This is a genomic window from Arthrobacter sp. EpRS71 (assembly GCF_001512285.1).
GTDB lineage: Bacteria > Actinomycetota > Actinomycetes > Actinomycetales > Micrococcaceae > Arthrobacter.
On sequence record NZ_LNUV01000004.1, the window covers coordinates 400,432 to 498,422 of the forward strand.

General features: G+C 61.8%; 90 protein-coding genes (1 of these 90 running past the window's edge). 63 read left to right on the forward strand and 27 right to left on the reverse strand.

The window, feature by feature from the left end; genetic code table 11:
• Window positions 1–1,967, forward strand: the 3' portion of a protein-coding gene (locus tag AR689_RS09345; protein ID WP_062069439.1) for a RelA/SpoT family protein. 427 nt of this gene lie to the left of the window's left edge; the window shows 1,967 of its 2,394 coding nt (coding positions 428–2,394); its start codon lies beyond the left edge, outside the window; it ends in the stop codon at window positions 1,965–1,967.
• Here the strand turns inward: AR689_RS09345 and AR689_RS09350 are convergent.
• The 3 genes from AR689_RS09350 to AR689_RS09360 all read right to left on the reverse strand — a co-directional run bounded on the left by AR689_RS09350 (window position 1,964) and on the right by AR689_RS09360 (window position 5,030).
• The gene (locus AR689_RS09350; protein WP_062069442.1) at window positions 1,964–2,572 is read right to left on the reverse strand and encodes a hypothetical protein; all 609 of its coding nucleotides are present in this window, start codon (window positions 2,570–2,572) and stop codon (window positions 1,964–1,966) included. The two genes, AR689_RS09345 and AR689_RS09350, sit on opposite strands and share 4 nt — an antisense overlap.
• Window positions 2,573–2,672: 100 nt before the next feature.
• Window positions 2,673–4,169: a DUF349 domain-containing protein gene (locus AR689_RS09355; RefSeq protein ID WP_062069445.1), complete on the reverse strand. Its 1,497-nt coding sequence runs from the start codon at window positions 4,167–4,169 to the stop codon at window positions 2,673–2,675.
• A 66-nt stretch (window positions 4,170–4,235) separates the two neighbouring features.
• A complete protein-coding gene (locus AR689_RS09360; RefSeq protein WP_197412845.1) occupies window positions 4,236–5,030 on the reverse strand; it encodes a peptidylprolyl isomerase in 795 nt (264 codons plus the stop codon).
• A 204-nt stretch (window positions 5,031–5,234) separates the two neighbouring features.
• On the opposite strand from AR689_RS09360, the gene hisS reads away from it, so the two are divergent.
• The 3 genes from hisS (at window position 5,235) to AR689_RS09375 (ending at window position 9,354) form a co-directional block, all read left to right on the forward strand.
• Window positions 5,235–6,581 (forward strand): histidine--tRNA ligase, encoded by a 1,347-nt coding sequence (gene hisS / locus AR689_RS09365; protein WP_062069447.1) that lies wholly within the window; start codon window positions 5,235–5,237, stop codon window positions 6,579–6,581.
• Between the two features lie 110 nt (window positions 6,582–6,691).
• Window positions 6,692–8,485 carry an aspartate--tRNA ligase gene (gene aspS, locus AR689_RS09370; protein WP_062069450.1) on the forward strand — a complete coding sequence of 598 codons (1,794 nt, stop codon included), beginning with the start codon at window positions 6,692–6,694 and terminating at the stop codon, window positions 8,483–8,485.
• A 71-nt stretch (window positions 8,486–8,556) separates the two neighbouring features.
• Window positions 8,557–9,354, forward strand: coding sequence for a GNAT family N-acetyltransferase (locus AR689_RS09375; protein ID WP_062069452.1), 798 nt, complete (start codon window positions 8,557–8,559; stop codon window positions 9,352–9,354).
• Here AR689_RS09375 and AR689_RS09380 read toward each other — a convergent pair.
• Window positions 9,351–9,968 (reverse strand): Vms1/Ankzf1 family peptidyl-tRNA hydrolase, encoded by a 618-nt coding sequence (locus tag AR689_RS09380; RefSeq protein WP_062069455.1) that lies wholly within the window; start codon window positions 9,966–9,968, stop codon window positions 9,351–9,353. The two genes, AR689_RS09375 and AR689_RS09380, sit on opposite strands and share 4 nt — an antisense overlap.
• Before the next feature lie 41 nt (window positions 9,969–10,009).
• Between AR689_RS09380 and AR689_RS09385 the strand changes: the two genes are divergently transcribed.
• From AR689_RS09385 to nusB, 14 genes are all read left to right on the forward strand, one after another.
• Window positions 10,010–11,500: a replication-associated recombination protein A gene (locus AR689_RS09385; protein WP_062069458.1), complete on the forward strand. Its 1,491-nt coding sequence runs from the start codon at window positions 10,010–10,012 to the stop codon at window positions 11,498–11,500.
• 204 nt (window positions 11,501–11,704) lie between these two features.
• On the forward strand, window positions 11,705–12,325 hold the full coding sequence (gene rpsD / locus AR689_RS09390) for a 30S ribosomal protein S4 (RefSeq protein ID WP_062069461.1): 621 nt from the start codon (window positions 11,705–11,707) through the stop codon (window positions 12,323–12,325).
• Between the two features lie 158 nt (window positions 12,326–12,483).
• Entirely contained in the window at window positions 12,484–12,858 is a 375-nt protein-coding gene (locus AR689_RS09395; RefSeq protein ID WP_062069464.1) for a DUF948 domain-containing protein, read from the forward strand.
• A gap of 53 nt (window positions 12,859–12,911) precedes the next feature.
• On the forward strand, window positions 12,912–13,142 hold the full coding sequence (locus AR689_RS09400) for a hypothetical protein (RefSeq protein ID WP_082697866.1): 231 nt from the start codon (window positions 12,912–12,914) through the stop codon (window positions 13,140–13,142).
• Window positions 13,143–13,258: 116 nt separating this feature from the next.
• Complete coding sequence (alaS, locus tag AR689_RS09405; protein WP_062069470.1) at window positions 13,259–15,937, forward strand: alanine--tRNA ligase; 2,679 nt, start codon at window positions 13,259–13,261, stop codon at window positions 15,935–15,937.
• A 2-nt stretch (window positions 15,938–15,939) separates the two neighbouring features.
• Entirely contained in the window at window positions 15,940–16,530 is a 591-nt protein-coding gene (gene ruvX, locus AR689_RS09410) for a Holliday junction resolvase RuvX (RefSeq protein WP_062069473.1), read from the forward strand.
• A complete protein-coding gene (gene mltG, locus AR689_RS09415) occupies window positions 16,527–18,260 on the forward strand; it encodes an endolytic transglycosylase MltG (RefSeq protein WP_062069475.1) in 1,734 nt (577 codons plus the stop codon). The genes ruvX and mltG overlap by 4 nt, the downstream gene beginning before the upstream one ends.
• The gene (locus AR689_RS09420) at window positions 18,257–19,111 is read left to right on the forward strand and encodes a shikimate dehydrogenase family protein (RefSeq protein ID WP_062069477.1); all 855 of its coding nucleotides are present in this window, start codon (window positions 18,257–18,259) and stop codon (window positions 19,109–19,111) included. Before mltG ends, AR689_RS09420 begins: the two co-directional genes overlap by 4 nt.
• Window positions 19,112–19,137: 26 nt before the next feature.
• Window positions 19,138–20,337, forward strand: a complete 1,200-nt coding sequence (gene aroC / locus AR689_RS09425) for a chorismate synthase (protein WP_062069480.1) — start codon at window positions 19,138–19,140, stop codon at window positions 20,335–20,337.
• Window positions 20,337–20,894: a shikimate kinase gene (locus tag AR689_RS09430; RefSeq protein WP_082697867.1), complete on the forward strand. Its 558-nt coding sequence runs from the start codon at window positions 20,337–20,339 to the stop codon at window positions 20,892–20,894. Before aroC ends, AR689_RS09430 begins: the two co-directional genes overlap by 1 nt.
• The gene (gene aroB / locus AR689_RS09435; protein ID WP_062069483.1) at window positions 20,891–21,982 is read left to right on the forward strand and encodes a 3-dehydroquinate synthase; all 1,092 of its coding nucleotides are present in this window, start codon (window positions 20,891–20,893) and stop codon (window positions 21,980–21,982) included. Before AR689_RS09430 ends, aroB begins: the two co-directional genes overlap by 4 nt.
• Window positions 21,979–22,500 (forward strand): tetratricopeptide repeat protein, encoded by a 522-nt coding sequence (locus tag AR689_RS09440; protein WP_062069486.1) that lies wholly within the window; start codon window positions 21,979–21,981, stop codon window positions 22,498–22,500. Before aroB ends, AR689_RS09440 begins: the two co-directional genes overlap by 4 nt.
• Before the next feature lie 154 nt (window positions 22,501–22,654).
• Entirely contained in the window at window positions 22,655–23,218 is a 564-nt protein-coding gene (gene efp, locus AR689_RS09445; protein ID WP_011774957.1) for an elongation factor P, read from the forward strand.
• The gene (gene nusB, locus AR689_RS09450) at window positions 23,218–23,628 is read left to right on the forward strand and encodes a transcription antitermination factor NusB (protein WP_011774956.1); all 411 of its coding nucleotides are present in this window, start codon (window positions 23,218–23,220) and stop codon (window positions 23,626–23,628) included. Before efp ends, nusB begins: the two co-directional genes overlap by 1 nt.
• A 51-nt stretch (window positions 23,629–23,679) precedes the next feature.
• On the opposite strand, the gene AR689_RS09455 is transcribed toward nusB, so the two are convergent.
• Complete coding sequence (locus tag AR689_RS09455; protein WP_502686012.1) at window positions 23,680–24,930, reverse strand: PrsW family intramembrane metalloprotease; 1,251 nt, start codon at window positions 24,928–24,930, stop codon at window positions 23,680–23,682.
• Between the two features lie 155 nt (window positions 24,931–25,085).
• Between AR689_RS09455 and pyrR the strand changes: the two genes are divergently transcribed.
• From pyrR to AR689_RS09520, 13 genes are all read left to right on the forward strand, one after another.
• Window positions 25,086–25,670: a bifunctional pyr operon transcriptional regulator/uracil phosphoribosyltransferase PyrR gene (gene pyrR, locus AR689_RS09460; RefSeq protein WP_024816826.1), complete on the forward strand. Its 585-nt coding sequence runs from the start codon at window positions 25,086–25,088 to the stop codon at window positions 25,668–25,670.
• On the forward strand, window positions 25,667–26,674 hold the full coding sequence (locus tag AR689_RS09465) for an aspartate carbamoyltransferase catalytic subunit (RefSeq protein WP_062069492.1): 1,008 nt from the start codon (window positions 25,667–25,669) through the stop codon (window positions 26,672–26,674). The genes pyrR and AR689_RS09465 overlap by 4 nt, the downstream gene beginning before the upstream one ends.
• Window positions 26,674–27,999, forward strand: a complete 1,326-nt coding sequence (locus AR689_RS09470) for a dihydroorotase (protein WP_062069496.1) — start codon at window positions 26,674–26,676, stop codon at window positions 27,997–27,999. Before AR689_RS09465 ends, AR689_RS09470 begins: the two co-directional genes overlap by 1 nt.
• Window positions 27,999–28,520 (forward strand): PH-like domain-containing protein, encoded by a 522-nt coding sequence (locus tag AR689_RS09475; protein ID WP_062069499.1) that lies wholly within the window; start codon window positions 27,999–28,001, stop codon window positions 28,518–28,520. Before AR689_RS09470 ends, AR689_RS09475 begins: the two co-directional genes overlap by 1 nt.
• The gene (gene carA, locus AR689_RS09480) at window positions 28,501–29,757 is read left to right on the forward strand and encodes a glutamine-hydrolyzing carbamoyl-phosphate synthase small subunit (protein ID WP_062069502.1); all 1,257 of its coding nucleotides are present in this window, start codon (window positions 28,501–28,503) and stop codon (window positions 29,755–29,757) included. The genes AR689_RS09475 and carA overlap by 20 nt, the downstream gene beginning before the upstream one ends.
• A complete protein-coding gene (gene carB / locus AR689_RS09485) occupies window positions 29,758–33,066 on the forward strand; it encodes a carbamoyl-phosphate synthase large subunit (RefSeq protein ID WP_062069505.1) in 3,309 nt (1,102 codons plus the stop codon).
• A complete protein-coding gene (pyrF, locus tag AR689_RS09490) occupies window positions 33,059–33,934 on the forward strand; it encodes an orotidine-5'-phosphate decarboxylase (RefSeq protein ID WP_062069508.1) in 876 nt (291 codons plus the stop codon). The genes carB and pyrF overlap by 8 nt, the downstream gene beginning before the upstream one ends.
• Before the next feature lie 97 nt (window positions 33,935–34,031).
• Complete coding sequence (gene mihF, locus AR689_RS09495; RefSeq protein ID WP_024816819.1) at window positions 34,032–34,358, forward strand: integration host factor, actinobacterial type; 327 nt, start codon at window positions 34,032–34,034, stop codon at window positions 34,356–34,358.
• Window positions 34,359–34,379: 21 nt separating this feature from the next.
• Window positions 34,380–34,952 carry a guanylate kinase gene (gene gmk / locus AR689_RS09500; protein WP_062069511.1) on the forward strand — a complete coding sequence of 191 codons (573 nt, stop codon included), beginning with the start codon at window positions 34,380–34,382 and terminating at the stop codon, window positions 34,950–34,952.
• A 39-nt stretch (window positions 34,953–34,991) separates the two neighbouring features.
• Complete coding sequence (gene rpoZ / locus AR689_RS09505) at window positions 34,992–35,252, forward strand: DNA-directed RNA polymerase subunit omega (RefSeq protein ID WP_017197559.1); 261 nt, start codon at window positions 34,992–34,994, stop codon at window positions 35,250–35,252.
• Between the two features lie 27 nt (window positions 35,253–35,279).
• A complete protein-coding gene (gene coaBC / locus AR689_RS09510; RefSeq protein ID WP_062069514.1) occupies window positions 35,280–36,527 on the forward strand; it encodes a bifunctional phosphopantothenoylcysteine decarboxylase/phosphopantothenate--cysteine ligase CoaBC in 1,248 nt (415 codons plus the stop codon).
• Between the two features lie 76 nt (window positions 36,528–36,603).
• A complete protein-coding gene (gene metK, locus AR689_RS09515) occupies window positions 36,604–37,833 on the forward strand; it encodes a methionine adenosyltransferase (protein ID WP_024816815.1) in 1,230 nt (409 codons plus the stop codon).
• Between the two features lie 171 nt (window positions 37,834–38,004).
• The gene (locus AR689_RS09520) at window positions 38,005–40,107 is read left to right on the forward strand and encodes a primosomal protein N' (protein ID WP_062069518.1); all 2,103 of its coding nucleotides are present in this window, start codon (window positions 38,005–38,007) and stop codon (window positions 40,105–40,107) included.
• Window positions 40,108–40,125: 18 nt separating this feature from the next.
• Here the strand turns inward: AR689_RS09520 and AR689_RS09525 are convergent, their stop codons facing one another.
• The 4 genes from AR689_RS09525 to AR689_RS09540 are packed head-to-tail and all read right to left on the reverse strand — an operon-like array spanning window position 40,126 to window position 44,053.
• On the reverse strand, window positions 40,126–41,208 hold the full coding sequence (locus AR689_RS09525; RefSeq protein ID WP_062069521.1) for a glycosyltransferase family 4 protein: 1,083 nt from the start codon (window positions 41,206–41,208) through the stop codon (window positions 40,126–40,128).
• Window positions 41,205–42,149, reverse strand: a complete 945-nt coding sequence (locus AR689_RS09530) for an alpha/beta fold hydrolase (protein ID WP_062069524.1) — start codon at window positions 42,147–42,149, stop codon at window positions 41,205–41,207. The genes AR689_RS09525 and AR689_RS09530 overlap by 4 nt, the downstream gene beginning before the upstream one ends.
• 10 nt (window positions 42,150–42,159) lie before the next feature.
• Window positions 42,160–43,056 (reverse strand): aldo/keto reductase, encoded by an 897-nt coding sequence (locus tag AR689_RS09535; RefSeq protein ID WP_062069527.1) that lies wholly within the window; start codon window positions 43,054–43,056, stop codon window positions 42,160–42,162.
• 34 nt (window positions 43,057–43,090) lie between these two features.
• A complete protein-coding gene (locus AR689_RS09540; RefSeq protein WP_062069529.1) occupies window positions 43,091–44,053 on the reverse strand; it encodes a sugar-binding transcriptional regulator in 963 nt (320 codons plus the stop codon).
• Window positions 44,054–44,175: 122 nt separating this feature from the next.
• On the opposite strand from AR689_RS09540, the gene AR689_RS09545 reads away from it, so the two are divergent.
• From AR689_RS09545 to holA, 8 genes are all read left to right on the forward strand, one after another.
• On the forward strand, window positions 44,176–45,957 hold the full coding sequence (locus tag AR689_RS09545; protein WP_062069532.1) for a glycerol-3-phosphate dehydrogenase/oxidase: 1,782 nt from the start codon (window positions 44,176–44,178) through the stop codon (window positions 45,955–45,957).
• Between the two features lie 168 nt (window positions 45,958–46,125).
• Entirely contained in the window at window positions 46,126–46,878 is a 753-nt protein-coding gene (locus AR689_RS09550) for an MIP/aquaporin family protein (protein WP_062069535.1), read from the forward strand.
• Window positions 46,879–46,949: 71 nt separating this feature from the next.
• Window positions 46,950–48,464, forward strand: a complete 1,515-nt coding sequence (gene glpK, locus AR689_RS09555) for a glycerol kinase GlpK (protein ID WP_062069539.1) — start codon at window positions 46,950–46,952, stop codon at window positions 48,462–48,464.
• Between the two features lie 360 nt (window positions 48,465–48,824).
• Window positions 48,825–51,353 (forward strand): leucine--tRNA ligase, encoded by a 2,529-nt coding sequence (leuS, locus tag AR689_RS09560; RefSeq protein WP_062069674.1) that lies wholly within the window; start codon window positions 48,825–48,827, stop codon window positions 51,351–51,353.
• An 8-nt stretch (window positions 51,354–51,361) separates the two neighbouring features.
• Window positions 51,362–52,396, forward strand: coding sequence for a DegV family protein (locus tag AR689_RS09565; protein WP_062069542.1), 1,035 nt, complete (start codon window positions 51,362–51,364; stop codon window positions 52,394–52,396).
• 72 nt (window positions 52,397–52,468) lie between these two features.
• Window positions 52,469–53,314 carry a helix-hairpin-helix domain-containing protein gene (locus tag AR689_RS09570; RefSeq protein ID WP_062069545.1) on the forward strand — a complete coding sequence of 282 codons (846 nt, stop codon included), beginning with the start codon at window positions 52,469–52,471 and terminating at the stop codon, window positions 53,312–53,314.
• Window positions 53,315–53,357: 43 nt separating this feature from the next.
• Entirely contained in the window at window positions 53,358–55,043 is a 1,686-nt protein-coding gene (locus tag AR689_RS09575) for a ComEC/Rec2 family competence protein (RefSeq protein ID WP_062069676.1), read from the forward strand.
• Window positions 54,962–55,978: a DNA polymerase III subunit delta gene (holA, locus tag AR689_RS09580; protein WP_062069548.1), complete on the forward strand. Its 1,017-nt coding sequence runs from the start codon at window positions 54,962–54,964 to the stop codon at window positions 55,976–55,978. The genes AR689_RS09575 and holA overlap by 82 nt, the downstream gene beginning before the upstream one ends.
• Window positions 55,979–56,071: 93 nt before the next feature.
• On the opposite strand, the gene rpsT is transcribed toward holA, so the two are convergent.
• Together rpsT and AR689_RS09590 are read right to left on the reverse strand one after the other, a co-directional pair.
• Window positions 56,072–56,332, reverse strand: a complete 261-nt coding sequence (rpsT, locus tag AR689_RS09585) for a 30S ribosomal protein S20 (protein WP_011774926.1) — start codon at window positions 56,330–56,332, stop codon at window positions 56,072–56,074.
• Between the two features lie 178 nt (window positions 56,333–56,510).
• Window positions 56,511–57,053 carry a type II toxin-antitoxin system PemK/MazF family toxin gene (locus tag AR689_RS09590; RefSeq protein WP_062069551.1) on the reverse strand — a complete coding sequence of 181 codons (543 nt, stop codon included), beginning with the start codon at window positions 57,051–57,053 and terminating at the stop codon, window positions 56,511–56,513.
• A gap of 159 nt (window positions 57,054–57,212) precedes the next feature.
• Between AR689_RS09590 and lepA the strand changes: the two genes are divergently transcribed.
• A complete protein-coding gene (gene lepA / locus AR689_RS09595; RefSeq protein ID WP_011774924.1) occupies window positions 57,213–59,066 on the forward strand; it encodes a translation elongation factor 4 in 1,854 nt (617 codons plus the stop codon).
• Window positions 59,067–60,296, forward strand: a complete 1,230-nt coding sequence (gene hemW / locus AR689_RS09600; RefSeq protein ID WP_062069554.1) for a radical SAM family heme chaperone HemW — start codon at window positions 59,067–59,069, stop codon at window positions 60,294–60,296.
• A 3-nt stretch (window positions 60,297–60,299) separates the two neighbouring features.
• Here hemW and AR689_RS09605 read toward each other — a convergent pair whose 3' ends face one another.
• On the reverse strand, window positions 60,300–60,713 hold the full coding sequence (locus AR689_RS09605; RefSeq protein ID WP_062069557.1) for a DUF4870 domain-containing protein: 414 nt from the start codon (window positions 60,711–60,713) through the stop codon (window positions 60,300–60,302).
• 121 nt (window positions 60,714–60,834) lie between these two features.
• The gene (locus AR689_RS09610; protein ID WP_062069560.1) at window positions 60,835–61,686 is read right to left on the reverse strand and encodes a DUF3097 domain-containing protein; all 852 of its coding nucleotides are present in this window, start codon (window positions 61,684–61,686) and stop codon (window positions 60,835–60,837) included.
• Between the two features lie 191 nt (window positions 61,687–61,877).
• Between AR689_RS09610 and hrcA the strand changes: the two genes are divergently transcribed.
• Genes hrcA through AR689_RS09625 form a run of 3 tightly spaced genes read left to right on the forward strand, consistent with a single transcriptional unit; the run spans window position 61,878 to window position 64,839 of the window.
• Window positions 61,878–62,885 (forward strand): heat-inducible transcriptional repressor HrcA, encoded by a 1,008-nt coding sequence (gene hrcA, locus AR689_RS09615; RefSeq protein ID WP_062069563.1) that lies wholly within the window; start codon window positions 61,878–61,880, stop codon window positions 62,883–62,885.
• Window positions 62,886–62,935: 50 nt separating this feature from the next.
• Complete coding sequence (gene dnaJ, locus AR689_RS09620; protein WP_062069566.1) at window positions 62,936–64,063, forward strand: molecular chaperone DnaJ; 1,128 nt, start codon at window positions 62,936–62,938, stop codon at window positions 64,061–64,063.
• Between the two features lie 2 nt (window positions 64,064–64,065).
• Window positions 64,066–64,839: a 16S rRNA (uracil(1498)-N(3))-methyltransferase gene (locus AR689_RS09625; RefSeq protein WP_062069568.1), complete on the forward strand. Its 774-nt coding sequence runs from the start codon at window positions 64,066–64,068 to the stop codon at window positions 64,837–64,839.
• A 28-nt stretch (window positions 64,840–64,867) separates the two neighbouring features.
• Here the strand turns inward: AR689_RS09625 and AR689_RS09630 are convergent, their stop codons facing one another.
• The gene (locus tag AR689_RS09630; RefSeq protein ID WP_062069571.1) at window positions 64,868–65,740 is read right to left on the reverse strand and encodes a GerMN domain-containing protein; all 873 of its coding nucleotides are present in this window, start codon (window positions 65,738–65,740) and stop codon (window positions 64,868–64,870) included.
• Window positions 65,741–66,166: 426 nt separating this feature from the next.
• On the opposite strand from AR689_RS09630, the gene AR689_RS09635 reads away from it, so the two are divergent.
• The 5 genes from AR689_RS09635 (at window position 66,167) to AR689_RS09655 (ending at window position 71,659) form a co-directional block, all read left to right on the forward strand.
• Window positions 66,167–67,258: a PhoH family protein gene (locus tag AR689_RS09635; protein ID WP_062069574.1), complete on the forward strand. Its 1,092-nt coding sequence runs from the start codon at window positions 66,167–66,169 to the stop codon at window positions 67,256–67,258.
• Complete coding sequence (ybeY, locus tag AR689_RS09640) at window positions 67,255–67,728, forward strand: rRNA maturation RNase YbeY (protein ID WP_024816790.1); 474 nt, start codon at window positions 67,255–67,257, stop codon at window positions 67,726–67,728. Before AR689_RS09635 ends, ybeY begins: the two co-directional genes overlap by 4 nt.
• A complete protein-coding gene (locus AR689_RS09645; RefSeq protein ID WP_062069577.1) occupies window positions 67,725–69,056 on the forward strand; it encodes a hemolysin family protein in 1,332 nt (443 codons plus the stop codon). The genes ybeY and AR689_RS09645 overlap by 4 nt, the downstream gene beginning before the upstream one ends.
• Window positions 69,040–70,002, forward strand: a complete 963-nt coding sequence (gene era, locus AR689_RS09650) for a GTPase Era (RefSeq protein WP_062069579.1) — start codon at window positions 69,040–69,042, stop codon at window positions 70,000–70,002. The genes AR689_RS09645 and era overlap by 17 nt, the downstream gene beginning before the upstream one ends.
• A 106-nt stretch (window positions 70,003–70,108) precedes the next feature.
• Entirely contained in the window at window positions 70,109–71,659 is a 1,551-nt protein-coding gene (locus AR689_RS09655; protein WP_062069581.1) for an LCP family protein, read from the forward strand.
• 75 nt (window positions 71,660–71,734) lie between these two features.
• Here AR689_RS09655 and AR689_RS09660 read toward each other — a convergent pair whose 3' ends face one another.
• Window positions 71,735–73,687 carry a M13 family metallopeptidase gene (locus tag AR689_RS09660; RefSeq protein ID WP_062069583.1) on the reverse strand — a complete coding sequence of 651 codons (1,953 nt, stop codon included), beginning with the start codon at window positions 73,685–73,687 and terminating at the stop codon, window positions 71,735–71,737.
• Window positions 73,688–73,936: 249 nt separating this feature from the next.
• Here AR689_RS09660 and leuA point away from each other — a divergent pair, with 249 nt between their 5' ends.
• From leuA to AR689_RS09675, 3 genes are all read left to right on the forward strand, one after another.
• Window positions 73,937–75,676, forward strand: coding sequence for a 2-isopropylmalate synthase (gene leuA, locus AR689_RS09665; RefSeq protein ID WP_062069585.1), 1,740 nt, complete (start codon window positions 73,937–73,939; stop codon window positions 75,674–75,676).
• 85 nt (window positions 75,677–75,761) lie between these two features.
• Window positions 75,762–76,514, forward strand: a complete 753-nt coding sequence (gene recO / locus AR689_RS09670; protein ID WP_062069587.1) for a DNA repair protein RecO — start codon at window positions 75,762–75,764, stop codon at window positions 76,512–76,514.
• Window positions 76,515–76,516: 2 nt separating this feature from the next.
• Window positions 76,517–77,341 (forward strand): isoprenyl transferase, encoded by an 825-nt coding sequence (locus tag AR689_RS09675; protein ID WP_062069589.1) that lies wholly within the window; start codon window positions 76,517–76,519, stop codon window positions 77,339–77,341.
• A 33-nt stretch (window positions 77,342–77,374) separates the two neighbouring features.
• On the opposite strand, the gene AR689_RS09680 is transcribed toward AR689_RS09675, so the two are convergent.
• From AR689_RS09680 to AR689_RS23645, 3 genes are all read right to left on the reverse strand, one after another.
• A complete protein-coding gene (locus AR689_RS09680) occupies window positions 77,375–78,448 on the reverse strand; it encodes an alpha/beta hydrolase (protein ID WP_062069590.1) in 1,074 nt (357 codons plus the stop codon).
• Entirely contained in the window at window positions 78,445–79,470 is a 1,026-nt protein-coding gene (locus AR689_RS09685) for an alpha/beta hydrolase (protein ID WP_062069592.1), read from the reverse strand. The genes AR689_RS09680 and AR689_RS09685 overlap by 4 nt, the downstream gene beginning before the upstream one ends.
• A gap of 154 nt (window positions 79,471–79,624) precedes the next feature.
• Window positions 79,625–79,750 (reverse strand): hypothetical protein, encoded by a 126-nt coding sequence (locus AR689_RS23645; protein WP_286158878.1) that lies wholly within the window; start codon window positions 79,748–79,750, stop codon window positions 79,625–79,627.
• 74 nt (window positions 79,751–79,824) lie between these two features.
• On the opposite strand from AR689_RS23645, the gene AR689_RS09690 reads away from it, so the two are divergent.
• Window positions 79,825–80,904, forward strand: a complete 1,080-nt coding sequence (locus tag AR689_RS09690) for a quinone-dependent dihydroorotate dehydrogenase (protein WP_062069594.1) — start codon at window positions 79,825–79,827, stop codon at window positions 80,902–80,904.
• A 73-nt stretch (window positions 80,905–80,977) separates the two neighbouring features.
• Here the strand turns inward: AR689_RS09690 and AR689_RS09695 are convergent, their stop codons facing one another.
• The gene (locus AR689_RS09695; RefSeq protein ID WP_062069596.1) at window positions 80,978–81,571 is read right to left on the reverse strand and encodes a DUF3043 domain-containing protein; all 594 of its coding nucleotides are present in this window, start codon (window positions 81,569–81,571) and stop codon (window positions 80,978–80,980) included.
• A 135-nt stretch (window positions 81,572–81,706) separates the two neighbouring features.
• Here AR689_RS09695 and AR689_RS09700 point away from each other — a divergent pair, with 135 nt between their 5' ends.
• The 5 genes from AR689_RS09700 (at window position 81,707) to AR689_RS09720 (ending at window position 86,886) form a co-directional block, all read left to right on the forward strand.
• Window positions 81,707–83,140: a dipeptidase gene (locus AR689_RS09700; protein ID WP_062069598.1), complete on the forward strand. Its 1,434-nt coding sequence runs from the start codon at window positions 81,707–81,709 to the stop codon at window positions 83,138–83,140.
• Window positions 83,141–83,304: 164 nt separating this feature from the next.
• Window positions 83,305–83,697 (forward strand): HesB/IscA family protein, encoded by a 393-nt coding sequence (locus AR689_RS09705; protein ID WP_062069600.1) that lies wholly within the window; start codon window positions 83,305–83,307, stop codon window positions 83,695–83,697.
• Between the two features lie 183 nt (window positions 83,698–83,880).
• Entirely contained in the window at window positions 83,881–84,753 is an 873-nt protein-coding gene (ctaC, locus tag AR689_RS09710) for an aa3-type cytochrome oxidase subunit II (protein ID WP_062069602.1), read from the forward strand.
• 10 nt (window positions 84,754–84,763) lie between these two features.
• A complete protein-coding gene (gene ctaD, locus AR689_RS09715; RefSeq protein ID WP_011774899.1) occupies window positions 84,764–86,488 on the forward strand; it encodes an aa3-type cytochrome oxidase subunit I in 1,725 nt (574 codons plus the stop codon).
• Window positions 86,485–86,886, forward strand: a complete 402-nt coding sequence (locus AR689_RS09720; RefSeq protein WP_024816774.1) for a cytochrome c oxidase subunit 4 — start codon at window positions 86,485–86,487, stop codon at window positions 86,884–86,886. The genes ctaD and AR689_RS09720 overlap by 4 nt, the downstream gene beginning before the upstream one ends.
• 122 nt (window positions 86,887–87,008) lie before the next feature.
• On the opposite strand, the gene AR689_RS09725 is transcribed toward AR689_RS09720, so the two are convergent.
• Entirely contained in the window at window positions 87,009–87,302 is a 294-nt protein-coding gene (locus AR689_RS09725) for an HPr family phosphocarrier protein (protein WP_062069604.1), read from the reverse strand.
• A gap of 157 nt (window positions 87,303–87,459) precedes the next feature.
• Here AR689_RS09725 and AR689_RS09730 point away from each other — a divergent pair, with 157 nt between their 5' ends.
• The gene (locus AR689_RS09730; RefSeq protein ID WP_062069606.1) at window positions 87,460–88,248 is read left to right on the forward strand and encodes a GntR family transcriptional regulator; all 789 of its coding nucleotides are present in this window, start codon (window positions 87,460–87,462) and stop codon (window positions 88,246–88,248) included.
• A gap of 113 nt (window positions 88,249–88,361) precedes the next feature.
• Here AR689_RS09730 and qcrB read toward each other — a convergent pair whose 3' ends face one another.
• From qcrB to ctaE, 4 genes are all read right to left on the reverse strand, one after another.
• Entirely contained in the window at window positions 88,362–90,035 is a 1,674-nt protein-coding gene (gene qcrB / locus AR689_RS09735; protein WP_062069608.1) for a cytochrome bc1 complex cytochrome b subunit, read from the reverse strand.
• Window positions 90,013–91,083: a cytochrome bc1 complex Rieske iron-sulfur subunit gene (gene qcrA, locus AR689_RS09740; protein ID WP_024816770.1), complete on the reverse strand. Its 1,071-nt coding sequence runs from the start codon at window positions 91,081–91,083 to the stop codon at window positions 90,013–90,015. The genes qcrB and qcrA overlap by 23 nt, the downstream gene beginning before the upstream one ends.
• A gap of 95 nt (window positions 91,084–91,178) precedes the next feature.
• On the reverse strand, window positions 91,179–91,967 hold the full coding sequence (gene qcrC, locus AR689_RS09745; protein WP_062069610.1) for a cytochrome bc1 complex diheme cytochrome c subunit: 789 nt from the start codon (window positions 91,965–91,967) through the stop codon (window positions 91,179–91,181).
• An 88-nt stretch (window positions 91,968–92,055) separates the two neighbouring features.
• On the reverse strand, window positions 92,056–92,694 hold the full coding sequence (ctaE, locus tag AR689_RS09750) for an aa3-type cytochrome oxidase subunit III (RefSeq protein ID WP_081589141.1): 639 nt from the start codon (window positions 92,692–92,694) through the stop codon (window positions 92,056–92,058).
• A 148-nt stretch (window positions 92,695–92,842) separates the two neighbouring features.
• Here ctaE and trpD point away from each other — a divergent pair, with 148 nt between their 5' ends.
• Window positions 92,843–93,901, forward strand: a complete 1,059-nt coding sequence (trpD, locus tag AR689_RS09755; RefSeq protein WP_062069612.1) for an anthranilate phosphoribosyltransferase — start codon at window positions 92,843–92,845, stop codon at window positions 93,899–93,901.
• A gap of 18 nt (window positions 93,902–93,919) precedes the next feature.
• Here trpD and AR689_RS09760 read toward each other — a convergent pair whose 3' ends face one another.
• Entirely contained in the window at window positions 93,920–94,198 is a 279-nt protein-coding gene (locus AR689_RS09760; RefSeq protein ID WP_014921945.1) for an Lrp/AsnC family transcriptional regulator, read from the reverse strand.
• A gap of 72 nt (window positions 94,199–94,270) precedes the next feature.
• Entirely contained in the window at window positions 94,271–94,660 is a 390-nt protein-coding gene (locus tag AR689_RS09765; protein ID WP_062069614.1) for a DUF3054 domain-containing protein, read from the reverse strand.
• Between the two features lie 155 nt (window positions 94,661–94,815).
• Here AR689_RS09765 and AR689_RS09770 point away from each other — a divergent pair, with 155 nt between their 5' ends.
• Window positions 94,816–95,271 carry a VOC family protein gene (locus AR689_RS09770; RefSeq protein WP_062069616.1) on the forward strand — a complete coding sequence of 152 codons (456 nt, stop codon included), beginning with the start codon at window positions 94,816–94,818 and terminating at the stop codon, window positions 95,269–95,271.
• A gap of 85 nt (window positions 95,272–95,356) precedes the next feature.
• Window positions 95,357–95,782: a VOC family protein gene (locus AR689_RS09775; RefSeq protein ID WP_062069618.1), complete on the forward strand. Its 426-nt coding sequence runs from the start codon at window positions 95,357–95,359 to the stop codon at window positions 95,780–95,782.
• Window positions 95,783–95,857: 75 nt separating this feature from the next.
• Here AR689_RS09775 and AR689_RS09780 read toward each other — a convergent pair whose 3' ends face one another.
• Entirely contained in the window at window positions 95,858–96,847 is a 990-nt protein-coding gene (locus AR689_RS09780; RefSeq protein ID WP_062069620.1) for an Lrp/AsnC family transcriptional regulator, read from the reverse strand.
• A 132-nt stretch (window positions 96,848–96,979) separates the two neighbouring features.
• Between AR689_RS09780 and AR689_RS23755 the strand changes: the two genes are divergently transcribed.
• Window positions 96,980–97,807: an RNA polymerase sigma factor gene (locus AR689_RS23755; protein WP_353611606.1), complete on the forward strand. Its 828-nt coding sequence runs from the start codon at window positions 96,980–96,982 to the stop codon at window positions 97,805–97,807.
• The last annotated feature ends 184 nt before the right edge of the window (window positions 97,808–97,991 follow it).

Consider the following 97,991-nt stretch of genomic DNA (forward strand, 5'->3'; position numbering starts at 1 on the left):
TGGAGGACACTCCGTACACGCTGGCAGACCTGACGCGGGACTTCGGCCCTGAAGTTGCCATGCTGGTTGACGGTGTCACCAAGTTGGACAAAGTCAGTTTCGGTGAGGCTGCCCAGTCGGAAACCGTTCGTAAGATGGTCGTGGCGATGGCCAAGGACATCCGTGTCCTGATGATCAAGCTGGCGGACCGCCTCCATAATGCGCGGACCTGGCGGTTCGTTTCCGCGGAGTCCTCATCACGCAAGGCCCGTGAAACCTTGGAGATCTTCGCACCCCTGGCGCATCGCCTGGGTATGAACACCATCAAGTGGGAACTTGAAGACCTCTCCTTCGCAGCGCTGTACCCCAAGGTGTACGAGGAAATCGTGCGGATGGTGGGAGATCGTACGCCAGAGCGCGAGAAGAGCCTCAGCGTCATCCGCAACCAGATCGCAGATGACCTTCGGACGGCTCGGATCAAGGCCACCATCACAGGCCGGCCCAAGCACTACTACTCGATTTATCAGAAGATGATCGTCCGCGACAAAGACTTCGACGACATCAACGACCTCATGGGCGTTCGCGTTCTGGTGGATTCAGTGCGTGATTGTTATGCCGCGCTGGGGACTTTGCATTCACGGTGGAACCCGCTTCCGGGCCGGTTCAAGGATTACATCGCCATGCCCAAGTTCAACATGTACCAATCCCTGCATACGACGGTGATTGGCCCGGGCGGCAAGCCCGTGGAGATTCAGATCCGCACCCACGAGATGCACCGGCGTGCAGAATACGGTGTGGCCGCCCACTGGAAGTACAAAGACCAGCCCAACCGGACCGCACAAGGTCCCGGCAGCCCGCGTGACGGCGACATGGGTTGGCTGCGGTCGCTGGTTGACTGGCAACAGGAGACTTCCGATCCCGGAGAGTTCCTGGATTCACTGCGCTATGAGATCAACGCGCGGGAAGTTTTCGTCTTCACCCCCAAGGGCGAGGTCATGGCTCTTCCGGCAGGGTCAACGCCCGTGGACTTCGCGTATGCCGTTCACACCGAGGTGGGCCACCGAACCATTGGCGCCCGCGTCAACGGAAAGCTGGTTCCCCTCAACAGCGAACTCAACCACGGCGACTGGGTTGAGATCTTCACCTCCAAGGCAGAAGGTGCAGGCCCCAGCCAGGACTGGCAGCACTTCGTCAAATCTGCCCGTGCACGCAACAAGATTCGGCAGTGGTTCACCAAGGAACGCCGCGAAGAAGCGATTGAGCGTGGCAAGGACATGCTCACCAGGGCCATGCGCAAGCAGAACCTGCCTCTGCAGCGCCTGATGACGCACGACGCCCTCTCAGCCGTGGCAGAGGACTTCCACTACGTTGACATCTCCGGGTTGTATGCAGGTGTCGGTGACGGGCACACGTCAGCTCAGTCCGTCATGGAAAAGCTCGTTGAGCACCTGGGCGGTCATGAGACTCCCGACGAGGACTTGGATGAAGTCAGTATCCCCACCCAGGTTGCGAAGTCGAAATTCTCTGATTCCGGCGTCATTGTGCGGGGCGTGGGCGATGTCTGGGTCAAGCTGGCCCGCTGCTGCACTCCGGTACCGCCGGATCCCATTCTTGGCTTTGTGACCCGTGGTTCAGGAGTTTCCGTCCACCGGACGGACTGCACGAACGTCTCGGGTCTTCGCGACCAGCCGGACAGAATTGTCGAAGTGGAGTGGGCGCCTACCCAGTCCAGTGTCTTCCTGGTGGAGATTCAGGTGGAAGCCTTGGACCGGAAGTCCCTTCTCTCCGACGTGACCCGTATCTTGTCCGAAAACCACGTCAACATCCTCGCAGCATCCGTTCATACCTCAAGCGACAGGGTGGCCATCTCGAAATTTGCCTTCGAGATGGGTGATCCCAAGTATCTGCACCACGTTTTGAACGCAGTGCGTCGGATCGACGGTGTTTTCGACGTCTACCGCACCACTGGAAACCGCCGGCGCAGCTAACGCCGCTCTGCCGGAGCCAGCTGGGCCAACGTTGCCAGAGCACGTCTCTTGTGCGGAACCCGGGGGGTGGCCTCGACGGCAAGAATGAGGAGCCGGAGCTTGATGCCAAGCTCTTCGCGCGCCAGCAGGCGCTTCAGTGCAGGCAACGCGCGATCCGTTTCAACGTGCAGGGCGATATCCGCCGCGGTACGGAGCGGGCTGCTGACCAGCATTCCGCCCAGGCTCACGACGTCCATTTGGCCCAGCCGGACTTCGTGCAGGCTGCATGCCGTGCTTCCCCGCAGGCTGGAGATGCGGTGTTTCGCGTCCACCAGAAGTGACAAGTGCTCGGGTGGTTTGGCGCAGCCGTAAATCCACGCAGCAGTGAGGCGTCCTGCAACCACCTTGGTCCGTATCCGTTCCGGGACTGTCAGGGCCGCTGCACGGGCCCTCAGGCGGTGGGTGACTGCCACACCCGGTGACGCATAACTCTTCCCGTACAGGGGCAGCAGGATGCCATCGAATGCCATACCCTGCAGTTCGTTCCACGAAAAGATGGGGCTGGGGGAGTAGAGCTCGGAGATGACCGGCTCCTGCAAGAGGGGGGCGGTGACAGCGGGATCCATTCGTCGATCATTCCGTGGAGCCGCCCTACGAGTACAGGCTCCGTCCGGGTTATGTGGATAACCCGAACGGAGCCTGCGGTGAGTGCTTTCTTAGGAACCCCTAGGCGAGGTCACTGGCGGAGCGCTGGATCTGGTCGAGCCATGCCTGACGTGCTTCCAGTGCTTCGCGGGCGGCCTTGATGCGGCGCTGGTCGCCAGCCTTTTCAGCCTTCTCCAGATCCTCCTTCAGGCCTGCGATGGCGGATTCAAGCTGTGACAAGGCGCTGTTGGTGCGGGCCTTGGTTTCCGGGTTGCTCCGGCGCCACTTCTCTTCCTCGGCTTCACGGACCGCGTCCTCGACCTTGCGCAGCCCGGCCTCGATCCTGCCCATATCGGCGCGGGGAACCTTACCGGCATCTTCCCAACGATCCCTGATGGACTGGAGGGCCTTCTTGGCCGCGTTGAGATCGTTGATGGGCAGGAGCGCCTGCGCCTCAGCCACCAGCTGTTCCTTCACGCCCAGATTGGCCGTGTATTCCTGGTCGATTTGGTCGTTGGCGGCCTGACGGTTGCTGAAGAAGACGTCCTGCGCAGCGCGGAAGCGGCTCCACAGTGCGTCGTCGTCCTTGCGGCTTGCACGCGGAGTGGTTTTCCACTGGTCCATCAACCTGCGGTACTCGCCTGCAGCGAATCCCCAGTCGGTAGAGGTGGAGAGCGCTTCAGCCTCTGCAATCAGGGCTTCCTTTGCGGACTTTGCCGCAGAGTTGTTGCTGTCCAGCTGGGAGAAGTAGGCGCGGCGGTGGCGATCGAAGACCGTCCGGGCAGAGCGGAAACGCTTCCAGAGTGCGTCCTCGTTGCTGCGTCCCAGCCTGACCCCGCTCTTCTGCGCGGCCTTCCACGTTTCAAACAGCTCGTTCATTCGTGCGCTGGACGTTTTCCACTGGATGTGAGCGGGGTCCTGGCCGGCAATGGTTTCAGCTTCGGCCACGATCGCTTCGCGGGCCGCGAGCTCGCTTGCACGCACCGCCTCGTGGGCGGCTTTCTCCGACTTTTCCAGCTCGACGACCTGGGCTGAGAGGGTGTCCAGGCGGGCCTCGGCAGCGCGGATGTCGCCCACCATGTTGCGCTCCGCGAGCTGCTCACGCAGGTGCGTGACAGTCTTCTGCATGTCCGTGGCGGGTGCCTTGGACTGCACCCGGTGTTCCAGGAGGACTACCTGCGCAATGACGTCGTCGAACTTGCGGGCAAAGTAGCCAAGGGCCTCGTCGGTGCTGACGCCCGGGTACTGACCAACCGGGATCTCTTCACCGTCCAGCGTCAGGAAGACGTGGCCATCACCTTCGGCCCGCCCCCACTTGGCTGCCTCAGCAAGTGACGCCGCAGATACCGCAGGAGCGGCAGGAACGACGGCGGCGGGAGCCTTGGGGCGAGCCGCGAAGGCGGCTGGGGACGGCGCTGCGGACGGCGTCGGACGGGGAGCAGCCGGTGCCGCGGGAGCTGCTGCTGACTCCTCGGCGGGAGCTGCGGCCGCCGCCTGATCGGCTGGGGCTGCTGTTGCCTGGACTGCTTCTTCGTTGGCCACTACTGCTGTTTCGTCGGATTTCTGACTGTCTGTCACCGCTAAAAGTCTTTCGCTTGGAGGGAACTGCTCAGGTAATGCACTCCGGGCCGGGCCGGGAGCTGGTTACTTCAGAGAAAACGAGTCTATCGTGACAGGTGCCACAGGGGCGCCGTCGCTGGCGTTTTCACCGGGTTTAAGGCCTGCTGCAGCAATCTTGGCAACGACGTCCAGGCCGCTGGTCACCTTACCCACCACGGTGTATCCGCCGGCCGTATCAGCCGGAATGGTGGTGTCCTTATAGACAATGAAAAATTGGTGGCCGTTGCCGAAGGCGTTGTTCCCGGTGCGGGCCACGGCAATGGTCCCGGCAGGGTAGTTGTTGTCCGCAGGCGCGTTTTCCAGTGGACCCCATCGGTAGTTAGGATCGTCCGTCCCGTTTTCGTCGGTGGCGCCGCACTGCAGGAGCCCAAACGCTTCGGACGTCGTCAGGCGGTGGCAGAACTTCCCGTTGTAGTACCCGGAGTCACTCAGGGACTTGAAGACGGCGGCAGCCTGCGGTGCCGCAGTTCCGTTCAGTTCGATGCCGAGTACGCCACTGTTCAAGGCGAGCTCGCCGGTGAAGGTTTTTCCGGCAGCCGTTTCCGGACCGGGTACGTCGGCGCTGTTCGTTGCAGCCGGGGAAGCGGACGGTGAACTGAGCCCTGCTTCGGCAGCGGCGAACTCCGCCTCGGTGGGGTTGGAGCTGAAGACTGTCAGTTGCAGCACAACGGCCAATACAACCGCCACGCCGGCTGCACCTACGGCGATGGTGTTGTCGCGTTTGCGTCGCTTGCCCTGTTCCTGCCGCAGGGCACGCTTGGCTTCCATCTGCCTGATGCGCCGTTTCGCTTCGCGGTCATCCCGCGACCTTGTTGCCAAGAGTCCTCCTGATTGTGTCCACTTTTGTGGCTGCCGACAGGAACCGGGCATGCTGCATTAGATGTGCACGCGCGGAAAGCATAAACTGGCTGCCGCACATAGTTTATGCATGACCGGCTGGTCGTCCGCCCTGTAAACGCCGAAAGGGCGTTTAAAGCTGCGGTGTGATGCCAGCGTCAGCTTTCTTTGAGGAGACTTTCCACCATGGCACGTACCGCCTCCCTGTCCGGATTCCCCGAGTGGCTTCCCCAGGAGCGGTTGGTGGAACTCCATGTGCTGGATACGCTCCGGAAGACGTTCGAGCTCCACGGCTTTTCCTCCATTGAGACCCGTGCTGTTGAAACCGTGGGACAGCTGCTCCGCAAAGGCGAGATCGACAAAGAGGTCTACGGCCTGAGCCGGCTTCAGGATGAAGAAGGCGAGGCTGCCAAGTCGGACAAGTCTGACCCGAACGCCTTGGCCCTTCACTTCGACCTGACCGTTCCCTTTGCCCGCTATGTGGTGGAGAACGCCGGGTACCTGGCGTTTCCCTTCCGCCGGTACCAGATCCAGAAGGTTTGGCGGGGCGAGCGTCCGCAGGAAGGCCGTGCGCGTGAGTTCACTCAGGCGGACATCGATGTTGTGGGCGACGGCGAACTGCCGTTCCGTTACGACGTCGAAATCGCGTTGGTCATCGCCGAGGCCTTGAGCGCTCTCCCGATCCCGGACTTCCGGCTTCGGATCAATAACCGCAAGCTGGCTGAAGGCTTCTATCGCGGCATTGGGCTCACTGACACGGCCGGGGTGCTGCGCAGCATCGACAAACTGGAAAAGATCGGGGCCGCCAAGGTGGCTGAGCTGCTGAAGAGCGAGCTCGGAGCCACGGACGAGCAGGCTGCGCTGGCGCTGGAATTGGCTGGCATCCGAACGGAAGACACATCCTTCGTGGAACGGGTGCGTGCACTTGGGGTCAAGGACGAGCTCCTGGAAGAGGGCCTGAATGAGCTTCAGCAGGTTATCGAGGCTGCCGTCCAGCGGGCCCCTGGCAAGGTGGTCGCCGACCTCAGCATCGCCCGCGGCCTGGACTACTACACAGGAACCGTGGTTGAGACGGTGCTGGTGGGCCACGAGCAGCTGGGTTCCATTTGTTCCGGCGGCCGCTACGACGCGTTGGCGAGCAAGGGCAACCGCAAGTTCCCCGGCGTCGGGCTTTCCATTGGCGTGACACGGCTGGTCTCGCGCATCCTCAGCCAGGAATTGGCAACTGCCTCCCGCTCGGTGCCCACGGCGGTGTTGGTTGCCTTGAACTCAGACGACAGCTGGTCCGCGGCGCAGGACATCGCCGCCCAGTTGCGTGGCCGCGGCATTGCCACGGAAGTTGCAGCCAAAGCGGAGAAGTTCGGCAAGCAGATCAAGTTCGCGGATCGTCGGGGCATTCCGTTCGTGTGGTTCACCGACGACGACGGCAAGCACCAGGTCAAGGACATCCGCTCCGGCGAGCAGGTAGACGCGGACCCTGCGAGCTGGGCACCGTCGGAAGAGGATCTGCACGTCCGGATCACCACCGCCTGATAGATCGATAGCTTGTCCTGCCTGGTGGCGGGAGCCGTGGCCGGGGCGGGTAAACTCGGACGGGACCGCTTTGCAGCGGTCCCTCTAAATTTCATGCTGAAAGGAATGCTGTGCTGCGCACACATGACCTCGGATCCCTTCGCTCCGAGCACATTGGACAAACCGTTACCCTGGCCGGCTGGGTGGGCCGCCGCCGTGATCACGGTGGCGTTGCATTCGTTGACCTGCGTGACGCCTCCGGTGTCGCCCAGGTGGTTGTCCGTGAGGAAGAGGTCTTCCACGGCCTTCGGAACGAGTACGTGCTGCAGGTGACGGGTACCGTCAACAAGCGTCCTGAAGGCAACGAGAACCCGGCTCTGGCCACGGGTGACATCGAGGTTATCGCGGACAACGTTGTTATCCTCAACACTTCCGAGCCTCTCCCGTTCCAGATTGACGAGCACGTGGAGGTCGGCGAGGAAGCACGCCTCAAGCACCGTTACCTGGACCTTCGCCGTCCCGGCCCCGCACGCAACATGCGCCTGCGTTCAGAGGCAAACCGTGTGGCACGCGAACTGCTGCACCAGCGCGGATACGTCGAAATCGAGACACCTACGCTGACGCGTTCGACGCCGGAAGGCGCCCGCGACTTCGTGGTTCCGGCTCGTCTTGCCCCGGGTTCCTGGTACGCCCTGCCGCAGTCGCCGCAGCTTTTCAAGCAGCTCCTCCAAGTGGGCGGCTTCGAGAAGTATTACCAGATTGCCCGTTGCTACCGTGACGAGGATTTCCGTGCCGACCGTCAGCCTGAGTTCACGCAGTTGGACATCGAAGCCAGCTTCGTTGACCAGGACGATGTCATTGAATTGGGTGAGGCAATCGTCAAGGCGTTGTGGCAGTTGATCGACGTCGAGATCCCCACCCCGATCCGCCGCATGACGTACCTGGACGCCATGGCCAAATACGGTTCGGACAAGCCCGACCTGCGTTTCGGCGTGGAGTTGACCGAACTTACCGAGTTCTTCAAAGACACCAACTTCGGCGTCTTCAAAGCACCCTACGTCGGCGCAGTGGTCATGCCCGGTGGCGCCTCCCAACCACGCCGTACCCTGGACGGCTGGCAGGAATTCGCCAAGCAGCGTGGACACAAGGGCCTGGCGTACGTCCTCTTCAAGGAGGACGGCGAGCTCGCCGGCCCCGTTGCCAAGAACCTCACGGATGAAGAGCGCGCCGGCCTTGCTGACGCCGTTGGCGCCAAGCCCGGCGACTGCATTTTCTTTGCTGCCGGCGAGAAGTCCGCGGCGCGTGCCTTGCTGGGTGCCGCACGTGTTGAAATTGGCCACCGGACGGGCTTGATCGATCCCAAGGACTGGGCGTTCGTTTGGATCGTGGATGCTCCCATGTTCGAGCCTGCTGCCGCTGCTGTTGCCTCTGGCGACGTCGCAGTGGGTGGGGGACAGTGGACGGCAGTGCACCACGCGTTCACCTCGCCCAAGCCTGAGTTCCTGGACACCTTCGACCAGGACCCGGGATCTGCGTTGTCCTACGCGTACGACATCGTGTGCAACGGCAACGAAATCGGCGGCGGTTCCATCCGTATCCACGACCGTGAGGTTCAGGAGCGCGTCTTCCAGCTGATGGGCCTGGACAAGGAAGAGGCCGAGACCAAGTTTGGCTTCCTCCTTGAGGGGTTCAAGTACGGCGCTCCTCCCCACGGCGGCATGGCCATGGGCTGGGACCGTGTGGTGGCCCTCCTCGCCGGGGTTGAGTCCATCCGCGACGTCATTGCCTTCCCCAAGACCGGCAACGGTTATGACCCCTTGACCGCTGCACCGGCTCCCATTACAGCCCAGCAGCGCAAGGAAGCGGGCGTCGACTTCAAGCCCGAAGCCAAGCCTGCCGCCAAGGCAGAGGCGAAGGCCGAGTAGTTCACCTGCCAAAGGCTCTCCACTGCGGTGGGGAGCCTTTGGCGTTCCCGCCGAAAGAAAGGTGCTGCTGAATGGTGGAACAAGCATTCCTGGAATCGCTCATGGATAAGGCCTGGCCTGCACTTGAACGTGAAGAACTTGAGCATGATGTGTTGGGGGAGTGGGTCCTGCGTGCTTCGGGCGGAGTGACTCAGAGGGCTAATTCCGTGTGGCCAAGGAACCCTGCCGGTGGGCAGGAGGAAAGCCCTGGCATCGCGCGGTCCGTACGTGCAGCGGCGGAGTGGTACCGGCTTCGCCGGCTTCCCTTGATCTTCCAGGTCTTTGACGACTCCCGCAGCGCCGCCCTGAATGCCTACCTGGATGAGCAGCGCTACACGAGGCAGTCTGCAACGAAGATCATGGTCCGGGGCACGGCGGGGCTGCCCCTCAGCGCGTCGGGCCGGACCGTTGACATGGCCGATGAACCGTCCGAGGAATGGCTTCGCGTGTGGTGGTCCGTCGATGGCCGCGGCGGCGACGCTGAACTGTCGGTCGCTCACAAGATTCTCAGCGCCTGCCCTGCACTGTATGCAGTGGTGAGGGACGACGACGGCGTCCCCGCCGCCGTCGGGCGTCTCGCCTTGGTGGACGGCTGGGGCGGTATCTACAGCATGGCGACGTCAGCGGAGCACCGGAGGCGCGGCTACGGGACCGAGGTTCTAACTGCGCTGGTGAACGCCGGGATCCAACAAGATCTTGAGGGGTTCTGGCTGCTGGTCACGGAGGCTAATTACGGTGCGCAGCGACTTTACTCGCAAGCTGGTTTCACCGTCCACGGCAGTTACCTTTACCGGCAGGCGCCACTGCGGCGTGCGCCCGGCGGCTGCTAGTTCCTGGGCTGCTGCTCCCGGGTCGGATCAGTTACTGTGATGCGTATGGCGCAGGCATCGGCAGCGGCTTTCGCCAGCGCAGCGTTCTTTGGAGCTTGAACATCGAGGAAGGCCAAGCGCTCCCGCACGGCTATGTTCCTCAGTAACGGCTGGGCAAGGACCTGTTCCACCAGCACACGGTCGCCGCCGGGGACGAGGTATTCAACGCGGTGTTCAGTGAAGATGCGCACAGTGTGTTCTGCTGTGGCCTTGGCCTCCAGGAAGCGGTTGCCACTCTTCGAAGCGAGGATGGTGGACCCACTGGCAGCGGCTATGGCGTAACCGCCCTTGCGAACCAGCAGCAGGCCAAGCCCCCGTTCCTGGGTTGCCAGCGAAGCCAAACGGTCCACTTCAGTTGCTCCCCGGCCCGGACGTCCGTCGGCGGGCCATGGTGCTCTCATGAGGGCAGTCGCACCATCGGCTGCCCTCAGAAGAACCCCGCCGTCGTCGAGGTCTTCGGCAACCGGACCGTGGCTCGCCGCGAACCGCTCCACCCAACCTTGCAACCTGGCCGCGGCTACCAAGGCGGTCCGGCTGCCGGGACTCTGAAGAGGGGCAGATGCTCGGCGATCCACGTCGATGTCTCCTTTGCTGGAACTATGAGTAGCCTATCCATGTGGAAGATCTCTTTGGTGCCGGTGCAGTGGATGACGACGACTCCGAGGATCTGCCCGTGTCAGGGGGTCCCTCCGATGCCCGCTGGATGGCTTCGCAGCGGAGTCCGCTTGCCGTCAGAATGCGCCCCCGTTCCCTTGACGAGGTAGTGGGGCAGCAGCATCTGCTGGGGCAGGGGTCGCCCTTGCGTCAGCTGGCAGCAGGTGCTGAGGCCGCCGGCCCTGCAGGTCCCAGTTCGGTCATCCTTTGGGGCCCTCCCGGCACCGGGAAGACCACGCTCGCCCACGTGATCGCACGAGGGCCCGGGCGTAAGTTCGTTGAATTGTCAGCCATCACGGCAGGCGTCAAGGATGTGCGCCGCGTCATGGACGAGGCATTGACGGCCCGCGATCTTTACAAGAAGACCACAGTTCTCTTCCTCGACGAGATCCATCGTTTCAACAAGGCCCAACAGGATGCCCTGCTCCCTGGAGTGGAAAACCGTTGGGTGGTGCTGGTGGCTGCCACTACCGAGAACCCGTCCTTCTCTGTGGTATCGCCACTTCTGTCCCGCTCGCTCCTGCTCACGTTGAAGCCGCTGACCGATGACGACATTTCCGGTCTGCTGCAGCGGGCCGTGACGGACGCCCGCGGCCTTGCCGGTCGCGTCGAGCTAGGCCCTGAGGCGTTGGACCATCTGGTCCGGCTATCCGGAGGCGACGCCCGCAGGGCGCTGACGGCGTTGGAAGCCGCCGCCGGCGTCGCGTTCGGTGACTCCGACGCCGTCGATATTTCCGACGACGATGCACCAGGAACCGAAGGGGATAACGACGACGGCGAAACCGGGCTCGCGAACGAGGACCTTCCTGACGCTCCCGTGTTGGTGGAACTCCGCCACACAGAGCGTGCCCTGGATGCCGCGGCCGTTCGCTACGACCGCGCCGGCGACCAGCACTACGATGTGGCCAGCGCGTTCATCAAGTCCATCAGGGGCTCGGACGTCGATGCCGCCCTGCACTATTTGGCGCGAATGCTTGAGGCCGGTGAGGACCCGAGGTTCGTCGCGAGACGGATTGTGATCTCCGCCGCCGAGGACATCGGAATGGCAGATCCCACCGCGCTCCAAACCGCAGTGGCCGCAGCCCAGGCAGTGCAGTTGATCGGCATGCCGGAGGGGCGGATCGTGCTGGCCGAAGCTGTGGTCCACCTGGCCACCGCGCCCAAGTCCAACGCAGCGTATATGGGTTTGAACAAGGCGGTGGCCGACGTTCGAGCGGGCTTCGGTGGCGGTATCCCCATGCACCTGCGCGATGCCCACTACCCGGGCGCGAAGCAGTTGGGCCACGGGAAGAGCTATAAGTACGCACATGACGAACCACACGGCGTGGCAACACAGCAATACCCGCCGGATGACTTGGTGGGCAAGGACTACTACCAGCCCACCAATAACGGCGCTGAACGCGATATTGCCGCCAGGCTGGAACGGCTCCGCAAGATCGTGCGCGGAGAGTAGAGCCAAGCGGACGCCAGCTAGGGTTGGCGAGCCTGCCCGTGGTAGGCTTGTTCCTTGTCTGGCATGGCCCGACGCACAATCCCACTGAAGATTCCTTCAATAGTGCTGTGCGCCCGGGCTAGTAGCAAAAGGCAGCGGTTGGCCGATGCTCTCCCTGATGGAGGCCAGTAACACTGACACACCGCAGTAATTGGAAGGACACAAGTGGCTAACAACACTCGTGCTCGCCGTACCGCACGCCTTTCGCGTGCACTCGGCATTGCTCTGACCCCCAAGGCCGCCAAGTACATGGAGCGCCGCCCGTACGGCCCCGGCGAGCATGGCCGTGCCCGCAAGAAGCAGGATTCCGACTACGCCGTACGTCTGCGCGAAAAGCAGCGTCTGCGCGCCCAGTACGGCATCCGCGAAGCACAGATGACCCGTGCCTTCGAAGAAGCACGCCGCACCAAGGGCCTGACCGGTGAAAACCTGGTTGAGCTCCTCGAAATGCGTCTGGATGCCCTCGTGCTCCGTGCAGGCTTCGCCCGCACCATCGCACAGGCCCGCCAGCTGGTTGTTCACCGCCACATCATGGTTGACGGCATCCGCGTGGACCGCCCGTCCTTCCGCGTTGGCGAAGGTCAGCTCATCCACGTTCACAGCCGCTCCGAGGTCATGCCCCCGTTCCAGGTGGCAGCCGCTGGTGCACACGTGCTCAACAACGTGCCGGCATACTTGGACGTCAAGATCGAAGCCCTTCAGGCCCGCCTGGTTCGTCGCCCGAAGCGCTCCGAGGTCCCCGTGATCTGCGAAGAGCAGCTCGTCGTCGAATTCTACGCTCGCTAAATTCCAGCAGCGTCTACAAAGAAGCCCGTGGCACACGCCGCGGGCTTCTTTGTATGTAAGGTACCGGTCCACTATAGGTAAGGTACTTGGGGAGGCCTCGCCCAAAGCCGGGAACCGGCTGGTGTGAGGCAGCGAAACGATCCAAGGAGAAGAGTTCTATGTCTGGTGGCGACATCGCCGGCCTCATCGCAGCAGGAGTGTTCGCGCTTCTCGTCCTGCTTTTGGCCGTGCCCATTTTGAAGCTGGGCGGCGTTTTTGACGAAGTGCGGACTTCCATCCGTTCCCTGAGCGACGGCGCCACGCCCCTGATGGATGAAGTGACAGCAACCGTCACCACCACCAACGAACAGCTGAAGAAAGTTGACGGCATCGCCTCCAACGTTTCCGATGCCTCGGCCAACATCTCCGCGTTGTCCTCTCTTGTAGCGGCGACGGTGGGCTCGCCATTGATCAAGGTGGCAGCATTCAGCTATGGCGTGCGTTCTGCGTTCGCAGGACGTCGCGCACCTTCTTCCGGCCGCCGCAGCCGCTGACCTCCGCAGCCACTGAACCAGCCGGCCGCGAACTACAGGGAGAGCAATACCTCATGAAAAGAATTGTGTGGATGGGCATCGGCGTCGCTATCGGCGTCATTGCGTTCCGAAAGATCACCGAAGCCCAAGCCAACCTTGGGCCTGAGGGCCTGAATCGGGCTGTTGGCCGGATGGCCGATGGCCTGTTCGACTTCGCCGACGCCGTCCGTTCAGGGATGCACCAACGCGAAGAAGACTTGCGGGCAGCGTTGGGGATCGACGACGCCGTCCCCACCCGCCGCTAGAGGGGGCGGGTTCGCCCCCGGGCCCTCAACAGGGCAGAATGGAAAGCTGCGGAACGGCACCAGCCGGTACCGCGCACATCGTGTGCAGTGAATTGAGAAGGGTAAGTAATCAGCTAATGAAGTCGCAGGAGATCACCAAGCGCTGGGTGGACTTTTTTGTCAACAAGGGTCACACCGCCGTTCCCTCCGCGTCGCTCGTTTCCAGCGACCCGTCACTTCTCTTCACTGTGGCCGGAATGGTGCCCTTCATTCCGTACCTGACCGCGCGCGAAGAGCCACCCTACAGCCGGGCAACGAGTGTCCAGAAGTGCATCCGCACCGGAGACATCGAAGAAGTGGGCAAGACGGCCCGCCACGGCACCTTCTTCCAGATGTGCGGCAACTTTTCCTTCGGAGACTACTTCAAGGAAGACGCCATCAAGTTTGCTTTCGAGCTGCTCACCACAAGTGTTGACGACGGCGGTTACGGGCTGCCCGCCGAGCGCCTCTGGGTGACTGTCTACGAAGAGGACGACGAAGCCAAAGAACTGTGGCTCAAGAACACCGGCATTCCTGCCGAGCGTATCCAGCGCATGGGCAAGGCCGACAACTACTGGTCCACCGGACAGCCTGGCCCCGCCGGTCCCTGCTCTGAGATCTACTACGACCGCGGCCCTGCCTACGGCATCGAAGGCGGCCCCTTGGCCGACGAAACGCGCTACGTCGAAATCTGGAACCTCGTGTTCATGCAGTACCAGATCGAAAACGTCCGCTCCAAGGTGGACTTCGACATCGTGGGTGAATTGCCGCAGAAGAACATCGACACCGGCCTGGGCATGGAGCGTCTTGCAATGATCCTCCAGGGTGTTGAAAACATGTACGAGACCGATCAGGTCCGTCCTGTGATCGATAAAGCCGCTGAATTGTCCGGCCGCGAGTACACCTCGGCCGAGTCCCCGGAAGACCCGCACCACACTGACGATGTCCGCATGCGCGTTGTCGGCGACCATATTCGTTCTGCCTTGATGCTCATTGCTGATGGCGTTGCGCCGTCCAATGAGGGCCGTGGCTATGTGCTGCGCCGCCTCATCCGGCGCGCTGTTCGCGCCATGCGCCTGCTCGGCGTCGAAAAGGCATGCCTGCCGGAGCTGCTTCCCGCATCCCGCGACGCCATGAAGGGTGTCTACCCGGTGGTGGAGACCGACTTTGCCCGAATCAGCCGGATTGCCTACGCCGAAGAGAGGGCATTCCTGCGCACCATTGCTTCCGGTACGGCCCGTCTGGAAGATGCTGTGGCGGAGTCGAAGGCTGCCGGCGTTCCGTTGTCCGGAGCCGACGCCTTTGCCCTGCACGACACTTACGGTTTCCCGATTGATCTGACCCTGGAAATGGCAGAAGAAGCCGGCCTCAAGGTGGATGAGGCAGGCTTCCGCGCTCTCATGCTGGAGCAGCGTCAGCGTGCCCAGGCCGATGCCAAGGGCAAGAAGGGTGGGCACGCGGACCTCAGCGCCTACCAGGAGCTGCTGGGCAAAGGCGAAACCGTCTTCACCGGTTACGACGAACTTGAGGGTGAGGCTAAAGTCCGCGGCATCGTCAGCGCTGGCCGGCCGGTAGCGCATGCGTCCACGGGCGAGGAAATCGAGCTGGTCCTCAACGAAACCCCGTTCTATGCCGAAGCTGGCGGTCAGTCCGCTGACACGGGCCTCATCACCGGCGACGGTTTCGTCGTTGAAGTGGTGGACGTTCAGCGTCCCATCAAGGGGCTCAGCGTTCACAAGGCGATTGTCCGTGAAGGTGAGATCGCTTCCGATGCCTTGGTACGCGCCGCCGTCGACCGTGAACGTCGTCATGCCGCCGAGCAGGCCCACACCGGCACGCACATTGTCCATGCTGCGTTGCACCAGATCCTCGGCCCGGAAGCAACTCAGCGCGGTTCCTACAACAAGGCCGGATACCTGCGCTTTGACTTCGCCTGGGGCGAAGGTCTCAGCACCGCTACCCGCTCCGAAATCGAAGAAGTTTCCAACATCGCCATCCGGAACAACTACCGGGTGGACACCAAGGTGATGGGCCTCGCTGAGGCCAAGGCGCTGGGCGCCATGGCACTCTTCGGCGAAAATTACGGCAGCGAAGTGCGTGTGGTGGAGATCGACGGCGCGTGGTCCCGCGAGTTGTGCGGTGGCACCCACGTGGCCAACACGTCGCTGATCGGCAGCCTGTCCCTGTTGGGAGAGCAGTCTGTTGGCTCGGGAAACCGCCGTGTTGAGGCCTTTGTAGGCTTGGATGCCTTCCGTCATCTGGCAGCCGAGCGGGCCTTGGTTTCAGAGCTCACGGATCTTTTGAAAGTTCCGTCCGGACAACTTGCTGACCGTATCTCCAGTACCCTGAACAAGCTCAAGGCCACAGAGAAAGAGCTTGATCGCCTCCGTAAAGAACAGCTCACGGCAGCGGCCGCCAACCTGGTGGGAACCGCCAAGGACGCCGCGGGTGTTCGGGTTGTAGCCCACGACGCCGGTCAGGTGGGAGGCGCTGATGATCTGCGCAACCTCGCCCTCGATCTCCGTAACCGCCTTGGCTCGGAAGCTTCCACAGTAGCTGTTGCGGGTGTCAGCAATGACCGTCCCGTCATACTGATCGCCACCAACGAGGCTGCCCGTGAAGCAGGCGTCAAGGCCGGAGTGCTGGTGCGTTTGGCTGCGGGGATCCTGGGCGGCGGCGGTGGCGGCAAGGATGACGTCGCCCAAGGCGGCGGCACCGACGCTGGGAAGGTCTCTGAGGCCCTCACAGCGGTGGTGGATGCGATTGCCAAGCGCTGACGGTGGATTCCAGTACTGACAGTGGCGTCTACCCCCACGGCATCAAGCTGGGGGTAGACGTCGGTACCGTTCGGGTGGGTCTGGCCATCTGCGATCCGGACGGGATCCTGGCGACACCGTTCAAGACGGTAGGGCGGGACACTAAGAAAAACTCTGACGTGCGTGTAGTGGTCAAGCACGCGGTTGACTTGGCGGCGGTGCAGATTTTCGTCGGTCTTCCCCGCACCATGAAGGGCGAAGAGCGGGCCTCTGCACACATGGCCATGGACTACGCGGAGCTCCTGTCCAACGAGCTTTTGCGCGTCGGTTTGGACGTTCCCGTGAACCTTGTTGATGAGCGACTTTCAACTGTCACGGCACACCGCAACCTGCACGAAGCTGGCATGAGCAGCAAGAACCACCGTAAAGTGGTTGATCAGGTTGCCGCTGCCGGAATACTGCAGCACGCAATCGACATGCAAAAAGCCAGAGGAACGGACGTAGGCCGCCGAGTGCAGGCACCGGTGCAGTCCGAAAAACCCAGCAGTGCCCCAACGCTGCTGGCTGCCTCCGGCAGTGAATCCGATTCTTCTAAGAGGGGACTGCAATTGTGAGCCCGGTCAACAACGACCCCTCCAGCGGTACCGCCGGCGGCGGTATGCCGCTCACCCGCAAAGAGCTGCGGGCGCGTGAACGATTCCTCGCCACGCAGAACCACAACGTGGTGCCCGTTCCCGAAGCGACCCCGGGGGAGGCGGCTCCCTCGGCGGAGAGAGAGCCGGAATTGCCCCGACCAGTCCCTGCGGTTCAGCCTGTGTCCGTCGCGCCTCCCGCCCCCGTTGCACCTCCTGCACCGGTGGCACCCCCTGCACCCGTAGCGCCTCCTACTCCCGCGGCGTCTCCGACGCAGCCCGAGGTACCTGCTGATGAGGCCCCGCATCACGTGGATGAAGCGCAACGTGAGCCGGAAAGCCACCCCCAAGAGCACACCGCCAGTGAGCAGGCCCTCGTTGAGCATCCTGCCGTTGAACACGAAGAGCCCGGTCATGGAGATCCGTCGGGCGGTCACATCCACCCTGATGAGGTCCATCAGGATGAGATGGACCACGAATTTGTTTCGGCAGGACATCCTGAAGGCTCCGCCGACGGTCATGAGGACGCCGAACACGATGCGCACTACCAGCCCGGCATCCATGAAGAACTCCACAACGACGTTCTGCTTCATGATGAGCATCCCCACGATCTCATAGCCCCTGTTGCCAGCCCGGCGTCCAAGGCCGCCGCGAAAAAGGCGCGCCGCCGCCGTCGTGTGTTGGCCCTTCTGATCACGCTGGGTGTCTTCGTCGCCGCCATCGCCATTGGTGCGCAGTTCCTGAAGCCCCTGCTGGGCATGGACAGGGTCACCGACTACCCCGGCCCGGGCACGGGGTCGGTAACCATCACGGTGCCCGAGGGGTCCGGTCCCAAGGCTGTGGCCAACGACCTTGTTGCGAATCGAGTGGTGGCAGATTCTGATGCTTTCGTGAAGGAGTTCCTCAACGAAGGTGGAGAACTCTCACCGGGCGCCTTCACCTTCCGCACGGAGATGAAGAATTCCGATGCCGTGGCGGTCCTAGTGAACAAGGACGCATCCAAAGTCATGTACTTTGCCTTGAGTGCCGGCCTCCGCATCAACGAATCGTTGGAGGCCATCTCCAAGGGTTCGGGCATTCCGCTGCAAGAGCTCAACGCCCTGAACCAGACACCCGGGCAGTTCGGTGTTCCGGCCAAGGCCAAGAACCTGGAAGGCTTCCTGGCACCCGGCGAGTATCGGTTCGAACTCGGAACCTCCGCCAAGGACATCATCCAGAAGCTGGTGACCACCACCCTGGATGAACTCAAGGCACAAGGAGTCACCGACCCCGCGAAGCAGTACGACACCGTGACCATCGCCAGCATCGTTCAGGCTGAAGGCGGGCAGGCAGACTACGGAAATGTGGCTGGAGCAATTTACAACAGGCTTAAGCCGAACAACATCGAGACCAGTGGACTCATCCAGTCCGACGCCACGGTGACGTACGGCCTGGGTAAGAAGTCGTTCCACCTTACGGAGGAAGAAAAGGCCGATAAGTCCAACGCTTACAACACCTACGCCAACGTGGGGTTGCCGGTGGGGCCCATTGGCTCGCCGGGCAAAACGGCGATTGATGCTGCAGCCAAACCGACTCAGAACGATTACCTCTACTGGGTGACCATCAACCTGGACACCAAGGAGACCAAGTTCTCCAAGACGTTGGCCGAGCACAACACCTATGTTGAGCAATACAACGCGTGGTGCCTGGCTAACGCAGGACGGTGTGTGTGAGTCGTCGTGCCGCAGTTCTGGGGCACCCGATTTCACATTCGAAGTCTCCGGCACTGCACTCTGCTGCATACGCCACGTTGGGTGTGGACATCGACTACTCGGCGATCGACGTCACGGTGGACGGGCTTCCTACCTTCATGGACTCGATCCGTGGCGACGACGCCTGGTGTGGCCTCTCGGTGACCATGCCGTTGAAGTCGGCCATGGTCAGGGAAGTCGACGAAGTCCGCGGCGCAGGTGCCCACCTGGGCGTCATTAACACGGTGGTTTTCGAGCACGACGCCGGGCGGGTACGTCGGGTGGGGTACAACACTGATGTGGCTGGCATCGTCGAAGCAGTCCGCTACGCAGGTGTGGTTGCTGCACCCCACGCGGCCATCCTGGGTGGCGGCGGCACTTCGGCCGCGGCCGTGGCTGCTGCGCGGGAACTCGGTGCCCGCCACGTCGACGTTTTCGTTCGTGATGCCGGACGTGCCGGTGATGCGCAAGCCGCCGCGGACGCCGTCGGAATTTCCCTCACAGTCCGGCCCCTGAAGGAAGCGGCCACCGCTGTGGCCGGGACGGATCTGGTGATCTCCACGTTTCCACCCCGTGCCGCCGATTCCTTGGCGGAAGAGCTTGCAGTGCTGCCGGGAACCGGAGCCGGCGTCCTGTTGGACGTTGCCTACGATCCTTGGCCCAGCCGGCTGGCGGAAGTGTGGCATGGCCACGGGGGAGCGGTGGTCCCGGGCCTGGAGATGCTGATGTATCAGGCGGCCGAGCAGATCAGCCGCTTTAGCGGCTGTGATGTCAACGCCGCCGTCATAGATGTGATGTGCGACTCAGTCGGGCTTCCCCGGCGAGTGTTCTAGACGCCCTACATGGCAGGATTGGTTATATGTTGCGTTGGTTGACTGCCGGTGAATCCCATGGTCCGGCCCTGATCGGAATTGTTGAAGGCGTGCCCGCCGGTGTTGAACTCACCAGCGGGCAGATTCGTGATGCTCTGGCGCGCAGGCGCCTGGGCTATGGCCGTGGTGCCCGCATGAAGTTTGAGCAGGACGAGGTCACCATCATGGGTGGCGTCCGCCATGGACTGACCCAAGGCGGCCCTGTGGCCATCCAGGTGGGAAATACGGAGTGGCCCAAGTGGGAGCAGATTATGTCTGCTGACCCCGTGGACCCCGAAGTCCTTGCCGATCAGGCACGCAACGCACCTTTGACCCGTCCGCGCCCGGGGCATGCCGATTTCACGGGCATGCAGAAGTACGGATTCGACGAAGCCCGTCCGGTCCTCGAGCGTGCCAGCGCACGTGAAACCGCCACCCGCGTGGCCCTTGGTACCGTCGCCGCCCAGTTCCTGAAGCAATTGGGCATCGAGTTGGTAAGTCATACAGTGTCCATTGCCAGTGTGACTGTCCCCGAAGGCAGGCCCCTGCCGTCGCCCAAGGATGTCATCGCGCTGGACGCCGATCCTTTGCGTTGCTTCGACCGTGAGACCTCGGACGCGATGGTGGCCGAGGTGGATGCCGCCCACAAGGAAGGCGAAACCCTGGGTGGTGTGGTGGAGGTACTGGCCTACGGGCTTCCGCCGGGATTGGGCAGCTACGTCCACTGGGATCGTCGTCTGGACTCCCGTCTGGCGGCCGCGCTCATGGGCATCCAGGCCATCAAGGGCGTCGAGGTGGGCGATGGCTTCCTCACGGCGGCTCGTCGTGGATCTGCGGCCCATGACGAGATTCTCAAGGATGACAACGGCAGGATTGTTCGTCAGACCAACCGGGCCGGCGGCATTGAAGGCGGCATGAGCATTGGTGAAGTGCTGCGTGTCCGGGCTGCCATGAAGCCCATTGCCACCGTCCCGCGCGCACTGCGGACCATTGACGTCAGCACCGGCGAGCCCGCCAAGGCGCACCACCAGCGTTCAGATGTTTGTGCGGTGCCTGCAGCGGGCGTGGTGGCCGAAGCCATGGTGGCGCTGGTTCTCGCTGAAGCTGTTGCTGAGAAATTCGGTGGTGACTCTGTGGCCGAAACCCTGCGCAACCTGCAGGGCTACCTTGAAAGCATCCCGGCAACCTTGGACTCGGTCGGCCGCTAGTGGTCCGCGCTATCCCGGATGGCCGGCCTGTTGTTCTCGTTGGCCCCATGGCGGTCGGAAAATCGGCGATAGGCCAGCAGTTGGCTCATCAGCTCCGTCTCCCTTTTGTGGACACCGACGCGGTGGTTGTGGCTGCTCACGGCAGCATCGCCGATATTTTCGCCGGCAGGGGGGAACACGCGTTTCGGGAGATTGAAGCGCGGGCCGTGGCTAAAGCCATCGAGTCTGCCAAGATCGAGCCGGCCATTATTTCCCTCGGCGGGGGAGCGGTGCTTGACTCCGGAACCCAGCAACTGTTGGGGGAGTGCACCGTGGTCTATTTGGAGTGTGACGCGGAAACCGTCGCAGACAGAATTGCACGTAACACCGGGAGGCCCTTGCTGCAGGGCGACGCAATGACCCGATGGGAAGCGTTGTTCGCTACCCGGCGCCCCGTCTATGAGCGTCTTGCTGACATTGTCATGGATGTCCGTTCCGGATCCGTGGCGGAAATCGGCCTCCATTTGGAGGAGCGGCTGCTCCAGCATGCAGCCTTGAAAGAGGAAGTTGAAAAGTGAGCAACGAAGCATCTGTCATCAAGGTGACCGGCCAGTCCGTCAACGAAAACTACGACGTCGTGGTGGGCCGTGGGCTCCTGGACACCCTGCCCGCCAAGCTTGGCGAACGCGTCCGGCGTGTTCTGGTGATTCACCCGCGGGCCCTCCGGCTGACCGGCGACACTGTTCGGGACGAACTCGAAGCCGCAGGCTTCACTGCGCTCACGGCTGAAATCCCGGATGCAGAAGAAGGCAAGCACATCCAAGTGGCAGCATTCTGCTGGCAAGTGCTGGGCCAGAATGACTTCACGCGATCTGATGCCATTGTGGCGGTAGGCGGCGGCGCAGTAACTGACCTCGCCGGCTTTGTGGCGGCAACCTGGCTTCGCGGAGTCAAAGTCATCCACATGCCCACCAGCTTGCTGGGCATGGTGGATGCTTCGGTCGGTGGCAAGACCGGCATCAATACGGCCGAAGGCAAGAACCTGGTGGGGTCCTTTCACCCGCCGGCCGCGGTCCTGGTGGACCTTGACACTCTCCAGACCCTCCCGAAGAACGAGCTCATCTCCGGAATGGCCGAAGTCATCAAGTGCGGCTTCATCGCCGATCCTGTGATCCTGGACCTCGTGGAAAAGAACACCGACGCCGTGATGGACGCGGGATCCGACGTTCTCCGCGAGCTCATTGAGCGTGCTGTTTCCGTGAAGGCCGATGTGGTCTCCCAGGACCTCAAGGAATCAGGCCTTCGTGAAATCCTGAACTACGGGCACACCCTTGGCCATGCCATTGAGTTGGTTGAACGCTACTCATGGCGTCACGGCGCCGCTGTTTCGGTGGGAATGATGTTTGCTGCCGAGCTGTCGCGCAGCGTGGGCCGCCTGTCCGATGCTGACGCTGACCGGCACCGCACCATTCTGGAAAGCCTCGGCTTGCCCACTACGTACCGTAAGGACCGCTGGCAGGGCCTCCTGGACGGGATGCGCCGGGACAAGAAGTCCCGCGGTGACCTACTCCGGTTTGTGGTCCTTGATGGCGTGGCGAAGCCGGGCATCCTGGAGGTCCCTGACACCTCTCTCCTGTTTGCCGCTTACCAGGAGATCGCATCATGACCGTCACTCTTCGTGAAGGCGTCAGCGACTGGCCGACTGCCGGGTTCCCGGGCGTCCGGATGAACCCGGACACGTTGCTTCCCGTGATTGTCAATGAGGACATCATGGAGTCCGCCCTTGCGGCTTCCGAGGACCCTGCTGATCGCATCATGGCACTCTTGCTGGAGAACCAGCCCAATGAGGCTGCCGAGCTCCTGGCTGAAGCGCGCTATAAAGATCCGGAATCGTTCCGGTTGAGGATTTTTGAGGCAGAAGTCCATCGGGCAACCAACCGCGTGGACCGTGCCGTGCAGTTGTTCAGGCACCTGCTGCAGGACGTCCAAGGCAGCCCGAAAGAAGCCATTGTTCACCAGTACTTGGGCCGGGCATACTTCGTCAGCGGCAACGCCCTGGCAGCATCCGAGGAGTTCGCCAAGGCTTTGGACTTGCGCGTTGCCATGGCCGCCGACGCTGCGCTCATCTATTCCTCCGCAGTTGCTCTCCAAAGGGCCCGGAATGTCCTGGAACTGGCCTCTTAGGGCCGTTCCAAAACCCCGCCCGCAAGGCACACCCGCATTTGCCGGTAGAATGGTTCTTGGATTTTTGATAAATACGCGCTGGCGGGCCGATTGGTACGCCTGCTTGGCATAGATAGCTGGCAGCTAGAACCAGTGCGATAACCAGAGGATACGAGTGGCAACCACAAACGACATCAAGAACGGGACCGTACTGAAGCTCGAGGGCCAGCTCTGGAACATCATCGAGTTCCAGCACGTCAAGCCTGGCAAGGGCGGCGCCTTCGTCCGTACCAAGATGCGCAACGTCATGTCCGGCAAGGTGGTGGACAAGACCTTCAACGCCGGTCTTAAGATCGAAACCGCTACGGTTGACCGCCGCGATTACCAGTACCTCTACCAGGACGGCGAAGACTTCGTTTTCATGGATACCCAGGACTACGACCAAATCACCGTCTCCGGTGCCACCGTGGGCGATGCCACCAACTTCATGCTCGAGAACCAGATGGTGAACATTGCCATCCACGAGGGCACGCCGCTGTACATCGAATTGCCTCCGAGCGTCGTCCTCGAAATCACCTACACGGAGCCGGGCCTTCAGGGCGACCGCTCCTCGGCAGGTACCAAGCCGGCCACAGTGGAGACCGGCTACGAAATCCAGGTCCCGCTGTTCGTTGAGCAGGGCACCAAGGTCAAGGTTGACACCAGGGATGGCAGCTACTTGGGCCGGGTCAACGACTAGTGAGCGCACGCGGTAAAGCCCGTAGCAGGGCACTTGAAGTACTTTTCGAGGCGGAGCAGCGTTCCGTTTCGGCTTTCGACGCGATGACAGCGCGCCGGGAGAAGACCGATCTTGTCATCAACCCCTACACGGTGGAAATCGTGGAAGGCGTTGTTTCCATGCAGGCGACCATCGATGAGTTCCTGCAGACCTACGCCCAGGGCTGGACGTTGGAGCGGATGCCGTCAGTGGACCGCATCATCCTCCGTATCGGCGCGTGGGAACTTCTCTACAATGACGAAGTTCCGGACGGCGTAGCTGTCAGCGAAGCTGTGGCTCTGGCTAAGACCATGTCCACGGACGAGTCGCCTGCCTTCATCAATGGGCTGCTTGGCCGGCTCCAGAAGCTGAAGCCCTCGCTCCTGGCATAAGGAGTTGTTTGCTGAAGGACCCGCATCCACAGGATGCGGGTCCTTTCTGCGTTACTGGAGGACTGCTGCCCTGAGCGTGGGGATAGTCCTGAGCAGCTCAAGCTCGTCCTGCTGATGGACGTGGATGTCGCGGCCGCTGAGTATCCGTTGCCGGGTAAACGCCAATGCTGTGGCCTCCTTGATGAAGGACTTCATGGTGCTGCCGCGCCCGCGCGAGTTTGCCCAGCGAATGGCCTGCCTCCGGCCCCGTGACGTAGCCAGCATTTCCACTTCTGCTGAAGTGAACCAGCCTGCCCGGGCATATTCGAGCAGCCGCTGGCGGGTGAGTTTTCCTTCAGCGACCCGGAGCAGGATGATTCCCACCGCTGCCACCAGGAAGATCGGTACCTGAACCACGAAGTACTCCACCAGGAAGTTCTGTCCCATGCTGTTCCATCGGTTGTGCAGGAACATCGCGGGCAGCAAGCCGATGAAGAAGGCCAGGACCGCATAGCCCGAGTGCCATTTTCGTGCGGCGAAGCCCATGATCAGTCCGGTGGTTCCCGTGAATACTGCGTGCGCGAAAGGCGACATGACGCCCCGGAGGATGAAAATCCGGATGAGGTCAGTACTTGGATCGGTGGAGGAGGCTATTTCGCGGCCAAAGTAGAGGATGTTCTCCGTGAAAGCGAAACCCGCGGCGATGGTAAAGGCGAAAACGACGCCGTCAACAGGTCCATCAAAGTACTTGCGTGCTGCGAGGATCAGGACCAGCAAGCCGAGCGACTTGGTGAATTCCTCCACGATGGGGGCTTGGACCGTGGCCATGAAGTAGCTGAATGCTTCTTCGCTGGAGGTGGGGGCAGCGAGGGCGAAGAGTGGCTGGATGAGCAGCGTCCCGGCAATGGAAACGGCGGCACCCCAGGTGAAAGCGAACCAGAGGAGCCTCTTTGGTTCGGGCTCCCAGCGATCGATCAGGCGTACCGTCAAGAGCACCACGGACAGAGGTATGAGTGAGGCAATGAAGCCGATCACAAATCCGGTGACGCCGGTGTTGCCCAACAGAAACGGAACCACCAGGAACAGGCTGCCGAGAACCAGTACAACTGCACCGATGAGCAAGGGAAGCGTCCCCCAGGACGTGCGTGCTTGCGGCGCTGGTGGGATGGCCCATGTTTGACGGGGGAGCGACGTCGGATTACCGGGGGCCGGTTGATAATTCCCGGGCTGGACGCGGCCGATCCAGGTGGGGTTCGCGCCAGGTTCCAGATATGGCCGGGGATAGGGCTGTCCGCCGGGTTGGCCGTGGTGGTTCATGGTCATGGGCAAGAGCCTATTCCACAGCACGGACTGTGAGCTTAAACTCACTGGTCACAGCCGCCTCGGGTGAGGTGGGAAAGGGGCGCTGTGGTAGCTTTGAAAAGCAAATATTCCTTTTTTAATTCCGTCCCGTGAGGCGGGGAAAGGGGAGACGAGCGATGACTGAAGTCACTTCAGCGCACGTGCCGTCGCGGGTTGTTCTCAATCAGGCGGACATTGATCGTGCGCTCACTCGTATCGCCCACGAGATCCTCGAAGCCAACAAAGGCTCCCAGGACCTGGTCCTGTTGGGCATTCCCAGCCGCGGCTATCCCTTGGCTGTGCGGCTTGCCAACAAGATCGCTGCCGCCGATCCCACGGTTAACGCAGACACCATGGTTGGACAGTTGGATGTCACCATGTTCCGTGACGATCTTTCCCATCAGCCCACCCGGCCCCCACGCCACACCCGGCTCCCGCTGTCAGGCATAGATAACAAAGTTGTTGTTCTGATTGACGACGTCCTGTACTCCGGCCGGACCATCCGCGCGGCCCTGGATGCCTTGGTTGATCTTGGCCGCCCACGCATCGTCCGTCTTGCGGTGCTGGTGGACAGGGGACACCGTGAGCTTCCCATCCGCGCGGATCACGTGGGCAAGAACCTGCCCACTTCCTCCTCGGAGAAGGTCCGGGTCCATCTCGAGGAGATCGATTCCGTAGACGGCGTGCCCGTCAATGAGGTTGTTATCGAGGCCGGCAAATGAAGCACCTTCTGTCCACCGAAAACCTCAGTCTCTTCGACGCCATCCGTGTTCTGGACACGGCGGAGGAAATGTCCGCCGTCGGCGAGCGTGAAGTAAAGAAGCTCCCGGCACTGCGCGGCCGGACGGTAGTGAACCTCTTCTTCGAGGACTCCACCCGCACCCGCATCTCCTTTGAAGCGGCGGCCAAGCGACTGTCAGCCGACGTCATCAACTTCGCCGCCAAAGGATCTTCGGTCTCCAAGGGGGAGTCCCTCAAGGACACGGCGCAAACACTTGCAGCCATGGGTGCGGACGCCGTCGTTATCCGGCACTGGGCCTCCGGCGCGCCGCACCGGCTTGCTGCCACCGACTGGATCGACGCAGCCGTCATCAATGCTGGCGACGGCACCCATGAGCACCCTACGCAGGCACTGCTGGACGCCTTCACCATGCGTCGGCATTGGTCGCAGGTCAACGGCATTGAGTCCACGGGGGCAGACCTCAAAGGCATGCGCGTAGCCATTGCCGGCGATGTCCTGCACTCGCGCGTTGCCCGTTCAAATGTGTGGTTGCTCAAGACCCTTGGCGCCGAGGTCACGCTCGTGGCGCCACCCACGCTGCTGCCCATCGGCGTCGAGCACTGGCCTTGCAAGGTCAGCTACAACCTGGACGAGACACTGGAAGCCGGCATCGACGCCATGATGATGCTGCGCGTCCAGGGTGAGCGGATGAACGCCTCCTTCTTCCCTTCAACCCGCGAGTACTCCCGCCGCTGGGGGTTCGACGACGCAAGGCTCCGCGCGCTGGACGATCTCGGCATGAAGGACACCATCATCATGCACCCCGGCCCCATGAACCGTGGCCTGGAGATCTCCTCGGCAGCCGCCGATTCGCCGCGTTCAACCGTTCTCGCCCAGGTGCGAAACGGGGTCTCGGTCCGTATGGCCGCCCTTTACCTGCTGCTCTCAGGGGATTCCCGTGAAGCCGCCCCGAACTTAAGCCAGTCCAGCAAGGAGACCAACTGATGGCCGAGAACACCTACCTGATTCGTGGGGCCGCCATCCTCGGCGGCGAAGCTGAAGACCTCTTGATCTGCGACGGCGTCATTGAAGCCCGCGGCAAGGACCTGTCCGCGGAGGACGCAACCGTCATCGACGCCCAGGGCCTCGTTGCACTGCCGGGCATGGTGGACGTTCACACCCACCTGCGCGAACCCGGCCGTGAAGACGCCGAGACGGTGGAGACCGGCACCCGCGCCGCGGCGCTGGGTGGCTTCACCGCCGTCCACGCCATGGCCAACAGCAACCCGGTGGCGGACACTGCGGGTGTTGTGGAGCAGGTTCACAGCCTGGGACGGGCGTCCGGCTGGGTGGATGTACGCCCTGTTGGTGCAGTCACCGTGGGCTTGGCCGGGGACCAACTGGCAGAGCTCGGCGCCATGGCCGATTCCCGCGCCCAGGTCCGGATGTTCTCCGATGACGGCATCTGCGTTCACGATCCCGTCATCATGCGCCGTGCCCTGGAATACGTCAAAGCGTTCGACGGCGTGGTGGCCCAGCACGCGCAGGAGCCCCGCCTGACCGCCGGTGCACAGATGAACGAAGGCGCAGTGTCCGCCGTGCTGGGACTTACCGGTTGGCCCGCCGTAGCCGAGGAAAGCATCATTGCCCGGGATGTCCTGCTGGCCCAGCATGTGGGTTCCCGCCTCCACGTATGCCACGTTTCCACTGCAGGATCCGTGGAAATTGTCCGCTGGGCCAAGGCACGGGGCATCAACGTTACCGCCGAGGTCACACCGCACCACCTGCTGCTGACCGACGAACTGGTCCGCAGCTACGACCCCGTCTACAAGGTCAACCCGCCGCTGCGCACCGATTCCGACGTCCAGGCGCTCCGTGAGGGCCTGGCCGATGGCACCATCGACGTCGTGGGAACCGACCACGCACCGCACCCCAGCGAGCATAAGGAATGTGAGTGGGCGCAAGCAGCGATGGGCATGACCGGTCTTGAGACCGCCTTGTCCGTGGTGCAGGAGACCATGATCGAAACCGGCCTCATGACCTGGGCGGATTTCGCCAGGGTTACCTCGTTCACGCCTGCAGTGATCGGACGCGTCGCGGATCAGGGCCGTCCCCTGGAGGTTGGCGAACCTGCGAACGTCATCCTGGTGGACCCGGCTGCGCGTTGGACCGTTGACCCGCATAAAATGGCAACCATGGGCCGCAATTCACCGTTCAAGGGCAAGGAGCTGCCCGGATCCGTGGTGGCGACCTTCTTCAAAGGCCACCCCACGGTCCTCAATGGTCAGCTCAACACGCCTTACAGGTACCCGGCAGTCAGCAGCAACTAATGGACAACCAAACACTGACCGTGCTCATCACGGTGCCGTTGATCGTCGTCGTCCTGGCGATGATCTGGCTGGGATGGCGGAACCGGCTGAGGCGACAAGCCGACGTCGAATGCCTCCCCGAGGTTCCGGAGCAGCTGACCCCGGCCACCGTGGTGGCAGATGGCCAGTACGTGGCCACCACCACGGCCGGCGACTGGCTGGACCGGATCGCAGTCCAGGGCCTGGGTATCCGGACCAACGCGGAGCTGAGCATCCATGCTGAAGGCGTGTTGTTCGACCGTTCGGGTGCCGGCCCGGTGTTCATCCCGCGCTCCGCACTGGTGGATAGCCGCGAAACCAACGGAATGGCTGGAAAGTTCGTTGAAAAGGACGGACTCCTGGTCATCAACTGGAAGCTTGGCTCCCGTGAACTCGACACCGGCTTCCGATCCAGGCACGCAAGCGAAAAGCAGCTCCTCCTCGATGCCCTTCAAGAATTGATCTCCGCAGCCCCTCAGGCAGATGCCGATAGTGGAAAGTAATAAAGTGACGGATAGTAAAGCAGCCACCACCCCCACCCCCTCAGCAGCAGTACTCGTGCTCGAAGACGGCCGCATGTTCCGCGGCCGCAGCTACGGAGCCCAGGGAACCGCTCTGGGTGAGGCAGTCTTCGCCACCGGCATGACCGGTTACCAGGAGACCATCACCGACCCCTCCTACGCACGCCAATTGGTGGTTCAGACTGCGCCGCATATCGGGAACACCGGCGTGAACAGCGAAGATGCTGAGTCCCGCCGCATCTGGGTTGCGGGGTACATTGTGCGCGATGCCGCACGCCGCCCGTCCAACTGGCGCTCCGAACGCAGCCTCGATGACGAACTCGTTGATCAGGGAATCGTCGGCATCCAGGGTGTGGACACCCGTGCCATCACCCGCCACCTCCGCGAGCACAAGACCATGCGCGCCGGCATTTTCTCCGGCGAGGCCGCTCAGGCCACGGACAAGGAACTGTTGGAAACCGTCCTGGCCAGTGCTCCCATGGAAGGCGCAGCGCTGGCTGAGGAAGTCTCCATTGATGAGGCCTACGTGGTGGAACCCAAGGACCACGGCTGGGACGGCGAGCCGCGCTTCTCCATCGCGGCCGTTGATCTTGGCATCAAGGCAATGACACCCGTGCGTTTTGCAGAGCGAGGCGTCCGCGTCCACGTCCTGCCCGCCACGTCCACCCTGGAAGACGTCAACGCGGTCAAGCCCGACGGTTTCTTCATGTCCAACGGGCCCGGCGACCCCGCCACTGCAGACCACCAGGTCTCCCTCCTGCGCTCGGTGCTGGACGAAAAACTTCCGTACTTCGGCATCTGCTTCGGTAACCAGATCCTGGGCCGCGCCCTGGGCTTCGGGACCTACAAGCTCCGTTACGGCCACCGCGGCATCAACCAGCCCGTCATGGACCGCCGGACCGGCAAGGTGGAAATCACCTCGCAGAACCACGGCTTCGCCGTTGATGCGCCGCTGAACGGTTCCACCGTGGCGCCGGAAGAGCGCTACGGGCGGGTGGAAGTCAGCCACGTATCGTTGAACGACGACGTCGTTGAAGGACTCGCCTGCCTCGACATCCCCGCGTTCTCGGTCCAATACCACCCTGAAGCCGCGGCCGGCCCGCACGATGCCGCGTACCTCTTCGACCGCTTCATCGACCTCATGGCCGACACCAAGGCCAAGGCCACAGGCGCCGTCCCCGCAAAGAACACCGACTCCAAGACTGAGGACAAGAAGTAAATGCCCAAGCGTACAGATCTCAAGAGCGTCCTTGTCATCGGTTCCGGCCCCATTGTCATCGGCCAGGCAGCCGAGTTTGACTACTCCGGTACCCAGGCGCTTCGCGTCCTCAAGGAGGAGGGCCTGCGGGTCATCCTGGTGAACTCCAACCCGGCCACCATCATGACGGACCCCGAGTTCGCCGATGCCACCTACGTTGAGCCCATCACCCCGGAGGTGGTGGAGAAGATCATCGCCAAGGAGCGTCCGGACGCCATCCTGCCCACCTTGGGTGGCCAGACGGCTTTGAACACCGCCATCGCGCTGGACAAGAACGGTGTGCTGGAGAAGTACAACGTGGAACTCATCGGTGCGAACATCGCAGCGATTGAGCTCGGTGAAGACCGCGAGAAGTTCAAGGGCGTCGTGGAGCGTTGCGGCGCTGAATCTGCCCGCAGCCACATCATCCACACCATGGAAGAGGCTTTCGCTGCTGCCGAAGACCTTGGGTACCCGATGGTGGTCCGTCCTTCCTTCACCATGGGCGGCCTGGGTTCGGGCCTGGCGTACAACGAGGACGACCTCCGCCGCATTGTCGGCCAAGGGCTCCAGTACAGCCCCACCACCGAGGTCCTGCTCGAAGAGAGCATCCTCGGCTGGAAGGAATACGAGCTCGAGATGATGCGCGACAAGAACGACAACGTCGTTGTTGTGTGCTCCATCGAGAACTTCGACCCCGTAGGTGTCCACACCGGTGACTCCATCACGGTTGCCCCGGCGCTGACCCTCACGGACCGCGAGTACCAGAAGCTGCGCGATGTCTCCATCGCTGTTATCCGCGAAGTGGGTGTGGACACCGGCGGCTGTAACATCCAGTTCGCCATTGACCCCGCCACGGGCCGTGTAGTGGTCATCGAGATGAACCCGCGCGTGTCCCGGTCCTCCGCCCTGGCCTCCAAGGCAACCGGCTTTGCCATCGCCAAGATCGCCACCAAGCTGTCCCTTGGGTACACCCTGGACGAAATCCCGAACGACATCACGCAGAAGACGCCGGCCTCGTTCGAGCCCACGCTGGACTACGTTGTGGTCAAGGTTCCGCGCTTCGCCTTTGAGAAGTTCCCGGCAGCGGACAACACCCTCACCACCACCATGAAGTCGGTGGGTGAAGCCATGGCCATGGGCCGCAACTTCACCGAGGCCCTGCAGAAGGCCCTCCGTTCCCTGGAGCAGAAGGGCTCACAGCTCGACTTCAGTTCCGTGCCGGAATACGAGGTTGCCGAGCTTATTGAGAAGGCCAAGCGCCCCACCACGGACCGCCTGCACCAGGTGCAGCGCGCACTCTTGGGCGGTGCCACGGTGGAAGAGGTCTTCGAGGCCACAAAGATCGATCCTTGGTTCCTGGATCAGCTGCAGCTTTTGAACGAGACCGCGCAGGAGATCCGCAAGGCCGGCGTGCTCACTGAGGACATGCTGCGCAACGCCAAGCGCCATGGCTTCTCCGATGAGCAGATCGGTGCCTTGACGCACAATAACGAAGCTGTGGTTCGCGGCGTCCGCCAGGCCCTGGGCATTCGTCCGGTCTACAAGACGGTGGATACTTGTGCCGCTGAGTTCGCCGCTTACACCCCGTACCACTACTCGTCCTACGACGAGGAAGATGAAGTAGGCCTGCACGCGAAGCCTTCCGTCATCATCCTTGGCTCCGGGCCCAACCGCATTGGCCAGGGCATCGAGTTCGACTACTCCTGCGTCCACGCCTCGATGGCCCTGCGCAAGGCCGGCTATGAGACGGTCATGGTCAACTGCAACCCGGAGACGGTCTCCACGGACTACGACGTCTCCACGCGCCTCTATTTCGAACCGCTGACGCTTGAGGACGTCCTCGAGGTCATCGCCGCGGAAGAACGCACCGGTGGCGTCATGGGCGTCTTCGTGCAGCTCGGCGGCCAGACCCCGCTGAAGCTGGCACAGCAGCTTGCCGACGCCGGCGTTCCGATTTTGGGCACGTCACCCGAAGCCATCGATTTGGCAGAGCACCGCGGCGCCTTCGCCCGCGTGCTGGATGAGGCCGGACTGACCTCCCCGAAGAATGGCACCGCCGTTTCCTTCGAGGACGCCAAGAAGATCGCCGACGAAATCGGCTACCCGGTGCTGGTTCGTCCGTCCTATGTCCTGGGCGGCCGCGGCATGGAGATCGTCTATGACGAAGCCAACCTCTCCCGTTACATCGCCAACGCCACGGAAATCACCACGGACCACCCGGTGCTGATTGATCGCTTCCTTGAAGACGCCGTCGAAATCGACGTCGATGCTCTCTTTGATGGCACCGATATGTACCTCGGCGGCATCATGGAGCACATCGAAGAAGCCGGTATCCACTCCGGTGACTCTGCTTGCGTTCTTCCGCCGATCACCTTGGGCAACAACGTGATCGAGCGTGTGCGCACGGCAACCCGCGCCATTGCCGAAGGTGTGGGCGTCCGCGGCCTCATCAACATCCAGTTCGCCCTGGCCTCCGACGTCCTGTACGTCCTTGAGGCCAACCCGCGTGCTTCGCGTACGGTTCCGTTCGTCTCCAAGGCAACTGGTGTGCAGATGGCCAAGGCGGCAGCCCTCATCGGCACAGGGGTGACCATTAACCAGCTCCGCGGTGCCTACAAGATGCTGCCGGAAACCGGTGACGGTTCCACCCTCCCGTTGGACGCCCCGGTTGCTGTCAAGGAAGCAGTCCTTCCGTTCAGCCGCTTCCGTACTCCCGAAGGCAAGGTTGTGGACTCCCTGCTCGGCCCGGAAATGCGCTCCACCGGTGAAGTTATGGGTATTGACAAGCACTTTGACACGGCGTTCGCCAAGAGCCAGGCTGCCGCCAACAACGCTTTGCCCACCGAAGGCAAGATCTTCGTTTCGGTGGCCAACCGTGACAAGCGTTCGGTGATCATGGGCGTCAAGCGCCTCTCGGACCTTGGCTTCGAGATTGTCTCCACCGGTGGCACAGCAGATGTCCTGCGCCGCAACGGCATCCAGGCGACTCCGGTTCGCAAGGTGGCCGAGGGCAGCAGCGCCGAGGGTGAGGGCACCATCGCTGACCTCGTCATCGCCGGCGAGATCGACATGGTCTTCAACACGCCGTCGGGCGGAGAAGCCCGCAGCGACGGGTACGAACTCCGTGCGGCGGCAACGTCCATCGGCATTCCCTGCATCACTACGGTTGCTGAGTTCAACGCCGCAGTACAGGCCATTGAGGCGCTGCGCACCTATGAGTGGTCCGTGACCAGCCTGCAGGAGCACGCGGCCAACCTGGCAGCAGCAGTGGAAGCAGCCAATGCCTGAGTCTGATGCATCACAGCAAGGGCAGCGGCCGGCCCGGGAGTCCTTTGGCTCCCGGCTGGCTGCGGCCATGGCGGCGCGCGGTCCGCTGTGCGTCGGTATCGACCCCCACCCACAGCTCTTGGCTGAATGGGGATTGAACGACGACGTCGCCGGCCTGGAGCGCTTCTCGCTGGCAGTGGTGGAGGCAGTGGCTTCCCTCGCTGCCGCGGTCAAGCCACAGGTGGCGCTCTATGAGCGTCACGGTTCCGCCGGCATGGCTGTGCTGGAGCGCACCCTCGCTGCCTGCGCGGAGGCGGGCGTCCTCAGCATCGCTGACGCGAAACGTGGCGATATCGGCTCCACCATGGCGGCTTACGCGGATGCCTGGCTGAGGGACGGTTCGTCCTTGGCTGCGGACTCGGTGACGCTGAGCCCGTACCTTGGCTTTGAGTCGCTGCGCCCGGCGCTGGACCTGGCTGCGCAGTACGGCAGGGGAGTGTTCGTGCTTGCGCTGACATCGAACCCTGAGGGAAAGTCCGTCCAGCACGTGGGCGGGAGCGATTCCGTGGCCCGGAGAATTGCCGCCGCTGCCGCCGTCGAAAACCAGCGTTACGGTGGCTCCCTCGGGTCTGTTGGCTTGGTGGTGGGGGCAACCATCGGTTCTGCCCTGTTTGACCTGGATATCGATCTTGAAGCTGTCCGCGGTCCGATCCTTGCTCCTGGACTAGGTGCGCAGGGGGCCACGCCAGCCGATCTTCGAGCGACTTTCGGTGCTGCGTACCCCACTGTTCTGGCGACTTCCAGCCGGGGGATCCTGGCCGCCGGGCCGTCCTTGGCAGGGCTCCGTGCCGCAACGGAGGAGACACTGGACGGGCTTCGCCCGGAGTAAGTTGCGCACCCTCATTGCGCAACCGGGCCCCTGCCGGTAGGTTCAGGATCAGTCCGCGTGATCTGGATCACAATCGCGATCTGACAGGGGTTTGGCAGTGGGCCTTAAAGAGCTGACACCGCAGGAGCGTTCCGATGCCCTGGAGAAGGCTGCCAAGGCGCGGGCTGTGCGCGCCGCGGCCAAGGAACGCCTCAAGCGTGGCGAGGTGAGCATTGCCGAGTTGATCTCCTCAGGTACTACCGATGAGGCGATTGCGCGCATGCGGGTAGTGGAATTGCTGGAGGCCCTGCCGGGCATTGGTCCGGTCAGGGCAGCCGGAATCATGGCCGAGATTGGCATTGCCGGATCCCGGCGGATCAGGGGGCTGGGAATTCACCAGGCCCGGGCGCTGGTAGATTTTATGGATACTCAGCAAAGCGTTTGACGCATCTCCCCGAAGGAATCCGTGAGCAAGAAACCCGGACTGACTGTCCTTGCAGGCCCCACTGCCGTTGGCAAGGGAACCGTATCCACCTACATCAGGGACAACTATCCAGAGGTTTGGCTCTCGGTCTCGGCAACCACCCGGGCTGCGCGTCCGGGCGAGAAGGATGGCGTCCACTACTTCTTCAAGTCCGCCGAGGAGTTTGACTCCTTGGTCTCCGAGGGTGAACTCCTGGAGTGGGCTGTGGTGCATGGCCAGAACCGCTACGGTACGCTCCGCAGCACTGTTGACGCGGCAATCGCCGATGGCAAGTCTGTCTTGCTGGAGATTGACCTCCAGGGTGCCCGGCAGGTCAAGGCAGCGGTCCCGGACGCGAATTTCGTGTTCCTGGCACCGCCGAGCTGGGACGAAATGGTCCGTCGATTGGTGGGCCGCGGCACGGAAACTCCTGAGGAACAGCAGCGCAGGCTGGAAACCGCTAAACTGGAACTTGCTGCTGAACCGGAGTTTGACCACACCGTCATCAATGACGACGTTCGCCGGGCAGCGGACGAGCTTGTTTCACTCATGGGGCTTACCCCGCACCAGCGCTAAGCGCTTGCATTTGTTGGCCCGCTAAAATTTGGAGAATTCGTGTCCACGAACCTTGAAGGCATCATCAACCCGCCGATCGATTCGCTGCTTGAGGCTGCTGATTCCAAGTACGGCCTGGTCATCTTCGGCGCCAAGCGTGCCCGTCAGATCAACGCCTACTACGCACAGCTCCACGAGGGCCTGTTCGAGTACGTCGGCCCGTTGGTTGACACCAAGCTGAACGAGAAGTCGTTGTCCATCGCTCTGCGCGAGATCAACGAAGGCTTGCTGGTTTCCACGCCGATCGAGCCCGCAGAATAATAAAGACTGCCTGTTGACGGAGGTCACGTGCGCATAGTCCTCGGAGTCGGGGGAGGGATCGCAGCCTACAAGGTTGCATCGCTCCTCCGGCTTTTTACTGAAGCCGGTCACAAGGTGACGGTCATCCCCACGGAAGCCGCTACCCGATTCGTCGGAGTGGCCACATGGGAAGCCCTCTCCGGTAACCCTGTGAGCAACAGCGTCTTTGACGACGTCGAGAAGGTCAATCACGTCCGTCTGGGTCATGAGGCGGATCTTATAGTGGTGGCGCCTGCCACCGCAGACCTCTTGGCCAAAGCAGCGACCGGACAAGCGGGAGACCTCCTCACCAACACGCTTCTCATGGCCCATGGGCCGGTTCTGTTTGCTCCTGCGATGCACACGGAAATGTGGCAGCACGCGGCAACCCAGGCCAACGTAGAGACGCTGCGCAGTCGTGGCGTCACCGTGCTGGAGCCTGCCTCGGGTCGCCTGACGGGCTCGGATTCAGGGCCTGGGCGCTTACCGGAGCCGGAGGCGATCTTCGCTGCCGCCATGGCCCTTGCCGGCTCGGAAACATCACCGGCCCAGGGCAGCCATTCCGGTGTCCTGGCAGGACGAATCGTCACCATTTCCGCCGGCGGCACAAGGGAGGCCCTGGATCCTGTCCGTTTCCTGGGCAACCGGTCCTCCGGAAAGCAGGGCGCGGCGTTGGCCGCTGCCGCCCTGGCTGCCGGAGCCACAGTTCGTTTCCTTGCCGCACACATGGACGTCGAGCCGCCTGCCGGAGTGGAGCTTGTACGCGTTGAATCGGCCTTGGAACTACGCGAAGCCGCGCTGAAGGCGGCAGTGGATTCCGACGTCGTCATCATGGCCGCTGCTGTTGCGGACTTCCGTCCGGCAGAGGTTTCGGACACCAAGATCAAGAAGGTCGACGGCGAGGACGCTCCCGTTGTGCGGTTGATCCGGAACCCGGACATCCTGCATGAGCTCGTGGAACGTCGTCATGCCGACGGCGGTCAGCAGTTGATTGTCGGTTTCGCAGCCGAAACGGGCGATGCCCAAGGCGACGTGCTGGAGCATGCGACGGCCAAGCTCAAGCGCAAGGGCTGCGACCTCTTGGTGGTGAACCAGGTGGGCGTCGGCCGGGTATTCGGCCAGGACGACAATTCGGTGGTCATTCTGTCCGGTCACGGCGCCGACCCGGAGTCGGCCGCAGGCTCAAAGGCCGACGTCGCCGCTGCCGTCATTGATCGGGTGGGCACCGAACTGACCCGCGTCTTCCCGGCCGTGTAACTGAGCCCACACCCGAATTCTTCGCAAAGGGACACACGGCAGATCCCGCCGTCCCGCAACCCAGTAAGGTGGTCGAGTGACTTTACCGCTGCACCATGAACACCATGGCACCCCGTCCAAGCTCCGGCTCTTCACGTCCGAATCCGTCACGGAAGGGCACCCGGACAAGATCTGCGACCAAATCAGCGACTCCATCCTGGACGCGCTGCTGGCTGCTGATCCGGAATCCCGCGTGGCCGTTGAAACCATGGCCACTACCGGCTTAGTGCATGTGGCCGGTGAGGTTACCACCGACGCTTATGTGGAAATTCCGCAGATTGTCCGCGAGACCATCCTGGGCATCGGCTACGACTCGTCGGCCAACGGATTCGACGGCGCCCGCTGTGGTGTGTCCGTGTCCATCGGCCAACAGTCCAACGACATCGCCGGTGGCGTGTTCAACTCACTTGAGGCCCGTGAAGGCCGCCAAGAGGACGACTACGACCTCCAGGGTGCGGGCGATCAGGGAATCATGTTTGGCTATGCCAGCGATGAGACGGCCTCTTACATGCCTACGCCCATCTGGCTCGCGCACCGTTTGTCTGAACGCCTCACGGAAGTCCGAAAGAACGGCGAGCTGGCCTACCTTCGCCCGGACGGCAAGACGCAGGTCACCGTAGGATACGACGGCGATCGGCCGGTTTCCGTGGAAACGGTGGTCATCTCCAGCCAGCACGCCGAAGAGGCAAGCCTTGAGCAGCTTCGAGCGGACTTGGCCAGCTACGTGATCGATCCCGTCATGTCGGCGTCCAACCTGGACATCTCACATGCTGCCAACATTCTTAACCCGGCCGGCGCTTTCGTTATCGGCGGTCCTGTAGGCGATGCCGGGCTCACAGGCCGCAAGATCATCGTGGACACTTACGGGGGGTTCTCGCGCCACGGCGGTGGAGCTTTCTCCGGCAAGGATCCGTCCAAGGTGGACCGCTCAGCCGCATACGCCATGCGCTGGGTTGCCAAGAACGTGGTGGCGGCCGGCCTGGCCAAGAGGGCTGAGATTCAAATCGCCTACGCCATCGGCCAAGCACGCCCGGTTGGAACGTACGTTGAGACCTTCGGCACGGAAACGGTTGACCCGGCCCGCATCAGTGAAGCGATCGACGAGTTGTTCGACCTCCGTCCGCGCGCCATCATTGACGCGCTGGACCTCAAGCGGCCCATTTATGCCAAGACGGCTGCGCACGGTCACTTTGGCCGGGATGACCCGGATTTCACGTGGGAACGCTTGGACCGCGTGGCCGACCTGAAGGAATACTTCAACGCCTGAGCCCTTAACGATCGGTTGGCAGCAGTCGCATCAACCCCAGGTTGTTGTTTTGTCAGTGGCCCGTGATTGGCTGGTGCCAGAGAGATGCCCGCAGCGGGTCAATCCCGCTGCGGGCATTCCGGGTTAAGACTGCGTGGTGTTATTCCGCGCTCAGAGGTGGAGGTGAAGTGCATGGCAGGACACGAGGCCCAGCCGTCGTTGCTTCAGCCCTCGTTGCTTCAAGGGTTTCCGGATCGTGCACCGGTCAATGGGCCGCCGCTTGCCGCTGAGAATCCCGTGGCGCGGGTGGCCCTCGAATCGTCCCTGCCCCATCTGGACAGGCCCTTCGACTACAGCGTTCCAGCAGAGCTCGCCGAGGATGCCGCGCCAGGCGTCCGGGTGAAGGTCAAGTTCAACGGCCAGGAGCTGAACGGATACATCATTGAACGGCGTGCAGACTCGGATGCTGCTGCGCCTTTGAACACCCTGCACAAAGTGGTGTCCCCGGTTGCGGTGCTGACCCCGGCCACTATGGAGCTGGCAGGCACAGTGGCTGCCCGTTACGCCGGAACCCTGAGCGATGTCCTTCGAACGGCAATTCCTCCTCGGGTGGCCAAGGTGGAGAAGGAACTTCTGGCCGGAGACTTCGAAGCCGGAGTCGCTGACCTGAAACCGGCCACAGATGCTCACGCGTGGGCTTCTTACAGCAATGGTGAGCCGTATCTGCAGCACCTTGCCAAAGGCGGTTCGCCAAAAGCTGTCCTCACGGCTCTGCAGGGGTTCGGTCCTGATGGCTGGCCGGCCCTGGTGGCTACGGCAGTTGCCACCGTTCGCTCGTCGGGACGTGGCGCGGTGGTGGTGGTGCCGGACTATCGGGATCTGGAGCAATTGGAGGCAGCGCTTGCCAACGTCCTGCCGTCATCGGACATTGCCCGCCTCACGGCGGACGACGGGCAAACGCCCCGGTACAGAAACTTCCTGCGGCTTCTGAGCGGTACAGCGGGAGTGGCCATCGGCACTCGTTCAGCGGCCTATGCTCCTGTGCGCGACCTTGGCCTGGTGGTGTGCTGGGACGACGGCGATGACCTCCACATCGAGCAAAGGGCGCCTTATGCGCACACCAGGGAAGTCCTTCTGTTGCGTGCCGAGCAGGAGAACGCCGCGTGCCTTATGGCCTCCCATAACCGAAGCACCGAACTCCAACGCCTTGTGGAAATGCACTGGGCGGTGCCCATTGAGGCACCCCGAAGTACTGTCCGCGCCACGGCGCCCCGGGTTCTCAACACCGCTGACAGCTACGAACAAGAACGTGATCCTCTGGCGCGTATTGCACGATTGCCCGGTGCGGCGTGGCGGGCAGCCAAAGAAGGCCTGGAGCGCGGCCCGGTCTTGGTCCAAGTGGCCCGGGCCGGATACGCCCCGTCGCTGGTGTGCCAGACGTGCCGGGAACTTGCGCGCTGCAACGCTTGTCAGGGGCCGCTGGCAGTGTCCAGCAGTTCGGCCATTCCGGCGTGCCGGTGGTGTTCCACCCCATCCCCACAATGGCGCTGCATGCACTGTAGCGGAACAAGACTGCGCCGGGGGGCGGCGGGAGTCATGCGGACGGCAGAGGAGCTGGGGCGGGCCTTCCCCGGCAAAGCCGTCGTCACGTCATCCGGTGAGCACATCAAGGCATCTGTCCCGGACGCCCCTGCGCTGGTGGTCGCAACGGTCGGTGCTGAGCCGGTAGCCTCCAACGGATACGCGGTAGCGTTGTTGCTGGACGGCAACTCGTTGCTCCGGCGTGAGAACCTTCGCGCAGGGGAGGATACCGTCCGCCGGTGGTTCAATGCCGCTTCCCTTGTGAAGCCGGCCAGCCAGGGCGGACTCGTGGTGATCACCGCCGACGATACCGCGGCGACGGGAGCACTGTTGAGGTGGGACCCCGCCGGATTTGCGTCACGGGAACTGGCGCTGCGGAAGGAACTGCAACTGCCCCCGGCAGTCCGGGTGGCTTCCGTGACCGGCCCCAGGGCCGACGTCGTGCATTTCAGTGACGCTGTGGAAGCCAATGCCGAGCTGGCCTCGATAGCCAAACTACGCAAAGCCGGACCTGCACCTGTGCAACTGTCCGGCAGTCATCAGGTCTCCGCCGGCACCGTGGAGAGCGATGCGGAGGTCCGGACGCTCTACTTCATTCCGTACGCAGACGCCGCCGAGACCACCCGGGCCATGCGGGCCGTTAAGGTGGCCAACGCCGCCAAGCGCACGTCGGGCCCGGTGCAGTTGCGTTTGGATGGCGTCGACGTCCTTTGACCCCGGCTGTTCCCTCGGCTACGCCTTGGGTTGACGCTGAGCCATGACTTCTTCGGCCGCGGCAAGGAGCTGCCGTGCCGACTCGTCCCAGTTGAAGTTTGCAGCGCGTTTCACCGATGTTCGGGAGCGCTCCTGCCACAGTGAGTCCTCGTCCAGTGCAGTCACGGCCGCTGCGAACTCGGCCGGAGATTCAGGGTGGACGTAGCTGACAGCGTCGCCGCCCACCTCACGGAAGATGGGAATGTCGCTCGCGATGACGGGAGTGCCCAGGGCCATGGCCTCCACCAGCGGCAAACCGTATCCCTCGGCTCGTGACAGGCTGGTCAGCGCTGTGGCCCGCAGCAGGAGTTCGTCGTACTCGGCGTCCGTGACACCGTTGTGGAACACCACCTTGGCTCCGTCGGGAACCAGGGCCTCCAACTCAGCTCTGCGTTGCGGGGTGATCCGGCTGAGCAAGTGCAGGGTGTACCCGGACAGCCCGGACATGCCCCGGATCATGGTTTCCACGTTCTTGTACGGCATGAACGAACCCATGTAGAGGATCGACTTGTCTGCCCCTGCTTCAGGGTCGCGAGGTGTTTGACCTGGTTGGGGTGCGTTCCCCACTATGCGTACGGGACGCTTCGTCAGCGTGTACTTGGCCATGAGGGCTTCGGTGGTGCGGCTGATGGTAGCCACGATGTCCGCACGGTTGAGCAGGATCCGCTGCGGCCAGAACGCCTTGTGGTAAAGCCTCCACAGCAGCCGCACGGGTGCGGGCAGGAAGCCCGGGGGAGTCGGGTGTTCGTAGTAAATGAGGTCGTGAAGGGTCAGCACCAGCCCGTATTTGCGGCCGAAGGTGCCCATGGTCTGCATGGGACAGACCACCACGTCGGCACCAAGGGGGTTGACCTTGCGGGCAACGAACAATTCCACGGGCGACAGTGGGCTGTTGATCAGTACGTACGGGACGTCGGGGAGGAGGGCCAGTTGGCGCTTGTCGCTGATCAGCATCGTGACGTCGGCAATTTTGGACGTTGCGGCTATGAGGCTGGAACCGTAGCGGCTGATGCCATCGTGATGGTCCGTTCGGGTAAAGCGGGCGTCGATGACAATTTTCACGCGGGATGTTCCTCCAGGAAGATGCGGATTGCTTCGGCGGCCGGAACCGGCGTCTCGTAGTGGATCAAATGCCCGACGTCGGGAATCACTTCCAGCTTCGCCTCGGGTAGTCGCTTCATGAGTTTGTACTGGTTGGGAAGGGTGGCGATCTCGTCTTTTTCCCCTGCGATCAGGAGTACGGGGAGCGTCAGTTCTTCGGCTACCTGGGCGACGTGTCCCGAGACAGAGGCTTTGAAGGACTCCAACAGGCTTTTCCGGTCCGCGAAGGCACTGAAGTAGGCATCGTGTTGGCCATGGATGAAACGGCGCAGGTTTTTGTCCTTGGTTTTCGCCATGGTGATGCTCATGACGCGGACAATCAGGCGGTTCCGGAGGACCGCCAGCCCCAGTGGGCGGGGAAGCTTCGCCGAGGCCTGGTAGTACAGCACGGCCAGTTTGGTCATGATTCCCTTGGGACCCTCAAGTGCCGGCGCGGCTATGGGGTTGATGAGGATCAAGGGAAAGACAGCGCCCGGATGCGAGGCGGCAAAGTGACTGGCCACGATCGACCCGAAGGAGTGGCCCAGGAGTACGGTCCTGGGGCCCAATCCGAGGGCGCTCATGAAACCGGTGATGAACTGGCCGTAGCGTTCAACAGAGTGCTCGCCATCGACGAAGGGTTCGGAGCTTCCGAAGGCCGGCAGGTCCGGCATGATGATGCGCATCTCCGGAAGCTGGTCCGCTACACGCAGCAGGCCGTGGTGGTCGCCCCGGAACCCGTGGATGACCAGGATGGTCCGTGTCGCGGGCGTGGCGGCCACGGGCTCGTACGTCCAGTAAGCAACATTGCTGCCGTCCACGTCCACATCCGAGGCGTGCGTGCGGCCCGGCAGGGCGGTGCTGAAGAATTGACTGGGGGCCTGCGCTCCGTCAGGTGTGTGCGCGGTGTCCACTGTTTCCATACGGATGGTCCTACTTCACGTTGTCCGGGTGCGACCCGGTCCGATGATGGCGTTCGAGTCCTGCGATGCCGTCCATGTCGGCAGTATCCAGTTCGAAGTCATGGACGGCAAGATTTTCCTTGATCCGCCCTGCAGAGCTTGCTTTGGGGATCACCAGGTTTCCCACTTGGAGGTGCCAGCGGAGAATCACCTGCGCGGGTGTCCGGTTGTACTTGTCCGCCAGTGCGGTAATGGCGGGGTCGGCCAGGACCTGTCCGCGGCCCAGCGGACTCCACGCTTCCGTGGCGATGCCGAGCTGTTCGTGGAGAGTTCGCAAGCGGGTCTGCTGAAGCCAGGGGTGCAGCTCGATCTGGTTCACCGCCGGAACAACTTCAGCCTTCTGCATCAGCTCTTCCAAGTGTCCGGGCTGGAAGTTGGACACGCCGATGGCCCGCACTTTCCCTTCCCGGTACAGGGTCTCCAAGGCTTTGTAGGTCTCTGCAAACAGTCCCCGCCCGGCACAGGGCCAGTGGATGAGGTAGAGGTCTACAAAGTCCAGCCCAAGGTTGGAGATGGAGGTGTCGAACGCCCGGAGCGTGGCATCGTAGCCGTGGTCATCGTTCCAGACCTTGGTGGTGACGAAGAGGTCCTCGCGTGCAAGTGCGTGTACGGATTCGCCGGAGCCGCCGGTGCCTCTGTTCGCTTCAGTGGCGTCTCCGATCGCACCGCCAAGCGCCCGGCCCACCCCCACTTCGTTGCCGTACATGGCGGCCGTATCAAATCGTCTGTAGCCCTCGCCCAAGGCAGTGGCAACCAAGGCTTCTGCGTCGGTGGCGGGAACTTTATAGAGTCCGTATCCCATGCGGTCCATCTGTACGCCGTTGTTAAGCGCCAACTTGTTCGATGTCAGCTTTGAAGGGGATCTCATAGCAACGACTCTACCCATTCCTTGCACGATTACTTCAGGAATGGCCGTTGAAACTCACCAGGCGTCGGGCTGAGGCTTCGTCCAAAATAAGGTCAGTTGCCAGCCCGGCTGCCAGCGCACCTTGGAGTCCATTGATCTTGGACGCCCCGGAGACCACACAGATCCGGCGCCTGACTTGACGCAACTGTTCATGGCCGGGACCGGTCGACCTCTCATTGAGGGTGATGCCGTCCGAGGACCCGTCACTCCTGAAGAAGACCGTTGCGACGTCGCCAACCACGTCGTCGGCGGCCAGCATGGTGAGGTCGTGTTCATCGAGGTAACCACCGGCGTAGACGTGGCTCGGGTAATCGGAATCCACCGATCCGACGCCGAAGATGGCGATGCTCATGCGGGCCTGCAAGTCCAGGATGCGTTGAACGCTGCGCTCATTCCACATGGCCGTCTTGGTGGAGGCGTGATCAAAAAAGGCCGGAACAGGGAACTGTTCCACACGGGCACCGTAGGCGCTGCCGAAGCGCCGCATGATGTCACTGGCATAGGTAATGCCGGTGGTTTGCATGTTTCCGGCTCCGTTGAGTTGAACCACGATGCTGTCGTGCGTCACCTTGCGGGTGAGGTGCCGGCTGACCGCACTCAGCGTCGCGCCCCAGGCCACACCGATAATGGCATTGGAGTCCACCAGGGGGCCGATTGTTCGTGCTGCCTGCATGGCGACGCGGTCCAAGGTCTCGGCTTCGTTGAGAGTATCCAGTACCGGGACCACGTGGACGTCCACGCCGTATTGGGTCCTGATCTGGCTTTCCAGCTCAGGACCGGTATCAAACGGGCTGCGAATCTGGACCTGAACCAGCCCCGTTTCCCTCGCCGAAGACAGCAGCCTGGACACCGTCGATCGGGACGTCCGGAGCTCTCGGGCAATCGCATCCATGGTCAGGTCCTGCAGGTAATACATCTGTGCAGCCCGGAGCGCATCAGAGTGACGTGATCGTGCCATCTCGTTTCCTTCCTGCACGTTTGTGCAAATAGCTTGACTCCATTTTCCACCTTCGCAAGATTAGTGGTGAACGGTGCAGCAGCGAGTGGCGCGGCGCACGAACCAAGCCCAAGGGAGCAGTTTTGGGACACAACAAGATTTCCGGTACCTCACAGCACACTCAGCGCGACTCCGTCGTTGCACTGCAGGAGCGGCCCTCGGCCAAGGTGCTCATCATCGGCGGAGGCATCAACGGTGTGGGAACCTTCCGCGACCTCGCCCTCCAAGGCGTGGACGTCGCACTTGTTGAACGCGGTGACTACTGCCAGGGTGCCAGCGGAGCTTCGTCCCACATGATCCACGGCGGCATCCGCTACCTCGAAAACGGTGAGTTCCGGCTGGTCCAGGAATCCGTGGTTGAGCGCAACAGGCTCCTGCGGATCGCTCCGCACTACGTGAAGCCCCTGCAGACCACCATCCCGATCTTCAGCACATTCTCCGGAATTCTGTCTGCGCCCATGCGGTTCCTCACCCACAAGCAGGGTAAGCCCAAGGAACGTGGAGCGTTCCTCATCAAGGTGGGCCTGAGCATGTACGACTTCTTCTCCCGTGACGGCGGGAGTGTTCCCCGCCACCAGTTCCGTGGACGGACGAAGGCCCTTGCTGAGCTCCCCAAGCTGCACTCCGGAATCAAATACGCGGCCACCTACTTTGATGCTTCCGTTCACAACCCGGAACGCCTGACCCTGGACGTCTTGCAGGACGGCGAGAAAGCGGGCCGTAGTGGCGGACTGCCGGGAGGAAGCGCCCGCGCAAGCAACTACGTCTCGCTCGTCTCCATGGGCTCAGACGGAGCGAAGCTCCGCGACGAACTGACGGGCAATGAATTCGACTTCAAAGCTGACGTGATCGTCAACACCACCGGCGCATGGGTGGACCTCACCAACCAGGCCATGGGCGCCGTCAGCAAGTTCATGGGCGGCACCAAGGGCTCCCACATCGTCCTGGACCACCCCGAACTGCTCGCGGCCTGCAACGGGCGCGAAATCTTCTTTGAGCACACAGATGGCCGCATCGTCCTGATCTACCCCATGGGTGACCGGGTGCTTGTTGGCACTACTGACGTGGACGCCGATATGTCCGAGGATGCTGTCTGCACCGACGAAGAGATCGACTACTTCTTCGATCTTGTTGGCCACGTGTTCCCCACCATCAAGGTGCAGCGCGAACAGATCGTCTACAGTTTCGCCGGTGTCCGTCCCTTGCCGCGCCACGACGAAACGCAGCCCGGATTCGTCTCACGCGACTACCGCATCGAACGCAGCGTCCGTTCCGGCAGCGACGCCGTCGCAACCCCAGGCGGCAAGGCCGCCGTCGTCCTCAGCTTGGTGGGTGGCAAATGGACCACGTTCCGCGCTTTGGCAGAACACATGACCAACGACGTCCTGCGCGAACTGGGCATGGACCGCAAAGTCTCGACGGCGAAACTCGCCATCGGCGGCGGTGCCGGCTTCCCGGCCACCGAACAGGGCGAACAGGAATGGATCAAGATGCACATGGGGCCGGGCCTTGACGCTGACCGTGTAGCTGTCCTGCTGACCCGGTACGGAACCCGGGCGGACGCCGTCATCGAATACCTCAATGCCGGACACGACGCACCACTGCGTTCCACCCGTGAACTGAGCGTCCGGGAACTGGCCTTCATGGCAGAGCACGAACAGATCGGGCACCTGGTGGATGTCCTCATCCGCCGAACGTCGCTCGCATTCCGTGGCTTGGTCACCGGGGAGCTGCTCAATGAGATCGCCGCGGCACTTGCTGAACCGCTCGGTTGGGACGCTGCTGCCCGCGAGGCAGAAATCCGCCACGCCCAGGAGGTACTGCAGAGGTTCCACAAGGTTGACGTGCACAGTCTCGTAGCCTGACACCAAGCAGCGGAAAACTTGACCGTCCCCGAGTGCGGTGGGGGCGGAATGGGGTAGGTGGACCCGCCAGGGGAACACCACACCGGGACGGTTCCGGAGACAACGGAACCGTCCCAACAGCCTCTTCACCCGCGAGGGGGCTGACAACAGAAAAATGAGGAGTCAAAGATGTCTCTTGGAATTGTTTTCCTTTCCGAAGTATTCGGAACCATGATGCTGACCCTGCTGGGTTGCGGCGTCGTGGCAAACGTCGCGCTCAAAGGCACCAAGGGCAACAACGCCGGATTCTTGATGGTGACGTGGGGCTGGGGTATTGCGGTCTTCGCGGGCGTTTTCGTGGCCGCAAAGTCTGGCGCGCACCTTAACCCGGCCGTAACCCTGGGCTTGCTGGTCAACGGCAAAGCAGAATACGCTCCCGGCGTCCCTGTGGATTTTGCCTCCACCCTGACGTACTTCGGTGCTGAACTGCTGGGCGCCTTCCTGGGTGCGGTGGTCTGCTGGCTCGCCTACAAGCAGCACTTCGATGAAGAACCCCTTGCAGCAAACAAGCTGGGCACCTTCTCCACCGGCCCGGCCATCCGTTCCACCCCCTGGAACCTCGTCACCGAAATCATCGGCACGTTCGTCCTGGTCTTCGTCATCCTGACCTTCGGCGGCACCCCCTCGGGCCTCGGCCCGCTGGCCGTTGCACTGCTGGTTGTCGGTATCGGTGTTTCCCTCGGTGGTCCCACCGGCTACGCCATCAACCCCGCACGTGACCTTGGCCCCCGCATCGCCCACGCCCTCCTTCCCATCAAGGGCAAAGGCTCCAGTGACTGGGCCTACTCCTGGATCCCCGTCGTCGGCCCGCTGGTTGGTGGCGCCCTCGCCGGCCTGGTAGCCCTGTGGGTACCGGACATCATGCCCGCCATCGCCGGCTAGTACTGCACACACTCGCAACCGCACAATCACCAAACACTGAAGAGATAGCAAACTAAGACAAGGACGTCACCATGAATCAATACGTCATCGCCATCGACCAAGGCACCACCAGCTCCCGCGCCATCGTTTTCGACCACACGGGCAACATCGTCTCCACCGGCCAGATGGAGCACGAGCAGATCTTCCCTCAGGCCGGCTGGGTGGAGCACAACCCCGCCGAAATCTGGAACAACACCCGGGAAGTCATTGCCTCAGCCCTGTCCAAGGCGAACCTGACGCGGCACGACATCGCCGCCGTCGGCATCACCAACCAGCGCGAAACCGCCGTCGTCTGGGACAAGAACACCGGCGAAGCCGTCTACAACGCCATCGTCTGGCAGGACACCCGCACGCAGCCCATCGTCGATGAACTGGCACAGGACGGGGGAGTGGAGCGCTTCAAACAGAAGGTGGGCCTTCCGCTGGCAACATACTTCTCCGGCACCAAAATCAAGTGGATCCTGGACAACGTGGACGGCGCCCGCGAACGCGCCGAAGCCGGTGACCTCCTCTTCGGCAACACCGACGCCTGGGTCCTCTGGAACCTGACCGGCGGCGTGGACGGCGGTGTGCACGTCACCGACGTCACCAACGCCTCCCGCACCCTGTTCATGGACCTCGAAACGCTCCAATGGGACCAGGAAATTTTGGACGTCTTCGGTGTTCCAGCCTCCATGATGCCTGCCATCAAGTCGTCTTCCGAGGTGTACGGACACGTCCACACCTCGCAGTTGCTTCGCGAAACGCCAGTAGCCGGCATCCTCGGTGACCAGCAGGCAGCAACGTTCGGTCAAGCCGCGTTCCAGCCAGGCGAAGCCAAAAACACCTACGGCACAGGCTGCTTCCTGATCTTCAACACCGGCGAAGAGATCGTTCACTCCAAGAACGGCCTGCTCACCACCCTCGGATACAAACTGGGAGACGCCAAACCGCACTACGCCCTTGAAGGATCCATCGCCGTCACCGGGTCCCTGATCCAGTGGCTCCGCGACAACCTCGGCATGATCAGCTCCGCCCCGGAGGTAGAAGAACTTGCCGCCGGTGTTAAGGACAACGGAGGCGTTTACATCGTCCCCGCATTCTCCGGACTGTTTGCACCGTACTGGCGTGCAGACGCACGCGGAGCAATCGTCGGCCTCACCCGTTTCGCCAACAAGGGCCACATCGCCCGCGCAGCCCTGGAAGCAACTGCTTTCCAGACCCGCGAGGTGCTCGACGCCGTCAACGCCGACTCGGGTGTCCCGCTCACCGAGTTGAAGGTCGACGGCGGCATGGTCGCCAACGAGGCACTCATGCAGTTCCAGGCCGACATCCTGGGCGTACCCGTAGTCCGTCCGAAAGTAGTCGAGACCACGGCCCTCGGTGCTGCCTACGCCGCCGGCCTCGCCGTCGGCTTCTGGAAAGACCTCGGCGAGCTCAGTGCCAACTGGAACGAAGACAAGCGCTGGGAACCGCAACTGCCGGCAGAAGAGCAGGAGCGTCAGCTGCGGCTCTGGAAGAAGGCCGTCACAAAGTCCATGGACTGGGTCGACGAGGACGTTAAGTAGCCATCTCCCGACGTTGACGGCAGCCGCGCCTGCCCCGCCCGTCCCCAGCTGCTCCCGCCGCTCGCAAGCTCGCGGTGGGGCCCTCGCAGCTGGGGGCCCACCGCGGGTGGCCACCACACCCGGGCGAGGCGCGGCTGCCGTCAACTCATCCATCAGTTCTGTAAGCCGCTCGATGCGACGTGGGAGTTTGATCGTGCGCTATTGTAGATCTATGCGTGCGATCCTTCTGCTTAGCTAGCCGCTCGGCTTTCATTAGCCGTGCGGCCGCCCCTCCATTGTTGAGGGGCTTTTGTGTGTCCGGGGGTTTCCCGGGCCGCAGCAGGAGTCAAAACCGCCATCGAAGAACAGAAGAGGGCAGCAGTGAGCGTTCAGCCGGAGACAGAGACCGGAACAGCACCAACAGCCGCAGCCGAAGCGCCTGAAGAGGGCGTCTACAGCTTTGCAGCGATGGAAGCCAAGTGGCCGCAGGTCTGGGAAGACCTTAAAGTCTTCACGCCTGCCGACGACGGTTCCAAGGAACGCCGTTACGTGCTGGACATGTTCCCCTACCCCTCCGGCGACCTCCACATGGGCCACGCAGAAGCGTTCGCCATGGGCGACGTCGTAGCGCGCTACCTGCGCCAGAAGGGCTTCGACGTCCTGCACCCCATCGGTTGGGACTCATTCGGACTGCCCGCGGAGAACGCCGCGATCAAGCGAAACGCCCACCCCAGCGAGTGGACGTACGCCAACATCGACACCCAGGCTGCCTCGTTCAAGCGATACGCCATCTCTGCCGACTGGTCCCGCCGCATCCACACCTCAGACCCCGAGTACTACCGGTGGACCCAGTGGCTGTTCAAGCGCTTCTACGAGCGTGGCCTGGCCTACCGCAAGGACTCGCCCGTTAACTGGTGCCCCAAGGACCTCACCGTCCTGGCGAACGAGCAGGTAGTCAACGGTGCTTGTGAGCGCTGTGGCACACCTGTCACCAAGAAGTCGTTGAACCAGTGGTACTTCAAGATCACCGACTACGCCGACCGTCTCCTCGAGGACATGGACCAGCTCAAAGGCCACTGGCCCGAGCGCGTTCTGGCCATGCAGCGCAACTGGATCGGGCGTTCCGAGGGCGCCCACGTGCGCTTCGTCATCGAAGCCACGCAAGACCGTGCCGAGCGCGAAGTCACCGTGTTCACCACGCGGCCGGACACCCTCTACGGCGCAACGTTCTTCGTGGTCGCAGCAGATGCGCACCTGGCGCTGGACCTGGTCACACCCGAGCAGCACGACGCCCTCATGGAGTACCGAGAAAAGGTCAAAGGGCTCTCTGAAATCGACCGCCAGTCCACCGAACGCGAGAAGACCGGCGTCTTCACGGGGCGCTACGCCATCAACCCCTTGAACGGGGAGAAGTTGCCGGTATGGGCCGCCGACTATGTCTTGGCCGACTACGGTACAGGCGCCATCATGGCCGTCCCCGCACACGATCAGCGCGACCTCGACTTCGCCAAGGCCTTCGACCTGCCCGTCCGAGCAGTGTTCGAGACCGGGGACGAGGAGCCGGCCGAGACCGGCTTGGCTTCGACAGGTGAAGGAACGCTGAAGAACTCCGGCGAACTGGACGGGCTCACCAAGGCTGAAGGCATTCCCGCAGCGATTGAGATCCTCGAGAAACTGGGAACCGGAGAGAAGTTCGTCAACTTCCGGCTGCGTGACTGGCTGCTGAGCCGCCAACGTTTCTGGGGTACCCCTATTCCCATCATCCACTGCGGTGAATGTGGCGAAGTCCCTGTCCCCGATGACCAGCTTCCGGTCAGGCTGCCGGACAATTTGCGCGGTGAGGCGCTGTCGCCGAAGGGAACTTCCCCGCTGGCCTCCGCCGTCGAGTGGGTCAACGTTGAGTGCCCCAACTGCGGACGGGCTGCGCAGCGTGATACAGACACCATGGACACGTTTGTGGACTCGTCCTGGTACTTCCTGCGGTTCGTGTCGCCCGATTACACCGAGGGCCCGTTTGATCCCGAAAAGATCAACAACTGGATGCCGGTTGGACAGTACGTGGGCGGCGTGGAGCATGCCATCCTGCACCTGCTCTATGCACGCTTCTTCACCAAGGTCATCAAGGACATCGGCCTGATTGAGGCCAACGAGCCGTTCTCGGCCCTGCTCAACCAGGGCCAGGTACTCAACGGCGGCAAGGCCATGAGCAAGTCCCTCGGCAACGGTGTGGATCTGGGCGAGCAATTGGACAAGTTCGGTGTTGACGCCGTACGGCTCACCATGGTCTTCGCCTCCCCGCCGGAGGACGACGTCGACTGGGCGGATGTTTCGCCGTCGGGTTCGGCCAAGTTCCTGGCGCGTGCCTGGCGCCTCGGCCAAGACGTCAGCAGCGAGCCCGGTGTTGATCCTGCTGCCGGTGACCGTGCCCTGCGCACCGTGACGCACAAGACCATTGCCGACGCCGCTGATCTCCTGGACAACAACAAGTTCAACGTGGTGGTTGCCCGCCTCATGGAGTTGGTCAACGCCACGCGCAAAACCATCGACTCGGGCGCCGGTGCGGCAGATCCCGCCGTTCGTGAAGCAGTGGAGGCCGTAGCGGTCATTCTCAGCCTGTTTGCGCCGTACACCGCAGAGGACCTGTGGAACACCCTCGGCCACCCGGCCTCCGTAGCAAATGCTGGCTGGCCGAAGCACGACGACGCACTGCTGGTGCAGGACACCGTCACCGCCGTGGTTCAGGTCCAGGGCAAGGTTCGCGACCGCCTGGACGTTTCGCCGGACATCACCGAGGACGAGCTGCGAGAGCTCGCCTTGGCCTCGGAGAACGTCCAGCGGGCCTTGGATGGCCGCGGCATCCGTACGGTTATCGTGCGGGCACCTAAACTGGTGAACATCGTTCCTGCGTAGCAGGAATTGTGCGGCCGCCGGCACTTTGCCGGCGGCCAGCCATCATCTTTGGAGGTCGCGTGCCTGAGCGAGAACCACCCGCATGGATGTGGCTCAAGGAAAGAGTGGCGCGTCTCCGCCAGCCCACCGCCCCGGTTGCTACCGCGGACGTGCCGCTGGCCGCCGTCGTCAAGACAGCAATCGTCACCGATTCCGCAGCTGCCCTCCCACCGGACTGGGTGTCAGCTTTTACTGCCGACGGACGGCTCGCCGTTGTCCCCATGCCAGTCATGGTCGGGACTGAAATCTACGGCGAGGGCGAAGACGACATCACCCAGACCCTGTCCTTGGCTCTCGCTTCCGGCGCCGCGGTGAAAACGTCGCGGCCGTCGCCCGGGCAGTTTGAGCAGGCTTACCTCGCTGCGCAACGGAACGGCTTCGAGTCTGTAGTGTCCATCCATATTTCGTCCGAACTCTCCGGGACCGCTGACGCTGCAAGGCTGGCCGCAGCGAGGGTCACCATTCCGGTCGAAATAGTGGATTCGCGCACAGTGGGAATGGCCCAGGGAATGGGCGTGCAGAGTGCCGTTGTAGCGGCGGCCGATGGCCAAATGGCGGCTGAAGTCCGCGGCTTCGCCGAAAAGCGCATGGAGCGCACCAAGGTCTACTTCTACGTACCCAGCCTCGAACAATTGAGGCGCGGCGGCCGCATTGGCGCGGCGGCTTCCCTGTTCGGTACCGTCCTGGCTATCAAGCCCATCCTGGCGGTCGACGGCGGCAGGATAGTACCGCTGGAAAAAGTCCGTTCCGCTGTGCGCGCCATAGCCCGCTTGGAGGAGATCGTCGCCGACGACGTAGCCTCCCGCCCCGCCGGCCAGCAACGATTGGCAGTGCACCACTTTGGCAATCAGCTGGAGGCCGAAGCCTTGGCTGCCCGGTTGAACGAGAAATTCCCGGATTGCCCTCCACCCCAAATCAGCGCCCTCCCGGCTGTTTTGGCGGCGCATGCCGGATTGGGAGTGCTCGCAGTCATCGTGGGTGAGAGCAGTACACCTACGGGCTGAGGCTTAGATCCCCTTATCCACATAGAGCATCTTGTGCGCGTCGTTCCCGTGGAGGAGCCATAGGCTCGAAAGATGCCACGCCGGAACCGGGACGCCTCCCAAGATGCCGCAACGCAGGCAGCCCGGCAGCGCTTTGACTCCCGTATGGGCACCCGCCCCCAATCCCCGCCGCTCTTGGAGTTGCCTCCCGAGCCTGGCCCTTACCCTGAGGATTCAGAACCGGAAGCCCCTGCGAGTCCCCCGCGGACCAGGTGGAGGACCCCGTGGCGGGTGGCTGCCCTCGTGGCCATCGTTGGAGCTGGCATCATTGCATGGCACTTGTGGCAGTCCGCTGTTGGGCAATCGCGTACCGAACCCCTCAGCCCTTCATCTTCTTCCGGCCCTACAGTTTCTTCCGGTCATACAGAGCAGGAGGCCCCGGTATCTCCGCAGGCAGAAGCCACAGGCGACGGCGGGAGCGTGGTGGTGCACGTCGCCGGTGCTGTGCAGAAACCCGGTGTGGTGTCGCTCCCGCAGGGCAGCAGGGTCTTTCAGGCAATAGAGGCAGCCGGGGGTGCTGGGCCCAAGGCGGAACTCAATGGGATTAATCTTGCAGAGGTGCTCAGTGACGGCGTCAAAATTCACGTACCGGTGATCGGGGAGGTGCAGCCCCAGCCCAGCCCGCTGGCCGAAGGTTCTGGTAGCTCCGATGGGACCGCGGCCCCTGCGGTCAAAGGAGCGAAGGTCAACATCAACACTGCGTCACTGGAAGAATTGGGCACTCTGCCCAGAATCGGGCCCGTGACTGCACAAGGAATCATTGACTGGCGGAAAGAGCATGGCTCCTTTGCTTCTGTTGATGAACTCGATGCCGTTGACGGCATCGGGCCCAAGCTCATGGAGTCCCTCAAGGATCTCGTGACGGTGCAGGGTGGCTAAGTCGGCGGGCGCGCCAGCTCGTGCGGGCGGCTCAGCGTCGCCGATGCGCACGGATTTGAGGCTTGTCCCTACGGTGCTGGTCACATGGTCCGTTGCTCTGCTCGGGTCCTTGATCGACGCAACGTGGTCCGGGGCGCTGGCGGGAGTCCTGGCCCTGGCGGGGCTTCTGCTGCTGGCAAGGGCACGGCGTCATAGGCCAGCCGCGCAACGGGCAAGTACGATTTCTGCAACCCTCGCCTTGGCAGCCGTCCTGGGCGTGGCAGTGGCGGTTAGTTGTGCTGTCACGGCCAACACGCGGGAGGTGGGCCCCCTCGCTGAAGCTGTGTCAGGCGGAAGCGGTGTCCTGATTGAAGTGCAGATCACCGGAGTTCCTGCTGAGGTCCCCGTGCCGGGACACTCCAGCGGACATCGATGGTCCGTTACTGCGGGTTTGGTCAAAGTCACCTCCAAGGGTTCTGTGACCCAAGGCGCCGCGGACGTGATGGTGGTTGGTGGAAATGGCTGGCAAAACGTGCGGCCGGGGCAGCACGTCAGAACGTCAGGAACGTTGAAGGCTGTGCGGGAAGGACAATCGCAGGCGGCACTGCTGTCCGCTTCCTCTGCTCCCGTCGTCATCGGCGCGGCTTTTGATGTCCGGCAGTCAGCCTTCGACGTGCGAAGAGAATTCGTCGCAGCATCGGCGTGGTTGCCTTCGGACCCTGCCGGCCTGATGCCGGGGATGGTCACCGGAGACACCAGCGCGCTGCCGGAAAGCCTCGAGGCAGATATGAAGACAACAGGAATGACACACCTCACCGCGGTCAGTGGTGCCAACTGCAGTTTGGTCATGGGAGGTTTCGTTCTCTTGGCGAGATGCCTCAGGTTGACCCGCCCGCTTGCCGGAGCTTTTGCTGCATGCGGTCTGACGGCTTTTGTTGTGATGGTCGGTCCCGATCCGAGTGTTCTACGGGCTGCTGTCATGGGGACCGTGGGGTTGGCTGCCTTGGTTGGGGGCCTGCGGGGTCGGTCCCTGACCTTTCTCTGCCTTGCCACCATCATTCTGTTGCTGCTGGATCCGGGCATGGCTGCAAATGTCGGCTTCCTCCTGTCCGTCCTGGCAACCTTGGGTATCGTCTTGCTGGCCGGCCGCATGGCGTCGTGGGTACCTTCCGTCGTGCCGCGCTGGCTGGCTGCCGGATGTGCCGTACCGCTGTCCGCCCAATTGCTGTGTGGCCCGGTCATCGTGGCCCTGCAGCCGCAGTTCACACCGTATGCCCTGATCGCCAACGTGGTGGCTGGTCCTTTGGTAGCGCCGATAACGATCTTCGGAACCGTTGCCGTTCCGCTGGCTGTGGTCTTTCCTTGGCTGGCGGTGGTGCCCGTCGCTGTGGCCGGGGGATGCGCCGGAGTTGTGGCCGGCATAGCCCGGTTCTTCGCCCATTTGCCCGGGGCGGCCCTGCCATGGGCGGAAGGTCCAGCAGGGGTGTCGGCCATGGTGGCCCTCTCACTCCTGTCCGGCCTGGTGGTCTGGATGATGCTGCACCCGGCAGGAGTGATGTATCACGTCATGACGTTGCATCGCGGGGTAATGCTGATTCTGGAGCGCGGCGGACGGCGTAACCATGGCAGACTTGAAGCCTGCAAAAAAACGTCCGGAAGGAACCACCTGTGGCTGCTGCCCAAAACACCCGGGCCAAGAGCGTCGCGGCGAACAACGTCAGCTGGCGGGAGGCGACGCCGGCCGCCGTAGTCCTGATCATGGGCCCGGAAGAGTACCTGGGTATCCGCGCCATGGATGGCATCCGCAGCCACGTACGGGCCGCTACTCCGGACGTCGAACTCAGCCGGTTGAATGCGGGCTCCTACGAGGCCGGTTCTTTGGCTATGGCCGTCACGCCCTCCCTCTTCGGGGAGGACAAGCTCATTGAGGTTGAGGGTCTTGAAGCCATGAACGATGCTTTTCTGGCCGACGGATTAGCCTATCTTCAGCATCCGGACCAGGACGTTGTGCTCGTCCTGCGCCATGCCGGGGGAGTGCGTGGCAAGAAGCTGCTCGACGCCGTGAAATCCGCCGGCTGGCCCGTCATCGATTGCCAGCCCCTGAAGAAGGACTCGGACAAGACCGCATTCGTCGTCTCTGAGTTCAGAGCCGGTGGGCGCCGCATAGAAGGAGAAGCTGTCCAGGCGTTGGTCAATGCGGTGGGCGCCAACCTCTCAGAACTCGCTGCGGCCTGCAACCAGCTCATTGCCGATGCCACCACTGCTGTCACGGCTGAAACAGTGGAGCGCTACTACGGTGGCCGGGTGGAAGCCACGGCCTTCAAGGTTGCCGACGCTGCCATGGCCGGCAACGGACCTGTGGCATTGTCCACCCTTCGTCACGCCCTGGCCACTGGCGTTGATCCGGTTCCCTTGGTTGCGGCACTTGCGGCCAAGCTGCGGACCCTGGCCAAAGTTGCCGGTGCCAACGGATCTCCGTCCACCATCGCCAAAAATCTGGGAATGCAGCCCTGGCTTGTGGAGCAGGCACAGCGAGACGTGCGCCGCTGGACCCCGGAAGGTTTGATCCGCTCTATCCAGGTCATCGCAGAAGCCGACGCCCAGGTGAAGGGCGAGTCGCGGGACCCGGTGTACGCAGTGGAGCACGCGGTCACGGTGATAGCCACCTCGGCCAGCCGCCGTTGACGTCGATCGGCGTTGAAAGATGCGCTTAAACCCAAAGGCCGGCGCCCCATGGGGCGCCGGCCTTTTGATCAGCTCAGTCGAACTGGAAAAACCTTAGAGTGCGTTGACCTTCTTGGAGATCGCCGACTTGCGGTTTGCAGCGTTGTTCTTGTGAATAACGCCCTTGCTGACAGCCTTGTCCAGCTTGCGGCTGGCAGCAACAAGTGCAGTTCCAGCAGCATCCTTGTCGGCAGACTCAACGGCGGTGTTGACGGCGCGGATGGCCGTCTTCAGCTCAGACTTGACGGCGTTGTTACGCAGGCGAGCCTTCTCGTTGGTGAGGATGCGCTTCTTCTGGGACTTGATATTAGCCACGTATGAACTCTCTTTTTAATGCGGAAATGGTCTAGAGGGTTTTCAGGTTGGCCATCGACTGAGCGGCGTGGGGATGCCTATGGCAGCCAACCATGTGTGGCCGTCGACCTGCACGGACACACAGCTATAAAGGATAGCAGAAAGTCGGAGCCCCCGCAGACCCCGGGGACCGGCGCCGCTATCCCTGCTCTTGAAGGGCCCGGACCACCTCGTGGAATTGCGGCTTACCCAAGACGGCGCCCTCGCGCCGGATGGCCCCCGGATCCACCCGGATGATGCGGCCGACGTTGATCTCACTGGGCCGGCCTTGCCGATCCCAGGGGCCTGCGCCAATATCAACGTAGTCTCCAGCCCTGTTGCCGTTGTCATGGTCCTTGGACGTCAGCATGAGGCCCAGGAGCCAGGGGCCGTCCCGGCCAATCAGAAGGACGGGCCGGTCCTTGCCTTGCGTGTGGTCCTCTTCGTACGGGACCCAGCTCCACACAATCTCCCCGGGATCGGGCTGGCCATCCGGCTTGGGGGAGTAGGTCATTTTAACCGAACCGCGGAAGTCGCCAGGGTAGGAACTGGATTGACGCCCGACGGCGGCCCGCCGGGTTCGCTGCTTGGAAGGGGCCTGCCGGGACGGGCTTGACGGGGCTCCGGCTTTGGTGGTGCTGCCTCGGAATGCCTTGACGGATCGCAGGAGAAGTTTGCCCAAAGGGCGCAAGTCGAAAGCCATGTGACAACGCTACAGCCGGATGCTGCCAGAGCCGGATGCGCAATGTACGGCGAAGCGCCGGTTCATGGGAGACTAGAGGATCAGATGCGCGGCGTGTTCCGGCTGGCCTATGCCCAGTTACAGGAATTGCCGTGTGAGTGTCGACAGTAAGGATCCTGCGTGTCTCCCATGGCCCGCACCGCACCGGTGCCCGCCGCAACAGATCCGGCCATCATCCGGAACTTCTGCATCATTGCCCACATTGACCACGGTAAGTCCACCTTGGCCGACCGCATGCTGCAGTACACCGGCGTCGTTAAGCAACGCGACATGAAGGCCCAGTATCTGGACCGCATGGATATCGAACGTGAGCGCGGCATCACCATCAAGTCCCAGGCTGTCCGCATGCCGTGGGAACTGGATGGCAACAGCTACGCGCTGAACATGATCGATACCCCTGGCCACGTCGACTTCACCTATGAGGTTTCCCGCTCACTGGCCGCCTGTGAAGGCGCAGTGCTGCTGGTGGATGCTGCCCAGGGCATCGAGGCCCAGACTCTTGCCAACCTGTACCTGGCGATGGAAAACAACCTCACCATCATTCCTGTGCTGAACAAGATCGACCTTCCGGCCGCCCAGCCCGAGAAATATGCGGCAGAGCTTGCCAATCTCATTGGCGGCGACCCCGAGGACGTCCTCAAGGTTTCGGGTAAGACCGGCGTTGGCGTGGAAGCGTTGCTGGACAAGATTGTCCGCGATCTTCCCGCGCCCGTTGGCGATCCCAATGCTCCAGCCCGCGCCATGATTTTCGACTCCGTCTATGACACTTACCGCGGCGTGGTGACCTACGTCCGCGTGGTGGACGGCATGCTCCACCCGCGCGAACGCATTCAGATGATGTCCACGCGGGCCACGCACGAGCTCTTGGAGATTGGTGTCAGTTCCCCGGAGCCCACGCCGTCCAAGGGTCTTGGTGTGGGCGAGGTGGGTTACCTGATTACGGGTGTGAAGGATGTCCGCCAGTCCAAGGTTGGAGACACTGTCACTAACCTTGCAAAGCCGGCGTCGGAGTCGTTGAGCGGTTACGCCGACGCCAAGCCGATGGTGTTCTCCGGTCTTTACCCGTTGGACGGCACGGATTACCCGGTACTCCGTGACGCTCTCGAAAAGCTGATGCTCAACGATGCCGCGCTGGTCTATGAGCCCGAGACGTCCGCGGCGCTGGGCTTCGGTTTCCGTGTGGGGTTCCTGGGTTTGCTCCACCTCGAGATCACGCGTGAGCGCCTCGAGCGGGAGTACAACCTTGACCTCATTTCCACGGCTCCCAACGTGGAGTACGAGGTAACCCTCGAGGACAAAAAGGTCATCCACGTGACCAACCCCAGCGAATATCCCACGGGCAAGATCTCTGAAGTCCGTGAGCCGATGGTTTCGGCCACCATCCTGGCGCCCAACGAATTCGTGGGTTCCATCATGGAGCTGTGCCAAAGCCGGCGCGGCCAGATGCGCGGCATGGACTATTTGTCCGAGGACCGCGTGGAGCTTCGATACTGGATCCCGTTGGCCGAGATTGTGTTCGACTTCTTTGATCTCCTGAAGTCCAAGACCCGCGGCTACGCCTCGCTGGACTGGAAGGCCGACGGCGAGCAGGTTGCTGACCTCGTCAAGGTAGACATCCTGCTGCAAGGTGAACAAGTGGACGCTTTCAGCGCCATCACCCACCGCGACAAGGCTTACGCCTATGGTGTGATGATGACGGGGAAGCTCCGTGAGCTTATTCCCAGGCAGCAATTTGAGGTGCCTATCCAGGCCGCCATCGGATCGCGCATCATTGCCCGCGAGAGCATCCGCGCCATCCGCAAGGACGTTCTTGCCAAGTGCTACGGCGGTGACATCACCCGTAAGCGCAAGCTGCTTGAGAAGCAGAAAGAGGGCAAGAAGCGCATGAAGATGGTGGGTCGCGTGGAGGTGCCCCAGGAGGCATTCATCGCAGCCCTGACCACCGATGAGTCCAAGGACAAGGCCAAGAAGTAAATGCCCAGCGTCCTACCTTTGGGCGACCCTGCACCTGCGGATGGCATCTTGCCTCCGCAGGTGTTGGCCGGCGTCGAGCACCGCAAGTTCGGGCTCTATGTCCACATACCGTTCTGTGCAGTGCGATGTGGCTACTGCGATTTCAACACTTACACAGCCACGGAACTCGGTGGCGGCGCCTCTCAGGACGCGTACGCTGCGACGGCGGTCTCTGAACTGGATTTCGCCTCGCTGGCACTGGATTCCTCAGGGCTGCCCCGACGTCCCCTCAGCACTGTTTTCTTTGGTGGTGGCACTCCCACGCTTCTTCCGGCGGAAGACCTGGCGCGGATCCTGAAGGCCGCCATCGGCCACTGGGGCCTTGCAGCCGGCGCCGAGGTCACTACCGAGGCCAACCCTGATTCCGTGACTCCTGAATCTCTGCAGGTTCTGGCCGATGCAGGCTTCACCCGGGTCTCTTTTGGCATGCAGTCGGCTGTCCCGCACGTCTTGAAAGTCCTGGACCGCACGCATACGCCCAGCCGGGTGCCCCTTGTTGTGCAGTGGGCACGTGAAGCGGGCCTTGCTGTCAGTCTGGACCTCATCTACGGCACACCCGGAGAGTCCATGGCTGACTGGCAGCTGTCACTCGAGACAGCGTTGTCCTACCAACCTGACCACATCAGTGCCTACGCGCTGATCGTGGAGGACGGCACCAAACTTGCCGCCCAGATACGGCGCGGTGAGGTACCCGGCATTGATGACGACGACCACGCCGCCAAGTACGAGCTGGCTGACTCATTGATCTCCGCAGCGGGCTTGAACTGGTATGAGGTCAGCAATTGGTCACGTACGCCGGAACAGGCTTGCCGGCACAATCTCGCCTACTGGCGGGGAGATGACTGGTGGGGCATCGGGCCGGGCGCGCACTCACACGTAGGAGGCGTCCGCTGGTGGAACGTCAAGCACCCCACTGCATACGCTTCAAGGCTCGGGAGTGGAAGATCTCCGGCTGCCGGGCGGGAAACTCTCGACGCCGAAACCCGGGAAGTCGAGCGCATCATGCTTGAGGCCCGGCTTGGCACAGGGTTGTCCGTGGATGCCTTGGGCGCGATCGGACGGCACGCGATGGCCGGGCTCATTGCTGACCAACTGGTGGACCCTGTGCAGGCGTTCAAAGGCAGGCTCGTCCTGACGCTGAAGGGCCGGCTTCTGGCTGACGCCGTAGTCCGAAGGATTCTGCCCGACTGACCGCTACTTAATCCAGCGGAGGTTGATTTTGTAGCGGTGAGGTTGCCCGTGGTTGACGCGGATGCCCGCCGAAACGGAGAAGCACGTCAGGGCCACCCAGATTGCGGTGGCGATGACGGCGAAGATGTTGCCAACAACAGGCAGCAAGACCAGGATGTTTGCCAGTACGGCGGCAATGGTGGGAGGCAACGTAAAGTTCAGTGCTTCTTTGGATTCCTGCGCCGTGAACGGTCCGCGATCCTTGAAAATCAAGTAGATCAAAAGGGACGGCAAGCACCCCAGGATGCCGCCAAAGTGGGCCAGCGTAGCCCATTGCCTGTCCTCGCCGGCCGTCAACGGTAGTGCGTTGGCAGGCGCGCCGTGGTACTGGGGCCGGCCTGCGGCGCTGCCCGGTTCTTCAGGAGCGTTATCTGCCACGGTGTCTTCCCTTTGCTGTAAAGATGCTGCGGTGTTGCTGTCCCAGAATACCGGCCCAACACGCTTCCCGGGACCAATGCCCCGTTGACACGGTACTTGCTGATACCGGAGGGTCCTCACCTCAAGGAACAGTCAGGAAATCAATGACTTCTTCGACGCGGCCCAACAGTGATGCCTCAAGGTCTGCATACGTGCGGACTGCGCCCAGGAGCCTTTGCCAGCCCAAGCCTACGTCCTCGGCGGTTTCGTGAGGCCAGCCGAAGGCCCTGAGGATTCCCGTCTTCCAATCGAGTCCTCGAGGCACGGCGGGCCATGCTTCAATGCCCAGCACCTTGGGCCGGATTGCCTGCCAGACGTCCACGTAGGGGTGTCCAACAATGAGGACGTTTCCTGCAGCCCCCGGCACTGTCATGGCGTCGGCGGCGATGCGGGACTCTTTGGAACCGGGGACAAGATGATCTACGAGGATGCCAAGCCTGCGCCCCGAGCCGGGATTGAAATCGGCGATGGCGGATTTCAGATCATCAACGCCATGCAGTGGCTCCACCACGATGCCCTCCACCCGGAGGTCGTCTCCCCAAACTTTCTCGACGAGCTCGGCGTCGTGCTTTCCTTCCACCCAGATGCGGCTGGCCTTGGCTACCTGTGCCCGTTGCCCCTGGACCCTCACGGAGCCTGAGGCCGTCCGGCCGGACGGAACGGCGGACGCGGCAGCGCGTGGGGCGGGAGGCATCAACCGTATGGCCTGCCCTTCAAGCAGGAAGCCAAATCCCAGTTGGAACGATTTGGTCTTGCCCCGCCGGTCTTCGAGGGACACCACGTGCATGCCGCCCGATTTCTCTACACGCGTGACTTCGCCCACCCAGCCCGACTGCACGTCCTCGAGGACCATTCCACGTTGGACGGCGACTTCCGGCAGCTGCCTTTTGGCCGGAGCGGACAGATCCTGCGGACCCCAATTGTTCAAAGCCAAGGGATTCCTACCTTTTGTGCTGGTTTGTGGTGCGGGCCGAAGCCGGCCGCGGCAGGTTTCAATGCTAACAACGGGGTGGCTCATACTAGACTTGTTAGCACTTGGGCATGTTGAGTGCTAAGTGTGGAGTCCGATTGAGATCCCGCGTTGACCGGTCGAAGCGACCATGGCAGTCGTCAGGAGGTGGTGCTATGAGTGAGCCGCGCAAGCTCGAAGTGCTGCGTGCCATCGTTGAGGATTACGTACATTCCAGGGAACCTGTGGGGTCCAAGGCCCTCGTGGAGCGGCACCATCTTGGCGTTTCCAGCGCCACCATCAGGAATGACATGGCCGTCCTGGAAGAGGAAGGCCTGATCGCGGCACCTCACACCAGCGCAGGGCGCATCCCCACCGACAAGGGCTACCGCTTATTCGTTGACCGCATTTCGCAGGTCAAACCTCTCTCCGCGGCCGAACGCAGGGCCATCCATTCGTTGCTTGAGGGCCCGGATGATGTTGATGACATTCTGGAGCGCACCGTAAGGCTCCTGTCGCAACTGACCAATCAGGTCGCCGTCGTGCAGTACCCGCATTCCAACCGCGCTTTGGTCCGTCACGTGGAATTCGTCTTGCTGGCCCCTCAGCAGGTTCTGGTGGTCTTGATCGCGGACACCGGCAGCGTTGGGCAGAAGGTCATCGACGCTGGCTCTGATGTCAGCAATGAGGCCTTGATGCTCCTCAGGTCCCGCTTCCTGGGCAACATTGCCGGCACCCAATTGGCTCTTTTGCCACAAGTGCTTCCCTCCGTTGTTGCCCTGTGTCCGCCGGAGCTCCGCAGCCTGGCGCAGACGTTGGCCCAAGGGCTCCAGTCGCTCAGTGACACCAGCCGGGAAGAGCGAATCCTGATGGCGGGAACGGCAAATCTGGCCCGCTCCAACGTGGATTTCCCACTGAGCATCGGACCGGTGCTGGAAGCACTTGAGGAACAAGTTGTGATGCTCCGGTTGTTGTCTGACATGGGGGATGATCCCCGCGGCGTCACCGTGAGCATTGGACGTGAGAACCCATACGACGGCTTGGCGGAGGCCTCCGTCGTGGCTACCGGCTACGGCTCCGGTGCCAAGGTGGGAATTCTTGGTCCCACCCGTATGGACTATCCCACCACCATGGCAGCCGTTCGCGCCGTGGCCCGTTACCTTTCCCGCATTCTCGGCGGCTGAACGCCGGTCCGAGGAAACATCCGCAGTACAACAAGGAAGAGATACCGACTTTGAGCAGCCACTATGACGTTTTGGGAGTCTCGCCGGAAGCCACCGGGGAAGAGATCAAAAAGGCGTACCGCAAGTTGGCGCGGAAACTGCACCCTGACGTAAACCCCGGTGAAGATGTCGCGGAACAGTTCAAGGCCGTGACGCACGCCTACGAGGTGCTGTCTGATCCCCAGAAGCGGCGCGTTTACGATGCCACCGGCAATGAGAACGGCACGGACAACGGTTTCGGTGGAGGGTACGCCGGCCAGGGTTTCGCGTTCCAGGACATCTTCGACACCTTCTTTGGTGGAGGCGGCGGCCACGGTGGACCAGCCTCCCGTGTCCGTCGCGGCCAGGACGCGCTGATCAGCGTCCGCATCGACTTGAAGGACGCCGTGTTCGGCGTCAACAGGAAGCTCGAAGTGGACACTGCCGTGATCTGCCCCACCTGCGATGGCAGTTGCTGCCGCCCGGGCACCCACCCGGAACGCTGCGACATCTGCGGCGGCAGCGGCCAGGTCCAGCGCGCGGTCCGTTCCATCCTCGGCCAGGTCATGACCGCTGCCCCGTGCGGATCCTGTGAAGGCTTCGGCACAGTCATCAAGGACCCCTGCAACGAGTGCAATGGGCAGGGCCGCATCCGCAGCCGCCGTTCCCTCACCATCAAGGTCCCCGCCGGTGTCGCCACTGGTACACGCATCCAGCTGTCCGGGCAAGGTGAAGCGGGCCCCGCAGGTGGCCCCGCCGGCGATCTCTATGTGGAGATCCGGGTCAACAACGACTCCATGTTCATGCGTGAAGGTGACGACCTTCACGCCACACTGAGCGTGCCCATGACCGCGGCGGCACTGGGCACGGAGCTGCAGTTGGACACCTTCGACGGTGCACAGCACCTGGACGTGAAGGCCGGAACCCAATCCGGAGAAATCATTACCCTGCGCGGCTTGGGTGTTACGCACCTCCGGGGTTATGGACGCGGCGACCTCAAGGTGCACTTGCACGTGGAGACCCCCACCAAGCTCGACCCCGCCCAGGAGGAACTCCTGCAGCAGCTCGCCAAGCTGCGCGGTGAGCAGTTTACCGAGGGAAAGCTTGTGGCAAGCGGCGGAATGTTCGCGAAGCTTCGGGACAAACTCGGTAACCTGTAGCGGTGAGCAATCCGGTTTTCTTTACACCGGCGGGAAGCCTTGACCAGCTGATCCCCGGGTCCACCTTTGTGTTGGAAGGTGCGGAGGCCCGCCATGCCGTCACCGTCAAGCGATTGGCTGCGGGGGAGCCCGTGGACATAGCTGACGGTTCGGGCGTGCGGTTGACTGGCACCGTAGTTGACGCAGGCTCCAGTACCCTCACAGTGAAGGCATCCGAGGTTCTCTTCGAGGACCAGCCGGAGGTCCGCCTGGTGCTGGTGCAGGCCCTTGCCAAAGGCGATCGGGATGAACTCGCCATCGAGACTGCCACGGAGCTCGGAATAGACGCCGTCATTCCGTGGCAGTCCGAGCGGGCGATCGTGCGTTGGAAAGGTGAACGGGCCGCCAAAGCGCACGCGAAATGGCAGTCGGTGGTCACTGCGGCCGCCAAACAGGCGCGGCGTGCTTGGATTCCTGAGGTGCGCTCCATCGTGGACACGGGCGCTTTGGCGAAGGCAGTCGCAGCCGCTGATGTGGCCATCATCCTGCATGAAGACGCCAAGAATCCCCTGCGGACCGTCCTTGAAGAGTCAGTTGCGGTCCGGGCTGGAGATGATGGGTCCCCTCGCGAGGTCCTCTTGATCGTTGGGCCGGAGGGTGGAATCTCGCCACGCGAGGTAACGCGGCTCAGTGACGCAGGAGCCGTGACGGCACTTCTGGGTCACCACGTATTGAGGTCGTCGACGGCGGGACCTGCCGCCGTCGTTCTTGCCAGTGACGTACTGGGCCGCTGGTAGTCAGCCCCTCAGTTATCCGACCCCGCAGTTATCCGACCTTGAACAAGCGGGTGTCAGTGCTCGTTTCGATGGTCGCGCCGGTCTCGTCTACTTGTGAAACCCGCAACTCATACTTTCCGGCTTTCAGCGTGGCGGTGAAGGTGAAAACTCCGTACTGGCCCGGCTCGCCGGCGGCTTGGGTTTGTCCCGTGAGCAGGCCGGTCTTTTCGCCCTTGCTGTTCTCTTGCAGGATTTGCCAGCTGACCGGCCTTGAACTGTCGGTGCTGCGGCCATTGAACTTGACCGTACCCACCGGCAGGGTTGTTTCCTCCTGTGGATCGATGATCCACAGAGGTGCCACCAAAGACGCGTTCCGTTCCATGGGCTGGCCAAGTTTTACCTGCCCGAAGGCCATGTAGTCAGTGTGTCCGTCAACCAGGATGACAACCTGGATTTGCTGGCCGGAGTTGATGAGCCCGGAGGACGAGGCTGCTGCGGTAGCTGTGTAGACCAATTGTTGGACAGCCCGCTGCGCCATTCCGGCGTCGAGGTTTGAGTTGAACGCATCCCGGGAAATATCGACGGTGATGACGTTCTTGCCGGAGATCGATGTTGCCAGGCTCTCCGGGGCCTGCCAGGGCGTGAAGAAGTCGTGGTCCAAAGGTTTTTCGGACATCATGATCCGGAGTGCAGTGGTCACGGGGTTTCCGTCACTGGAGATGTCCCTGAACTCGCGGTAGAGGTAAACCTCTTCCTTGCTGCGTCCAATCCAGTAAACGGGGATCTTGGTGGAGGCCTGCGTGGTTTCCAGCGGTGCGTGGCTGGCCGGGGCGTCCTGAAGGGTAACGGATGGCGAACTGGTGGTGGCCGGGGTGCCGCCACCATTGGCTATGCAACCCGTCAGCAGCAGGACAGCAAGCATCGCAGGCACGGCGATGACGGACTTAGTTCGTCTGCGCGCGCCATCTCCGATGCTTACTGGCTCTGAAATGAGTGTCCTGCCTTACCGTATGTTTTGTGGCAGCCCCTGCCGCCGGGGTGGGACCGCAGGGTGCCGATGCCACCCGCTATGCCAGCTTGGCACATCGTCGACGCCGGTCGGCCGGGATTGGGCGGACAGGCGCCAACTGAAACATGATTGATACCCGCTTGATGCCGAGTTGAGACAAAATGAATGACATGGCTCTGAGGCTCTGATGCTGGCGACGGTTTCAGTTCAGCGGACGCAGGGCTGGCGTAGGATTGAAGAAATTCCGGCATCCGGACAGGCGCACTTAATGGCCACGAATGTCGAATCGATGGCGTTAATATGTCCAACCGGAGGAGAAAAGGCCCTTAGGCCAGCACTATGAGTGAATCTTTGAACGGGCGGCTCAGGACCGGAAACGGCAACCAGCCGCCCACTGAGTTCCCGCACACACTACCGGGTACGCGCACGGAGGTTGTCACGTTCGATAACTCCGACCAGATGGTTCATTCGTTGGGCAGCCATGACGAAGCCCTGCGGTACATCGAGGAACAATTCCAGGACGTCAGTTTCCATGTACGGGGCAACGAGCTCTCCATGACGGGCCCGTCCACCGTTATTCCACGTGTCATGCGTCTCTTGGAGGAAGTTCGCGGGCTTGTGGCGAAGGGGACCGTGGTCACTCCGGACATCCTTCAGCAGCTCGTGTCCCTCCTGAGGGCCCAGTCCGTGCAGAATCCGGCTGATGTCCTGACGCACAACATCCTCTCCAGCAGGGGCAAGACCATACGGCCCAAAACCCTGAACCAGAAGAACTATGTTGACGCCATTGATGACAACACGGTGATTTTTGGCATAGGTCCGGCGGGTACTGGCAAGACGTATCTGGCAATGGCCAAAGCGGTGCAGGCCCTGCAGACGAAGGAAGTGAGCCGGATCATCCTGACCCGGCCTGCCGTGGAAGCGGGGGAGAGGCTGGGCTTCCTCCCCGGCACGCTGAGCGACAAGATCGACCCCTATCTTCGCCCGCTTTATGACGCCTTGCACGACATGATGGACCCCGAGTCCATCCCGCGTCTCATGGCTGCAGGGACTATCGAGGTAGCTCCCTTGGCTTACATGCGCGGACGCACTCTGAACGACGCCTTCATCATCCTTGACGAAGCACAAAACACCACCCCGGAGCAGATGAAGATGTTCCTCACGCGTCTGGGTTTCGGTTCCAAAATGGTGGTGACCGGCGACGTCACGCAGATTGACCTGCCGTCCGGGGCGACGTCCGGCTTGCGGATTGTCAGGGAAATCCTGAAGGGAATTGACGACGTCAACTTCTCCATCCTGGAACCAGCCGACGTGGTGCGCCACCGGCTGGTTGCCGACATCGTCTCCGCCTACAGCACCTGGGATGACGCGCACAGCAGCGATGCGGCCAACAAAGCCGGCGCACAGTACAACCGTGGAGAACGTAAATGAGCATTGAAGTAAACAACGAGTCCGGTGTAGCGGTGGACGAGGCGCAACTGGTGACGTTGGCACGCTTCATCTTTGAGCGTTTGTTCATCCACCCACAGGCGGAACTGTCGATTCTCCTCGTTGATGAACCGGCCATGGAGAAACTGCACATTGAGCTGATGGACGAGCCCGGCGCAACGGACGTCCTGTCCGTCCCCATGGACGAACTCACGCCGGGCACCCCGGACAAGCCCACACCGCAAGGTATGTTGGGGGACATCGCCATCTGCCCGCAGGTGGCTGAGGTTCAGGCGCGCAACGCCGGCCACGCCACTCAGGACGAGATGCTGCTCCTGACCACCCATGGCATTCTCCACTTGCTCGGCTTCGACCATGCCGAGCCCGAGGAAAAAGAAGAAATGTTTGGTTTGCAGCGGGAACTGCTGTCTGAATTCCTGGGCAAGGATGCCCCCATGGAGACCATGCAGTGACCTCGATCATCCTGGTCGGCATGGCGCTGGTTTTCCTCAGCTTCGTTGCACTGCTGACCGCAGCTGAGGCTGCTTTCAACTTCCTGCCCCGGCATGAGGCCGAACAGTCCATAGTGCGGAGCAAGGGCAAGGCGCTGGGGGGCATCCTCAAGAATCCGATCGCGCACATGCGCGCTCTGCGTTTTTGGCGTGTGTGGTTCGAAATGGCGGCAGCAGTCGCCGTCGCGGTTGTACTGCACAGTCTGCTGGACAACGTATGGCTCGCCGGTCTCGCAGCCACGGGCATCATGGCGGTGATCGGCTTCGTCCTGGTGGGCGTTTCGCCCAGGCAGCTGGGCAGGGCGCATTCCGGCCCCGTTGTTCGCTTCACTGCACCCCTTATCAGGTTCCTTTGCTGGATACTGGGGCCCATCCCCGGCTGGCTGGTGGCTCTGGGACAGGCAGTGGCACCCGGCGCGCCGAGCGGTGACGATGCTTTTGTCAGCGAAGAGGAGTTCCGCGAATTCGTGGATCGTGCCGCGGAGTCGGACATGATCGAAGACAACGAGGCAGAACTCATCCATTCGGTGTTCGATTTCGGTGACACTTTGGTGCGTTCCGTCATGGTTCCACGCACCGACATTGTGAGCATCGGTACGGGTTCGGATCTCGAAACGGCGATGGGTCTTTTCCTGCGGTCCGGCTACTCCAGGATCCCGGTGATCGGGGAGAACACCGATCAGATCCGCGGAATCCTCTACCTCAAGGACGTGGCTGCCGCCATGCATCGGAGGGAAACCGGACTTCAAGCCCACGACGTCGACTCGCTCGCGCGCGATGTGCGTTATGTTCCGGAGTCCAAGCCTGTGAGCGATCTTCTCAGGGAACTCCAGAAGGAGTCCACGCATGTGGCCATAGTTATCGACGAGTACGGCGGTACCGCCGGACTGGTCACTCTGGAAGACCTCATTGAGGAGATCGTTGGTGAGATCGTGGATGAATACGACGCCGCCGCCGAAGAGGCAGTCGATCTCGGCGATGGCACATACCGCGTCAGCGCCCGCATGAGCATCGATGACCTGGGCGAACTTTTCGACATCGATCTTGATGACGACGAAGTGGATACAGTAGGCGGTCTGCTGGCCAAAGCCCTTGGTCAGGTTCCCATTGTGGGGAGCGCTGTCGAGGTGAACGGAATATCGCTCCGGGCCGATAGGCTGGAGGGTCGCCGAAACAGGGTCAGCCACATCATTGCGGCAGCCATGCCAAAGGAAGACACTGACTTTGAAGACCTACTCGATGACGCCGACTCAACGCAACAGGGAGTTCCACGTGAGCAAGCAAGATAAGAAATTCGACGCCGACGCAGATTTCGGTGGCTTCCACGCGGGCTTCTCGGTGCTCGTGGGCCGGCCCAATGCGGGAAAGTCAACACTGACCAATGCCTTGGTGGGGCAGAAGGTGGCTATCACCTCGGCCAAACCGCAAACAACACGGCACACCATTCGCGGTATTGTCCACCGCGAAGATGCCCAATTGATCCTGGTGGACACCCCAGGGCTCCACCGGCCCCGTACTCTCCTGGGGAAGCGCCTCAACGAACTTGTGGCCGATACCTTGGCTGAGGTGGACGCCATTGGTTTCTGCCTGCCGGCGAACGAGAAGATCGGACCCGGCGACAAATACATCGCGGCTCAGTTGGCCGCCGTTGGACGTAAGCCCATCGTGGCATTGGTGACTAAAACCGACCTTGTGGACCGTCAGGCGTTGACTGAGCAACTCCTCGCGGTGGCAGCTTTGGGACGCGACGTTCTTGGTGAGCAGGGCTGGGCGGATATCGTGCCTGTCTCCGCTGCCGATGGGTTCCAGGTTTCCACTGTTGCTGACGTCCTGATCAGCCACATGCCGTCGTCGCCGCCGCTATATCCTGACGGCGAGCTGACTGACGAACCCGAGGCCGTCATGATCGCGGAGCTGATTCGTGAAGCGGCCCTTGAGGGTGTGCGTGACGAGCTTCCCCACTCCCTTGCAGTGGTCGTGGAGGAAATCGTGCCTCGTGAAGGCCGGACCGAGGACAACCCCCTGTTGGATGTCCGGGTCAATCTTTACGTCGAGCGGCCCTCGCAAAAGGCGATCATCATCGGCAAGGGGGGAAGCCGCTTGCGTGAGGTGGGGACTAACGCGCGCAAGGGCATTGAGACACTGCTCGGCACACGGATCTACCTCGATCTCCATGTGAAAGTAGCTAAAGATTGGCAGCGAGACCCCAAGCAGTTGGTCAAACTCGGGTTCTAATGGGCAGTACTGGATCCGGCGTGGTTTTGGGCCAGATAAGGAACTTCCCAGAATCGGCAACTATGATTGCGGGGATCCAGCTGTTTGATGAAAGGTAAACCAAATAGTGCGACGTCGTGACGCCCGCCCGCAGGGCACCGGCACCGCTGGCCCCGCCGGGGCACGCCATGGAGAGGATGCCGAAGGCACCCCTCGCCATATGAAGGCGCCCAAAGGCCTGCCACTGTGGTTAAAGATTGTTACTGGCGTTGTGTCCGTAGCGCTGGTTGCCGGTGTCGCCTTCGCTGCTTTTTGGTTTATCCGGTTGCAGACCAACATCACCAAGGCGCCGTTGAGCGCCGGGGAAACGCGCAACGCTGACGACCCCTTGGTCAATGACAAGACGGATCGCTTGCAGATCCTGATACTCGGTTCCGATACACGCGACGGGAAAAACGCTGCATACGGCAGCACCGAGGACTCCACGGGCTATGGTCACTCGGACGTTATGATGTTGCTTGACATTTCTGCGGACAATAAACGCGTCAATGTCCTGAGCTTTCCCAGGGATCTACTGGTGGATGTGCCGCAGTGTACTGACCGTACCAACAACCAGACGTTCCCTGCCCGCAGCGGCGTGATGATCAACGAAGCCATGGCTGAGGCGGGAATCGGTTGCGCCGTGGACACCGTCAACAAACTTACCGGCCTGCAAATCGACCACTTTATGATGGCCGATTTCAACGCAGTCAAGGAGCTTTCCCACGCTGTGGGCGGAGTTAATGTCTGCGTCAGTGATCCCGTGTTTGACCCGGATTCCCGCCTCCGCCTGGCCAAGGGTGATTCCCTGGTTGAAGGCGAGCAGGCATTGGCATTCCTGAGGACCAGGCACGCTTTCGGTGATGGAGGCGACCTCGGGCGCATCAAGGGTCAGCAAGCGTTCCTCTCTTCCCTCACAAGGAAGCTCAAGGATGAAGGAACCCTGGGCAACCCGCAGAGATTGCTGCAGATCGCGGATGTGGTCACCCAGAATCTGACAGTCGATGAGGGGCTGGCGTCCGTTCCCTCACTGCTCACCATCGGTGGGCGACTCAAGGACATTGACGTGTCCAAGGTTGCTTTTGTTGCGGTGCCCACTCAAGCTGCCGCGGTTGATCCGAACAGGTTGGAACTCGTCGAGCCCCAGGCGTCACAGCTGTTTGCCGCACTTCGCGCGGATCTTGACCTCACAACGCCAGGAGCCACGTCCACACCAGCACCCAGTGAAAGCCCGGCCCCGCAGCCCACGGCTGTGGCACCGGCGTATGACAAGGCGATCCAACCAGTGGCCGTTGCCAACGGCAGCGGCGTGGCCACCAGGGCGCAGGAACTCATGACCGTCATCACCGGCAACGGATTCGCGCAGGCAGTGTCCTACCTGGCCAACCCCGTGGACCAGACGGTGCTCTACTACGGGCCTGGGTTTGCGGACGTGGCTGCCGACGTAGCTTCACTGTTCGGTATCCCGGCCGCGCAGGTTCAGGAAGCACCGGGTGTAGCGGGAGTGCAACTTTACGTCGGTACGGACTTTGGAACCGGAACCGCCTACGGCGCAGCCTCAGTACCGTCCGATGTGGTTAACCAGACAGCAAATGACGCCGTGTGCCAACAGGTGAATCCCCTGTACATCGACCAGTAACGTAGCTTCATCTCTTGAGGCGCAAGCTAAAGGCCGGGCCAGTTCTCACTGGCCCGGCCTTTGCGTTTCCGGAAACTACCAGATGCTGACGCGTTCCCCTGGTTCCATCCACATGCCGTCGCCTGCATTGACGGCGAACGCCTTATGGAACGCATCGAGGTTGCGGGCAATGGCGTTGGTGCGGAACTCGTTGGGGGAGTGGGGGTCGGTAGCAAGCCTCCTGATGGCTTCTTCGGCACGGATCACCTGGCGCCAACCGGCAGCCCACGACATGAAGAACCGTTGGAATCCTGTAAAACCGTCAATGACTTCCGGCTCGGCTCCGTTCAGGCTGAGGAGGTAGGCCTTGTAGGCAATCGTCAGGCCACCGAGGTCTCCGATATTTTCACCCAGGGTCAGCTTGCCATTGACCTTATGGTCCGGCGCCGCATAAGGCGACAAAGCATCGTACTGGGCAACCAACTTCGCAGTCAGTGCCTCGAAGGCCTTCCGGTCGTCCTCTGTCCACCAGTTGCGAAGTGCGCCGCTGCCATCGAACTGGGACCCTTGGTCGTCGAAGCCATGGCCGATCTCGTGGCCGATCACCGCACCAATGCCACCGTAGTTCACAGCATCATCAGCATCCGCCGTGAAGAACGGAGGTTGAAGGATAGCCGCAGGGAAGACGATCTCATTGAGCATGGGATGGTAATAGGCGTTGACTGTTTGCGGTGTCATGAGCCACTTTGTCAGATCAACCGGCTTGCCGATTTCGTCCAGATGCCGGTCCACATCCGCGTCATGGGCGCGCTCTACGTTTCCGAGAAGATCCGTGGGGTCGATCTCGACGGCGGAGTAGTCGATCCACTTCTCCGGGAAGCCAATCTTTGGCCGGAATGCGTCAAGCTTCTTGAGTGCCTCTTTTTTGGTGTCCTCGCCCATCCACGCCAAGGAGGAAATGCTCTCCCGGTAGGCTTCGATCAGGTTTGAGACCAGCGTCTCCATCCTTGCCTTATGTCCCGCAGGGAAGTGGCGATCAACATAGATCTGGCCCACGGCCTCGCCGAGGGCTGCTTCGACTACTGCAACCCCGCGCTTCCACCGCTCTTTGTTCTGTGGCGTACCGCTGAGCGTGGTGCCGTAGAAGTCGAAGTTCGTGGAGACGAACCCTGATGACAGGTACGGGGCCGCCGAGCTGAGAACGCGGAGTGTCAGCCATTCCTTCCAGGCTTCCAGCGACTCGGATTCCAGCAAAGCCGCAGCGCCCGCAAAGAAGTCCGGAGTGCTCACCACTATTTCACTCCGCTTTGCTGCGTCTACCCGTGCCGCCTGGAACCACGTGTCGAGCAGGGGGAAGATTGCCACTGCTTCATCTGCGGTCTTGAGGTTGTAGGTCTTTTGGGGGTCCCGCAGGGTGACGTTGTCCCAGTGGTGGGACGCCAAGGCGGTTTCCAGTGCGACGATGCGCTGTGCGGAAGCTTGCGCGTCCGCGATGCCCGCGAGGTTGAAAAGCTTTGAAATGTAATCGCCGTAGGCAGCCACGATGCCCGCGAACTTTTCTTCGCGGTAATAGGACTCGTCCGGCAAGCCCAGGCCCCCCTGCCCGATATACAGGAGGATGCGTTCGGGGTTGCCGGCGTCCGGGGCAGGGTAGATGGAGAAGAGTCCGGAGACGTCTGAGCGGAACAAACGTCCTATCAAGGCAGCCAGTTCCTCCACAGTGCCCACTGCCTGAACCTCATCAAGGCGGCTTCGGACGGGGTCCATGCCTTTTGCTTCGGCAGCTTCTTCGTCCATGAAGCTGGCGTAGAGACCGCCGACTTGTTGTTCGACGCCGGTGGCGGACTCTCCCTTGGCGGCCGCTTCTTCGATGATCGCCTTGACGGCCAATTCGGCGCCATCCCGCAAGGCTGTGAAGGTACCTTCCAGTGGCCTGTCGTCGGGGATCGTTGTGCTGTTGAGCCACGCGCCGTTGACGTGCTGATAAAGGTCGTCCTGGGGCCGGACGCTGTGATCGATATTCGAAAGAGAGATCCCCGATTGTGGCACTGTGGCTCCTTGTGTGGACACTGCAGCCGGCGTTGCCACCGTCGCGGCGTCTGCATAGTGGACGTTGCATGAGGTGTTGCACTGTCATCATACGCATCGTGTTACTGTGAATTTGTGCGTACGGCGATGCTTCTTCTTAGCTGCCGCGGCGAGGCCTGAAAGCTATCTAAAGCTGGGCCATCCTCGCCGCGGAGTTCCGTTGTGTCCGGCTAAGCTTTCATTTAGTTCTTAGAGAAAAGGCCACACGTCATGCGTAATGCACAAAAGCCCTCCGGTATGCCGATTCACCGCTACCTGCCGTTCCAAGACCTGATCAACGTCGAGGTCCCGGACCGTACATGGCCCGACAAAGTCATCACCAAGGCGCCGCGCTGGTGCGCAGTAGACCTGCGCGATGGCAACCAGGCGCTGATCGATCCCATGAGCCCGGCCCGCAAGCTGAAGATGTTCCAGCTGCTCGTCAAGATGGGCTACAAGGAGATCGAGGTTGGTTTCCCTTCAGCGTCGCAGACCGACTTCGACTTTGTTCGCCAACTCATTGAGGGCGGCCATATTCCGGATGATGTCAGCATCCAAGTTCTGACGCAGGCACGTGAGCATTTGATCGAACGCACTTACGAGTCTCTGGTTGGCGCCAAGCAGGCGATTGTGCACCTGTATAACTCCACCTCGGTACTGCAGCGTCGCGTGGTGTTCAACCAGGACGAGGACGGCATTCTGGACATTGCCCTGCAGGGTGCTCGTTTGTGCAAGAAGTATGAAGAGACCCTGACGGACACGCATATTACGTATGAGTACTCGCCGGAGTCTTTCACCGGGACCGAGCTCGAGTACGCCGCTCGTGTGTGCAACGCCATTGCGGACGTCTTCGAGGCATCGGCTGACAAGCAGGTCATCATTAACCTGCCGGCCACCGTTGAAATGGCGACGCCCAACGTCTACGCCGACTCCATCGAGTGGATGCACCGAAACCTGCACCCTCGTGAGGGAATCATCATTTCCCTCCACCCGCACAATGACCGCGGCACCGGCGTCGCTGCTGCCGAACTCGGTTATCTGGCCGGTGCCGATCGCATCGAAGGCTGCTTGTTCGGCAACGGCGAACGTACAGGCAATGTGGACCTGGTAACGCTGGGCTTGAACATGTTCGTCCAGGGCGTTGACCCCATGATTGATTTCTCCGACATTGATGAAATCCGCCGCACCGTGGAGTACTGCAATCAGTTGCCGGTTCCGGAGCGTTCACCCTACGGCGGCGACCTCGTCTTTACCGCTTTTTCCGGTTCGCACCAGGATGCCATCAAGAAGGGCTTCGAGGCGTTGGAGAAGGACGCTGCTGCTGCCGGGAAGCCGGTTGACGACTTCACCTGGCAAGTGCCGTACCTGCCCATCGACCCCAAGGATCTGGGTCGCAGCTACGAAGCCGTGATCCGGGTCAACTCCCAGTCCGGCAAGGGCGGCGTAGCCTACCTGCTGAAGAACGAGCACAACCTGGATCTGCCCCGCCGTGCCCAGATTGAGTTCTCAGGAGTCATCCAGCGCCGTACCGATGCCGTGGGCGGCGAAGTCAGTGGCGCCCAGCTGTGGCAGATCTTCCAGGACGAATACCTGCCTTCTGACGAGGAGCAAGCCCAGTGGGGTCGCTATGGATTGGGCAGCGTGAGCACTGAGACGGACGAGTCCGGTGCAATGACCATGAACGCAAACCTCCGGATCGACGGCGTGGAAGTCCGCCGGACCGGCCACGGCAATGGTCCTATTGCGGCCCTCTTGGACATACTGCACCATGACGGCGTTGACGTGCGGGTGCTGGATTACAGCGAGCATGCCCTGTCCGAAGGCGGCAGCGCAAGCGCGGCAGCATATGTTGAATGTGCCGTCGGAGAGCGCGTCTTGTGGGGTGTGGGTATTGATCCCAGCACCACCACATCATCCCTGAAGGCCTTGATTTCGGCTGTAAACCGGGCTGTTCGGGACGCCCAGGCGTAAGCACCCGCCGTGTGGTGACGGGAATTCCCGTCACCACACGGTCCGGCGAACACAGCCGGACCCCGGCATAGTGCGAAGATTAGTTGTGGCCAATCCGTCGTTTGCAGCACGCTCCTATCGGGACGATGCCGTGGTGCTCCGCACCCATAAGTTGGGTGAGGCGGATCGAATCATCACGTTGCTGACCAAGCACCACGGGCAGGTTCGTGCCGTTGCCAAGGGCGTCCGTAGGACCAGCAGCCGCTTCGGAGCCCGTCTGGAACCGTTTATGGTGGCGGATCTGCAACTTGTTCAAGGCCGGACCTTGGACATCGTGACCCAGGCTGTGGCAAAGGGGGCGTACGGAAGCAGCATCGCCGCCGATTATGGGCGCTTTACCGTGGCCGCAGCCATGACCGAGACTGCCGAGAAGCTCACGGATGCCGATACTGAGTCAGGGACCGCACACTACAATCTCCTGGTTGGGGCTCTGGCTGCACTGAGCCGTTCGGACCATCCACCGGAACTCATTCTCGATTCTTATCTATTGCGGGCGTTAGCCACCGGTGGCTGGGCGCCAAGCTTCACCGATTGTGCACGTTGTGGCCGTCCCGGTCCTCACACGGCATTCGCCGCTCCCGTAGGCGGCATGGTGTGCGGCGACTGCAGGCCTCCGGGTTCGCCGGCGCCGGCGCCGGAGACTGTGGTGCTGCTCGGTGCCCTGCTGACCGGTACATGGAGCGTCGCCGATGCTTCAGACCCGCGGCATAGGCGGGAGGCCGCCGGCTTGGTGGCAAGCTACCTTCAATGGCACCTTGAACGGGCCTTGAAATCACTCAAACACGTGGAGCGAAGCTGACAGTGGTACTTGGAAAGCAAAGTAAGTCAATCGTCGCAAGGACCACTCCCGTGGTGGCCCCTTACGGACACCCTTCCGGGGCGGTACCGCCAAGCATTCCACGGGAGCTCATCCCGCAGCATGTGGCGATAGTCATGGACGGCAACGGTCGGTGGGCCAATCAGCGTGGCCTCCCGCGGATAGAGGGGCACAAGGCGGGGGAGCCAGCCCTCCTGGACGTCATGGCCGGGGCTATCGAGCTGGGAATCAAGTACGTCAGCGTCTATGCGTTCTCCACCGAAAACTGGCGCAGGTCGCCCGAAGAAGTTCGATTCCTGATGGGATTTAACAAGGATGTACTACGCCGCCAGCGCAACCAGCTGGATGAGTGGGGTGTCCGGATCCGCTGGGCCGGCCGCCGCCCCCGCCTGTGGGGATCGGTGATCAAGGAACTGGAAGAGGCCGAGGAATATACCCGCGCCAATGACACCTGCACTTTGACCATGTGTGTTAATTACGGCGGCCGCGCGGAAATTGCCGACGCCGTCTCAGCCATCGCGCACGATGTCGCCGCCGGCCGGCTTAAGCCAGGCTCGGTCTCGGAGAAGACGATTCAAAAATATCTGGATGAGCCGGACCTTCCCGATGTGGATCTTTTTCTCCGCAGCTCGGGGGAGCAGAGGTTGTCCAACTTCCTCTTGTGGCAATCCGCCTATGCGGAGTTCGTCTTCATGGACACGTTGTGGCCGGACGTGGACCGGCGGACCCTTTGGGACGCCGTCGAGATTTATGCACAACGCGACCGTCGCTACGGAGGAGCCGTTGATGCGGCACCGGCAGCTAAGTAGCATGCGTCGGCTAAATAGAACGCGCTTGCTAAATCAGTAGGGATAGGCCGCCAGCCATACAGCTACGTCACGATAGGCCTGTTGGCGGACGGTCCGCCTTGAGAGAAAAACATCGTGCAGGGCACCGGGATAGCGGAACACGGCAGTCCGCCGTGCAAGGCCAAGGGCCCTTCGTGCGGTTTCTTCGACGTCAATAACCGCATCAGCGCGCATCAGGTCAGCAGTCCATTCGGCCTGGATCCGGGTCCGCCCGGACAGGAGGACCAGCACGGGAGCATCGATGGTGAGCTTGCGTTCCACTGCTGCGTGGCCCGCCAGAACCGCTTTTGTCCATCCGGCCCGGATGGGAAAAGAAGCCCGCGGCCGCCACACGGGATCGAGGATCCATTCGCCATGTCCTTCATTGCTGACGCTTTCCCAGTACGCCGGCATTTCCGGGAATCTGAATGGACGCTTCGGATCGGTCCGTGCGAAGGGTTCCACCAGATGCATGGCAATGCTTCGGACCAGACTGCTTCCCTGGAGTTCAAGCCACGGCGAATTCAGCACCAAGGTACCCACCCGGCCGGGATGACGATCGGCCCACAAAGCCGCGATCAAACCGCCCAGGGAGTGGGCGAGCATGTGGATAGTGGGCGGAGTGGCGTTTCTGGTTCTTAGTGCGATGTCTTGTTCGATCTCACGGATGGCCGCGGCGAGGTCTTCGTCGTAAACACCGAGATCCGACGTATAGCCGGGGGTCTGCCCCGGCAACAAGCTGCGGCCGAACTTCCGCAGGTCCAAGGCATAGAAATGAAAGCCCGACGCCGTCAGGTACTCGGCCAGTTCAGTTTGCAGGAAGTAGTCAGCCCACCCGTGCAAGTAGAGAACTACTCTCGGCGCACCCCCGGGGTCTGCTGGTGCGGGGCGGCGCGTGCGCTTGGTAAAGGACACGAGAAAATCCAGCACGCCTTGTGGAGACGGATGGGCAGCTGGCGGTGCATGCCGGATGAGGGTGGCTTTGACCGGCCCCTCTTCATCGGCCTTAAGAGGCAGATCCATGCACTCGTAACCGTGGCCGAGAACGTCGGGTTGCCAGAGTGAAACCGACTCCTCCGTGGTGGTCATGCTTCTCCTTCCCGCCAATGCTCAGGCTCGTTGTTATCCATGAATCCGTTGACCCACCGCGCAAGGCGCGCATAGGCGTCTCTCCGCACGGCTGGAGCCGAAAGGAAGACATCGTGGAGGGCGCCGTCGATGCGTTCCAAGGTAACTGTCCGCCCCAAAGCCATAGCTCGCAAGGCGATGACACTGACGTCCAGCACGGCATCCGAACGGCGCATCGATTCCTGCCACACCATTCCATTGGCGCTGGTGGTAGAGGTCAGTACAAGGACCGGCATCTCCAGCTTCAGGCCGCGGGCCACTTGTGAATGGCCGGCAAAGACGGCACTGAGCCAGCCAGCGCGGACAGGGAACGCAAGCGGAGGCCGATAGTTCTCATCCAGAGTCCATTCCCCTTCGGCTGTGCTGCTGATGCTGCGGAAGTAGAAGCCACGTTCCGGCAACCTGAGGACAGTCTCGGGCCGGATTCTTGCGATGGGGGACACCATGGCTTGCGCGGCGCGCCGCACCAGTGAACTGCCGTGCATCTCCAGCCACGGGCTGTCGAGAACCAGGTATTGGACGTCCTTTGGATGACGGCTGGCCCACAGCGCGGCCACCAACCCGCCGGTTGAATGGCCCATGAGCGTCAGGCTCCCCTTCGGGGAGGCATCACGATCGAGATGGATGATGTCGATGGCCTCTTGAATCTCGGCGTCGTAGTCGGTCAGGTTCGCCACATAGCCGCCGGGCGTATTGGAACGGAGGCTCCGGCCGTGGTTGTGCATATCCAAGGCATAAAAGTCGTAGCCTTGCTCTGCCCAGAAGTCGGCCAGTTCGGTGTTGAAGAAGTAGTCGCTCCAACCGTGCAGGAAGAGAATGGCGCCGTGACGCTTCGGCGGCGACTGGTCGCCGTCGTTGCTCTGCCTCTCGGAGCGGACACCGTGCCGGATCAAGGTGGCGTGCCTGATCACTCCATCCGGTCCTGTGGCGTCAACGCCGCAGGATTGGAAGTCGGGTCCAAGGATGTCAGCGGTCCACTCCATGGGTTCAGCTTAGACACTGGCAGCGGCGTGGCGGCCCGCAGCCCTCCCGGTGAACAGACAAACTCCAGGCAAGGTTCCTTCCAACGCCCGATATCCGTGGATGCCACCACCTCCGAGAGGCGGGTGGCCATCAGGGGTCCATGCCGAGGGTCCGTCAACCGGTGCGGGTGAGCTTGTTCTTGCGCGTCGCAAGAACAGCAGGCGTTGAAGCCTGCAGGAAATCGACGCCCTGGTCCACAGCGACCTTGTGGTTCCCATGATGTACGTCACGATTCTTCATCGGCATGCCTACATGCCAGCTGCAGCCAAGGTCACGGGTTTGGTGAGTTGTCGGTAACCGGGAAAACTAGGACCATGCGTGTTTACCCCACATTCTTCAAGTTGGCCTTCTCCTGGATGGATGCCGAGAAGGCCCACAAGATCGGCTTCCAAGGAATCCGGGCGGCCCACCGTTCCGGCGCCGGGAGGATCCTCGCCAGGATCACGGCTCCTGATGCTTCTCTTCGCACGGAGGCTCTGGGGCTTGTCTTTCCCTCACCCTTCGGCTTGGCGGCAGGCTTCGATAAGGAAGGGCACGGCATCGAAGCGCTGTCCGAGCTCGGATTCGGGCATGTGGAAGTCGGGACCATCACCGGCCAAGCGCAGCCGGGAAATGACAAGCCGCGCCTTTTCCGCTTGATTGAGGACAAGGCGGTTATCAACCGCATGGGTTTCAATAACGACGGCGCCGCAGCAGTCGCGCCGAGACTCAAGTCAGCACGGGCTGCCTTGCAGCGGCTGCACCCGGACGTCCGGCCGATCATCGGGGTCAATATCGGCAAGACCAAAGTGGTTGAGCTCGATGATGCTACCGAGGATTACTTGGTCAGTGCCCGCAGCCTGGCGCCGGCGGCCGACTACCTGGTGGTCAACGTCAGCTCGCCCAATACCCCTGGGCTTCGTTTGTTGCAGAACGTGGAAAGCCTGCGGCCCCTGCTCCGGTCCGTTGGCGACGCGGCCGATGAAGCCGCCGGGCGGCACGTTCCCCTGCTGGTCAAGATTGCGCCCGACCTCTCCGATGAGGATGTCGACGACGTCGCACGGCTTGCGTTGGACCTGAAACTTGACGGCATCATCGCTACCAACACCACGATTACCCGTGACGGGCTCGTTTCGGACGCAGCAAAAGTGGCGTCTCTTGGCGCCGGCGGCTTGTCCGGTGCGCCCCTCAAGCAGCGGTCCTTGGAGGTTCTGCGCAGGCTCAAGGACTCGGTAGGGGACCAGCTTGTCCTTATTGCGGTGGGTGGTGTTGAGACCCCGCGGGACGTTCAGGATCGCTTGGATGCCGGGGCCACGTTGGTGCAGGGTTACACGGCATTCCTCTACGAAGGCCCTTTCTGGGCGTCCCGGATCAACAAGGGTCTCGTGAAGCTTCGCAAGCAGGCATCCCGCTAAGGCCGGCCTTAACGAGAGAGACCCCGGACCAGCGGTCCGGGGTCTCTCTTAATGGCATAAGGGACTGTAACGCTTAGTCGGGGTACTGTCCGCGCTTTACCTGGGGTTTGGGAAGGCGGAGCTTGCGGAATTGAAGGGCGCGCATGCAGCCGTACCAGATTGAGCCACGTTCCACTTCGCCAAACTTCTCCGTCAGGCGCTTACGAAGTTTGCGCGAGAGGATGAAGACGTCCACGAAGACGGCGAGGAACATGATCCAGAAGCCAATGAGGACGTAGCTGATGCCGGCGCTGGTGGGCGGAATGATCAGGGAAATCACCACGAACAGCAATGCGCCGAACATGAGGTACTCACCGAGGCTGAAGCGGGCATCGACGTAGTCACGCGTGTACCGCTTCTGGGGGCCCTTGTCCCGAAGGGGGAGGAATTTCTCGTCGCCTGTGTCCAGGGCCTGCCGCATTTTCTGCCGCTGATCCTGAATGGCTACCCTTTCGGCTGCCTTGGAAGCCTTGCGGTCGGTGGGAACCAATGGGCGCTTGCGGGCCGCTTCCTGGTCCTTCCGCTTGGGCGTTGGGGCGCCCTTTCCTGCACCGGGCTCCTGTGCGGTGGCGTAGGCCTGATCTACTACTGATTGAGCGCTGGGCTCTTCCTTTTTGCGTCCGAACACCCATACAGAATACCCCTCTGAAAGGTGGTGCACGTTACGTGTCCGGTTTGCCGGTGCCCTGTGGCCCGCGTGCGGACCCGTTGTTCCGGCTGTGCCTGCTTCGGAGGGAGAATCCCCGGCGGTAAAGTGTGGCCCATGACTTCAGCACATGCGGAGATCCCGCAGAACAAGCAAGGGCATCCAGGCTCCACTCCGGTCGAGGCACTGACGGCGGCGGTCAACGAATCCTTCGACGCCACGCTCGCGTCACTGGAAGACCTGGTGGCCATTCCGGGGATTGCGTGGGCAAGCTTCGATCCCAAGGAACTCGATCGGAGCGCCGACGCCGTCGCTTCCTTGGTTAAGGCGGCCGGCATGGAGGACGTCCGTATCCTTCGCTGCAACAAGCCGGACGGTACGCCCGGTGGTCCTGCCGTCGTCGCGCGCCGACCCGCCGCCCAGGGCAAGCCGACCATCCTGCTTTACGCCCACCATGACGTCCAGCCCCCGGGGGACCGAAGCCTCTGGCACTCGGAACCGTTTGTCGCCGAAGAGCGGAATGGCCGCCTGTACGGTCGTGGCGCCGCCGACGACAAAGCAGGCATCATGGCCCACCTTGCCGCTTACAGCGCCGTGACGAAGGTTCTGGGGGAGGACTTCGGGCTGGGCGTGACCCTCTTCTTCGAAGGCGAAGAAGAAGCGGGGTCGCCCACTTTCCGGACCTTCCTTGAAGAGCACCAGGAACTTCTCCGGGCCGATGTGATCGTCGTTGCGGACTCCAGCAACTGGAAGGTGGGAGTGCCCGCACTCACCACGAGCCTTCGTGGCCTGGTGGACGGGACGTTCGAAGTGCGTGTCCTGGAGCACGCCGTCCATTCGGGAATGTTTGGCGGCCCCGTACTCGATGCTCCCACTCTCTTGTCACGGCTTATTGCGACGCTTCACGACGACCACGGCAATGTAGCAGTGGCCGGCCTCGTCAGCCGGGACGAGGTGGCTGTGGACCTCACCGAAGCGGACTACCGGGCTGATGCATCAGTGCTCGACGGCGTGAGGCTTGCCGGCAGCGGAACCATCGCCTCGCGTTTGTGGACCAAGCCCGCACTCTCCATCATTGGAATGGACGTCCCCGCAGTCGACGTCGCATCCAACACCCTTATACCGGCAGCCCGGGCGAAGTTCAGCATGAGGTTGGCTCCGGGCCAGGACCCTGAAGCCGCGATGGCCGCACTGAAACAGCATGTCGAATCCCATGCGCCGTTTGGGGCTCAGGTCACATTTACGCCGGGGGAGAGCGGCAACGCCTTCTCCACCGATACAACATCGGCCGCGGCAAGGATGGCGCTTTGGGCATTGGGAGAGTCGTGGGGTGTCAAGCCGGTGGAAATGGGAATCGGTGGCTCCATTCCCTTCATCGCCGATCTCCTGGAGATGTATCCGGAGGTCCAGATCCTGGTGACCGGAGTTGAGGATCCCGATTCTCGTGCGCATAGCGCCAACGAATCGTTGCACATCGGTGACTTCCGGCATGCCGTCCTGGCTGAGACCCTCATGCTGGCCCGGCTCAACGCTGAAGGCTTGGCGGAGTAAGCTCCGGCGGCGCGCCGGGAACAACCAAATGCTCTCAGTGGTTACGTCAGAAGTTATAGCTAATCGTCTGCGCGACGTAGCATTAGCTATAACCCGTACGTAATTGGGTAAGGGCAGGCAGCGCTCCGGCGCCGCCGCCAAGAGCTTCATAAGAAGGTAGGCCAATGAGCACTGCAACCAACGAAAACAGCACCGGAGCACAGCTCGTCACCAGCGACGACGAACTGGCCACGCACGAGGTCAATCTGACCGACGTTGCCGCGGGCAAGGTCCGCAGCCTCCTCGAGCAGGAAGGGCGCACAGACCTTCGGCTGCGCGTTGCAGTCCAGCCTGGTGGATGCTCGGGTCTGATCTACCAGCTTTACTTCGATGAGCGCCTCCTCGACGGAGATGCTGTGCGCGACTACGACGGTGTTGAGGTGGTAGTCGACAAGATGAGCGTTCCTTACCTCAGCGGCGCAAGCATCGACTTCGAAGACACGATTTCGAAGCAAGGCTTCACTATTGATAACCCGAACGCCGGCGGGTCTTGCGCCTGCGGCGATTCATTCCACTGATGTGAGCCATCGCCGCATGTCGGCGCCCCTTCGAGCGTGTTTGAAATCGTTCGGAGCCACGGCGCTGACATGTGCGCGAAAGCCGCGTGATAGCGGTAAGCTCTACATCGGGTAGTAAAACTTTTAGTGTGCCCGGTGAGCCTTCGGCCTGCCGGGAGACAGCAACAAGAGGAAGGGCCGTCTGTGAGTTCGCAGAACCGAACCGGCAGCCGACGCATAAAGATCACATCGATCACTGGCTTGGCACTAGCCGGCGCGTTGGTTTTGACCGGATGTTCACCAGAGGTAGAGAAGGGTTGGCTGCCTACAGAGCGCGGCACGACCAACCACACTGACCGGATCATGGACCTCTGGGTCAACTCATGGATCGCCGCCTTGGCAGTCGGTATCATCACGTGGGGCCTCCTGGTCTGGTGCATCATCGCTTACCGTCGCCGCAAGGGCACCACGGGTTTCCCGAAGCAGCTCAGCTACAACCTGCCGCTCGAGGTCTTCTACTTGACCATCCCGCTGTTCATGGTTTTGGTGTTCTTCTACTTCACCGACCAGGACCAGCGTGCAATTGATGACCGTTCCCAGCCTGCCGACGTCGTTGTTGACGTCCGCGGCAAGCAGTGGGCATGGGACTTCAACTACAAGCAGGGTGAGGTCATCAATGAAGACCTCCACGAGGCCGGCGTTCAGGCCCACCTGACCGGCAATGAGGTCGACAAGGAACTGCTTCCCACCCTGTACTTGCCCGTTGGCAAGTCCGTGGACCTGGAGCTGAACTCCCGCGACGTCATCCACTCATTCTGGGTACCGGCCTTCCTTCAGAAGCGCGACATGATCCCGGGCAAGACGAACTACATCAGGTTCACCCCCACCAAGGAGGGCACCTTCGATGGCAAGTGTGCCGAGCTCTGCGGTGAATACCACTCCGAAATGCTTTTCCGCGTCAAGGTTGTCTCCGAGTCTGAATTCCAGGCTCACATGGACAAGCTTCGCCAGGAAGGCAACACGGGCCTCCTCGGTGCGGAATATGACCGCAACCCGAACCTGAACGAATCCAAGTAAGGGAAGCGACGTGGCTACGTACACTCAATCCGCACCGGGGGTCCTCGAAGCTCCGGTAGTTCCTAAGTCCAAGGGGCGCATCGTCGTCAACTGGATCACCTCCACCGACCACAAGACCATCGGTTACATGTACCTGATTGCGTCCTTTGTGTTCTTCTGCCTCGGTGGTGTCATGGCGCTGTTGATCCGCGCTGAACTGTTCGAACCCGGCATGCAGATCCTGCAGACCAAAGAGCAGTACAACCAGATGTTCACCATGCACGGCACTGTGATGCTGCTGATGTTCGCAACGCCGCTGTTTGCCGGCTTCGCGAACGTCATCATGCCGTTGCAGATCGGCGCACCCGATGTCGCCTTCCCGCGTCTGAATGCTCTGGCATTCTGGTTCTTCCTCTTCGGTTCAACCATCGCCGTGTCCGGCTTCATCACCCCCCAGGGTGCTGCGTCCTTCGGCTGGTTTGCTTACGCACCCTTGTCGAACACGACGTTCAGTCCCGGCGTAGGTGGTGACCTCTGGGTCTTTGGCCTTGCGCTTTCCGGATTCGGAACCATTCTTGGTGCCGTCAACTTCATCACCACCATCATCTGCATGCGCGCACCGGGCATGACCATGTGGCGTATGCCGATTTTCACCTGGAACACGCTCGTCACAGCGATCCTGGTCCTGATGGCCTTCCCGCCGCTGGCAGCAGCCCTGTTCGCACTTGGTGCCGACCGCCGTTTTGGTGCCCACATCTTCGATCCCGAGAATGGCGGTGCGGTCCTCTGGCAGCACCTGTTCTGGTTCTTCGGACACCCTGAGGTGTACATCATCGCCCTGCCGTTCTTCGGTATCGTCTCGGAGATCTTCCCGGTCTTCAGCCGAAAGCCGATCTTCGGTTACAAGGGTCTTGTCTACGCAACGATCGCCATCGCCGCCCTCTCCGTCACCGTGTGGGCCCACCACATGTATGTGACCGGATCAGTGCTGCTGCCGTTCTTCGCCTTCATGACCATGCTCATCGCAGTACCCACAGGCGTGAAGTTCTTCAACTGGATCGGAACTCTATGGCAGGGCTCCATCACGTTTGAGACCCCCATGCTCTGGAGCATCGGCTTCCTTGTCACCTTCCTCTTTGGTGGCCTCACCGGTATCATCCTGGCTTCACCGCCGCTCGACTTCCACGTGTCCGACTCGTACTTCGTGGTGGCTCACTTCCACTACGTGGTCTTCGGTACCGTTGTGTTCGCCATGTTCGCAGGCTTCTACTTCTGGTGGCCCAAGTGGACCGGCAAGATGCTCAACGAGCGCCTCGGCAAGATCCACTTCTGGCTCCTGTTCCTGGGCTTCCACGGCACCTTCCTGATCCAGCACTGGTTGGGTGTTGAGGGTATGCCGCGTCGTTACGCCGACTACATGCCGCAGGATAACTTCACCTGGATGAACCAGTTCTCCACCATCTCCTCCTTCGTCTTGGGTGCTTCGCTGCTGCCGTTCTTCTGGAACGTCTACATCACCTGGCGCAGCAACAAGAAGGTTGAAGTGGATGACCCGTGGGGCTTCGGCGCTTCGCTCGAATGGGCAACGTCCTGCCCGCCGCCCCGCCACAACTTCACCTCCTTGCCCCGTATCCGCTCCGAGCGCCCGGCCTTGGACCTGCACCACCCTGAGTTGGCCCAGGTTCACACTGCCGAGGCCCCGTCACCCGCAGCAGCCGTTCTGGGTAACGCCGACCAAAGGGACGTCAGCAAATGAAAATCGAATCGTGGCTCTTCGGAGCCGGAGTCTTCTTCTTCGTCCCGGTAGCCATCGCTTATGGCTTCCTGACGGAATGGAACGAGTGGGTGGGTGTCCTGGGCATCCTCCTCGTCGGTGGCCTTGCTGGCATGATCGGCGCATACCTCGGCTTCACGGGTAAGCGGATCGGTCTGCGTCCCGAAGACCGTCCCGACGCCGAGGTCCACGAAGGCGCCGGCGAGCAGGGGCACTTCAGCCCTTGGAGCTGGTGGCCGCTGGTTCTTGGTTTGGCTTGTGCCGGAGGATTCCTCGGCCTGGCGATTGGCTTCTGGGTGACGTATGTCGCTGGTGGCCTCGCCTTGATTGCTCTGGTTGGCTGGGTTTTCGAGTACAGCCGTGGCGACCACGCACACTAGTTAACTGCTAACACAACGTTGGGCCCCACCTTTTGGTGGGGCCCATCGTCGTTAAGATCCGGGATGAGGGGCAATTCTGCGCACGAGCCGATGCCGCCATGACGGATTGGCGGAAGAGGCTCTCAGTGGGCCTGTGTGGCCTCCAGGACGACCGAAAGGGCCAGTAGCGCTGCCTGAGCCTCTCGAAGGGTTTGATCGTCACTCAGGGCTTCTGGGGCCACTGCCAGAAATACTTCGCAACCCTTCTCAAAGTCTTCGGTCATAACCTCAAGGAGGGAGCGGGCGTCAACTGCAGGACCGTTTTCCTTGCGGATGGTTACCGGTAGGCCGGTTTCAGTGACGGCACGAACAAACACCGCGGCCGCCCGTGCGTGCAACCCAACTTCGGCGGCAACGAAGGTCTTCTGTTCCGGCAACCCAGCTCCTTTGATACGCGACGGATTCCGTCTCTAAAAATCTTCCACAACAGCGTAGCCGCGAGGCTGGGCGTCTTCCACATCCGGCGGCGGTGGTCTAGACCTGTGATGCGGCTGATTTATCCTTGAATCATGACTCAATTGCTGGAAGTCTGCCGTGGCTGAGGCTGCAAGCATTGCCGGTGACATCGACCGCGCCAGTAGCACCCCCATTTACGTGCAGCTCCGAGAAATCCTTCGGTCGTTCATTGCCCAGTCCTGTCCGCCAGGGTCCGCACTCCCTTCGGAAAGGGATTTATCCGAGCGGTTTGGGCTAGCGCGCATGACCGTTCGCCAGGCTATTGACGCCTTGGTCGGCGAGGAAGTCATTGAGCGCGTGGTCGGACTTGGCACGTTTGTCAAGAAGCCAAAACTGGATCTGCAGGTGAAGCTGACCTCCTATAGCGAAGAGATGCAGCGTCGCGGGATGGTACCTGCCGCCAAGGTCCTGAGCTTTGAGCAAATTGCCGCCAGCGCTTTCCTGGCCAGGGAACTGCAACTCGACGAAGGCACACCGCTGGTGAGGTTCCGTCGTCTTTTGCTGGCAGATAATGAGCCCATGAGCGTGGATGAAAACTTCATTCCCGCCCACCGGGTGCCCGGGTTGCTCGATGAGGCACCTCCAACTTCGCTGTACAACGTCCTCAGTGAGCGCTTCGGTCTGGTGATGGAGTGGGGTGAGGACATGATCGAGGCCACTGCGGCATCTCCCTCCACAGCCAGGCTCCTCAATGTTGACGTCGGATCGCCTCTGCTCAAGATTCAACGCCACGCCTTCGTTGCCCGTGCAATGGTGGACTACTCCGTCTCGTATTACCGGGCGGACCGATACAAGCTCTGGGTGCCCCTGCAGCGGCCAGGCATTCGCCCCACACGGAACTATTCCTCGGGATACCGCACCCAGTAGTCGCTGGATTTTCTGAAGGCGCTGGACGCGTTCTGCACGGATTCGACGACATAAGGGAAGGGCCCGGTCCACAGTGGACCGGGCCCTTCCCTTATGTCTGAGTGCTGAACCCTTTAGTGGCTCAGGCTCTTCTGGTCTTCACCAGCTTCAATGGCCTCGTGGTGGCCATGAGCGTGCGCTGCTTCGAGTTCAGCCGGCGTTGCCGGGGCAACACGGTCTTCGAAGAACCAGCGGGAGAGTGCCGCGCGACGCTTCTCCTTGCCGGTGACAACGCCATGCTCGTTCGGCTGCGCCGGGATGGGTGCGGGCGATTCAAACCCGACGAGCTTGTAGCGCTTGTACTCATCCAGCGGGGCGTGAACCTCGATGAACTCACCGTGGGGGAGTCGGACGATGCGGCCTGTTTCGCGACCATGAAGTGCGATTTCGCGGTCCTTGCGCTGAAGGGCCAGTGCGATTCGCTTGGTCACAATGAACGCGATAACGGGTCCGATGAAGAACAACGTCCTCAGCCAGTAGGTCACGTCGTTCAACGACACGTGGAAGTGCGTTGCGATGAGGTCGGATCCTGCCGCTGCCCACATCACGCAGTACCAGGTGAAGCCTGCAACACCAATCGCCGTGCGGGTGGGGGCGTTGCGCGGACGGTCCAGAACGTGGTGTTCGCGGTTGTCCTTGGTGACCCAGCGTTCAATCCAGGGGTACATGAACAGCACGGTGAAGATGATGCCAGCCGGCACAAGCGCCGGAAGCAGGACGTTCAGCGTCAGGGTGCGTCCGAAGATGACCCATTCGAAGTGGAAGTCATTGATGACACCAGGCATAAGGCGCAGGGCGCCGTCAACGAACCCGATGTACCAGTCAGGCTGGGTACCAGCCGAAACCGGTGAGGGATCGTAGGGGCCATAGTTCCAGATCGGGTTGATCGTGAAGGCTGCCGCCATGAGGGCCAGGACACCGAAGACGATGAAGAAGAAGCCACCGGCCTTGGCTGCGTATACCGGGCCGAGAGGGTAACCAACGACGTTGCCGTCATTGCGTCCGGGGCCGGGGTACTGGGTGTGCTTGTGGACAACCACCATGAACAAGTGGATGACGATCATCAGGAGGATGAGGGCCGGTACCAGCAGGATGTGCAGGACGTACAGACGGCCGATGATGGCCGTACCCGGGAATTCTCCACCGAAGAGGAAGAACGAGGTGTACGTTCCGATGACCGGAATGGACTTGATCACACCATCGATGATGCGCAGGCCGTTGCCGGACAGCAGGTCATCGGGGAGGGAGTAGCCGGTGAAGCCGGCAGCCATTGCCAGGATGAGCAGCACGCCGCCCACTACCCAGTTCATTTCACGGGGCTTGCGGAAAGCGCCAGTGAAGAAGACACGAAGCATGTGCACGCCGAGGGAGGCCACGAACAGCAGAGCTGCCCAGTGGTGAACCTGGCGCATGAACAGGCCACCGCGGACGTCGAACGAGATGTTCAGCGACGAGCTGTAGGCAACGGACATTTCGACGTTGTACAGCGGCGTGTAGGAACCCTGGTAGTGGGTTTCCGCCATGGATGGATCGAAGAAGAAGGTCAGGAAGGTACCTGACATCAGCAAGATGACGAAGGAGTACAGCGCCACCTCACCGAACATGAACGACCAGTGGTCGGGGAAGACCTTCCGGCCGAACTCGCGCAGGATGCCGGAGCCGCCAACACGCTCGTCCACAAAGTTGGTGAAACTACCAACCTTGGTCTTCGGAACGAAGGGGGCTTCAGCTGTTGATGAGGCGCTCATGCTCGTCACGCTCCCAGTAACTCGGTCCTACAGGTTCTCTGAAGTCGCTGGTGGCGACGAGGTAGCCCTCTGCGTCAACTGCGATGGGCAGCTGGGGGAGCGGACGGCTGGCCGGTCCGAAGATGACCTTGCATTCCTGCGTCAGGTCAAAAGTGGACTGGTGGCAGGGGCACAGGAGGTGGTGCGTCTGCTGCTCGTAGAGAGCAACCGGGCAACCAACGTGCGTGCAGATCTTGGAGTAAGCAACGATTCCGTTGTAGCTCCAGTTTTCGCGGCCCTCGGAGGGGTTCAGCGAGTCCGGGTCCAGGCGCATCAGGAGAACGACTGCTTTTGCCTTCTCATTCAGCTTGCCTTCGTGGAGTTCGTTGAGTCCTTCGGGGATCACGTGGAAGGCCGAACCGATGGTGACATCCGAAGCCTTGATGGGGGTGCCATCCGGATCACGGGTCAGTCGCTTGAGCTTGTCGCCCTCAGGCGCCCACATGGTGTGTGCCAGTGCATTGTCCGGCCGCGGGCCCAGATCGCCGAAAATGGCGAGGGCGGGCAGGGGGGCAAGTGCAACGGCACCAAGAAGGGTGTTGCGGATCAACGGGCGGCGCTTAATGCCGGTTTCGTCCACGATGTCGTCGACGATACGCACAGCAGCCTGGCGATCTTCTTCAGTACGGATAGCGTGGCGCTCTTCCGATACTTCGTGATCGGGCATCAGGGCCTTGGCCCAGTGCACGATTCCGGTGCCGATTCCCAGCATTGCGAACGCAGTGCCCAGACCCAGAAGGAGGTTCTGGGTGCGGATGGTCGCAATTGAGGTGTCGTCGCCCAAATCGATGGCAAAGTACGCCACCAGGAACACCAGCGTACCGATGACGGAGGTGCCAAACAGAATGGCTACCTGACGCTCGGCTCGCTTTGCGGCTACCGGGTCCGTGTCAGCCAGGCGCAAACGATGCGGAGGGAGTCCAGGATCCTGGAACTTCTCCACCTCATTCTGACCAGCCGTAGCTACGGTGCCCGAGTGGTTCGGACTGCCGTCACTATGGTTGCCCATAATTCGCCTCATCCTTCTCTCGTTGTCTCGGCCGGGGCCGAGTTATTTTCAGTTTCAAACTGCTGACCATGCAGCAGAAGTTTTGTGTGTCCGGGCTAGGACGTGCGGGACGTCAACCAAATCGTGAATGCGATGATGACACCCAGGCCGGCAACCCAAACGAACAGACCTTCAGATACCGGACCAAGTGAGCCCAGATCGGCACCGCCGGGTGAACCGTTGGCTTCGATGGTCTTCAAGAAGGTGATGATGTCGCGCTTGTCCTCAGGGGTGACGTTGGAGTCGCTGAAGACGGGCATGTTTTGCGGGCCGGTAACCATGGCCTCATAAATGTGCTCAGCGCTTACTCCTGCCAAGGCGGGGGCAAACTTGCCGCGGGTCAGGGCGCCGCCTGCAGCAGCAGCGTTGTGGCACATGGCACAGTTCACTCGGAAGAGTTCGCCACCGTTGGCTGCGTCTCCCTTACCGTCGAGGAGGTTTTGCTCGGGAATGGCCGGGCCTGCGCCGAGGGATGCAACATATGCAGCGAGCTGCTTTGTCTGCTCCGCATTGAACTGGGCGGGCTTCTGCTGGGCCTGAGGGCCGCTCATCTGCATGGGCATGCGGCCGGTGCCAACCTGGAAGTCAACTGCAGCAGCACCCACGCCGACCAGCGAGGGGCCGTCCTGGGTTCCGCTGGCACCCATGCCGTGGCAGGTGGCGCAGTTGGCGGCAAAGAGCTTGCCGCCTTCCTCTACGTCACTTGCGCTGAAGCTTGTGGTGTCGGCCTTGGCCTGGTTGACAGTTGTGGCAACGGCGTACAGCCCACCAGTGAGGAGGAGGCCCATCAGCAACAGCGCAATGGCTGCCAGTGGGTGACGTCGCTTCTGCGATAGTGCCTTCACGTGGTGGTTCCTTTATTCGATCCTGCGTCGGCTCCGCGAGCCGCTTCTTGAAATTCTGCCTCTTGTAGAAAAAGAGTCAAAGCCGGGCTTACTTGAGGACGTAGATGACCAGGAAGAGGCCGATCCACACAACGTCGACGAAGTGCCAGTAGTACGAGGTGACGATCGCCGAGGTCGCTTCAAAGTGACCGAACTTCTTGGCTGCAAACGCGCGGCCAATGATGAACAGGAACGCGATCAGGCCGCCGATGACGTGCAGGCCGTGGAAGCCGGTGGTCATGTAGAAGGCGGAGCCGTAAGCGTTGGACGACAGGGATACATGCTCAGAGACGAGCATGGCGTATTCCATGGTCTGGCCGGCAACGAAGAAGGCACCCATGACGAACGTCAGGGAGAACCATTCGGTCATGCCCCAACGTGTGAACTGCAGGAGTCCACCCGTACGGCGCGGCTCGAGCCGCTCGGCGGCAAAGACGCCCATCTGGCAAGTGAAGGAACTTGCCACAAGGACGATGGTGTTGACGAGCGCAAACGGGAAGTTGAGCTTGGCCGTCTCCTCGGCCCACATCGTTCCGGATGTGGAGCGCAGGGTGAAGTACATGGCAAAGAGGCCGGCGAAGAACATCAACTCACTGGACAGCCAAACAACGGTTCCAACAGAAACCAAGTTGGGGCGGTTCAGCGTCGGGTGCGCCGGGGTACTGGGGGCATGGGTCGCAGATGTCACAAGGACATTATGTCTGTAAAAGTCCAGACTTCCCAATGCAAACCACCGATTCGGGAGACTTTTTCTACAAAGACGCGAATTCGCGCGGAAAAGTTCCCGGTCGCGTTCACATTGGTCATCGGCGTGGCTGGCTCGATAGCATCAGGGAGTGACTTCTCCGGTAACGGCACCTGCAGCCAGCAATACCTGGCCAGGGCTCATCTCAGCACTGATCAATGGCGACGACCTTGCAGTGGGCAACACAGAGTGGGCCATGAACACCATCATGTCCGGTGAGGCAACACCGGCGCAGATCGCCGGCTTCCTGGTGGCGCTCCGAGCCAAGGGCGAGACGGTCGAAGAACTGGCCGGACTTGTTGAGGCCATGGTCCAACACGCTAATCCGATCGTGATCTCGGGTGAGAAGCTGGACATTGTGGGTACCGGCGGAGATCGGCTGAACACTGTGAACATCTCCACCATGGCCGCACTCGTGGCAGCCGGGGCCGGGGCCAAGGTGGTCAAGCACGGCAACAGGGCTGCATCCTCCACGTCGGGTTCGGCCGACGTTCTGGAGGCCTTGGGCGTGCGGTTGGACCTGTCGATTGAGCAGGTGGCCCGGAACGCTGAAGAGGCGGGGATCACTTTCTGTTTTGCCCAGGTCTTCCACCCCTCGTTCCGGCACACCGCAGTTCCGCGCCGTGAACTGGCTGTGCCCACCGCTTTCAATTTCCTTGGCCCGATGACCAACCCGGCGCATGTGCAAGCCTCGGCTGTGGGCGTAGCCAACGCCCGTATGGCGCCGTTGGTGGCGGGGGTACTGGCACGCCGCGGTAGTCGGGGACTGGTGTTCCGTGGCGATGACGGCTTGGATGAACTGACCCCCACGGGGCCATCCACCGTCTGGGAGATCAGGAATGGGACGGTCAGGGAGCAAGTCTTTTCGCCTGGGGATCTGGGAATCCGTGCTTCCACGGTGGCAGACCTTCGCGGAGGTGACGCCGCCGCCAATGCAGCGGTAGTTCGAGACATCCTCGATGGCAAACAGGGTCCGGTGCGCGACGCCGTACTGCTGAATGCGGCCGCTGGATTGGTTTCAATCGATCTCGACGCCGATGGGAGCCTCGTGGACCGGATGCGGACCGCTTTCGCCCGGGCGGCGGAATCCGTTGACTCCGGTAAGGCCGGCGAAGTGCTCGCCAAGTGGACGGCTCTCAGCCAAAGCTAAGGACCGGCCGTCCCCCTGCTACTCGAATCCGAGCGCGAACGCTGCATCCAGGTCGTGCTGGGAATAGGCACGGAAAGCTATGTGGGTGGTGGTGTGAACCACTGAGGCAACCTTTGACAGGCGGTCTGCGATTACGTCGGCAAGCTCGTCATGTTTGCTTACCCTGGCCACTGCGATGAGGTCCCACTCGCCGGTGACGGAGTACACCTCACTGATGCCCTGAATGGCCGATATCTGTTCGGCCGTCTCCGGGATGCGCGAGGCGTCGGTCTTGATCAGGACGAAAGCGGTGATCACGTGGGGCCCTTCCGGAAATGCATCGTTGCGGTCGATTTCCAGCCTAGTGCATTGCCGCGGGCGGGGACTTGATCACGCTCCGCGTTGCCGTTTGCGCGATGCCCGCAACAGCAGCGCAGCGATGAGCCGGTATCCGAGCAGGAAAACGCCGAGCGTCACCAAGGCCACCAGCACAAACGGCAGTACGACGGTTTGGCCGGTGGCTGCCCTCAGCAGCATTCCCACGGCGACAGCGCCAATCCATATGCCAACTCCGGCAGGCCATGCGGCAAGGGGTGCCCTCCAAGCACGCGTCAGCAGCCATGCGATGCTCGCTCCGGCCAGGAACGGCCAGGCTGTGGCAAGAGCTCCCGCGATGACGTCACCGCGGGCGTGCGCGTCCCGCCCTATTGCGGCGAAAAGAACAATTAACAAGAGATCGGCGATGGCTGCGGGAATCCACAGTCGTGAGGGTGAAGGCATACTCATGACACTATCCGGGTGCCAACCTCCTGCGCGAAATCCCGACTGCCGTAGCCGTCATGGTTGGCTTCGCCGTCGACCGTTGTGTGAGCCATGTCTCGGCATTAGCCTCTGACGGGGGACAAGTAGTTCCTGTTGACCTGGAGGAGCGGTAGATGCAGAAGATTTCGACCTGTTTATGGTTCGACGCTCAAGCGGCGGCCGCCGCCGAACTCTACACATCGATTTTCGATAATTCGTCCATGGGTCCGATAGTGCCCGGGCCCGATGGCAACGCCATGACCGTTGAGTTTGAAATTGAGGGCCGGCAATTCATGGGCCTCAATGGGCGGCCGGCATTCGCGTTCAACGAGGCTGTCTCGCTGGTGGTGAACTGCGACTCCCAAGAAGAAGTGGACAGGTATTGGGAAGCGCTGCTCGTTGGGGGACAGGAGAGCCAATGCGGTTGGCTGAAGGACAGGTTCGGCTTGTCATGGCAGATCGTTCCCACTGCTCTCTCCGGTCTCTTGGGTGGTCCGGATCCCGCAGGTTCACAGAGGGCCATGGAAGCGATGTTGAAAATGCGCAAACTCGACGTCCACGTTCTTCAAAGGGCGTACGACGGCGACTGAAGGCCTGGGGGACAGGCGCCCGGTGGCGCCGTAGCATTGCCGCACGGTGATGCGTGACCATCTTGACAATGAGGAGAACCAACCAATGACAACCCGCCTTAATCCCTACATCTCCTTTCTGGATAACGCCCGGGAGGCAATCACTTTCTACGAATCCGTGTTCGGCGGTGAGCTGAATATCAGCACTTTCGGCGACTACCAAGCCAGCGAAGATCCAGCCGAAGCAAACAAGGTCATGCATGCCATGTTGGAAACCCCGGGTGGACTGACACTGATGGCGGCTGACACCCCGGCCGGCATGGCGTACAACCCTGGTGATAATATCGCGGTCTCCTTGAGCGGAGAGTCTTCGGATGAAGCCGAGCTCCGTGGGTACTGGGACAAACTCGTCGACGGCGGCACGGTCACGGTGCCGCTGGAGATGGCGCCTTGGGGTGACACTTTTGGTATGTGCATTGACAGCTTTGGCATTGCCTGGCTGGTCAACATTGCAGGAGCCCAGCAGCGGTAGTTGCTCCGGGAAGCCGGAACGTACAGAACTGCCCCGCAGAGAAATTCTGTGGGGCAGGTGCATGAGATTGGGTATTCACCATGAGGTGATGCGCCTTCCGTCGGGTGTGAGCCGGTTGCCCATGTGTTTGGGTGTGCGAAGGACTATGCAGCGGTCCATGATTTCCGCGAAAGGAAGCCTCTCGCCGAGCTGCCTTTCCAGTATTGTCATATCCTCAACCCGGCGAAGCCATACGAGCATCAGAATTGAATACAGGCCACCGGTAGTGGCCACCAACCGGACCTCGTGCAAGCCAACGAGCTTCTCTGCAACGGACTCCACCTTGGTGGCCGGAACGCGCAGGAAGTACCACACGGCTACAGGCCAGGGGGAGTAGGGGCGCGACATCTCCAGGCGCAACACCAAGCGTTTCTCAGCAATGATGGTGGCCAGCGCATTCCTTGCTTTCGTGGTGCTAATACCCAGGGTTTCGGAAATTTCGGCAATCGAAGCACGGCCGTTCGTTTGTAGAATGCCGGCAAGCTTGTCCTCCGCGTCGGCTGAGACCCCTCTGGGTGCGGCCGTGGGCTGGGGGAGGCTCGACTCCAAGTGCAGTGCCTCTTCGTCCTTGAGGGAACGCAGTCTCCAGAGCTGCGCATCGGCAAGTAGCCGTATACCGCGGTGTGTTCGCGTGCGGGTCACGCCGGCGACGTTGGAGAGCCTGTCCAAGACAAAACCGGCCAGTTCGGCATCTGTCCGGCACAGTAACGTCACCACCAGGTCGCGGCCACCGATGGTTTGGTCAATGGAGAGCACTTCGGCGTCGCGGGAAAGATCCTCCGTAGCTTCGGCTATGCGTGCGGGGGTGCATTCCACCTCCACGATCGCGCCAGCATACTTCGCCCCTGGGCCCCTATAGCTTGCCAGCCAGGCGAGCCCCTGGTGCTGAAGGGCAGTCCAACGCCTTGCCAGGGTAACTGCGTCTGCGCCGACTATGGGCGCAAGCACAGCCCAGGGGGCGCGGGGGCGAATCTGAAGGGCATGTAGAAGCCTTAGGTCACGTTCATCCAGGTCGTATTCCTGCATTTCGCATCCCCTTCCCCGCAATTGGCTGCATTTTCGGTCGGTTTCTTGTCTCGCTGCCTAGATTCTAGGGTCCGCGAAGATCACTGACGACCATGAGGGGCCATGACCGCTGCGAACCCGTTCCACCCGGAAATGGCCTCCGAAGAAGCGCCTTGTGGCGATCCCGGGCGATGTCATGTCCGGTGGCAGGGGAGTGGAGTTCCGCCTCAGGACCCGGGACCCGTACTTGGGTCCGGCCAACCACCCGGATGGTGCGATGCGTCGCTATTGTCCTTCGTGCGGGCAGGGCGGCTCTCTGCTTTTGCCGAACTCTTTCAGAGGTACAGAAGTATCGCCGCGTACGTGGCCCGGGTGGAGTCCGATAATCCATCTGACGTGGATGATGTCGTGGGAGAAGCCTTTGCGTCTGTTTTCCAGGCTTTGGTTGTTGGCAGGGGTCCAGCAGACTCTTTCAGGGCCTATCTCTTGACCACCGTGCGGAGAACCGCGCATCGTAGAAACGTCCAGGCCAGACGAGCCGGCTTTCAGAACGATTTCCCTGTCATGGACAGCGGGGTGGCCTATGACGATCGCTACCTTGACGCCTTGGAGGCTACTGCACTTGTCGACGCATTCAGGTCCCTGCCGAATCGTTGGCAGGCAGTGCTTTGGTATAGCGAAGTGGAAGCCATGAAACCGGCGGCGGTAGCGACGATTATGGGTTCGACCGCGAACAGCGTTTCGTCGCTGCTCATACGCGCGCGCAGAGGGCTAAGGCAGGCCTACCTTCAGGTTCACGTCCTCTCGGCATCCTTGGATTCGTGTACGGAAGTATCGCGGCACTTCGGGAAGTTTGTCCTCAACAACGGACGAGTGCCAGGCAGCGCCAAGATAGACCGCCATGTCAATGAGTGTGCGACGTGCGAGGAAGCGTTGGCTGCCCTGCGCGAGATGCGAAGGGCGATGAAGGGAGTCGTGTGACCGGCCGGGAGAGGCCCATTTTGCAATTACTTTACATAATGTAGATTATCGGCGTTAAAGGCACGGGAGTAGAAGTAGCTGCGAGAACTCCCGTCTGCTGAAGATTTTGGCGTTTCCGCAGGTCAGAAGCAGTTTTGCATACCTTCATGATCAAGCGCGCGTCATCTGGATTTGATCCACTACG

What these genes read in the sequence shown, in the direction of transcription:
- AR689_RS09395 (WP_062069464.1), top strand. Translation starts at nt 12,484, where the DNA reads ATGTCTGGTGGCGACATCGCCGGCCTCATCGCAGCAGGAGTGTTCGCG.
- AR689_RS09590 (WP_062069551.1), bottom strand. Translation starts at nt 57,053, where the DNA reads ATGGCTTTCGACTTGCGCCCTTTGGGCAAACTTCTCCTGCGATCCGTC.
- pyrF (WP_062069508.1), top strand. Translation starts at nt 33,059, where the DNA reads ATGCCTGAGTCTGATGCATCACAGCAAGGGCAGCGGCCGGCCCGGGAG.
- AR689_RS09440 (WP_062069486.1), top strand. Translation starts at nt 21,979, where the DNA reads ATGACCGTCACTCTTCGTGAAGGCGTCAGCGACTGGCCGACTGCCGGG.
- AR689_RS09375 (WP_062069452.1), top strand. Translation starts at nt 8,557, where the DNA reads ATGGTGGAACAAGCATTCCTGGAATCGCTCATGGATAAGGCCTGGCCT.
- ybeY (WP_024816790.1), top strand. Translation starts at nt 67,255, where the DNA reads ATGAGCATTGAAGTAAACAACGAGTCCGGTGTAGCGGTGGACGAGGCG.
- AR689_RS09470 (WP_062069496.1), top strand. Translation starts at nt 26,674, where the DNA reads ATGGCCGAGAACACCTACCTGATTCGTGGGGCCGCCATCCTCGGCGGC.
- AR689_RS09575 (WP_062069676.1), top strand. Translation starts at nt 53,358, where the DNA reads ATGCGCACGGATTTGAGGCTTGTCCCTACGGTGCTGGTCACATGGTCC.
- AR689_RS09475 (WP_062069499.1), top strand. Translation starts at nt 27,999, where the DNA reads ATGGACAACCAAACACTGACCGTGCTCATCACGGTGCCGTTGATCGTC.
- AR689_RS09570 (WP_062069545.1), top strand. Translation starts at nt 52,469, where the DNA reads ATGCCACGCCGGAACCGGGACGCCTCCCAAGATGCCGCAACGCAGGCA.
- AR689_RS09540 (WP_062069529.1), bottom strand. Translation starts at nt 44,053, where the DNA reads ATGGCACGATCACGTCACTCTGATGCGCTCCGGGCTGCACAGATGTAT.
- AR689_RS09765 (WP_062069614.1), bottom strand. Translation starts at nt 94,660, where the DNA reads ATGCCTTCACCCTCACGACTGTGGATTCCCGCAGCCATCGCCGATCTC.
- AR689_RS09630 (WP_062069571.1), bottom strand. Translation starts at nt 65,740, where the DNA reads ATGCTTGCTGTCCTGCTGCTGACGGGTTGCATAGCCAATGGTGGCGGC.
- AR689_RS09465 (WP_062069492.1), top strand. Translation starts at nt 25,667, where the DNA reads ATGAAGCACCTTCTGTCCACCGAAAACCTCAGTCTCTTCGACGCCATC.
- AR689_RS09400 (WP_082697866.1), top strand. Translation starts at nt 12,912, where the DNA reads ATGAAAAGAATTGTGTGGATGGGCATCGGCGTCGCTATCGGCGTCATT.
- AR689_RS09700 (WP_062069598.1), top strand. Translation starts at nt 81,707, where the DNA reads ATGACTTCAGCACATGCGGAGATCCCGCAGAACAAGCAAGGGCATCCA.
- AR689_RS23645 (WP_286158878.1), bottom strand. Translation starts at nt 79,750, where the DNA reads ATGAAGAATCGTGACGTACATCATGGGAACCACAAGGTCGCTGTGGAC.
- AR689_RS09770 (WP_062069616.1), top strand. Translation starts at nt 94,816, where the DNA reads ATGCAGAAGATTTCGACCTGTTTATGGTTCGACGCTCAAGCGGCGGCC.
- qcrA (WP_024816770.1), bottom strand. Translation starts at nt 91,083, where the DNA reads ATGGGCAACCATAGTGACGGCAGTCCGAACCACTCGGGCACCGTAGCT.
- AR689_RS09780 (WP_062069620.1), bottom strand. Translation starts at nt 96,847, where the DNA reads ATGCAGGAATACGACCTGGATGAACGTGACCTAAGGCTTCTACATGCC.
- AR689_RS09685 (WP_062069592.1), bottom strand. Translation starts at nt 79,470, where the DNA reads ATGGAGTGGACCGCTGACATCCTTGGACCCGACTTCCAATCCTGCGGC.
- AR689_RS09530 (WP_062069524.1), bottom strand. Translation starts at nt 42,149, where the DNA reads ATGGAAACAGTGGACACCGCGCACACACCTGACGGAGCGCAGGCCCCC.
- AR689_RS09690 (WP_062069594.1), top strand. Translation starts at nt 79,825, where the DNA reads ATGCGTGTTTACCCCACATTCTTCAAGTTGGCCTTCTCCTGGATGGAT.
- carB (WP_062069505.1), top strand. Translation starts at nt 29,758, where the DNA reads ATGCCCAAGCGTACAGATCTCAAGAGCGTCCTTGTCATCGGTTCCGGC.
- AR689_RS09350 (WP_062069442.1), bottom strand. Translation starts at nt 2,572, where the DNA reads ATGGATCCCGCTGTCACCGCCCCCCTCTTGCAGGAGCCGGTCATCTCC.
- AR689_RS09535 (WP_062069527.1), bottom strand. Translation starts at nt 43,056, where the DNA reads ATGAGATCCCCTTCAAAGCTGACATCGAACAAGTTGGCGCTTAACAAC.
- pyrR (WP_024816826.1), top strand. Translation starts at nt 25,086, where the DNA reads ATGACTGAAGTCACTTCAGCGCACGTGCCGTCGCGGGTTGTTCTCAAT.
- glpK (WP_062069539.1), top strand. Translation starts at nt 46,950, where the DNA reads ATGAATCAATACGTCATCGCCATCGACCAAGGCACCACCAGCTCCCGC.
- AR689_RS09680 (WP_062069590.1), bottom strand. Translation starts at nt 78,448, where the DNA reads ATGACCACCACGGAGGAGTCGGTTTCACTCTGGCAACCCGACGTTCTC.
- hemW (WP_062069554.1), top strand. Translation starts at nt 59,067, where the DNA reads ATGCCCAGCGTCCTACCTTTGGGCGACCCTGCACCTGCGGATGGCATC.
- AR689_RS09720 (WP_024816774.1), top strand. Translation starts at nt 86,485, where the DNA reads ATGAAAATCGAATCGTGGCTCTTCGGAGCCGGAGTCTTCTTCTTCGTC.
- AR689_RS09705 (WP_062069600.1), top strand. Translation starts at nt 83,305, where the DNA reads ATGAGCACTGCAACCAACGAAAACAGCACCGGAGCACAGCTCGTCACC.
- AR689_RS09520 (WP_062069518.1), top strand. Translation starts at nt 38,005, where the DNA reads ATGGCAGGACACGAGGCCCAGCCGTCGTTGCTTCAGCCCTCGTTGCTT.
- hrcA (WP_062069563.1), top strand. Translation starts at nt 61,878, where the DNA reads ATGAGTGAGCCGCGCAAGCTCGAAGTGCTGCGTGCCATCGTTGAGGAT.
- leuA (WP_062069585.1), top strand. Translation starts at nt 73,937, where the DNA reads ATGCGTAATGCACAAAAGCCCTCCGGTATGCCGATTCACCGCTACCTG.
- AR689_RS09635 (WP_062069574.1), top strand. Translation starts at nt 66,167, where the DNA reads ATGAGTGAATCTTTGAACGGGCGGCTCAGGACCGGAAACGGCAACCAG.
- alaS (WP_062069470.1), top strand. Translation starts at nt 13,259, where the DNA reads ATGAAGTCGCAGGAGATCACCAAGCGCTGGGTGGACTTTTTTGTCAAC.
- AR689_RS23755 (WP_353611606.1), top strand. Translation starts at nt 96,980, where the DNA reads ATGGCCTCCGAAGAAGCGCCTTGTGGCGATCCCGGGCGATGTCATGTC.
- qcrB (WP_062069608.1), bottom strand. Translation starts at nt 90,035, where the DNA reads ATGAGCGCCTCATCAACAGCTGAAGCCCCCTTCGTTCCGAAGACCAAG.
- AR689_RS09550 (WP_062069535.1), top strand. Translation starts at nt 46,126, where the DNA reads ATGTCTCTTGGAATTGTTTTCCTTTCCGAAGTATTCGGAACCATGATG.
- AR689_RS09775 (WP_062069618.1), top strand. Translation starts at nt 95,357, where the DNA reads ATGACAACCCGCCTTAATCCCTACATCTCCTTTCTGGATAACGCCCGG.
- carA (WP_062069502.1), top strand. Translation starts at nt 28,501, where the DNA reads ATGCCGATAGTGGAAAGTAATAAAGTGACGGATAGTAAAGCAGCCACC.
- AR689_RS09455 (WP_502686012.1), bottom strand. Translation starts at nt 24,930, where the DNA reads ATGACCATGAACCACCACGGCCAACCCGGCGGACAGCCCTATCCCCGG.
- aroC (WP_062069480.1), top strand. Translation starts at nt 19,138, where the DNA reads ATGTTGCGTTGGTTGACTGCCGGTGAATCCCATGGTCCGGCCCTGATC.
- hisS (WP_062069447.1), top strand. Translation starts at nt 5,235, where the DNA reads ATGGCACGTACCGCCTCCCTGTCCGGATTCCCCGAGTGGCTTCCCCAG.